Origin of the sequence: Methylobacterium sp. ARG-1 (genome assembly GCF_001262595.1) — a bacterium.
Lineage (GTDB): Bacteria > Pseudomonadota > Alphaproteobacteria > Rhizobiales > Beijerinckiaceae > Methylobacterium > Methylobacterium brachiatum.
In genome coordinates, this window is the sequence record NZ_LHCD01000023.1 from 1 (window position 1) to 94,654 (window position 94,654).

The 94,654-nt window shown below is 69.4% G+C and carries 86 protein-coding genes, 1 tRNA gene and 4 pseudogenes; 35 read left to right on the forward strand and 56 right to left on the reverse strand.

The features are described from left to right. The 3 genes and pseudogenes from AKJ13_RS30595 to AKJ13_RS19630 all read left to right on the forward strand — a co-directional run. A pseudogene (locus AKJ13_RS30595) lies at positions 1 to 580 on the forward strand (IS5 family transposase); the annotation flags it as partial. 177 nt (positions 581 to 757) lie between these two features. Beyond that, a pseudogene (locus tag AKJ13_RS33275) lies at positions 758 to 838 on the forward strand (transposase); the annotation flags it as partial. Positions 839 to 896: 58 nt separating this feature from the next. After that, a protein-coding gene (locus AKJ13_RS19630) for an IS3 family transposase (protein ID WP_144426309.1) occupies positions 897 to 2,110 on the forward strand; the annotation gives its coding sequence in 2 pieces (ribosomal slippage) (positions 897 to 1,176 and positions 1,176 to 2,110; 1,215 coding nt in all). On the opposite strand, the gene AKJ13_RS31945 is transcribed toward AKJ13_RS19630, so the two are convergent. After that, the gene (locus AKJ13_RS31945; RefSeq protein ID WP_160320617.1) at positions 2,107 to 2,268 is read right to left on the reverse strand and encodes a hypothetical protein; all 162 of its coding nucleotides are present in this window, start codon (positions 2,266 to 2,268) and stop codon (positions 2,107 to 2,109) included. The two genes, AKJ13_RS19630 and AKJ13_RS31945, sit on opposite strands and share 4 nt — an antisense overlap. Positions 2,269 to 2,375: 107 nt before the next feature. Here AKJ13_RS31945 and AKJ13_RS19640 point away from each other — a divergent pair. Next, positions 2,376 to 3,516 (forward strand): IS3 family transposase gene (locus tag AKJ13_RS19640; protein ID WP_144426310.1). Its coding sequence is split into 2 segments (ribosomal slippage): positions 2,376 to 2,656 and positions 2,655 to 3,516, totalling 1,143 coding nucleotides; the frame shifts between segments, so codons are not numbered across the junction. An 88-nt stretch (positions 3,517 to 3,604) separates the two neighbouring features. Here AKJ13_RS19640 and AKJ13_RS19645 read toward each other — a convergent pair. From AKJ13_RS19645 to AKJ13_RS19750, 23 genes are all read right to left on the reverse strand, one after another. After that, a complete protein-coding gene (locus AKJ13_RS19645; protein WP_082317030.1) occupies positions 3,605 to 4,954 on the reverse strand; it encodes an HlyD family type I secretion periplasmic adaptor subunit in 1,350 nt (449 codons plus the stop codon). After that, positions 4,954 to 6,663 carry a type I secretion system permease/ATPase gene (locus tag AKJ13_RS19650; RefSeq protein WP_050734883.1) on the reverse strand — a complete coding sequence of 570 codons (1,710 nt, stop codon included), beginning with the start codon at positions 6,661 to 6,663 and terminating at the stop codon, positions 4,954 to 4,956. The genes AKJ13_RS19645 and AKJ13_RS19650 overlap by 1 nt, the downstream gene beginning before the upstream one ends. Before the next feature lie 271 nt (positions 6,664 to 6,934). After that, positions 6,935 to 8,314: a glycoside hydrolase family 16 protein gene (locus AKJ13_RS30600; protein ID WP_082317031.1), complete on the reverse strand. Its 1,380-nt coding sequence runs from the start codon at positions 8,312 to 8,314 to the stop codon at positions 6,935 to 6,937. Between the two features lie 914 nt (positions 8,315 to 9,228). Beyond that, the gene (locus AKJ13_RS19655; protein ID WP_144426311.1) at positions 9,229 to 9,414 is read right to left on the reverse strand and encodes a hypothetical protein; all 186 of its coding nucleotides are present in this window, start codon (positions 9,412 to 9,414) and stop codon (positions 9,229 to 9,231) included. A gap of 349 nt (positions 9,415 to 9,763) precedes the next feature. Beyond that, positions 9,764 to 10,312 (reverse strand): hypothetical protein, encoded by a 549-nt coding sequence (locus tag AKJ13_RS19660; protein WP_050734885.1) that lies wholly within the window; start codon positions 10,310 to 10,312, stop codon positions 9,764 to 9,766. Then, positions 10,309 to 10,542 carry a hypothetical protein gene (locus AKJ13_RS19665; protein WP_144426312.1) on the reverse strand — a complete coding sequence of 78 codons (234 nt, stop codon included), beginning with the start codon at positions 10,540 to 10,542 and terminating at the stop codon, positions 10,309 to 10,311. Before AKJ13_RS19665 ends, AKJ13_RS19660 begins: the two co-directional genes overlap by 4 nt. A 50-nt stretch (positions 10,543 to 10,592) precedes the next feature. After that, a complete protein-coding gene (locus tag AKJ13_RS19670) occupies positions 10,593 to 10,979 on the reverse strand; it encodes a hypothetical protein (protein ID WP_050734887.1) in 387 nt (128 codons plus the stop codon). A gap of 6 nt (positions 10,980 to 10,985) precedes the next feature. Further along, positions 10,986 to 11,141, reverse strand: coding sequence for a hypothetical protein (locus AKJ13_RS31950; RefSeq protein WP_160320618.1), 156 nt, complete (start codon positions 11,139 to 11,141; stop codon positions 10,986 to 10,988). 17 nt (positions 11,142 to 11,158) lie between these two features. Further along, positions 11,159 to 11,467 carry a 3TM-type holin gene (locus AKJ13_RS19680; RefSeq protein ID WP_050734889.1) on the reverse strand — a complete coding sequence of 103 codons (309 nt, stop codon included), beginning with the start codon at positions 11,465 to 11,467 and terminating at the stop codon, positions 11,159 to 11,161. A 4-nt stretch (positions 11,468 to 11,471) separates the two neighbouring features. After that, entirely contained in the window at positions 11,472 to 12,128 is a 657-nt protein-coding gene (locus AKJ13_RS19685) for a glycosyl hydrolase 108 family protein (RefSeq protein WP_244471663.1), read from the reverse strand. Between the two features lie 459 nt (positions 12,129 to 12,587). Further along, complete coding sequence (locus AKJ13_RS19690) at positions 12,588 to 12,785, reverse strand: hypothetical protein (RefSeq protein WP_050734891.1); 198 nt, start codon at positions 12,783 to 12,785, stop codon at positions 12,588 to 12,590. A gap of 26 nt (positions 12,786 to 12,811) precedes the next feature. Beyond that, positions 12,812 to 13,750 carry an N-acetyl-gamma-glutamyl-phosphate reductase gene (gene argC / locus AKJ13_RS19695; RefSeq protein WP_050734892.1) on the reverse strand — a complete coding sequence of 313 codons (939 nt, stop codon included), beginning with the start codon at positions 13,748 to 13,750 and terminating at the stop codon, positions 12,812 to 12,814. A gap of 87 nt (positions 13,751 to 13,837) precedes the next feature. Continuing rightward, a complete protein-coding gene (locus AKJ13_RS19700) occupies positions 13,838 to 14,320 on the reverse strand; it encodes a YidB family protein (RefSeq protein ID WP_050734893.1) in 483 nt (160 codons plus the stop codon). A 261-nt stretch (positions 14,321 to 14,581) separates the two neighbouring features. Beyond that, the gene (locus AKJ13_RS19705; protein WP_007565845.1) at positions 14,582 to 14,785 is read right to left on the reverse strand and encodes a CsbD family protein; all 204 of its coding nucleotides are present in this window, start codon (positions 14,783 to 14,785) and stop codon (positions 14,582 to 14,584) included. A 69-nt stretch (positions 14,786 to 14,854) separates the two neighbouring features. Continuing rightward, the gene (locus AKJ13_RS19710; RefSeq protein WP_050734894.1) at positions 14,855 to 15,775 is read right to left on the reverse strand and encodes a hypothetical protein; all 921 of its coding nucleotides are present in this window, start codon (positions 15,773 to 15,775) and stop codon (positions 14,855 to 14,857) included. 38 nt (positions 15,776 to 15,813) lie between these two features. Next, positions 15,814 to 16,161, reverse strand: a complete 348-nt coding sequence (locus tag AKJ13_RS19715) for a CsbD family protein (protein ID WP_050734895.1) — start codon at positions 16,159 to 16,161, stop codon at positions 15,814 to 15,816. Positions 16,162 to 16,469: 308 nt separating this feature from the next. Then, positions 16,470 to 17,930, reverse strand: coding sequence for a helix-turn-helix transcriptional regulator (locus tag AKJ13_RS19720; RefSeq protein WP_050734896.1), 1,461 nt, complete (start codon positions 17,928 to 17,930; stop codon positions 16,470 to 16,472). A 309-nt stretch (positions 17,931 to 18,239) separates the two neighbouring features. Beyond that, a complete protein-coding gene (locus AKJ13_RS19725; RefSeq protein ID WP_082317033.1) occupies positions 18,240 to 19,127 on the reverse strand; it encodes a sugar phosphate isomerase/epimerase family protein in 888 nt (295 codons plus the stop codon). Between the two features lie 195 nt (positions 19,128 to 19,322). Continuing rightward, positions 19,323 to 19,808 (reverse strand): 30S ribosomal protein S9, encoded by a 486-nt coding sequence (rpsI, locus tag AKJ13_RS19730; RefSeq protein ID WP_007565853.1) that lies wholly within the window; start codon positions 19,806 to 19,808, stop codon positions 19,323 to 19,325. A gap of 2 nt (positions 19,809 to 19,810) precedes the next feature. Next, a complete protein-coding gene (gene rplM / locus AKJ13_RS19735) occupies positions 19,811 to 20,272 on the reverse strand; it encodes a 50S ribosomal protein L13 (RefSeq protein WP_007565855.1) in 462 nt (153 codons plus the stop codon). A gap of 216 nt (positions 20,273 to 20,488) precedes the next feature. After that, on the reverse strand, positions 20,489 to 21,091 hold the full coding sequence (locus AKJ13_RS19740; RefSeq protein WP_050734897.1) for a CoA-binding protein: 603 nt from the start codon (positions 21,089 to 21,091) through the stop codon (positions 20,489 to 20,491). A gap of 227 nt (positions 21,092 to 21,318) precedes the next feature. Continuing rightward, entirely contained in the window at positions 21,319 to 22,635 is a 1,317-nt protein-coding gene (locus AKJ13_RS19745) for a nucleotide sugar dehydrogenase (protein ID WP_050734898.1), read from the reverse strand. A gap of 252 nt (positions 22,636 to 22,887) precedes the next feature. Continuing rightward, positions 22,888 to 24,306, reverse strand: a complete 1,419-nt coding sequence (locus AKJ13_RS19750; protein ID WP_050734899.1) for a M20 family metallopeptidase — start codon at positions 24,304 to 24,306, stop codon at positions 22,888 to 22,890. Between the two features lie 219 nt (positions 24,307 to 24,525). Between AKJ13_RS19750 and AKJ13_RS19755 the strand changes: the two genes are divergently transcribed. The 4 genes from AKJ13_RS19755 to AKJ13_RS19770 all read left to right on the forward strand — a co-directional run bounded on the left by AKJ13_RS19755 (position 24,526) and on the right by AKJ13_RS19770 (position 30,257). After that, the gene (locus AKJ13_RS19755; protein ID WP_050734900.1) at positions 24,526 to 26,316 is read left to right on the forward strand and encodes a peptide ABC transporter substrate-binding protein; all 1,791 of its coding nucleotides are present in this window, start codon (positions 24,526 to 24,528) and stop codon (positions 26,314 to 26,316) included. Between the two features lie 16 nt (positions 26,317 to 26,332). After that, a complete protein-coding gene (locus AKJ13_RS19760) occupies positions 26,333 to 27,292 on the forward strand; it encodes an ABC transporter permease (RefSeq protein WP_050734901.1) in 960 nt (319 codons plus the stop codon). After that, positions 27,258 to 28,190: an ABC transporter permease gene (locus AKJ13_RS19765; RefSeq protein WP_050734902.1), complete on the forward strand. Its 933-nt coding sequence runs from the start codon at positions 27,258 to 27,260 to the stop codon at positions 28,188 to 28,190. The genes AKJ13_RS19760 and AKJ13_RS19765 overlap by 35 nt, the downstream gene beginning before the upstream one ends. A gap of 216 nt (positions 28,191 to 28,406) precedes the next feature. Next, a complete protein-coding gene (locus AKJ13_RS19770; RefSeq protein WP_050734950.1) occupies positions 28,407 to 30,257 on the forward strand; it encodes an ABC transporter ATP-binding protein in 1,851 nt (616 codons plus the stop codon). A 15-nt stretch (positions 30,258 to 30,272) separates the two neighbouring features. On the opposite strand, the gene AKJ13_RS19775 is transcribed toward AKJ13_RS19770, so the two are convergent. The 11 genes and pseudogenes from AKJ13_RS19775 to AKJ13_RS31455 all read right to left on the reverse strand — a co-directional run bounded on the left by AKJ13_RS19775 (position 30,273) and on the right by AKJ13_RS31455 (position 40,288). Next, positions 30,273 to 30,992 carry a hypothetical protein gene (locus AKJ13_RS19775; protein ID WP_050734903.1) on the reverse strand — a complete coding sequence of 240 codons (720 nt, stop codon included), beginning with the start codon at positions 30,990 to 30,992 and terminating at the stop codon, positions 30,273 to 30,275. A 167-nt stretch (positions 30,993 to 31,159) separates the two neighbouring features. Beyond that, complete coding sequence (locus AKJ13_RS32305) at positions 31,160 to 31,324, reverse strand: hypothetical protein (protein ID WP_200905665.1); 165 nt, start codon at positions 31,322 to 31,324, stop codon at positions 31,160 to 31,162. Positions 31,325 to 31,470: 146 nt separating this feature from the next. Next, positions 31,471 to 31,560, reverse strand: a tRNA-Ser gene (locus tag AKJ13_RS19780). Positions 31,561 to 31,696: 136 nt separating this feature from the next. Continuing rightward, on the reverse strand, positions 31,697 to 33,964 hold the full coding sequence (glgX, locus tag AKJ13_RS19785; RefSeq protein WP_050734904.1) for a glycogen debranching protein GlgX: 2,268 nt from the start codon (positions 33,962 to 33,964) through the stop codon (positions 31,697 to 31,699). A gap of 158 nt (positions 33,965 to 34,122) precedes the next feature. Continuing rightward, positions 34,123 to 35,100, reverse strand: coding sequence for an ABC transporter substrate-binding protein (locus tag AKJ13_RS19790; RefSeq protein ID WP_050734905.1), 978 nt, complete (start codon positions 35,098 to 35,100; stop codon positions 34,123 to 34,125). A 177-nt stretch (positions 35,101 to 35,277) separates the two neighbouring features. Beyond that, a complete protein-coding gene (locus AKJ13_RS19795) occupies positions 35,278 to 35,982 on the reverse strand; it encodes an NUDIX hydrolase (protein ID WP_050734906.1) in 705 nt (234 codons plus the stop codon). Next, the gene (locus AKJ13_RS19800) at positions 35,975 to 36,859 is read right to left on the reverse strand and encodes a PhzF family phenazine biosynthesis protein (RefSeq protein ID WP_050734907.1); all 885 of its coding nucleotides are present in this window, start codon (positions 36,857 to 36,859) and stop codon (positions 35,975 to 35,977) included. Before AKJ13_RS19800 ends, AKJ13_RS19795 begins: the two co-directional genes overlap by 8 nt. A 326-nt stretch (positions 36,860 to 37,185) precedes the next feature. Then, positions 37,186 to 38,034, reverse strand: a complete 849-nt coding sequence (gene pdxY / locus AKJ13_RS19805) for a pyridoxal kinase PdxY (RefSeq protein ID WP_050734908.1) — start codon at positions 38,032 to 38,034, stop codon at positions 37,186 to 37,188. A 193-nt stretch (positions 38,035 to 38,227) separates the two neighbouring features. Beyond that, complete coding sequence (locus AKJ13_RS19810; protein ID WP_050734909.1) at positions 38,228 to 38,812, reverse strand: hypothetical protein; 585 nt, start codon at positions 38,810 to 38,812, stop codon at positions 38,228 to 38,230. A gap of 218 nt (positions 38,813 to 39,030) precedes the next feature. Beyond that, positions 39,031 to 39,156: pseudogene (locus tag AKJ13_RS32730) on the reverse strand (pyridoxal kinase); the annotation flags it as partial. Positions 39,157 to 39,280: 124 nt separating this feature from the next. Further along, on the reverse strand, positions 39,281 to 40,288 hold the full coding sequence (locus AKJ13_RS31455; RefSeq protein ID WP_144426313.1) for a hypothetical protein: 1,008 nt from the start codon (positions 40,286 to 40,288) through the stop codon (positions 39,281 to 39,283). Positions 40,289 to 40,652: 364 nt separating this feature from the next. Here AKJ13_RS31455 and AKJ13_RS19815 point away from each other — a divergent pair, with 364 nt between their 5' ends. From AKJ13_RS19815 to AKJ13_RS19840, 6 genes are all read left to right on the forward strand, one after another. Then, positions 40,653 to 41,174 (forward strand): DedA family protein, encoded by a 522-nt coding sequence (locus tag AKJ13_RS19815; RefSeq protein WP_050734910.1) that lies wholly within the window; start codon positions 40,653 to 40,655, stop codon positions 41,172 to 41,174. A 16-nt stretch (positions 41,175 to 41,190) separates the two neighbouring features. Next, complete coding sequence (locus tag AKJ13_RS19820) at positions 41,191 to 41,976, forward strand: cobalamin-binding protein (RefSeq protein WP_050734911.1); 786 nt, start codon at positions 41,191 to 41,193, stop codon at positions 41,974 to 41,976. Positions 41,977 to 42,088: 112 nt separating this feature from the next. Then, complete coding sequence (locus AKJ13_RS19825; protein ID WP_050734912.1) at positions 42,089 to 42,595, forward strand: MmcB family DNA repair protein; 507 nt, start codon at positions 42,089 to 42,091, stop codon at positions 42,593 to 42,595. Between the two features lie 128 nt (positions 42,596 to 42,723). Continuing rightward, positions 42,724 to 43,140 carry a putative toxin-antitoxin system toxin component, PIN family gene (locus tag AKJ13_RS19830; RefSeq protein ID WP_050734913.1) on the forward strand — a complete coding sequence of 139 codons (417 nt, stop codon included), beginning with the start codon at positions 42,724 to 42,726 and terminating at the stop codon, positions 43,138 to 43,140. A 6-nt stretch (positions 43,141 to 43,146) separates the two neighbouring features. Next, complete coding sequence (locus AKJ13_RS19835; protein WP_050734914.1) at positions 43,147 to 43,392, forward strand: hypothetical protein; 246 nt, start codon at positions 43,147 to 43,149, stop codon at positions 43,390 to 43,392. 193 nt (positions 43,393 to 43,585) lie between these two features. After that, a complete protein-coding gene (locus AKJ13_RS19840; RefSeq protein WP_050734915.1) occupies positions 43,586 to 45,196 on the forward strand; it encodes a Na+/H+ antiporter in 1,611 nt (536 codons plus the stop codon). A 25-nt stretch (positions 45,197 to 45,221) separates the two neighbouring features. Here the strand turns inward: AKJ13_RS19840 and AKJ13_RS19845 are convergent, their stop codons facing one another. Both AKJ13_RS19845 and AKJ13_RS19850 read right to left on the reverse strand, forming a co-directional pair. Then, entirely contained in the window at positions 45,222 to 45,497 is a 276-nt protein-coding gene (locus AKJ13_RS19845; protein WP_050734916.1) for a hypothetical protein, read from the reverse strand. A gap of 143 nt (positions 45,498 to 45,640) precedes the next feature. Then, the gene (locus tag AKJ13_RS19850) at positions 45,641 to 46,099 is read right to left on the reverse strand and encodes a GNAT family N-acetyltransferase (protein ID WP_050734917.1); all 459 of its coding nucleotides are present in this window, start codon (positions 46,097 to 46,099) and stop codon (positions 45,641 to 45,643) included. Positions 46,100 to 46,269: 170 nt separating this feature from the next. Here AKJ13_RS19850 and AKJ13_RS19855 point away from each other — a divergent pair, with 170 nt between their 5' ends. Continuing rightward, positions 46,270 to 47,178: a glycine--tRNA ligase subunit alpha gene (locus AKJ13_RS19855; RefSeq protein ID WP_050734918.1), complete on the forward strand. Its 909-nt coding sequence runs from the start codon at positions 46,270 to 46,272 to the stop codon at positions 47,176 to 47,178. 78 nt (positions 47,179 to 47,256) lie between these two features. On the opposite strand, the gene AKJ13_RS19860 is transcribed toward AKJ13_RS19855, so the two are convergent. Continuing rightward, on the reverse strand, positions 47,257 to 47,496 hold the full coding sequence (locus tag AKJ13_RS19860; protein ID WP_050734919.1) for a hypothetical protein: 240 nt from the start codon (positions 47,494 to 47,496) through the stop codon (positions 47,257 to 47,259). Positions 47,497 to 47,634: 138 nt separating this feature from the next. On the opposite strand from AKJ13_RS19860, the gene AKJ13_RS19865 reads away from it, so the two are divergent. Both AKJ13_RS19865 and glyS read left to right on the forward strand, forming a co-directional pair. Continuing rightward, a complete protein-coding gene (locus tag AKJ13_RS19865; RefSeq protein ID WP_050734920.1) occupies positions 47,635 to 48,078 on the forward strand; it encodes a hypothetical protein in 444 nt (147 codons plus the stop codon). 93 nt (positions 48,079 to 48,171) lie between these two features. Continuing rightward, on the forward strand, positions 48,172 to 50,361 hold the full coding sequence (gene glyS, locus AKJ13_RS19870) for a glycine--tRNA ligase subunit beta (protein WP_050734921.1): 2,190 nt from the start codon (positions 48,172 to 48,174) through the stop codon (positions 50,359 to 50,361). 302 nt (positions 50,362 to 50,663) lie between these two features. Here the strand turns inward: glyS and AKJ13_RS19875 are convergent, their stop codons facing one another. Further along, positions 50,664 to 51,344, reverse strand: coding sequence for an aldolase (locus AKJ13_RS19875; RefSeq protein ID WP_050734922.1), 681 nt, complete (start codon positions 51,342 to 51,344; stop codon positions 50,664 to 50,666). Further along, complete coding sequence (locus AKJ13_RS19880) at positions 51,341 to 52,348, reverse strand: LacI family DNA-binding transcriptional regulator (RefSeq protein ID WP_050734923.1); 1,008 nt, start codon at positions 52,346 to 52,348, stop codon at positions 51,341 to 51,343. Before AKJ13_RS19880 ends, AKJ13_RS19875 begins: the two co-directional genes overlap by 4 nt. A 346-nt stretch (positions 52,349 to 52,694) precedes the next feature. On the opposite strand from AKJ13_RS19880, the gene AKJ13_RS19885 reads away from it, so the two are divergent. The 5 genes from AKJ13_RS19885 (at position 52,695) to denD (ending at position 58,405) form a co-directional block, all read left to right on the forward strand. Then, positions 52,695 to 54,014, forward strand: a complete 1,320-nt coding sequence (locus AKJ13_RS19885; RefSeq protein ID WP_050734924.1) for an MFS transporter — start codon at positions 52,695 to 52,697, stop codon at positions 54,012 to 54,014. A gap of 172 nt (positions 54,015 to 54,186) precedes the next feature. Beyond that, positions 54,187 to 55,101: an L-threonate dehydrogenase gene (gene ltnD, locus AKJ13_RS19890; RefSeq protein ID WP_050734925.1), complete on the forward strand. Its 915-nt coding sequence runs from the start codon at positions 54,187 to 54,189 to the stop codon at positions 55,099 to 55,101. Positions 55,102 to 55,330: 229 nt separating this feature from the next. Then, positions 55,331 to 56,113 (forward strand): 2-oxo-tetronate isomerase, encoded by a 783-nt coding sequence (otnI, locus tag AKJ13_RS19895; RefSeq protein ID WP_050734926.1) that lies wholly within the window; start codon positions 55,331 to 55,333, stop codon positions 56,111 to 56,113. Further along, the gene (otnK, locus tag AKJ13_RS19900; RefSeq protein WP_050734927.1) at positions 56,110 to 57,396 is read left to right on the forward strand and encodes a 3-oxo-tetronate kinase; all 1,287 of its coding nucleotides are present in this window, start codon (positions 56,110 to 56,112) and stop codon (positions 57,394 to 57,396) included. Before otnI ends, otnK begins: the two co-directional genes overlap by 4 nt. 31 nt (positions 57,397 to 57,427) lie before the next feature. Then, complete coding sequence (denD, locus tag AKJ13_RS19905) at positions 57,428 to 58,405, forward strand: D-erythronate dehydrogenase (RefSeq protein ID WP_050734928.1); 978 nt, start codon at positions 57,428 to 57,430, stop codon at positions 58,403 to 58,405. A 50-nt stretch (positions 58,406 to 58,455) separates the two neighbouring features. On the opposite strand, the gene AKJ13_RS33280 is transcribed toward denD, so the two are convergent. Together AKJ13_RS33280 and AKJ13_RS19915 are read right to left on the reverse strand one after the other, a co-directional pair. Then, the gene (locus tag AKJ13_RS33280) at positions 58,456 to 58,647 is read right to left on the reverse strand and encodes a type II toxin-antitoxin system VapC family toxin (RefSeq protein WP_348270956.1); all 192 of its coding nucleotides are present in this window, start codon (positions 58,645 to 58,647) and stop codon (positions 58,456 to 58,458) included. A gap of 208 nt (positions 58,648 to 58,855) precedes the next feature. Then, positions 58,856 to 59,095 carry a type II toxin-antitoxin system VapB family antitoxin gene (locus tag AKJ13_RS19915; protein WP_050734929.1) on the reverse strand — a complete coding sequence of 80 codons (240 nt, stop codon included), beginning with the start codon at positions 59,093 to 59,095 and terminating at the stop codon, positions 58,856 to 58,858. An 86-nt stretch (positions 59,096 to 59,181) separates the two neighbouring features. Here AKJ13_RS19915 and recQ point away from each other — a divergent pair, with 86 nt between their 5' ends. From recQ to grxD, 6 genes are all read left to right on the forward strand, one after another. After that, complete coding sequence (gene recQ / locus AKJ13_RS19920) at positions 59,182 to 61,023, forward strand: DNA helicase RecQ (protein WP_050734930.1); 1,842 nt, start codon at positions 59,182 to 59,184, stop codon at positions 61,021 to 61,023. Positions 61,024 to 61,214: 191 nt separating this feature from the next. Beyond that, the gene (locus tag AKJ13_RS19925; protein ID WP_082317034.1) at positions 61,215 to 62,378 is read left to right on the forward strand and encodes a hydrolase; all 1,164 of its coding nucleotides are present in this window, start codon (positions 61,215 to 61,217) and stop codon (positions 62,376 to 62,378) included. 194 nt (positions 62,379 to 62,572) lie between these two features. Further along, positions 62,573 to 64,798 carry a phosphoribosylformylglycinamidine synthase subunit PurL gene (gene purL, locus AKJ13_RS19930; protein WP_050734932.1) on the forward strand — a complete coding sequence of 742 codons (2,226 nt, stop codon included), beginning with the start codon at positions 62,573 to 62,575 and terminating at the stop codon, positions 64,796 to 64,798. A 28-nt stretch (positions 64,799 to 64,826) separates the two neighbouring features. Beyond that, entirely contained in the window at positions 64,827 to 65,063 is a 237-nt protein-coding gene (locus tag AKJ13_RS19935; protein WP_007568343.1) for a BolA family transcriptional regulator, read from the forward strand. A 24-nt stretch (positions 65,064 to 65,087) separates the two neighbouring features. After that, complete coding sequence (locus AKJ13_RS19940; protein WP_050734933.1) at positions 65,088 to 65,582, forward strand: DUF29 domain-containing protein; 495 nt, start codon at positions 65,088 to 65,090, stop codon at positions 65,580 to 65,582. Between the two features lie 42 nt (positions 65,583 to 65,624). After that, complete coding sequence (gene grxD, locus AKJ13_RS19945; RefSeq protein ID WP_043347809.1) at positions 65,625 to 65,963, forward strand: Grx4 family monothiol glutaredoxin; 339 nt, start codon at positions 65,625 to 65,627, stop codon at positions 65,961 to 65,963. A 75-nt stretch (positions 65,964 to 66,038) separates the two neighbouring features. Here the strand turns inward: grxD and AKJ13_RS19950 are convergent, their stop codons facing one another. After that, positions 66,039 to 66,698 (reverse strand): class I SAM-dependent methyltransferase, encoded by a 660-nt coding sequence (locus tag AKJ13_RS19950; RefSeq protein ID WP_050734934.1) that lies wholly within the window; start codon positions 66,696 to 66,698, stop codon positions 66,039 to 66,041. A gap of 196 nt (positions 66,699 to 66,894) precedes the next feature. On the opposite strand from AKJ13_RS19950, the gene rlmN reads away from it, so the two are divergent. After that, the gene (gene rlmN, locus AKJ13_RS19955; protein ID WP_050734935.1) at positions 66,895 to 68,169 is read left to right on the forward strand and encodes a 23S rRNA (adenine(2503)-C(2))-methyltransferase RlmN; all 1,275 of its coding nucleotides are present in this window, start codon (positions 66,895 to 66,897) and stop codon (positions 68,167 to 68,169) included. A 151-nt stretch (positions 68,170 to 68,320) separates the two neighbouring features. Here rlmN and AKJ13_RS19960 read toward each other — a convergent pair whose 3' ends face one another. From AKJ13_RS19960 to AKJ13_RS19975, 4 genes are all read right to left on the reverse strand, one after another. Beyond that, positions 68,321 to 69,445 (reverse strand): mechanosensitive ion channel family protein, encoded by a 1,125-nt coding sequence (locus AKJ13_RS19960; protein WP_050734936.1) that lies wholly within the window; start codon positions 69,443 to 69,445, stop codon positions 68,321 to 68,323. A gap of 241 nt (positions 69,446 to 69,686) precedes the next feature. Continuing rightward, entirely contained in the window at positions 69,687 to 74,987 is a 5,301-nt protein-coding gene (locus AKJ13_RS19965) for an alpha-2-macroglobulin (protein ID WP_050734937.1), read from the reverse strand. 289 nt (positions 74,988 to 75,276) lie between these two features. After that, complete coding sequence (locus AKJ13_RS19970; protein WP_050734938.1) at positions 75,277 to 75,576, reverse strand: antibiotic biosynthesis monooxygenase family protein; 300 nt, start codon at positions 75,574 to 75,576, stop codon at positions 75,277 to 75,279. Positions 75,577 to 75,603: 27 nt separating this feature from the next. After that, entirely contained in the window at positions 75,604 to 76,464 is an 861-nt protein-coding gene (locus tag AKJ13_RS19975) for a Kdo hydroxylase family protein (protein WP_050734939.1), read from the reverse strand. A 210-nt stretch (positions 76,465 to 76,674) separates the two neighbouring features. Between AKJ13_RS19975 and AKJ13_RS19980 the strand changes: the two genes are divergently transcribed. After that, positions 76,675 to 77,127 carry a hypothetical protein gene (locus AKJ13_RS19980; RefSeq protein WP_050734940.1) on the forward strand — a complete coding sequence of 151 codons (453 nt, stop codon included), beginning with the start codon at positions 76,675 to 76,677 and terminating at the stop codon, positions 77,125 to 77,127. A 149-nt stretch (positions 77,128 to 77,276) separates the two neighbouring features. Here AKJ13_RS19980 and AKJ13_RS19985 read toward each other — a convergent pair whose 3' ends face one another. Both AKJ13_RS19985 and AKJ13_RS19990 read right to left on the reverse strand, forming a co-directional pair. After that, positions 77,277 to 78,269 (reverse strand): GNAT family N-acyltransferase, encoded by a 993-nt coding sequence (locus tag AKJ13_RS19985; RefSeq protein ID WP_050734941.1) that lies wholly within the window; start codon positions 78,267 to 78,269, stop codon positions 77,277 to 77,279. 154 nt (positions 78,270 to 78,423) lie between these two features. Continuing rightward, positions 78,424 to 78,906, reverse strand: coding sequence for an Hsp20 family protein (locus AKJ13_RS19990; protein WP_007568319.1), 483 nt, complete (start codon positions 78,904 to 78,906; stop codon positions 78,424 to 78,426). A gap of 194 nt (positions 78,907 to 79,100) precedes the next feature. On the opposite strand from AKJ13_RS19990, the gene AKJ13_RS19995 reads away from it, so the two are divergent. Next, positions 79,101 to 80,132 (forward strand): alpha/beta hydrolase, encoded by a 1,032-nt coding sequence (locus AKJ13_RS19995; RefSeq protein WP_082317035.1) that lies wholly within the window; start codon positions 79,101 to 79,103, stop codon positions 80,130 to 80,132. A 157-nt stretch (positions 80,133 to 80,289) separates the two neighbouring features. Here AKJ13_RS19995 and AKJ13_RS20000 read toward each other — a convergent pair whose 3' ends face one another. Next, a complete protein-coding gene (locus AKJ13_RS20000) occupies positions 80,290 to 80,814 on the reverse strand; it encodes a histidine phosphatase family protein (RefSeq protein ID WP_050734942.1) in 525 nt (174 codons plus the stop codon). Between the two features lie 181 nt (positions 80,815 to 80,995). Between AKJ13_RS20000 and AKJ13_RS20005 the strand changes: the two genes are divergently transcribed. Next, a complete protein-coding gene (locus AKJ13_RS20005) occupies positions 80,996 to 81,925 on the forward strand; it encodes a class I fructose-bisphosphate aldolase (protein WP_050734943.1) in 930 nt (309 codons plus the stop codon). A 3-nt stretch (positions 81,926 to 81,928) separates the two neighbouring features. Here AKJ13_RS20005 and AKJ13_RS20010 read toward each other — a convergent pair whose 3' ends face one another. From AKJ13_RS20010 to AKJ13_RS20020, 3 genes are all read right to left on the reverse strand, one after another. Next, positions 81,929 to 82,780, reverse strand: coding sequence for a MoxR family ATPase (locus AKJ13_RS20010; RefSeq protein ID WP_050734952.1), 852 nt, complete (start codon positions 82,778 to 82,780; stop codon positions 81,929 to 81,931). Positions 82,781 to 83,016: 236 nt separating this feature from the next. Continuing rightward, positions 83,017 to 83,661 carry a hypothetical protein gene (locus tag AKJ13_RS20015; protein WP_007568312.1) on the reverse strand — a complete coding sequence of 215 codons (645 nt, stop codon included), beginning with the start codon at positions 83,659 to 83,661 and terminating at the stop codon, positions 83,017 to 83,019. Next, entirely contained in the window at positions 83,658 to 84,920 is a 1,263-nt protein-coding gene (locus tag AKJ13_RS20020; protein ID WP_007568311.1) for a hypothetical protein, read from the reverse strand. The genes AKJ13_RS20015 and AKJ13_RS20020 overlap by 4 nt, the downstream gene beginning before the upstream one ends. A gap of 319 nt (positions 84,921 to 85,239) precedes the next feature. On the opposite strand from AKJ13_RS20020, the gene AKJ13_RS20025 reads away from it, so the two are divergent. Then, positions 85,240 to 87,075: a cation:proton antiporter gene (locus AKJ13_RS20025; protein ID WP_050734944.1), complete on the forward strand. Its 1,836-nt coding sequence runs from the start codon at positions 85,240 to 85,242 to the stop codon at positions 87,073 to 87,075. Between the two features lie 20 nt (positions 87,076 to 87,095). On the opposite strand, the gene AKJ13_RS20030 is transcribed toward AKJ13_RS20025, so the two are convergent. Then, positions 87,096 to 87,503: a hypothetical protein gene (locus AKJ13_RS20030; protein ID WP_050734945.1), complete on the reverse strand. Its 408-nt coding sequence runs from the start codon at positions 87,501 to 87,503 to the stop codon at positions 87,096 to 87,098. Between the two features lie 336 nt (positions 87,504 to 87,839). Between AKJ13_RS20030 and AKJ13_RS20035 the strand changes: the two genes are divergently transcribed. Continuing rightward, on the forward strand, positions 87,840 to 89,015 hold the full coding sequence (locus AKJ13_RS20035) for a VWA domain-containing protein (RefSeq protein ID WP_050734946.1): 1,176 nt from the start codon (positions 87,840 to 87,842) through the stop codon (positions 89,013 to 89,015). Positions 89,016 to 89,021: 6 nt separating this feature from the next. Here AKJ13_RS20035 and AKJ13_RS20040 read toward each other — a convergent pair whose 3' ends face one another. Next, complete coding sequence (locus tag AKJ13_RS20040; RefSeq protein ID WP_007568306.1) at positions 89,022 to 89,342, reverse strand: 2Fe-2S iron-sulfur cluster-binding protein; 321 nt, start codon at positions 89,340 to 89,342, stop codon at positions 89,022 to 89,024. Positions 89,343 to 89,554: 212 nt separating this feature from the next. Continuing rightward, on the reverse strand, positions 89,555 to 89,872 hold the full coding sequence (locus tag AKJ13_RS20045) for an Hpt domain-containing protein (RefSeq protein WP_050734947.1): 318 nt from the start codon (positions 89,870 to 89,872) through the stop codon (positions 89,555 to 89,557). A 290-nt stretch (positions 89,873 to 90,162) separates the two neighbouring features. Between AKJ13_RS20045 and AKJ13_RS20050 the strand changes: the two are divergent. Continuing rightward, a pseudogene (locus tag AKJ13_RS20050) lies at positions 90,163 to 94,654 on the forward strand (hypothetical protein); the annotation flags it as partial.

The following is a 94,654-nucleotide window of genomic DNA, read 5'->3' on the forward strand; positions in this document are numbered from 1 at the left end:
CGGGCGTCTGGCCCCGCCTGCATCAGAAGTTGCTGGGGCGACTTCACGCCGCCGGTCAGCTTGACTGGAGCCGGGCCAGCCTGGACAGCGCATCTGTCCCGGCCAAAAAAGGGGCTCTGCGACCGGCCCGAACCCGACGGATCGCGGCAAGCCGGGCACCAAGCGCCATCTCGTCGTCGATGCCCGCGGCACACCCCTCGGCCTGACCTTCACGGGGGCCAACCGCCACGACAGCGTGATGATGGCCTCGACCCTCGATGCGATCCTGCCGGTGCGCAACGGCCGGCGCGGGCGCCCACGCCGCCGTCCCCACAAGCTTCATGCCGACAAGGCCTACAACGCCCGTGCTCGTCGCCAGGAGTGCCGCGCCCGCGGGATTGTACCGCGCATCGCCCGACGCGGGATCGAGACCAGCGAGAAGCTCGGTCGCCATCGCTGGGTGGTCGAGCGAACCCACGCATGGTTCAACCGCTTCAGACGCCTGCCCGTCCGTTACGAGCGCTGTGCCGATATCTATGAGGCTTTCACTCGCCTCGCAGCCAGCCTCATCACTCTCAACCAAATCAGGCGGTTCTGTTAGGCGCTCTTAGTAGACCCGTGGAGGGCGAGGTAGCTGGTCCCGTGGCCGCTCGGCCCCGCCCCGATCTGCTCACGGGGCGGGGGAGCGTCCGATCTCACTGACGTCCCCCCATCGCTTTGGTCCAGCGTGAGTGCGAGTTTTCCGGTTGTGTGAGACCCTGATGGGAGGAGCAGAGCTGTGAAGAAGGGCAGGTTCACTGAAGAACAAATCGCCTTCGCGCTGAAGCAGGCCGAGACCGGGACACCGGTCGCGGAGGTGCTGGGATTGCCCCGGTTTGGTGGACACCGAGACCGCTTTCGCGTGAGGTGTTCGTCCGATGCCCAAGACCCGTCCCGCATACCCCGCCGAGTTCCGCCGGCAGATGGTCGATTTGGTCCGCGCCGGCCGTGATCCCACCGATTTGGCTCGCGAGTTCGAACCCTCGGGCCAGACCATTCGGAACTGGGTCGCCGATGTCGACCGTATCGAGGGGCGTCGGGAGGAGAAGCTCCCGGGTGCCGATCCCGGCCTGACGACGGCCGAGCGCGACGAGCTCGTCCGGCTACGGCGTGAGAATCGGCAGTTGAAGCTGGAGCGCGATATCCTCTCTCGCGCGACAGCCTGGTTTGCGCGGGAGACCGGAGTTCTGCCGTCGGGGTCTTCCGGTTCATGAGCGCCAACCAGGCCGACTTCCCGATCACGGTGATGGCGCGCACCCTCGGCGTGTCGAAGGCCGGGTATTATGCCTGGGCCGGCCGGCAGCCCTCGGCGCGACGCGTGGCGGACGTTGCCCTGCTGAAGCGGATCCGCACCGTCCATCTCGGCTCGCACGAGACCTATGGCGCGCCGCGCGTCCACGCCGACCTGCGCGAGCAGGGCGAGCGGCATTCCCGCAAACGCATTGCCCGGCTGATGCGCGAGGCCGGCCTCGTCGGGGCCAGCCATCGGCGCGGTGGCCCCATCACGACGCGGCGGGACCGGGAGGCGCGTCCGGCTCCCGATCTCGTCGACCGCAACTTCGCCGCCGCCGCCCCGAACCAGCTCTGGGTGGCGGATATCACCTATGTGCCGACTGCTGCCGGTTTCCTCTACCTCGCCGTCGTACTCGACGCCTTCAGCCGCCGGATTGTCGGCTGGGCGATGGCCAATCACCTCCGGTCGGAGCTTGTCCTGGACGCCCTGGAGATGGCCGTCGCCCAGCGCAGGCCCCGCGACGTGATCCATCATTCGGACCAGGGTTCACAATACACGTCGCTAGCCTTCGGCCGCCGCTGTCAGGAAGCGGGCATGCGACCCTCAATGGGCTCGGTCGGCGATGCCTACGACAACGCCATGGCCGAGAGCTTCTTCTCGACCCTCGAATGCGAACTGCTCGCACGTCGTCGCTTCCGCTCGCAGGCCGAGGCACGGATGGCCTGCTTCAGCTACATCGAGGGCTTCTACAATCCGCTGCGTCGGCACTCCGCGCTCGGATACCGCTCGCCCGTCGTCTACGAGCAGGAAACCCAGCCGGACCCGTTACCCGGGCCCCTATTCAGCCAAGCCCCCTAACCGTCCACAGAAACGGGGCAATCCCAGAGTTCCTTCCTGGCAAACGCCTCAAGGCGCTCGCGCAGCATGGGGATGCGGCCGAGCTTCACCAATTGCCCATCGAGGAGCGCCACAGCCTCGGCCGCTACCCAGTGGATGTCCATGCCGATGATCCGCATAGCCTCCTCCTTGGTCCAACAAGGTTGAGGGAGCTGGCGGGTGACCTGACCGGCTGGCTTTGGACCGGGCTGATTGAGAGGATCAGCTTGGACCAGAGGAGTTGGGGATGAAGCGAGGACAGAGGCCAAGTGCGGAGCAGGTCGTGCTGATGTTGCGCCAGATCGAGGTGCAGACGGTCCAGGGAAAGAGCATCGCCGGTGCATGCAAGGAAGCGGATGTCTCAGAGCAGAGTTACTACCGCTGGCGTAAGGAGTACGGCGGCCTGAAAGTCGATCAAGCCAAGAAAATGAAGGATCTGGAGCGCGAGAACGCTCGATTGCGGCGGCTGGTAGCCGACCTGTCCTTGGAGAAACAAATTCTGGCGGACGTCGCCTCGGGAAACTTGTAGCCCCGAGCGACGCCGGCAGGCGGTCGACAGCATCCGGGAGAAGTACGGCTTCTCGGAGCGTCACGCCTGCCGGATCGTCGGCCAGCATCGGGGTACGCAGCGCTACGTGCCCACCGTGCCGGCCGACGAGGATGAGCTGACCCGCGCCATCATCGCCCTGGCGTCCGAGTACGGGCGCTATGGCTACCGCCGCGTCACCGCGCTGCTGCAGGCAGCCGGCTGGCAAGTGGGCAAGGACCGGGTTCAGCGCATCTGGCGTCGCGAGGGGCTCAAAGTCCCTAGCCGACAGAGGCCCCGCAGCCGCCTATGGCTGAACGACGGCTCATGCGTGCGGCTACGACCGCTCCACCGCAACCATGTGTGGAGCTTCGACTTCGTGCAGGCTCAGACCCACGACGGCCGAAGCCTACGCATCCTGACGCTGATCGACGAGCATAGCCGGGCGTGCCTGGCGCTGAAGGTGGCACGGCGTATCAACAGCGTCGGCGTGATCGAGGCGCTGGCCGATGCCATGTGCCTGCACGGCATCCCCGAGCACATCCGCTGCGATAATGGCCCTGAGATGATCTCAAAGGCGCTGCGCAACTGGGTCGCCAAGACGGGGCCACAGATCCAGTACATCGCGCCAGGATCGCCGTGGGAGAACGGGTACTGTGAGAGCTTCAACGGCAAACTTCGGGACGAGTGCCTACGCCAGGAAATCTTCTACTCGCTGAAGGAGGCGCAGATCGTCATCGGTCTATGGCAAACCACGTACAACTGCATCCGACCGCATTCGTCGCTGGGCTATCGGCCGCCCGCGCCCGTCAGCTCCCCGGATCTGGCCTTCCGGCTACCCATGGCCGCTACCATGCAGTAATCTCGCAACTGGCCCGGTCCAAAATACCGGTCAGGTCAGTCACAGCCAAGCCCAAGGCTCAGGCCCCGGCGAGCGCTCGGTCCGGGTCTCAGCGTTCGCGCCACGCTTTCGCGATCTGATCGGCGAGCGGCTTTGTAAGATAGCTGAGCACGGTACGCTCGCCGATTTGCAGGAACGCCTCCACCGGCATGCCTGGCACCAGACGCACATCACCCAGGCGAGTCAGCTCCTCAGATACCAGACCAATACGAACTGTGTAGTAACTCTGTCCGGTCTTTTGGTCGGCCGTGACGTCGGCCGATACCCTTATGACAGTTCCATCGATCTCGGGGGTTGTGCGCGCGTTGAACGCCGAGAACCGTAGCACTGCTTTCTGCCCTAGACGCAGACTGTCGATGTTTTGCGGCTGAACGCGAGCCTCCACAGTCAATCGATCCGCGTCTGGTACGATCAACATCGCCGGCTCCGACGGTGTCACAAGGCCGCCGACCGTATGCACACTCATCTGGTGCACCACTCCGTCCTGCGGGGCACGCAGGTCGATCCGTTTCAGCTGATCCTCGGAGGCTACTCGCTTCTCGACCAGCTCCGACCACTTGCCCCGGATCTCAGCCAGGTCTTTGCCTACCTCGGTTCGCATGTCGGTATCGACCTGCAGGATTTGGAGATTGGTTTCGGCGATCTTGCCTCGGGTCGATGCAATTGTGGCGGTCAGCTGCCCGCGTTCCCCCTCCAGTCGGGCCGCGTCCCGCTCCAGCGCGGTGACCCGCGACAGTGGCACGAGGTTCCTGGCATAGAGGTCGTGCACGCCCTTCAGTTCGTCCCCGATCAGCCGCATCTCTCGAGCTTTAGCCACCGTCTGCTCAGTCAGCCCGGCAATCTCCTCCTTCAGCTGAGCCGCGCGCTCTGACAGCTGCGCGCGTTGACCTTCACGACTGGCCAGCCGCGCGGCAAACAGGCGACTCTCGCCCTCGACCAAGGCTGAGATTTCTGGACTGGCCGCCTCCCGCGTCAGCAAGTCGCGCGGAAACACCACCGCGATTGCGCCGTCCCGCTCCGCTTCGTCGCGGGCCCGCCGCGCGGCGAGTTCGTCGAGCGCCTTGCGGGTGATGTCGAGAGTGGCCCGCGTCTGTGTTTCGTCCAGGCGCACCAGAACGTCGCCCGTTTTGACGTGATCACCGTCCTTGACCAGTAGTTCGCCCACAACACCGCCCGTAGGGTGCTGCACCTTTTTGACATTGGACTCCACCACCAGCTGACCCGGCGCGATCACTGCGCCAGCGATTTGTGTGAACGTCGCCCAGCCGCCAACGCCGGCCACTAAGGCTAGGGACACCACCCCGGCCAGAAACAGATGCCGGCGAATATCGGCACGAGGGCCCAACGAGGGTTCAAGCCCGGATGCAGCCTCGAACTCAACAATCAAGGACGAGGTCATCAAGCGCTCCGCTCTGCCACTGGGGCCGGGCGCAGCACGCGCTTGAGCACCTCGTCCTTCGGTCCGAACGCCTGCACCCGGCCGTCAGACATAATCAGGACGTGATCGACGGCGGCCAGCGCGTTCGGACGGTGGGCCACCACAACGCATATTCCGCCCCGCGCACGCACGCCGAGGATCGCCTGCGTGAGGGCATGCTCGCCCTCGGCGTCGAGGTTGGCGTTGGGCTCGTCCAGTACCACCAGGAAGGGCTCGCGATACAGTGCGCGCGCGAGGCCGAGCCGCTGGCGCTGACCCGCCGAGAGACCTGCCCCACTTTCTTGTAAAATTGTGTCGTAGCCAGTGGGCAGACCAACGATCATCTCGTGTGTCCCCGCTGCTTTCGCTGCCGCAACGATTGTCTCGGCCGGAGCATCGGTCTCGAATCGACTGATGTTCTCCGCAATCGTGCCAGCGAATAGGCCCGGCTCCTGCGGTAGGTATCCCAGCTGAGCTCCGAACCGCTCGGGTGACCATTGCCGGAGATCCGCTCCGTCGAGTTGGATCCGCCCTCGCACCGGCGTCCAGATCCGCACTAGGGCCCGCACGAGGCTCGACTTGCCGGATGCTGAGGGACCGATCACCCCGAGAGCTTGGCCTGCGGAGAGGCGGAAGCTGGCGTCGTGCACGGCCATGCGGTTCCCGCCCGGCGGCATCACGCTGACGCCCTCAACCGCTAAACTCGCTCTCGCCATAGGCAGGGCGAGAGGAGTTGACGTTGTGGCAGCGCGCTCCAGCGCCCGCGTTAGGCGGGCCCAACTCTGCCGAGCGGTCACAAAGCCCCGCCAATTCGCAGCGGCCAGCTCCGCCGGTGCAAGCGCACGGGACACGAGGATCGAGGCAGCGATGATGATGCCGCCGGTGGCTTGGTTGTTGATTACTAGCCATGCACCGAGCGCGAGCACGCCGGACTGCAGTGCCATGCGGGTGGCCTTCGATACGGCACCCAGGCCGCTGGCGAGATCGGAGCTGCGCTGGTAGGCGCGCGTATACGCCTCGCTCGAGGAGGTCCAGCGTCGACATAGACGCGCTTCCAGGCCCAGTGCCGTTACGGTTTCGGCGTTGAGCCGCGCTGCCTCCGACAGAGCAGACCGTCGCGCCGCATGAGCAGTTGCACTACGGGTCGGCCCCCTTGTGGCGAGGTCGACGATGAGGGTTAGGCCAACCAGTAGTGCAGCACCGCCCACGGCGGCTGCGCCGATCAATGGGTGGAAGAGGAAACACAGCGCGACGTAGGCCGGCAGCCAGGGCAGGTCGAATAGGGCGGTTGGTCCGGGGCCGGCTAGGAAGCTGCGTAGCTGATCGAGGTCGCGCAGTGGTTGAGCCGCTTCCTCAGATCGCGCACCGTACAAGGGCGCTCGAACGCTGATGCTGAAAGCGCGCGGGCCGATCTCTGCGCTGAGGGCGGCGCCGATACGAGCTAGGATGCGCGCCCGCAATGCGTCGAGAACACTTTGTGCGGCGTAGAGGGTGATAGCTAAGACGCACAGACCTAGGAGACTGGGCACCGAGCGACCGGGGATGACCCGGTCGTAGACTTCCAGCATGAAGAAGGAGCCAGTCAGCGTGAGCAGGTTCACCAGCCCGCTGATGCCGGCGACCCCTGCTAGGGCGCGCGAACTGCGCCAAAGCGCAGCGCTCAACTCACCTGATTCGCACTTATGGACCATGCTTCCCTCAGCAGCCAAAGAAGGCGCTTCGAGACGCACCTTCTTCGTGGGCTTCCGCGCAATGAAAACCCCACTGCGGCAGTCACGCCCATTTGTGAAAATCATGGGCTGCTTAACCAACCGTTAAGGCCGGAATGGTCGGGAGATTAGATTAGGCTAGATGGTTTTATCTGCTCTGTGATTACACCAAACGTGAATTTTATTGACGCTGAAGGCGATGTGATCATGAGCTTTATAAGTCAAATGGCACCACCGACCTCTCCCCTTTCATCTACGCAAGGTGGCGACCCTCCTCTGCGCCCCACTCAAGGTAGTGCAGCAACGGGTCGAGATGGGCGGCTGCCACGTCAGCATTCGCTGAAAGATACGCGTTCGTATTGAACAATGACGAAGGATTTCGTCCTTCGTGCCAGCCATATTGATCATATTGAGTAAGTGGATTAATTTTTGCTGCCGCGACATCGCCATTGAATTCCAAGTACCGATTTGTATCGAAGTAAGCGTTAGGATTGCGTCCTTCGCGCCATCCATAATTATTGTAATGATTTTCCGAGTCAAGATGGGCTGCCCAAACATCATTGTTGCAGGCGTAATAATATATATCGTCCACTAAAGGCGAATTGCCGGATTGATGGATGCTTCCGTCAGAGAACACTAGAGTTCCTACGCTCGTCAGATCTGTTTTTGTTCCATCTGGCGCGATCATTACATCGTGGCCACCTTTAAAATCAAATTGTGCTTCTGTAAACTTGAAGCCGTAATTTGCGGTGGATCCGGGAGTAACGTGGAGCAGGTCATTGACACTTTCGGAACCACTCCCACCGGTGCTTCCACCGGAAGTACCCGTCGCAGGAGTTTGTGGCAAAGGCGGTGAACTGAGATCTGAGTTGCGGGAATATGCTCGAACGTAATCTATGTGTGATGTTAACGGGACGCCTGCTATATCTGAGTTATTGTCGCCCGACCCCTGAGTCGCAAGATTGACTAGCAAATACATCGGTTTGTGCATATCGGACGGTGTAGACTGCGAGCCAATCAGGCTACCGTCGACATAATAACTAATCTTATCGGCCTGCCAATCCATTCCAAATGTATGATATCCGTCTGGGTGCGGCAAGTTGCTGAAAACCTGTCGGTTGTCCTGCCACGGAATGCCATTCTGTGGATCTGTGGTATGGATCCCGCTGTAAACTCCTTGGTCGTAAGATCCGTAGTGTTCCACTATGTCGAGCTCTTGATGACCTCCGGCGTTGTTTGGGTCTGGCGTCTGATGATTCGGCAGGAGCCAGAACGCATCCCAGGCTCCCGGTTGCGCTGAGAAGTCGGCGCGAATTTCAAAGTAGCCGTAGGTTTGAGAGAAATTGCCCTGCGTTGTTAATAGGCCGGACTCCCAACTGCCTGGATAACCAGATGATGTCCGATCCGGAACCGCCGTAATCGACAAAACGCCATCATGAATTTTGAATGGATCATACCCAGAGCTTGGATCCACAAACGATGAGTGACCAAATCCAATGTCAGAGTTGGTGTCGAACCGCCATTCCGAACGGATGTCCGCCCACGTAGTTCCGGCACCCGTCTGCGAGATGCTACGAGTGTTAAACTCGTCAGCAAAGGTCAGTTTGTAGCCTGTCAGATTGAGCGACGTCATCGAACACACCCAAATCCCCTGGAGTAAGCAAATTTAGGTTAAGACAATTAAGGTTTGGTTTTGATCCTTACGTCTTGCTGTGTGTGTAGGCGATTCTTGTCTGCGCCGACGATGCCAGGGAGCATCGTCGGCTTACCCGAGGGCACCGATGAACCCCGCGATGAGGCAGGCGCAGAATTAGGATGGCAGTGCAGACTCAGGCTTCAAACAACCGTCGTTCGCTGCACCTAACGCGCACGTCAGATGCTTCCGCTTGTCCCGTTGCGAGCCGGGCAGGCTGCTCCATTAAAGCACGAGCAAAGGTCGCGATCAGCCGCCTGCGTTCGATGTAGTATCAGCTCCGATGGCCCAACGAGGTCTACGTGGCTAATCGTCATCCGCTTGCCCTTACTCGCAGCTTCACTGCTGGTTCTGCCCGCGCCCGCGCTGGCTCTTTGTCGCTGCACGTGCGTCCGGGGCGAGATGAGGCCGGTCTGCCAGCACACTGACCTCATGGTGCCGATCAGTCAGGGCTAATGCGAAACGAACATTCGCCCCGATCGCGTTGTCACGCCTTTGGCCGGCGGCCGATAGGAATTCGCCCCTGTCTCGGCCTCTAGGCCTGCGCCTACTGGCCTGGAGTCCTCGAATCCAGATCTGGACACGAGCACCAACGGGGAGCCTCTAGGTACGCCGGGTCAGCTCTCCGACAGCGTTGATTCAGCTTTCCGGGGGCGGCGGATCGAGCTCTTCTGGGGGCGCTGCGAGCGGACGCTGAGCAAAGGAAAGCCCGCGTCGGCGAACCGGGCGGGCTTTCAGATCCAACTGGTCGGGGGCGAGCCAGCTGGATCTGGGCCGCTTCTAACGAACTAGGGTTAAAGAAAAGCCCCGCGCGGCGGCTGCCGGCGGGGCTCAAGGCTCGGCAGGGGGGCATCTCAGCTCTTCGGCCGACCAAGCTTCCCGAGGCGGCTGTGTCGCCACAGGTTCTCGGATAGCTCGGCGTCCGCAACCGAAGCCTTCGCCGGATCTATCTGGCTGATGAGCGTGACCCCGACCGGGTCGAGGTCCCACTCGCTACCGATCCGGCGCAGCTTGACGATCCGCTGCCCGTCGAACGCCACCTGGACTGGCTCCGCATCGCGCTTGGCGAACGACGCCCACCACAATTCTTGACGTTGACTCACAACTACTCCGCAACAGCTTACGTTGGATTCCCTCCGAAAAATGCTAGTTCACGTTATTCTAGGCATCTTTCTTCAAATTTCGCTTCATTGTAGGGGTAATCTGGAGCGGCTTGCTTAGCGGAGAAGCAATCTTATTAGAACATTGTATGGTATGTTGAAGGCTTAACTTACGGCTTCGTTACGGATGGGACGTCTATTTGTTGAGACGGTGCGAGCCCACGAGAAAAAGGCCCGTTCGGGGGGGCGCCGGCGGGGCTGAAGGTGGTCTTGGAGGCGATGGTAGAAATCAATCTGGTACGTCGGGATGCTCAGCGAACCAGGGCTTCAGCGCTCCGACGAGGCTGTGCATGTCGGGCGCGCTCGCCATGAAGCCGATGCCGACCAGCACTCCGATCGCGACCGCAATTCCAAGCCGAATCCAGTTCGGCCGCGGAATGTCGTCCTCGACGCTGTGCTTTGCGGTCAGGTGCAGGGTGCCGCCGAGGATCTGGAGCCAGAGGAACCAGCCGTTGATGTTCGAGTCGAGCATCCACTGCGGCTGACCGCCTGACGCCCAGATCAGCACCCACCCGGCCGAGCCGGCGACGCCGAACCATGACAGGACGATGCCGAGGATGAGCTGCCCGCTGTAGGACGGCCAGGGCGTGCGTAGCGCCTTCACGATGCCAGGCAGGAGCGAGATGAAGACGGCAATCGCAACCAGCGTTCGACCAATGCGCAGAAACTCGTTTTGAGGTTTGATCGGCACCCACGGAACGACGGCCCAGAACCCAAACATCAGGACCAGCCCAACCCATAGCGTGCGGCTGCGGAGGATTTCGGTGACCGCCTTCATCGCGACTTTCTCAGCAGCTCTCGCGTGGCCTCGGCGACCTTGAAGGCAGCCTCGCCAACCTGCGGACGATCCGTCAGGCGATCGCCGGATCGCCCCTCGATGCGGTGGATGGTGGCTTCCATCGAGGAGGCCCGGCTGTCAGGCGCCATCGTGACCTGCACGAGGGCTCGGCGCCGGCTCTTGTTGGCGTGGACGCTGGCCGCAACGGCGCGCGTGAACTCCGCATGCACGTCCTTTCGGAGCGCCGCCGGCAGCACGAGCCCGAGAACAGACTTCCACGTCATGGGAGGCGCCCCTCTAGCCGTCGCTTAATCTCTTCCTGGTTCTTCAGGATCTCGACGCCGCGTGAGGCTGCCGCTTGAGCGGCAAGCTCGGTCTGATGCGACAGCTTCTCGACACCGTCATCCGTCGCCTCGAGCGTGGTCGTCAGGGCGGTGATCGTGAGGTTACCGGCGACCGTTGCGGCCGTGTTCGCCTGAAGCGCGGTGACCACCTCGCGCATGATCGAGGTGCTGAGCCGATCGAGCTTCCAGAACAGGAAGGCGATCGCGAGCCCGAGGATCACGCAGACTGCGCCGAGCACCTTGTACTGCAGGAGGATGTCGCCGGCCTCCAAGGCGGCCTTGATCGCCTCGGCCGTCTGGGCGTGCGCTGCGGTGATGAACACGAGCGGTCAGCGCTTCGGCGCGATGGCGGGCGCAGCCGTGCCCTTCTGCTTATCGTAGGAGCGCAGACCGGCGATCCCGAGCATGCCGGTGAGCACCGTCATCAGCACCTCGGACGGCGGCGCCGGCGGCATGGGGATGCGGATGGAAAAGGCTGCATTCACGATGCCGGTCAGCCACGCTAGGAGCGGCTGCAAGAGGGCGACGTAGAGATCAGGCCTACGCCACAGCCCCAGCTGACGAACGACCGCCACCCGCCAACGAACAACGATGGGTTCTGCGCCTCGGCCGTGTTGGTCTCGGCCTGGGCCTTGGCGATCTCGGCGGCAGACTGCGCGACCGCGGCTTCCCGGTCAGCAACCAGCTTCTGCATCTCGATCGCGGCCTGCGCCTGCTGCCCCGGATCCGGAATGAAGCGCCCGATGATGTTGGTGATGCCCTCGATCACCGCAGGGGCTGCGGTGAGAGCTCCGATGATACCGGCGGCCATATGGTCAGCTCCTCTTCTCAGGTGGGAGGTTGGTGCGCAGATTGGCCAGGATCCTGCCGAAGAAGCTGGATTTCGCCGGTGCTGGCGGCGTGGCCTGCGCCGCAGGCGATCCGCTGTTGCGTGGTGCTGGCGCAAACACCGGCGACGGAAGCGGTTTCATCTCGACGGACACCGTCGGCGCAGCGAACGCCGCAAGCGCCATCGCCTCAGCGCGAACGCCTTCGACGCGCGAGGTCCAGTCCTTGCCGAACGTCGGCCAGGTCGAAGCCGCCGCAGGAAGGCGAGACGATCGGCACAGATCCGCTCGATGGGCTGGCCGGCATCCTTGGAGGATGCCGGCCAGCGTCAGCGGGCCGAGCTTGCCATCATCCGCCACGCTCAGCGCACGCTGAAGCGACGGGATCACTCGGCCTTTGCCCGAGTTCACCGCGAAGTCGAAGACGTAGTAGTCGCCCCCAGGCGGCAGCTCGTCGCCGTGCACAGCGTTCCAGTAGCTCTGACGGTAGATCGGCGCCACGGCCGCCTTGGCGAGCGCCTTCACCTCGGACCCGGTGGCCGGCCGACCGAGCCAATTCGACAGCGTGCCAATGGTGACGCCAAGGTTCGTAGCGCCGCCCGGATCAGCGGGGTTATCGACGCACCCGCCCTCATGCACAAGCACGAGCGCTAGCGCCCGCTTGAAGTTGGCGGCTGCTATGTGGTCCTCACGATGTCAGTGGTGGCAAAGCGTCAGCGGCCGACGGCCGCGATGGCGCATCCGTATGTGGCCAAAAACAGCGGCGTCAGCGGTCGACCTGCGTCAAATGAAGGTTGCGTAGCCGACTTGCGCGGAACGCTGAATACAGTGATGCTCACCGCGCCAGCTGACGGTGATCGGCGGCACTGGAGGAAACAATGCCACATTTCCGAGTGCGCCATGTGAGCGGCCAGTCGGCCGTTTGGTCTGGTCATTGTGAGACGGCCGAGATAGCGCTTCAGTCGGCTCTATCGACCGTCGGATCTGACTACCAAGCTGAAGATCTGAAACAGCTAAGCAGAACTCTCTCTGTAGAAGTTGCGGGCGCTGTTCAGGCATTTATCGATCCGCTTATGCCTTACGGCGGTGTCTACTTCGATCCCGTCACGACGTATGGAGAGACATGGCGGCGGTGATGTTTGCCGCATTGGCGACGGGCGTATAGAGCACCCGAAGGCTGTCCATCTGCGTCGGTATCTCAAGCTGGATCGGCGTATTCGCAGCGGTGACCACCGCGCTGGCGAGGATGCCCCCTACCTGAGAGAACGGCGTCGCGTCGTTCGACTCCTGGATCTGCAACATGCCGCTGGTGGCCGTGGCGATGACGCTCAGGCGTCGAGCGCGAGCATCAGCCCGAGATTCTGTACCGCTGCCCCGGAGGCACCCTTGCCGAGATTATCGAGGCGCGCCGCCAGCACCGCCTGCCGGTGCTCGGACGAACCGAACACCCGCAGCTCCAGCCGGTCGGTGTCGTTGAGCGCTTCGGGCTCGATCTTCTCGCCCGTCTCTCCGGTCACCACCTGGACCAGCGGCTGGCCGGCATACCAGTCGCGCAGGGCCGCCTCGAGATCGGTGGCGGCGGGCTTGCCCGGCAGCGCGTCGAGGTGGAGCGGCACGCTCACCAGCATGCCCTGGCGGAAATTGCCCACGGACGGCACGAAGATCGGCCGCCGGGTCAGCCCGGTGAACCGCTGCAGCTCCGGCACGTGCTTGTGGGCGAAGCCGAGGCCGTAGAGCAGGAACGGCGCCGCGCTGCCCCGCTCGTAATCCTCGATCATGCCCTTGCCGCCGCCGCTATAGCCGCTGACCGCGTTGACGCTGATCGGGAAATCCGCCGGGATGAGGCCGGCCTCGACCAGGGGGCGCAGGAGCGCGATGCCGCCGGTCGGATAGCAGCCGGGATTGGCCACGCGCCGGGCGCGGGCCACGGCGGCGCCCTGCTCCCGGGTCATCTCCGGGAAGCCGTAGGTCCAGCCGGGGGCGACCCGGTGGGCGGTGCTGGCATCGAGGATGCGCGGGCCGCCGCCGGGCAGGCTGTCGGCCAGCGCCACCGTCTCCTTGGCGGCCTCGTCCGGCAGGCACAGGACCGCGAGGTCGACCTCGGCGAGCAGCGCCCGCTTGGCCTCGGGATCCTTCCGGTGCTCGGGCGCGATGCTGCGCAGGGTGACGCGGCCGTCGCGCTCCAGGCGCTCGCGGATGCCGAGGCCGGTGGTGCCGGCCTCGCCATCGATGAACACGATGGGCCGCGTCGCTGCTTCGCTCGCCATGATCCGTCTCGCAGGCCAGAATCACACCCGGCCGTTACGCCCCGGAGGTGGCGCCTGCGGGCGGCGCTGTCAACGCCACCGCACCGGTCAGGTCGGCAGGCGGCCGTCGGGCGAGTAGCGGTCGATCGCCGAGGGCAGCTCGCGGGACAGGCGCGCCAGGAGCGCCGCCCGGCTGAGCCCGGTCTGCTGGGTCAGGTGGTCGAGGGTCTCGGGGCCGATGGCGCGCTCGAGATCGGTCTCGGGGATGTCGCGGTTGGTGCCGTGATTGATCCACGAGGTCGCGGTCTCGCCGTGCCCGCCCTTGGTGAAGTGATCGACCAGCTCGCTGAGGCCGTTGGCGATCAGGCCGCCGACCCCGGCCGAACCGGCGCCGCCCAGCAAGCCCCCGAGACGGGCGAAATTGTCGGTCCCGGTGCTCGCGCTCGCGGGATTCGGCACGGACGGGACCGGGGACGGGCTGGTCCCGTGATCGTGGCCCTTCAGCAGCTCGGCGAGCTTGTCGCGGTTCTGGTAGCCGGCCAAAGCCAGCAAGCCCAGCAACGCGGTCATCGAGGGGTAACCCTTGCTCATGGCGTGTCCTCTCTGGTGTCCGCCTGTCTGGCCTGAGGTGCGGACCCCGGTCGGCGGATCATCCCGGGGCCTGCGCGCTGTGTCAGCGGGGGCGGCGCGACGGAGCCGCGGACCGGCCGGCGACGCGGCGGCTGACATAGGCGATCAGCTTCGGCAGGACGAAGATGGTGAGCAGCTTGCGGATCATCGGTGTTCTCCGTGGTTGTCGGCGGCGGGAGCGGCCGGGCGGACGCTCCCGGGGTTCACGTCACGTCGGGCGGGTCATTTCCTGCCGGCGACGGAGTCGACGACGCTCTTCACGCCGTCTTTGGCCTCGCCGACCGTGCGCTGGCCCTCGCCCTTGAGTTCTTGCGCCTTGCCCTCGACCACGAGCTTGTCGTTGCCCGTGGCCTTGCCGGCGGCCTGCTTGACGTTGCCCACGGCCTCGTTGGCCAGGCCCTTCAGCTTGTCGGTGGTGCTGCTCATCGTGGCGCTCCGGTTGGGGTGGAAGGTGGATCCTGAGGACCCCCGCGCCGGGCGCGGGGGGCGCGGGGATCAGGCGCGGCGGGTGCCGTAGGACTCGGTCAGGGTCTCGACCTTCGGGGCGCCGAGGCGGCCGCCCAGGAAGGCGGCGATCGCGCCCAGGATCAGCGCGAGGGCGGCGTAGAAGGCGCCCTGCGTGGCGGCCGACTTCGCCGCGACGGCCGCGGCCTCGGCCTTCTGCTTGGCGGTGGCGACCGCTTGGTCGTACTGCTTCTCGTAGTCCTGGATCTGCTGCTTGGCCTGGTCGACCGGGATGCCCTGCGCCTTGGCGAGCGCGTCCGCGGCCCGGGCCTCGGTTTGCTGCTTCTGGGCCGGATCGCCGGTCAGAACCGCGCGCACCGCCGCCACGGCCGCATCGCGCGCCGCCTGCGGGTCCTGGCCCTGCGCCTGCTGGCGCACGGTCTGCTCGATCCCGTCGATCGGGTTCGAGATCTTCGACAGGGACGGCGCCGCCGCCTGGGCCGCCGTCTGCACGGTGCCGCCGACGAGGTTGCCGGCGCCGCCGAGCGTGGTGGCCACGCCGTTGAAGGCGCCGCCGACGATCCCGCCGACCGCCGAGGTCAGGAGGTAGAGGACGACCAGGGTGGTCACCGACCAGGAGACCAGCCCGTGCAGGCCGGCGGCGCCGCCCACGGGCTTGCCCGAGAGCCGCCCCGCCAGGAATCCGCCGATCAGCGAGGCGACGATGCCGGAGGCCACGAACCAGATCCCGGCGCTCATCGACAGGGTCGAGGCGGCCGGATTGTCGGCGGTGTCCATGCCGACGCTGGACAGCCCGATGCCGACGCCGAGCAGGTTGAGGATCACCTGCGCCACCAGCGCCGTGGTGGCGCCCGCGAAGATCGCACCCAACGACACTTGGTGGTGGAGGACGGTGCGCGTGTCGCTCGTATGGGCGAGCGGCGCGGTCGAGAGGCTGGGGGAAGCGGTCACTGTGGGACTCCTGGTCGTCGTGAGAGAGTGGCCGGCGCTCAGCGGCGACGGGCGTGCATCAGCAGGGCGAGGCCGTAGCCGACGGCGCCGGCGATCAGCAGCGCGACGATCGGGCTCTCCTCGACCTGCTGGGCCACGACGCGGGTGCCCCGGCGGGCGTAGTCGCCGGCATGTTCGTAGGCGTCCTCGGCGTAGTGGCCGGCCTCGTCGGCGACGTGCCGGACGGTGTCCTTGGCCTGGCCGTAGAGGTTCTCGGCCGAGCCCTGCGCCTCGCGGAAACGGCCTTCGACCGAGTCGCTCTTCGAGCCGGTGATGTCGCCCACGGCGCCCTGCGCCTTGCCGACGAACTCCTTGGCGGCTCCCGTCACGCGATCCGTATCAACCATGGTGTCTCTCCTGTCTGAGTGTTCTGGACTGGTGCGGTGGGTGTGCGCCGCTCGGCCCGGTCGACGCGTGGTGCGAGATCCCGGGTTTCGCGTCGGACTTCTGCGAAGAGTACGGAGCCCGGTCCTTCGCGGCGTCGCCGGTCGATGGGCCGATGGCTCTGGTGGGTGAACCCGGCACCGGACCGGGGGTTGCCCCGGGACGGTCTCGACTTCGAAATTCACGTTTCTCGCGGTCTCGTCTTGGCTAAGCCGCAGATGGGGTCTAGTTTTTTCAGATCAATGGTACATTCGTACCGGTATTTTCCGACTTATGTACTAGCTTCCCGCGTGGTGAAGCCGTTGTCCCGGCCCCAGACGATCACCTCGGTGCGCTTGTGGACCCCGAGCTTGCGGTAGAGGGCGGCGGCGTGGTTGCGCACGGTGTTGCGCGACAGGTTCAGCCGCTTGGCGATGGCCTCGTCGGACAGGCCGGCGCAGACCAGGCCGAGGATCTGGCGCTCCCGGACCGTGAGGCTCTGCACACCCTCGTCGGCGCTGTCGCGCCCGGGATGCCGGAGCCCGGCAAGCTTCTCGATCAGGCCGCGGCTGAACCACGAGGTGTCGGCCATCACGGTCTCGATCGCGGTGAACAGCTCGCGCTCCGAGCGCTTGCGCTCGGTGATGTCCTGGAGCACCGCCAGGACGTAATCGTCCTCGCCGATCACCACCCGCTCGGCCGAGACGAGGCAGTCGATCTCGGTCCCGTCCTCGTGTCGCATGCAGGTCTCGAGGCCGAGCACGTAGCCGGCGCGCCGGACCGTGGCCTCGAACTTCGCCCGGGCGGCATCCGAGATCCACAGGCCCATCTCCTCGGCGGAGCGCCCGACGGCCTTGTCCTGGCCGTAGCCGAAGATCCGCGGGAAGGCCTCGTTGACGGCTGTGACGGTGAAGCCGTCGGCCCGGGCCAGCAGCGTCGGCACCGGCGTCATCCGGAACGCGGTGGCGAAGCGCGACTCGCTCTGGCGCAGGGAGGTCTCCGCCTTCTTGCGCAGCTCCAGATCCGCGAAGGTGAAGAGCATGCACGGCTCCTCGCCCATCTCGATCGGCTGGCCGGCCACGATGACGAAGCGGGAGCCGCCATCCGGCAGACGCAGGCAGGCCTCCATCTGCGGGACGGTCTGGCCGGCATTGAGCCGCGTCACGGCGAGCTCGCGCTGCTTGGCCTCGGCCAGCACGTCGACCTCGTAGACGCTGCGCCCGATCACCCCGTCGCGGGTGTAGCCGGTCATCTCCAGGAAGCCGGCATTGACCTTGACGTGGCGCAGGTCGGACAGCCGGGTGATCACGGCCGGCGCCGGGTTGGCGTTGAAGGTCTTCTCGAACCGCTCCTCGGCCTCGAATTGCGGCGTGACGTTCTGCAGGATCAGCGCGAGGCAGCTCGGCTGCCCGGCCCGGTCGGTGGCGACCAGGCTGCGCAGGGAATGGACGAAGGCGACGTCCGGCCGGTCGGTGCGCACCACCTCGACGATGACGTCGTGGAAGGTCTCGCCCCGGACCACCCGCTCAATCGGGTAATGCTCGGGCGGCCGGTTGTTGCGGTAGCGGACGGAGAACCGGTCCCGGTAGGCGTCGACGGTCTCGCCGAGCTCCTCCAGGCTCTCGGCCCCGTGCATGGCCAGGGCGGCGTCGTTGGCCCAGGTGATCGTCTGGTCCGGCTCGACCAGGATCACGCCCTCGGTCAGGCCGGCGATGATCTGCCTCAGCTCGTGTCTGTCGACGCCCGCGGTCACGGTGGTTCGTCTGCTCCGCCTGATGCGACCCGGACTGGATCGGCGGCGGGTAACAGGCGACGGGACCGGATGTTCCCTTGTGCGCAATCGGTCTGCTGGTATATTTTACTTAGGTCAGTAATCGGGTGTCGTGGTGCGGGGGCTTTTGGTCCCGGCTCCGATCATCCGGCCCCGCGCCGTCATCGCGCGCATCGCGAAACGACCCGGCCTGGTGGGCCCTCTCCGGATGCGGCGGATCCCTGTGTCGCTCCGGGCGTGCGAAGACGGTCGGGCTGCGACGGCCCTTCAGGCGGCCGGAAACCGATGGTGCTACGGCGCTGCGCCGGCCAGCAAGCTCTGCAGCGCCCCGAAAGCCCGCTTGGCGACGGCCTTGGGCGGCTCATGCGCGAGCTGGTCGTTGAAGACCTCCAGCCCGACCGGCCCGCGATAGCCGATCGCGGCGAGCTTCCCGACGAGGCTGGCCAGCGGCAGGCGCCCCTCGCCCGGGAGGAGGCGCGCGTGGCGGGTGACCGCGCGGTAATCCGACGGCTGAACCGGGCCGGCGACATCGCAGACCTGCACCAGGAAGATCCGCTCGGGCGGCACGTCGCCGAGGATGGCCGGCGTCTCGCCGCGGACGAAGAGGTGGTAGCTGTCGACCACCAGGCCGGCATGGTGCGGGTCGAGCTCGCGGATCGTCGCCCAGGCCTGGACCAGCGACGGGTTGACCGTGCTCCAGGCCATGCCCTCGTAGGCGATCCGGAGGCCCCGGCGGCGGGCCTCGTCCACCAGCCAGACCAGATCCTCGGTGATGCGGGCCGGATCGCAGTCCGGGTCCGTGGAGGCCGGCACGAGCAGCGTCCCGGCGCCTAGAGCCGCCGCGGTGTCGAGCAGGGTCAGCGCCTCGTCCCGCTTGGCGGCGCGGGCGTCGCCGGGAGCCCCGTCGAAATCGAGCAGCACCTGGTAGTCGGTGAGGCCGAGGCCGAGGGCGGCGACGCGGGCGCGCAGGCCCGCCGCCCCGTCCTCGGCGCGCTCCACGTCGGTGGACCAGAGCTCGACCTGATCGAAGCCCGCGGCCCGGGCGGCGCGCAGCTTCTCCTCGGGCGATCCGCCCAGCAGCACGGTGTTGACGAAGCGGGGTCCCAGCAGCGGCGCCGCCGCGGAGGCGCGCCCGACGGCAAGGCCGAGACCGATGGCGAGGGCACGGCGTCTGTTCATCCGGATCAAGGCTCCAGGCGTGGCCGACGGCGTCGATGACGGACCGCCGATCTGCCACGTCGATCTGGCCTGGAGCTGAGCCAACCCCGACCGCTGGCCGCCGAACCCCGCCCCGCGGCCCGTGACCGGCCGCGAACGAAAAAGGGCGGCTCCCGCAGGAACCGCCCGTCTCCGAACCGTCGATGAAGCCGCGGATCAGCGCTTCGAGAACTGGAAGCTGCGGCGCGCCTTCTTGCGGCCGTACTTCTTGCGCTCGACGACGCGGGCGTCGCGGGTGAGGAAGCCCTCACGCTTGAGCGGGGCGCGCAGCTCCGGCTCGTAGTAGGTCAGCGCCTTCGAGAGGCCGTGGCGCACGGCGCCGGCCTGACCCGAGAGACCGCCGCCGGCGACCGTGACGTTGATGTCGTACTGGTCGACGCGGTTGGCGATCTCCAGCGGCTGGCGCAGGATCATGCGCAGCACCGGACGGGCGAAGTAGACCTCGACCGGGCGCTTGTTGATCGTGACCGTGCCCTTGCCGGGCTTGATCCAGACGCGGGCGACCGCGTCCTTGCGCTTGCCGGTGGCGTAGGCGCGGCCCTGGGCGTCCAGCTTCTGGACGTGGACGGGGGCCTCGTTGGCGGGGTCGACCGCGCCGGTATTCGCCCGGTTGAGGTCGGCGAGGGACTGCAGGGTCGCCATGATCAAGCGCTCACGTTCTTGCGGTTGAGGGCGCCGACGTCGAGCGCCTGCGGCTGCTGGGCGACGTGCGGGTGCTCGGCGCCCTTGTAGACGCGGAGGTTGCCGAGGATCTGCCGGAAGAGCGGGCCGCGGGGCAGCATGCGCTCGACGGCCTTCTCGACGACGCGCTCGGGGAAGCGCCCTTCGAGGATGAACTTGGCCGTACGCTCCTTGATACCGCCCGGGTAGCCGGTGTGGTAGTAGTAGCGCTTCTGGACGTACTTGCGGCCGGTGAACTTCACCTTGTCCGCGTTGACGACAATGACGTGGTCACCGCAATCGACGTGGGGCGTGTAGGCGGCCTTGTGCTTGCCGCGCAGGCGCATGGCGACGATCGAGGCGAGACGGCCGACGACGAGGCCCTCCGCGTCGATCACGATCCACTTCTTGTCGACCTCGGCGGGTTTCAGCGAGGTGGTCTTCATGGCGAGATCCCAGGGTTCCGACGCGACGGGCACCGACGGATCGGGGCGCCGACAGCATCGGGGTGCCGAAAAACGAGCCGCCGCGTGGGGGGCACGCGGCGGCGACGGCCGGTGGATAGCCGGGTGCGCCCGGAACGTCAACCGGAAAAATCGAAATCTTGAAAACGCATTCTATCCGAGAGGTTTAGCGGTTGCGGTATCATGATACCGCGTCGGTCAGTCCGGGCGCTTGCCCCGCTCGGCGATGGTGAGCCGCTGGACGCCCCGGCCGGCCAGCACCGGCTTCTTCGCGCTGAGGATGCGCGAATTCACCCCCGTCCAGCCGATCTCCCCCGAGAGCCGGCCGTACTCGATCTTCGGGCAGCGGTTCATGATCACCGTAAGCCCCCGCGCCTCGGCCCGGGCGGCCGCCGCGTCCTCGCGCACGCCGAGCTGCATCCAGATCACCTTGGGCAGCGGATCGAGGGCGAGCGCCTCGTCCACGAGCGGGCCCGCGGCGGCGGAATTGCGGAAGATCTCGACCATGTCGATCGGCTCCGGGATGTCGGCGAGGGAGGCCACCACCCGCCGCCCGAGCAGGTCCTGCCCGGCGAGCCCCGGATTGACCGGGGTGACCGCGTAGCCCCGGTCGATCAGGTATTTCAGCACGATCCAGCTCGGGCGGGCCGGGTTCGCGGAGGCGCCGACCAGCGCGATCGTGCGCGTGTCGTTCAGGATCTTGCGGATCTGCGCCTCGGGATAGCGCGCGTGCCGGGCAGCGAAGTCCGGCCCCGGCGCGTCCGATGGTGGCGTCCCTTGGCCGTCATTGGTCTGGTGCATGCCCGCCACTCCCGCCGTACCATACGATGTCCTGCTGACGGGCTCGGCCTATCGACCCGCGCCGTCATCGTGAGCGCAGCGAAGCGACCCTGCGACCACGCGACGGTCTGGGATCGCGCGCTGCCCTGGGTTGCTTCGCTGCGCTCACGATGACGGTGAGAGCGCAGCGAGTCCGTCAACGGTAAGCTGCATCATCGCTGAGCCGGTGGCCTTGCGGAAGGGCTCTGTCAGAGCCGCCAGACCGTGTGCCCCAGCGCCCGGAACGCGTCCGGATCGTAGAGCGACTTCACGTCCACGATCAGGCCCCCGGGCCTGAGCCGGGCGGCGATCTCCGCCGGGGTCAGCGCGGCATAGTCTTGGTGCGGCACCGCCACGACCACGGCGTCGACCCGATCGGGCAGGTCGGCCCAGTCGACCAGATCGATGCCGTACTCGGCCCGGGCCTCGTCCTTGCGGGCGCGGGGATCGTGGACCGAGACGGCGCAGCCGAACTCGGCCAGCTCCCGGACCAGGTCGGCGACCTTGGAATTGCGCAGGTCGGCGCAATTCTCCTTGAAGGTCAGGCCGAGCACGATGACCTTCGCACCCCAGGCGCTGCCGCCCTCGTGTGCCCTCTGCCGGACGATCAGCTTGATGGTCTTGCGGGCGACATGGGCGGCCATGCTGTCGTTGATCCGCCGCCCGGCCAGGATCACCTGCGGGTGGTGGCCGACCATCGCGGCCTTGTGGGTCAGGTAATAGGGGTCGACCCCGATGCAGTGGCCGCCGACCAGCCCCGGGCGGAACGGCAGGAAATTCCACTTGGTGCCGGCGGCCCGCAGCACCTCCAGGGTGTCGAGGTCGAGCTTGTCGAAGATCTGCGACAGCTCGTTCATCAGCGCGATGTTCAGGTCGCGCTGGGTGTTCTCGATGACCTTGGCGGCCTCCGCGACCCGGATCGACGAGGTCGCGTGGATCCCGGCCTCGATGATCGTCCCGTAGAGCGCGGTGAGCCGTTCCAGGGTCTGCGGGGTGTCGCCGGCCACGATCTTCACGACCTTGGCGAGGCTGTGCTCCCGGTCGCCGGGATTGATCCGCTCGGGCGAGTAGCCGACCCAGAACTCTGCCTTCCAGCGCAGGCCGGAATGCTGCTCCAGCACGGGGATGCAGACCTCCTCGGTGGCGCCGGGATAGACCGTGGATTCGAACACCACGATCGCCCCACGCCGCATGTGCCGCCCGACAAGCGCCGAGGCCTCGGTGAGCAGGCTGAAATCCGGGCTCTGGGCGTCGTCCACCGGGGTCGGCACCGTGACGATGATCACGTCGGCCTCCGACAGGGCGGTCGGGTCGTCGGTGATCGCCAGATGGGTCGCGGCCCGGAACGCGGCCGGCTCGATCTCCCCGGCCGGGTCGATCCCGTCTCGGTAGGCCGCGACCTTGGCGGGGGCGTGCTCGTAGCCGATCGTGCGCAGGCCCTGCCCGAAGGCCAGGGCGAGGGGGAGCCCGACATAACCGAGGCCGACGATGGCCAGGCAGGTCGTTTCGGAAGGGGTGACGTCCATCGGTGATGCCGTGCGGGGCGCGTGCCGCCCGGACGGGGTCATACCCGCTCGCGGCGGGTTTCGGTATGCGGGGGCATATCGTCCGCCGCCACCCGCCCCCGGACATGACGATGTTGACACATCGGCGTGTGCAAGGCGCGACAAGCCCCCTCTCCCGCACGGGAGAGGGGACCCGCGCTGCATCCGGAATCCTATGGATCCGGTCGCCCGCGCTGGGAGAGGGAAACGCCCACGCGTGCCCGGCGACCGCCCTCACCCCACCGACATCCGCAGCGGCGGCTCCACCTCCGGGGGGAGCGGCGAGACGTAGCCGGCGGCGCCGACCCGGCGGGCGAGGTCGGCCTTGGCGGCCTCGCGCAGGGCCGGATCGGTGAGCGCCAGGGCACCGGTGGCGGCCATCGCCTTGGCGACCTGGACCATCGCCTTGTGGGCGGCCGGGCTGCGCCCCTGGGCGACCACCTGCCAGGTGTGGAACGGCGTGCCCACCGCCACCGTCGGTGCGTGGGCCTGGACGGTCGGCACCACCCAGCTCACGTCGCCGACATCGGTGGAGCCCACCGCCGGGTTGCGCGGGGCGTCGAGCGGCACCAGGAAATCGGCGAGCGGCGCCTCGGTGCGCGGCAGCCCGATGGCGCGAAACACGGCATCGATGTCGCCGTCGCTGAGCGTGGACCGGATCTCAGTGGCGAAGGCCCGGTCGGCCGCGTCGAAATGCGGGGGGCCGAGCTCCTCCATGACCCCGTGGAGCGCCCGCTCCAGCGGATCGTTGCCCAGGAGGTTCGACACGGCGCTGACGATCTGCACCTCGACGCTGGTCTCGGTCATGAGCGCGGCGCCCTCGGCCACCTTCTTCACCCGCTCGACCAGGGCGAGCATCCCCGGCAGGTCCCGCGCCCGGATCGAGTAGCGCACCTTCGCGCTCGCCTGGACGACGTTGGGGGCGATGCCGCCGGCGTCGAGATAGGCGTAGTGCACCCGGGCGTCGGAGGGCATGTGCTCGCGCATGTAGTTCACGCCGACGCTCATCAGCTCCACCGCGTCCAGCGCCGAGCGGCCGAGATGCGGCCCGGCCGCCGCATGGGCGGTCCGGCCGGTGAAGATGAAGTCCGCCCGGGTGTTGGCGAGCGCCACCGGGGGCGCCACCTCCCAGAAGCTGCTCGGGTGCCAGGAGATCGCGATGTCGGCATCCGCGAAGGCGCCCGCCCGGACTAGGAACGCCTTGGCGGCCCCGCCCTCCTCAGCCGGGCAGCCGTAATAGCGCACGCGGCCGGGCGTGCCGGTCTCGGCGAGCCAGTCCTTCACGGCGGTGGCGGCCAGCAAAGCCGCCGCCCCGAGCAGGTTGTGGCCGCAGCCATGGCCGTGGCCGCCGGCCTCCACCGGCCGGTGCTCGGCGACGCCCGCCTCCTGCGACAGGCCCGGCAGCGCGTCGTACTCGCCCAGGAAGGCGATGACCGGACCACCCTCCCCGGCCTCGCCCATCACCGCGGTGGGGATGCCGGCGACCTGCTCGGTGACGCGGAAGCCCTGGTGGCGCAGCTCCGCCGCGTGCTGGGCGCAGGAGCGCGTTTCCGTGTAGCAGACCTCCGGCATGCCCCAGACGCGCTCCGAGAGGGCGATCAGCCGCTCCTTCTGTGCGTCCACGTGACGCCACACGGTGTTGCGGTTGTCCATCAGGTCGTCTCCGGGAGAGCCGCGAGGGGGGCGCACCACCATAAGGGGTGCGGCGCCCTGCGTGTCATGCGCCGTCATGCAGGCCCGGGGCCAAGCTGCCGAGCCCCGGCGACGACGTTTCGCCCCAAGCGTAACTGGCGCGCCCCTTGCCAAGAGCCTTGCGAAAGCCGCACCCACAAGGATGCTGTGCGGGTCGCGGCGACAATCAGGGATCTATGCATGGACGAGCGGGATCTGCGCGGGCTCATCGGGCGGGTGAAGTCCGGGGACCTGTCACGGCGCGGCTTCGTGCAGCGGATGCTGGCGGTCGGGCTCTCCGCGCCGCTGGCCGGGCTGATGCTGGCCGAGAACGGGGTGGCGATGGCCGCCGATCTCCGGGCCGCCTACAAGCCGACCAAGGCCGGTGGCGGCGGCGCGCTGCGCCTGCTCTGGTGGCAGGCGCCGACCCTGATCAATCCGCATTTCGCCATCGGCACCAAGGACCAGGAGGCCTCGCGGATCTTCTACGAGCCGCTGGCGGCCTGGGACGCGGACGGCAACCTCGTGCCGGTGCTCGCCGCCGAGATCCCGTCCAAGGAGAATGGCGGGCTGGCCGCCGACGGCCGCTCGGTGGTCTGGAAGATCAAGCCCGGTGTGGTGTGGCACGATGGCAAGCCGCTCACGGCCGACGACCTCGTCTTCACCTGGGCGTATGCCCGCGACCCGGCCACCGCGGCTGTGACGATCGGCTCCTACAAGGATTGCAAGGTCGAGAAGATCGACGACCTCAGCGTACGGATCCTGTTCGACAAGCCGACGCCGTACTGGAGTGATGCCTTCGTGGGCACCGTGGGCATGATCCTGCCCAAGCACCTGTTCGCCGCCTATACGGGCGCCAAGTCCCGGGAGGCGCCCCAGAACCTCGCGCCCGTGGGCACCGGCCCGTACCGGTTCCTCGAATTCCGGCCCGGCGACATCGTCCGCGGCGAGCGCAACCCAACCTACCACCTGCCGAACCGGCCGTATTTCGACAGCATCGAGATGAAGGGCGGCGGCGACGCCGTCTCGGCGGCCCGGGCCGTGCTCCAGACCGGCGAGTACGACTACGCCTGGAACCTGCTCGTCGAGGACGAGGTGCTCAAGCGCCTGGAGACCGGCGGCAAGGGCCGGGTCGACGTCGTCTACGGCGGCAAGCTCGAATTCCTGCTGCTCAACACCACGGACCCGAACGTCGAGGTCGACGGCGAGCGCTCCTCGCTCAAGACCAAGCACCCGGCCTTCTCCGACCCGAAGGTTTGCCGGGCGATGAGCCTGCTGGTCGATCGCAAGTCGATCCAAGACTACATCTACGGCCGCACCGGCCGGGCCACGGCCAATTCGGTGAACGGCCCGGAGCGCTTCGTCTCGAAGAACACGAGCTTCGCGTTCGATCCGGCCAAGGCCAACGCGCTCCTCGACGAGGCCGGCTGGGCGAAGGGCTCCGACGGCATCCGGGCCAAGGACGGCAAGCGCCTGAAGCTGCTGTTCCAGACCTCGATCAACGCCCCGCGCCAGAAGACCCAGGCGATCATCAAGCAGGCCGCCGCCAAGGCCGGCATCGAGATCGAGCTGAAATCGATCACCGGCTCGGTGTTCTTCTCCTCCGATACCGCCAACCCGGACACGTTCCCGCATTTCTACGCGGACATGGAGATGTACGCGTTCAGCATGACCCAGGCCGATCCGTCGATCTGGCTGCTCCAGTACGTCTCCTGGGAGGCCGCCACCAAGGAGAACAAGTGGCAGGGCCGCAACATCGCCCGCTGGCGCAACGCCGAGTACGACGCGGCCTACAACGCCGCCCAGTCCGAGCTCGACCCGGTCAAGCGCGCCGCCCTGCTGATCAGGGCCAACGACCTCGCAGTCTCGGAGAACATCCTGCCGCTGATCCACCGGGCCGAGGTCTCGGGTGTGTCCGCCAAGCTGGTGGCGCCGCGCAGCGGCTGGGACAACGACCTGTCGTTCCTGCCCGAATGGAGCCGGGAGGCCTGAGCGGGAGTCGCGCACCATGGGCGCCTACATCCTGCGCAGGCTGCTGATCGCGATCCCGAGCCTGCTCGGGATCAGCCTGATCCTGTTCGTCGTCCTGGCGCTCGCGCCGGGCGATCCGTTCGGCGAGCTCGCCGCCAACCCGAACGTGCCCCCGGAGGTGCGCGCGGCCCTGCGGCTGAAGTTCGGCCTCGATGACCCGATCTTCACCCGCTACCTGCGCTGGCTCTGGGCGATGCTGCACGGGGATTGGGGGTTCTCCTTCGCCAGCCGGGTCAACGTCGACACGCTGATCCTGCAGCGGCTGCCCACGACCCTGTTCGTGGTCGGCTCCTCGCAGATCCTGGCGCTGCTGGTGGCGGTCCCGGTCGGCCTCTACGCCGCCCGCCGGCCCTACTCGCTGGCCGACCAGGTCGCCAACACCCTGGCCTTCGTCGGCTTCTCGCTGCCGACCTTCTTCACCGGCCTGCTGTTCATCCTGCTGTTCTCGATCAAGCTCGGCTGGCTGCCCTTCGTCTACCAGGCTGACCTGCCCGGCACCGGCCTGGCCTGGGCCTGGGAGAACATCCGCCAGGCGATCATGCCGGTGGCGGTGCTGGGCTTTTTCCAGGCCGCCTCCTACACCCGCTACGTGCGCGCCTCGGCGCTGGACGTCGCCCGCCTCGACTACGTCACCACCGCCCGGGCCAAGGGGCTCACCGAGGGCACGGTCACCCGCCGGCACATCGCCCGCAACGCCCTGATCCCGGTGGTGACGCTCGTCGCCCTCCAGATCCCGGCGGTGTTCGGCGGCGCCATCGTCACCGAGCAGATCTTCCGGATCCCCGGTATCGGCTCCCTGCTGATCGACGCGATGCTGGCCAACGACACCCCGGTGGTGATGGCCGTGACCTTCGTGTTCGCCGGCCTCGTCGTCCTGTTCAACCTCGTCGCGGACCTGCTCTATGGCTGGCTCGACCCTCGCATCGCCCTCCGTTGAGGCGCCTCCCCTCGCCCGCGCCCCGGCCTCGCCCGGGCGGGAGACCTGGCGGCGGTTCCGCCGGCACCGGCTGGCGCTGGCGAGCGTCGCCGTGCTGGCGGTGCTGGTCGGCGGCGTGCTGTTCGGCGGCCTGATCTGGCCGCTCGCCATCGACGACATCGACTTCTCGGCGCAGCTCCAGGGGCCGTCCTGGGCGCACCCGTTCGGCACCGACGATCTCGGCCAGGACCTGCTCGCCCGGATGATCTATGGCGGCCGGATCTCGCTGGCGGTGGGCTTCGCCGCCATGGCGGTAGCGAGCCTGATCGGGGTCGTCGTCGGGGCGCTCGCCGGCATGTCGCGCCGGATGCTCGACCCGGCGCTGATGTGGCTGACCGACCTGTTCCTGTCCCTGCCGCAGCTGCCCTTGCTGCTGCTGGTGATCTACCTGTTCCGCGACAGCCTGAAGGCCGTGTTCGGGGTCCAGGGCGGCGTCTTCCTCATGATCGTCGCGGTGATCGGGGGCTTACGCTGGATGCCGGTCGCCCGGCTGGTGCGGGCGCAGTTCCTGACCCTGCGCGAGAAGGAGTTCGTGGAGGCGGCGCGCTCGCAGGGCGCCACCACCGGGCACCTCGTGCGCCGCCACATCCTGCCGAACGCGCTCGGGCCGGTGATCGTGGCCGCCTCGATCGAGGTCTCGGCGGCGATCATCGCGGAATCGACCCTCTCGTTCCTGGGCCTCGGCTTCCCCCCGGACATCCCGACCTGGGGCCGGCTGCTGTTCGACGCCAAGGACCATCTCGACGTCGCCCCCCACTGGGCTTTGTTCCCCGGCGGCGCGATCTTCCTGACGGTTCTGTCGATCAACTTCATCGGCGACGGCCTGCGCGACGCCCTCGACCCGCGGCGGGTTCTCTGAAGTGGTGCGGCCCGCTTCGGGATCTCCCACCCGACCCCCTCATCCTGAGGTGCCCGGCGATCACAGATCGCTGGGCCTCGAAGGAGGCCTCCAGCCAGCCGCGCGATCCCTGGAGGGCTCCTTCGAGGCCTCCGCTGCGCTTCGGCACCTCAGGATGAGGTGGAGGGTCGGAGGTTCGTCGCTGCACGAAAACCGGACTGATCAGGAGTGACCCCCGTGACGGATCCGATCCTGTCGGTGCGCGACCTCACCGCCGCCTTCCGCTCCGACGGGCGCTGGCGCGAGGTCGTGCACGGCGTCTCGTTCGACATCGGCCCCCGGGAGACCGTGGCGCTGGTGGGCGAATCCGGCTCGGGCAAGAGCGTCAGCGCCATGTCGATCATGCGGCTCCTCGCCCGGGACGCGAGCCGCATCGGCGGCAGCGTGCGCTTCGAGGGCCGGGAACTGCTCGCCGCCTCCGAGGCCGAGATGCGCCGGGTCCGGGGCGATTCCATCGCCATGATCTTCCAGGAGCCGATGACCTCCCTGAACCCGGTCCTGACCGTCGGCTTCCAGATCGCCGAGGCGCTGATCCGGCACCGGGGCCTGTCTCGCTCTGCCGCCGAGGCCGAGGTGGTCCGGCTGCTCGACAAGGTCCGGATCCCGGGCGCCCGGTCGCGGATCCATCAATACCCGCACCTGTTCTCGGGGGGCATGCGCCAGCGGGTGATGATCGCCATGGCGCTGGCCTGCCGGCCCAAGCTGCTGATCGCCGACGAGCCGACCACGGCGCTCGACGTGACGATCCAGGCCCAGATCCTCGACCTGATCAAGAGCCTCCAGGACGAGGAGGGCATGTCGGTCCTGTTCATCACCCACGACATGGGCGTGGTCGCCGAGATCGCCGACCGCACGGTGGTGATGTATCGCGGCCGCGCCGTGGAGGCCGGCCCCACCGCCCGGATCTTCTCCGCGCCCGAGGATCCCTACACCCGGGCCCTGCTCGCCGCCGTGCCGCGGCTCGGCGCCATGGCGGGCCGGGCCCGGCCGATGCGCTTTCCCGTGATCGACCGCGCCACCGGCGTCGCCGAGCCCACCCCTGAGACCCCCGACACCGTCCGGGCCGCCGAGCGTCCGGTCCTGGAGGTGCGGGACCTGACCACCCGGTTCGAGATCCACTCCGGCCTGTTCGGCCGGGTGAGCGGCCGGGTCCACGCGGTGGAGCGGGTCTCGTTCAGCCTCGCGGCCGGCGAGACCCTGGCGCTGGTGGGCGAATCCGGCTGCGGCAAGTCCACCACCGGCCGCTCGATCCTGCGCCTGGTCGATCCCCTCTCCGGCTCGGTCCTGCTCGACGGCGAGGACATCGCCGGCCTTGACGCCAAAACCCTGCGCACGCGCCGCCAGCGGATGCAGATGATCTTCCAGGACCCGTTCGCCAGCCTCGACCCGCGCATGAGCGTCGGCGCCGCGGTGGCCGAGCCCCTGCTGATCAACCGCCTCGCCACCGCTCGCGAGGCGCGGGAGCGGGCCGAGGCGCTGCTGACCCGGGTCGGGCTGCCGGCCGAGGCCGCCGGACGGTTCCCGCACGAATTCTCCGGCGGCCAGCGCCAGCGGATCTGCATCGCCCGGGCGCTGGCCCTGCGTCCCCGCCTGATCGTCGCCGACGAGGCGGTCTCGGCGCTCGACGTCTCGGTGAAGGCGCAGGTGGTCAACCTGATGCTCGACCTGCAGGCCGAGATGGGGCTCGCCTACCTGTTCATCTCCCACGACATGGCCGTGGTCGAGCGGGTGAGCCACCGGGTGGCGGTGATGTATCTCGGCGAGATCGTGGAGATCGGCCCGCGGGCCGCCGTGTTCGGCGACCCGCAGCATCCCTACACGAAGAAGCTGCTCGCCGCCGTCCCGGTCCCCGACCCGGCCCGCCGCCGGGACCGGCACGCCCTGCCGGACGACGAGATCCGCAGCCCGATCCGCGCGCCGGACTACGTCCCCCCGGAGCGCCTCTACCGGGAAGTCTCCCCGGGCCACGTCGTGCAGGATTGGGGGACGGATTGGGAGGTCACCACGACGCGGATCGCGGCGGCGTGACCCCGGGCCGGGGCGTCAGCGCCGGCGCAGCGCCCGCTTGACCCGGCTGTCCGCGTGCGGGTCGGCGTAGTGCAGCAGCGCAGTGGCGCGGATCGCGTCGGCATCGCACGGCTCGTTGGTGTGCAGCGAGCGGTAGCCCCAGAAGAAATACAGGTTTCCGGGCTTGAGCGAGAGCCGGATCATGCGCCGGCTCCCCCGCCGATAGGCTGCGTTCAAGAGCGCCTGCGAGAGCCGGTTGTCGACCAGCAGCTTGTCGACGAGGTTGCCGAGATAGGTCCGGCGGAGGCCGCGGGTGCTGGGGAGGATGATCAGCCGTCCGGGACTGCCGCGCTCGGGCACCACGATCGGGATCAGCGCCGTCAGGACGTAAGAATCGTAGTGGAAGCGCATCGAATGCGCCCGGGCGCCGCGGCCTGAGAGGCAGCGCAGGATCTGGTAGAACCCGACCTCCGGCGCGGGCTTGCCCACCGCCCGCGCGTAGATGCCCCGGCACAGGGCCACGAAATCCGGATCCTCGGGCAGGTCGGCCAGGAACGTCCCGCCGAGACGCTCGGTCCCGGTGAACCCGACATACTCGCCGCCATTGGCCGCGATCGCATCGGCGGCGAAGGCTTGTGCGCCGCGCAACTCATCCGGCGCGACGTAATCCTCGATCACGGCGTAGCCGTTCGCGTCGATCTGCGCCGCCAGCGCACCGGCCAGGGTTCCGGACGGGTCTCGGCTGACGAAGTTCATGGAAGCGCCTCGATCGGACAGAACACTTCACAGGTTATTATGAGTGCAAGTTGTAGATTAACGGTGGTAAATACCACTTATGCGCGAAGGTCAAATGCAAAGAACAGGCAGGCTTGCGCTGTTCGAATGCATGCGGCGCTAGCCGACTGGGCGCCTATGCCGCGCGCCTAGCCCTTGGCCACGCACACGGTGATCGCGGAGGCGCCAGCGTACGGGCGGCCGGCCTTGGCGATCGCCTTGGCCGCCGTCTCGCAGGCGTCCTTGGTGTTGAACTCCACAGACCCGATCGCGGAGCCGGATCCGGCCAGCATGATGATCAGAATGTAGACCAATGCATCCTCCCACGTTCGAGGATGTCACCGACACCCCCGAGCGCCGCCCGCGCATCCCCTCCGGGCGGGTTGTCGGTCCCGTGACGAGCAGGACCGGGATGGGCTTCGCCAACCTGCTGATCGGGTTCGATTTTTGGCGGGTCATATGGCGGAGGGAGCGGGATTCGAACCCGCGATACGGTTTCCCGTATACACACTTTCCAGGCGTGCGCCTTCAACCACTCGGCCACCCCTCCGGCCGCGGACAGGGCGCCCGGGCGCGAGGCGCCGGGCGCGACCAGGGCCGCGCGGTGGGGTGCTGTTAGCCGGGTGCGCCGCTGGGCGCAAGGCGGCGGGGCGCGGGCGGGACGAAAACCGTCCCGCCCAGGCGTTTTACGCCTCGGGGTCGAGGTGGAAGTGCACGCTCTCCACGTTGGCGCGCTCGTAGGCCTGCATCACGTGCTGGTAAGAGCGCTCCATCTCGGTAGCGTCGTCGCCCGGGGTGTCCTCGGGCTTGAGCACGAACATCAGCAATGAGCGCCCGGTCACGTCGTAGCCGGTGCCGAACTTGAAGCTCTCCACGTCCTGGCTGTCGGGCAGATTGGTGTCGAGCAGCCGGGTCCAGGCGATGCCGTTGGGCGATTCGGGCAGGGTGAACGTCACCAGGTCGTGGTGGGCGTTGAACATGATCAGCAGCGTCGCGTCGCCGCCGCGGCGATGCAGGCCGGTGGCCTGGGCGCGGCCGTCAAGCTGGACTGCGAAGGCCTTCGCCCCCCCTTCGGACCAGTTCTCGCTGGCCATTTCGCCGCCGTCCGGGCGCAGCCAAGTGACGTCCTTGACCCCGAATTCCTCGTCGTACTGGCCGGTGAGGAAGCGTCCGCGGCTGAGGATCGGCAGGGCGTTGCGCAGGATGATCAGGCGCTGGGTGAACTCGGCCAGGTCCCGCTGCGCGTCGCCGATTGCCCCCCAGTCGAGCCAGGAGACCTCGTTGTCCTGGCAATAGGCGTTGTTGTTGCCGCCCTGGGTGCGGGCGAACTCGTCGCCGGCCAGCAGCATTGGCGTGCCGCGGGACAAGAACAGGGTCGCCAGCATGTTGCGCATCTGGCGCAGGCGCACCGCTTGGATCTCGGGATCGTCGGTCGGGCCCTCGACCCCGTAATTGTACGAGAGGTTGTGCGAGTGGCCGTCGCGGTTGCCCTCGCCGTTCGCCTCGTTGTGCTTCTCGTTGTAGGCAACCGTGTCGTGCAGGGTGAAGCCGTCATGGGCGGTGAGGAAGTTCACCGAGGCCCAGGGCTTGCGGCCGCGCTTGTTGAACTTGTCGGCCGAGCCCGAGACCCGCGCGGCGAGGTCCGGGAGCAGGCCGGGATCGCCCCGCCAATAGGCGCGCACGTCGTCGCGGAACCGGTCGTTCCACTCGGCCCAGCCGGGCGGGAAGCCGCCGACCTGATAGCCGCCGGGGCCGCAATCCCACGGCTCGGCGATCAGCTTGACGCCGTTGAGCACCGGGTCCTGCCGGCAGGTGTCGAGGAAGCCGCCGCCCTCGTCGAACCCGTAGGGCTCGCGGCCGAGGATCGTGGCGAGGTCGAACCGGAAGCCGTCGACCTTCATCTCGGTGGCCCAGTAGCGCAAGCTATCGGTCACCAGCTGCAGCACCCGCGGATGCGACAGGTTGAAGGTGTTCCCGGTGCCGGTGTCGTTGATGTAGTAGCGCGGCTCGCCCGGCATCAGCCGGTAGTAGGAGGCGTTGTCGACGCCCTTGAACGACAGGGTCGGGCCCTTTTCGTTGCCCTCGGCGGTGTGGTTGTAGACCACGTCGAGGATCACCTCGAGGCCGGCGCCGTGGAAGCGGGAGACCATCTCCTTGAACTCGGAGAAGGCGAAGTCCGGCACCGCCGCGTAGCGCCGGGCGGGGGTGAAGAACGAGATCGTGTTGTAGCCCCAGTAATTCACCAGGTTCTTCTGCTGCAGGTAATCGTCCTGCACGAAGGAATGCACCGGCAGCAGCTCCACCGAGGTGACGCCGAGGCTCTTGATGTAGTCGAGCACGTCCGGGGTGCCCAGCCCGGCATAGGTGCCGCGCAGCTTCTCCGGCACCCGCGGGTCGAGCTTGGTCATGCCCTTCACGTGGGCCTCGTAGAAGATCGTCTTCTCCCACGGCACGTTGGGCTTGCGGTGCCGGCCCCAGGTGAAGGCCGGGTCGATCACCCGCGAGCGGCGGTTGAACGGCGCGCTGTCGCGGTCGTCGAAGGTCAGGTCGTCGCCCGATTCCATCTTGTAGCCGAACAGGGCCGGGTTCCAGGTGATCGAGCCCACCAGTCCCTTGGCGTAGGGGTCGATCAGCAGCTTGTTGGGGTTGAACCGGTGGCCGGCCGTCGGCTCGTAGGGGCCGTGGACCCGGTAGCCGTAGATCGTGCCCGGGCGGGCATCCGGCAGGTAGCCGTGCCAGATCTCGTCGGTGTATTCGGGCAGCTCGATCCGCTCGATCTCCTGCTCACCCTGGTCGTCGAACAGGCAGAGTTCGACCTTGGTGGCGTGGGCCGAGAACAAGGCGAAGTTGACGCCCAGCCCGTCCCAGGTGGCGCCGAGCGGATAGGGTTGGCCTTCCTGGATGCGCGTGCGGGTCGCGCGGGACGAGCTTGTCGAACGGGTCGGGTCGGCCATGGGAGCTCCGGTGCTGGCAGCCCGGAACGCCGGCCGGCGCGCCGCAGGGCGCCTCGGCCGGTGATCCGGACTGCAACGCAAACGTCCCGGGCACAGCGAAGCTCCCGTCGGCGCGGGCGAATTTTTGCGGTGCGATTTCGGGGCCGGCGGGGCCCGCCTCAGTTCGCGTTCGGGGCCGGCGCGGTGAAGCTGCGGTCGAGCACCCGGCTCACGTCGAGCCGCTTGCCCAGGATGCCGTAGCGCGTGGCGCGATCAGACGCCGCCTGGATCTCCGCTACCACCCCGTCATCGATCCCGATCGGGCTGGATTGCTGGGCGTCATAGGCCGCGCGCAGCACATCCTCGGGCATCCGGGTCAGCGCGGCGGTGCTCCTGGCGTAGCTGTCGAGATGGTCGAGGGACCACAGCCGGGCCTTGTTCAGGCGTTCCAGCAGGTCCTGCACGGCGGCGCGCTTGGTGGCGATGGCGCTGTCGGAGGCGACGATGACGGTGATGGTTGGCGTCAGGCCCTCGCCGTCGGCGATCACCCGGGCCTTGTCCTTCAGGGTCGCGAAGGAGACGTAGGGCTCCCACACCGCCCAGGCATCCACCGAGCCGGAGACCAGGGCGACCTTGGCGTCCACGGGGTTGAGGGCTGCGAAGGTGGCGTCCTCCAGCTTGATCCCCGCCGTCTCCAGGGTCGCGTCGATCAGGAACTGGCCCCAGCCGCCGCGGGTGCCGGCCAGGCGCTTGCCCTTGAGGTCGGCGGCCGAGCGGATCGGCGAATCCTGCCGCACCAGGATCGCCTGGCTCCGCGGGTCCGACCTGGTGCCGCCGATCGCCTTGATCGGGGCGCCGGCCGCGTAGGCGGTGAGCAGCGACAGGTCACCGGTATAGCCGACATCGAGGGCGCCGGCATTGAGCGCCTCCAGGATCGGCGCGGCGGCGGGAAATTCCGACCACGCGATGGTGTAGGGCAGGTCCGCCCCGTAGCCGGAGATCTCGAGCAGCGAGCGATTGCCGCCCTTCTGGTCGCCGACCCGCAGCACCACCGGCTCGGCCGCGCGCGACGGGACGGCGGACAGCGCGAGGGCGGCGGCGAGCCCGGCGGCCGCGCGCCGGCGGGTGAGCCGGGGGGCTTGGGAGCGGAGGGGCATGGGGCCTGTCGTGTTGCCCGGCGTCGCGCGCGCGCGGTCCAGCGGAGCGGCCAAGTCTAGGGAAGCGACCTGCGCGGACAAGGAAACGGTGATCCGTATTGGGTGCGCTTCGGGTGATGGTGTTTTGCGCGCTCGGCCCCCGCGAGAAGATCGGCCTCGTTGCCGGCCTTCGGTAGCCTAACCCCCGAAAGCATCCGTCAGATACGCCCGCACGAAGCCCGGCATCCGCGCTGCCTCGGGACCGCCGGGCCCGCGCGCCACGTGGATCCCGGCAAGCTCCGGCTCGGCCTCCCGGCGGTGATGGGCCGCGATCCGCGCGCACAGAGCCTCCGCCGGCTCCGGGAAGAGCACCGGGCGCAGGAAGGCCAACTGCCCCGCCCCGGCCAGCATCGCCCACTCCGTCGCGGCGCCCTCCGGCAGGGTGAGGCCGGTCTCCTCGGCGAGTTCCCGGGCGGCGCTGCCGGCGAGGTCGACCGCGTCGCCGCGCACGTCGTCGAGGTCCGGGGTGCCGCAGGGGAAGTAGAGCTGGCCGGCATTGGCCGTGTGGGCGCCCATCTCGCCGAGCAGCACGGCGCCGTCGGCGCTCCAGGGCACGATCGCCGCGAAGGCGTTGACCACGCCACCCTCCGCCCGCCCCCAATCCCGGTAGGCGATGAAGCTGGAATAACTCGTCGGAAACAGGTCGACCCGGGCGATCCCGGCCTCGACCGCGCAGGCGCAGCCGAGCAGCACGGTGCCGTCGAACATTCCGGGGCTGCGGGCGAGCCGCGCTTGCCAATGGTCGGCGATCGCTGCCGCGTTGTCCCGGGGAAACGGCCAGTCGTAATCCACGCGCCGGGCCGTGACGCCGGCGAGCCGGGTGATCCGGAAGCCCTCAGACACGCAAGGTCCCGTCCGACACGATCACGGCGGCGCCGCCGATCTCCACCGAGCGCAGGGCGCCGGAGTCCAGAGTGAGCTGGAGCGCGATATCGCTCGGCCGGCCCATGGCCTCGCCCTGGCGGATCGCCACGTCGTGGGTGCCCTCCCCCAGGGTCTCGAACTGCATCAGCACCCCCGCGAAGGCGGCGGCCGCCGAGCCGGTGGCCGGATCCTCCCGGACGCCGAGATGCGGCGCGAACATCCGCACCCGCCAGCTCTGGCCGGCGGCCTCGGGATCGGGGGCGTAGAGGTAGAGCCCGTCCGCGGCCTCGGGCCCCTGGGCGGGTTTTGCGGCGTCCAGCGCCGCCACCGTGGCGATGGGCACGCAGGTGAAGCTCGGGCCGACCCCGTGGCGGCTCGGGACGTGCCGGCCGGTGCCGATATCGCCGGGCTCCAGCCCGAGGAGCGGCGCCAGCACCGCCGGATCCGGCCCGTCGCCCAGGAATTCCGGCAGGGCCGGCAGCTTGAACCGCGCCCGCCCGCCGCTGCCGTCGGAGAAGGGCTCGACCACGCAGGGCACGATCCCGATCCGCTCCTCCAGGCCGAAGGCCCGGGCATCCCCCTGGGACGGCCCCTCCAAAGCCAGCAGCACGGCCGCGCCCACGGTGGGATGGCCGGCGAAGGGCAGCTCGTGCAGGGGCGTGAAGATCCGCAGCCGCGCCCGGTGGCGGGCCTCGCTCGGCGGCAGCACGAACACCGTCTCGGACAGGTTGAACTCCCCGGCGATCGCCTGCATCGCGGCCGTGTCGAGCCCCTCCGAGTCGAGCACCACGGCCAGCGGGTTGCCGGCGAGTTTTTGGTCGGTGAACACGTCGAGGGTGACGAAGCGGCGCGCCATCGTGTCGGTCCTCAAGTCGCGCGCGCCCGGCCGTCTGGCGGCCGAGGCTCCCGCTTTGCTACGCTGTGCCGCCGACCGATCGACCCGAGGTCGGGCGGCGCGGTGCGGGAAGCCTAGCCGAGTGCGGCACCGCTTCCCAGGCCGGAGTGCCCTGCCCTGCGCGACGCCCCGCCCACCCAATCCCCTCATCCTGAGGTGCCCGCGTCAGTGGGCCTCGCAGGAGCCCTCCAGGGATCGCGCGGCCGGCTGGAGCCCTCCTGCGAGGCCTCCGCTGCGCTCCGGCATCTCAGGATGAGGGCGATTGGGTTGGAAGGGCGCTCCGCCCCTCACACCGCCTCGACGGCAAAAACCTCGCTCGGATTCACGTACTCCTCCTGCGCGGCCACGGTGAGGATCTCCCGGGCGCCGGCTGCGGCGGTGCGCTTCAGAAGGCCGTAGACCGAGGCGGCGGCGGCGCCCAAGGCCGCCTCGGCCGAGCCGGTGCGGGCGTAGTGGACCAGGAACAGGGCCGCGATGCAGTCGCCCGCCCCGTTCACCGCGATGGCGAGCCGCGGGGTGCGGACCCGGAACACCCGGCCCCCCGCCCCGGCCAGAAGGTCGAGGCTGTCGGCCGGGGTGTCCGCGCAGAGCGCCGAGGTGACCAGCACCACCCGGGGGCCCCGGGCCTGCAGCGCCGCGATCGCCGCCCCGGCCTCTTCCAGGGTGCGGCTCGGCAGGCCGGTGAGCAGGCCGAGCTCGAACTGGTTGGGGGTGAGGATGTCGGCCGCCGGCACGGCGCGCTCGCGCAAAAAGGCCTCGATCCCCGGCCGCACGTAGACGCCCTCCGCGACGTCGCCGATCACCGGGTCGCAGCAATAGAGCGCCTGCGGGTTGGCCGCCCGCACGGAATCCACCGCCTCCAGGATCGCGGCCCCGATCTCGGCCGAGCCCATATAGCCCGACAGCACCGCGTCGCAGGCGGGGAACACCCCGCGCTCGCCGATGCCCCGCACCACGTCGCGGATCATCGCAGCCTCGAAGACCGGGCCGCGCCACGCCCCGTAGCCGGTGTGGTTGGAGAACTGCACCGTGTGGACCGGCCAGACCTCGACCCCGAGCCGCTGCATCGGGAACACCGCCGCCGCGTTGCCGACATGGCCGTAGGCGACGTGGGACTGGATCGACAGGACGTTCAACGCGGGTGATTCCCGGTTCCGTGGGAGAGCCGTTGCTGTCGGCGATCCGGGGCGCGGGCGCAAGCGCGGGGGCGCGGTTCAGGGCGGATGCTGGGGCCCTGGGCCGACGGCCCGCATCCGCCGGTCCTGCCCCATCGGGGTTCGGCTTGAGGCCGACAGGCGGCCCGGCGCCCCGCGGGAATCCGTGAGACGATCAGGGCGCGCGGCAGCTCATGGCCACCGTGGCCTGCGTGACGCTCAGCGCCCGGCGCCGCGTCTCCAGCGAGGCATCCGGCGCGTCCGAGACGGCCCCGGCCTCCCGCCGCAGGGTCGCGTCGCAGGCGCAGGAGCTGTAGCCGGCGGTGTCGTAGCAGGCGTCGTGGCGCATGCAGGCGGCGTCGAGGGCGTCGACCGGGGGCAGGCCTGCGCCGCGCTGGCCCTTGCCGCAGTAATTGCCGTGGAACAGGTCCTGCCCGGCCGCGACCTTGCCGAGATCGCCCTTGGGCGGCGCCGGCGCCTCCGCCTGCCCGCTCGGGTTGAGGTCGTTGGCCGGACCGCCCGCCTTGGAGCCGGAGGACCGCAGCGTCTTGGGGATGCCGGAGCGCTCGCCGGGCTCGTTGAGGGCCTCGCCCGCCCGCCCGTTCGGATCGGACAGGTCCGGCAGCGGCGGCGGCGGCCCCGGGCGGGGCGCGTCCGCCTCCAGGGTCGTATACGCCTCACCGGCCCCAGCCTGCGCCCGGACGTGCTGCGGGACGGCCAGGAGCGACAGCCCGAGGAGGACGAGAAGGGTGGGTCTCACGGCAAGCTCCCGAATGTGGAGCCAGCAATGCGACGCGCGACGGTTCCGTTCCGAAGTTGGTCTGCGCAGCGGGGATGGGATGGGGGCGTGCTGCGTGGTGGGGCCGAGGCCGGAGAGGCCGCCAGCGCGACGCTCCCGGTGCCGCACCGTCCGCGCCCGCCGATGTCCCGGACCGTGGCGCTGATTGTTTCCGCGTCGACGACCGGGCGTCAGTCGTGATGGTTTGAGAACGGGACGATGTGGACCGGCCAGACCTCGACCCCGCGCCGCTGCATCGGGACCATCGAAGCGGCGTTGCCGAGTGGGCCATAGTCGACGTCGGACTAGATCGACAGGGTGTTCAATGCCGGTGATTCTCGGATCGCGGGGGAGAACCGCCGCTGCGGGCGACATTGTCCTAGAGCTCGGTTTAAGACATAGCCTGCATATCTAGCGGTAAATTTGAAAAATTAATTTATCGATATCTTGTCAGGCGCCATCGGGATTAAATAAATCCGTTTGCCTAGTAGTGCGCGCGGGAACGAAGCGCATAACCTTTTTAATTTTGTAAGTTGGTTGTTTAGGATTATTGTCGGAGTCATAATGTGTGGTTATTTCCAGCACAACTTGGTACGTATCGCCTGATAATGCGCCGCCCCTTTCCAGTGCATCTTGTGCAATTGTTGTCTCGGTAATGTCTGCGTGTATGGTTTCCAGCCCAAGTCGAAACCGCCAGTTTGTTGCGCTTGCATCGTATACTGGCGAATAAACGCTTAGCCATGCGGGTGTTTCTTCAACGTCTGGCTCGTTGACCTCTTTGCTTTCTTCTATTCCCTTCACACAAGACGCGGCGATATTGGCAACCTCTTCGGGTGTAAAATCTTCCGGCGTATCCTCTTCATCCCCAGAAACACGCCTTGTCTCAAATCCATCATGCCCTAGTGGCAAGAAAGCATCCTGAGTTGCACGAAGCGCCTTTGGATTTTTTGATAGGCTATATATTTCTGGTGTCAGGCAAACGCTATTGCCGTTGCCTTTTATTGTAACTTTTGTAATTCCGCGTGGGTCAGATTCGACTGTTTCTTCTATAATATCTTGGCCTTTTTTCCAATCTAGATATTTCAAAAAACTTATGTAGCCTGTGGCAAGCCCAACTCCATACAGCGGACCTTTCAGAAGGCCGATCCATTCAAGTATTTCTTTCGCGGTTTTTACTTGATCCAGCCCGAGCAATTGCTTGATTTGATCGTAAAATCCAACGATCAGTTCAAAATTTATGTTAAAGCATTTGTGCTCAAAATCTGAGACAACTAAAACTTTAGTTGTGGATTTTTTGCCATTAAACTCTGTATTAGCTTCGCGCAGCAGTCGGCCAAATGCCAGCAGCGCTGGCGCCAAGTTCCGGACATCAATAGAGTGGTCGTCCGCACGAGAGGGGCCGTCGTAAGCAACCGAGAACTCCTGCCGGCTCATCGGCACGTCCTCGGCTTGAGCCATTTGTACTCCTCCTTCACAGACAGCGAAGAGTGCAAATCGCGTTTAAGTTGTCCATCCATGGCGTGGCCGGATTGAGCAGGAAGCTTAACCGCTGTGACAAAACTGCTGCAGGCTCCTTAGGGAGTTATCTATAGCACGCGAACAAATGATGAACAAACTGGCGGGTTGCCGACCCCTGCAACGCCGGCTCTGGATTTGCCGTCGGTAGCAAGAACAATCGCAAAGGGCGATTAATCAATATGTTAGGTTCATAGGCTGGTGCTCCCGCCCCTACTCCTAAGCCAAGTTCAATCACCCAAAACCCTTGTCCCCCGCCCGTCCCCACCTCAGATGGGGCGGGTCGCCCCGCCGCCCCCCGAGCCCGATGGACATCGAAGCCCTGCGCACCTCGACCCTCGCCTTCGTCGAGGCGCACAAGGTCTGGACCCCGCTGATCGCCGGGGGGCTCGCCTTCTGCGAGTCGATCGCGATCCTGTCGCTGTTCGTGCCGGCCACCGTGATCCTGGTCGGCATCGGCGCCCTGGTCGGGGGGGCCGACATCCCGCTCTGGCCGGTGATCGGCGCGGCCGCGCTCGGCGCTTCCCTGGGGGATTGGCTCTCCTACGAGGTCGGGCGCTGGGTCGGGCCGGGCGCCCGCACCAAGTGGCCCCTGCGGCGCTATCCCGACCTCGTCGCCAAGGCGGAGGCCTTCATCGGCCGCTGGGGCATCGCCGCGGTGGCGCTGGGACGCTTCTTCGGGCCGGCCCGGGCCCTGGTGCCGCTGCTCGCCGGCACCCTCGGCCTGGCGCGGCTGCCGTTCCAGCTGGCCAATGTCGGCTCGGCCCTGGTCTGGGCCTTCGTGCTGCTCGCCCCCGGGGCCGGGCTGCTCACCTGGCTCGACCGGTGATCCGGACGGCCCGCTGATGCGCCGCTTCCCGCCGGAGCGCATCGTCTGCCTCACCGAGGAGACCGTCGAGACCCTGTACCTCCTGGGTGAGGAGGACCGGATCGTCGGCGTCTCGGGCTACGCGGTGCGCCCGCCCCGGGTTCGCCGGGAGAAGCCCCGGGTCTCGGCCTTCACCAGCGCCGACCTCCCCAAGATCCTGGCGCTGGCGCCGGACCTCGTCCTGGCGTTTTCCGACCTCCAGGCCGGGATCGTCGCCGACCTGGCCCGCGCGGGTATCGCCGTCCACCTGTTCAACCAGAGGGATGTTGCCGGCTGCCTGGCGATGGTCCGCACCCTGGGGGCCCTGGTCGGGGTCCCGGAGCGGGCCGAGGCGCTGGCGCAATCCTTCGCAGCGACGCTGCAGGCGGCGGCCGAGTCTGCGAAGGGACGGCCCAGCCCGCGCGTGTATTTCGAAGAGTGGGACGCGCCGATGATCTCCGGAATCGGCTGGGTCTCCGAGTTGATCGGCTATGCCGGGGGCCGGGACGTCTTCCCCGAGCTCGGTCGCCAGCCGGCCGCGAAGGACCGGATCGTCACCCCAGAGCAGGTGATCGCCGCCGCCCCCGAGGTGATCCTCGCCTCCTGGTGCGGCAAGAAGGTCAATATCGACCGCATCCGCGCCCGTCCTGGCTGGGACGCGATCCCGGCGGTGCGCGACGGCCGGATCCACGAGATCAAGGCGCCCCTGATCCTCCAGCCGGGCCCCGCCGCCCTCACCGACGGGCTCGCCGCGATCCAGGTTTTTTTGGGACTAAACCCTTGATTTGAACGGGTTGTTTTCGCCGCGATCCGGGGGCGATGCCGCGCCGCAGGTGACGGGCGCGGCACGATTCGGCAGGATGTCCCGATTCGACACAGGCGCATCCCGGCCCCGCATGCCCGCTTCCCTCGGCCTCCCCGCCCTCCCGGCGGACGCCATGATCCTGCCCCCCGACCGGCGGCAATCGCCCACCGCCCTGCGGATCCAGCGCGGCGTGCGCCGCCTGTTCTCAGAGATGGGCTGTGTCACCCTGCCGGAATTCTCCCTGGTCAACGGCCGCCGGGCCGACGTGATCGCCCTGTGCGGCGCCGGCCGGCTCACCATCGTGGAGATCAAGTCGAGCGTCGCGGATTTCCGCGCCGACCGAAAGTGGCCTGATTACAGGGACTTCTGCGACCGGTTCTTCTTCGCCATCCCCGAGGACGTGCCCGAATCCCTGATCCCGGAGGAATGCGGCCTGATCGTCGCCGACGGCTACGGCGCTGGCATCCTGCGCGAGGCCCCCGAGCACCCGCTCAGCGGCCCCCGCCGCAAGGCCGTCACCCTCCGCTTCGCCCACAGCGCTGCCCGCATCCTCCACGCCCTGGCCGATCCCGGGGCGGTGCGGGAAGGGGCGCTCTGAGCGCGAGCATCGTCCCGGAGGGTGGTTTCCGGCTTGCGGAAAAAACAAGACGCAGCAAAGACCTGGCGCCTCGTGCCGGTGCCGATATCCGGCGCTAGCCTGAGGGCCGCACCGACGCGGCCCCGTTCATGCGCCTGGTTCTCGACACCAACATCATCGTGGCGGCGTTGCGCAGCCCGTCGGGCGGGTCGGCCGCGCTGCTGCGCCGGATCCGGGCCGGCGAGATCCGGATGCTGCTCAGCGTCCCGCTCCTCCTGGAATACGAGGCCGTCGCCCTGCGGCCCGAGCATCTGCAGGCGGCGCGGATCTCGGCGGCGGATGTCGTCAACGTCCTCGACGTGCTGGCCCTGTTCGCCAAGCCCGTTGCGATCCATTGTCTCTGGCGTCCCCGCCTGCGGGATCCGGCGGACGAGATGGTGCTCGAAGCGGCGGTGAACGGGCGTGCCGACGCGATCGTCACGTTCAACAAGGCGGATTTCGGAGCCGTTCTCGATGTCTTCGGGATCGCGGTCGCCAGTCTGGGCGACATCCTGAGAAGGAGCTGATGAGTCATGGATGGCGGCGTCACGGTGCATCTCCCACACGCGTTGACCGACGCGGCCGAGCGGATCGCGCGCGAAGGCGGCACGACGCTGGACCAATTCGTCGCGACCGCCGTGGCCGAGAAGCTTTCGGCGATGAAGTCCGGTGCGTTCCTGGCTGAACGCGGTGGACGCGCCGATCAGGCTGCCTTCGATCGCTTCATGAACCGGCCGGACGGCCTCCCGCCGGCACCGGAGGATCGCTGGTCAGACTGAGCGTCGGCCCTCGACGGAAGCCGTTACGCTTCCAAGGCCTGCGCGATTGCGAATCCATCCGGCGGCCGGTCGGGAATTTCGATGGATAAGAGGTTTCGGACGATCGAGATCGGCAAGACGGTTCGGCAACCGTAAGAAACCGGATTAGAACGGCCACGCTTAGCGGTTCTTCCGCGCCGAGACTGATCCATCGATGACATCCGTTGCCCTGTTCGAATTGATCCTCGCGCTCCTCGGGGCGGCCCTGTTGCTGTCTCTGGTGGCCGGGCGGCTCGGATTTCCCCCGGCCGCCGCACTGGTGCTCGGCGGGATGGCGCTGGCGGTGGCGCCGGGCCTGCCGGCTTTCGATCTTGATCCGGACCTGATCATGGTCCTGTTCCTGCCGCCGCTGCTGCTCGAATCGGCCTATTTCACCGTCTGGCGCGACTTCCGGGCGAGCCTCGGCCCAATCCTGTCGTTGTCGCTGGGCGCCGTGCTGTTCACCACCCTGGTCGTCGGGCTCGTCGCCCACGCGGTGGTGCCGGCCTTGCCCTGGGCAGCCTGTTTCGCGCTCGGCGCCATCGTGTCGCCGCCGGACGCGGTCGCCGCCAAGGCGGTGCTGGCCCGGGTCGCCCTGCCCCGCCGGATGGTCACGGTCCTGGAGGGCGAGAGCCTCGTCAACGACGCGTCGGGCCTGGTGCTCTACCGCTTCGCCGTCGCGGCGGCGCTGACCGGCAGCTTCAACGCCTGGGCGGCCGCGGGCAGCTTCACCTGGCTGGCGGTGGCGGGCGTCGCGGTCGGGCTTGCCTGCGGCCTGGCGGTGGACGCGCTGGTGCGGCGCCTGCGCGACGCCAACGCCGTGACGGTGCTGAGCTTCCTGGCCTCCTACGCCGCCTATCTCGCCGCCGAGGAGATCCACGCCTCCGGGGTGCTGGCCGTGGTGGCCTGCGGGCTGATGATGGGCGGGCGCGAGCACGAGACCTTCGACGCCCATGTCCGGCGCCACGCCGTGGCGGTGTGGGAATTCGTGGTGTTCGTGCTGGAGGCCCTGGTCTTCGTGCTGATCGGCCTGGCCCTGCGCGGCGTGCTCGCCCGGACGGGGGGCGAGCTCGGGCCGCTCGCCACCGGCCTGCCCCTGGCGGTCACCGTCACGGCGGCCTGCGTGGTCGCTCGGCTGCTCTGGGTCTTTCCGGCCGTCTACCTGCGGCGGACCCTGTCGGCGCGGGCGCGCGCCCAGGAGCCCCGTCCGGATCCCCGGGTGCCGCTGATCATCGGCTGGGCCGGCATGCGCGGGGTGGTGACCCTCGCCGCCGCGCTGGCGCTGCCGGTGGATTTCCCGGGCCGTGACGCGATCCTGGTGGCGGCCTTCGCGGTGATCCTGTTCACAGTGCTGGTCCAGGGCACGACGCTCGGTCCGCTCATCCGGCGGCTGCGCCTCGACCCGCATCAGAGCCTGCCGGAGGGCCATCTCGACGCCGCGATGGCGCGGGTGGTGATGAACCAGGCCGGGCTCGCCGCCCTGGAGCGGCTGGTGTCGCCCGGGTCCGGCGCGCTGCAGCATCCGCGCCTGGTGGAGGATTATCGTCGGCGGGTGCGGGCGTCGTCCCGGGACCGCGACGAGCGCGGGGCGCTGGCTGCCGAGAAGACCGAGCATTTCGCCGCCGCGCTGCTGGCCGTGCGCTCCGGTCGCTCGGCGCTGATCGCCCTGCATCGGGAGAACCGCATCCATAGCTCGGTGCTGCGGGCGCTGGAGGGGGAGATCGATCTCGAGGAACTCTACCTGAAGCGTCTCGCGGGTGAGGCGCCGGCGCACGGCGCGGCCTGACCAGCCGCGCCTGGGGCTGCTCCCCTCAGCGGGTGGTGCAGGCGTCGGACGGGGTGCCGTAGCCGCTGTAGACGACCCGCACCTTGCGTAGGCAGGGCGCCGCCTCCCTGGGGGCCGCCACGGGGGAGACCTCCACCGGATCGACCCGCAGGGTCGCCGTGACGGTCGGCTCCTCCGGGGTCGCCAGCGCGCGGCTGGCGCTCATCACAAACGGTGTGGCGGCCATGGCCGAGACGGCGATGGCGGCCAGGACGGCGAGGTTCTTGCGGCCGAAATCGTGAAGCGTGCGAGCCTGTTGCATGATCGCTGGTCCGTCGTGTTCGGCCCGCGGACGGTGCCGAAATCCCCTGTTTGCGGCGATAACTTGGCCGCGAACTTGACGGTTCCCGCTATGCTCCGAAAACAGTCGGGCCTGCGTGCTTCGGCGCACGCCCGCTGCTGATGTCAGAGGTTCTTGCGGTATTGGATGAAGCCCGACCGCTCCGCGATCCGGTCGTAGAGCAGCATCGCGTCGGTATTGGTCTCGTGGGTCAGCCAGTGGACGCGCGAACAACCGGCGGCGTTCGCGGCTTCGTAGACATGCGTGATGAGCCGGCGCCCGATTCCTGCGCCGCGGGCAACATCCGCCACGAACAAATCCTGGAGGTAGCAGTAATCGCCGATCGTCCAGGCCGAGCGATGGCGGATGTGGTGGACGAGCCCGACCGCCTCCCCGTCGCGCCAGGCCAGGGCGCCGTCGACCGGCTCGGCCGGATCGTTGAGGCGGCCCCAGGTGCTCTCCGTGACCACCTCGGACAGGTCGACCTTGTAGAAGGCCTGGTAGCCCCGCCACAGCGGCAGCCAGGCCGCCCGGTCCCCGGGGCCGATCGGGCGGATCTCGATTCTGTCCGGACTGGTGGTCACGATCCGCGTCTCCCGCGCTGCATCGGGGGAAGCTGACCATTGTCCGTCCTCCGAGCGCAAGGGGAGCCGGGCATGCCGAAGGGGCCTTCGTCTTGCACCCCCCGCCGCCCGCACCTAAACCGGCCCGCCGACACACAGACCCGCCCCGCATCGCCGAGCCTTCGCCGCCCATGTCCCAAAAGAAATCGTTCCAGGGGCTGATCCTGACGCTGCAGGAGTTCTGGGCGGCGCAGGGCTGCGTGATCCTTCAGCCCTACGACATGGAGGTCGGCGCCGGCACGTTCCATCCGGCGACCACGCTGCGCGCCCTCGGTCCCAAGCCCTGGAAGGCGGCCTATGTCCAGCCGTCGCGCCGGCCCAAGGACGGCCGCTACGGCGAGAACCCGAACCGGCTCCAGCACTATTACCAGTTCCAGGTGATCCTGAAGCCGAACCCGCCGAACCTCCAGGAACTCTACCTCGCCTCCCTGGACGCCATCGGGGTCGACCTGAAGCTCCACGACATCCGCTTCGTCGAGGACGATTGGGAGAGCCCGACGCTCGGCGCCTGGGGCCTCGGCTGGGAATGCTGGTGCGACGGGATGGAGGTCAGCCAGTTCACCTATTTTCAGCAGGTGGCGGGCTTCGAATGCGCCCCGGTGGCCGGCGAGCTGACCTACGGGCTCGAGCGGCTCGCCATGTATGTCCAGGGCGTCGAGAACGTCTACGACCTCGACTTCAACGGCGCCGAGGGGGCCGACCGGATCACCTACGGCGACGTGTTCCTGCAGGCCGAGCAGGAATATTCCCGGCACAATTTCGAGGCGGCCGACACGGCGATGCTGTTCCGCCAGTTCACCGACGCGGAGGCCGCCTGCCGGTCCTATCTCGATGCGGGTGCGCCTGCCGCCGAGACCGACCGCCACCGCATGGCGCAGCCGGCCTACGACCAGTGCATCAAGGCGAGCCACGTCTTCAACCTGCTCGACGCCCGCGGGGTGATCTCGGTCACCGAGCGCCAGAGCTACATCCTGCGGGTGCGGGAACTCGCCAAGGCCTGCGGCGCGGCGTGGCTCAAGACGGCGGCTGGCGGGGCTTGAGGGTGAACCGCGGCCCGGGGAGGCCTCAAAGCGGGTAGGCGGTGCAGAAGAAGCGCCGCGGATCGCCGGCCACAGCCGTCAGGCCGCCCGCAGCGCTTCCGCGCGAACCGTGGCATTGCCCACCACGGGCTCGTCGAACTCGACCTCGTGGGCTTCGCCACCGGCCCAGATGCCCACGATCGTGCCTTCCGTACCGGCCGGAACCGTGACGCCGTCGTCGGCCTGTACATCGCGCAGCACCGCGATCACGCTCAGCTCGGCGAAGGCCGGCCGGGGCGTCACCGGATCACGAGACTGATACAGCGTGTCGAACGACATGCCGCATCATGTGCGTTGGGCTCGCATTCGCGCAAGTGCCGCCAGGGCCGTCGCCAACGGAGCCGCTTGAGCCCTCGCGCGTTGCAACCCCCGCCAACCGGCGCGCTCCGGCGCGTCCGCAGACGCGGGAATCCTACGATGAAACAGATCCTCCTCGCCCTCGGCGTCCTCGCGTTCGGCCTCGGCCCGGCGCTCGCGGCCGATCCCGGCCCGGAGGCGGTGGTCAAGAAGCTCTACGCCGAGCCGCACCCGAATCACTCGGCCGTCTACACCAAGCGCCTTCAGGGCCTGTTCGATGCCGACGCCAAGCAGGCCAACGGCGCCACCGGCAGCCTTGATTTCGACTATCGCCTCAACGGCGAGCCTGTGAAGCCCGATACCGTGAAGGCCCTCACCTTCAAGGAGGCCACGGAGGGCACGGACCAGGCGAAGGTCACGGTGGAGCGCAAGGGCGGGGACGGCTCGAAATCCATCGTCTACGACCTCGTGCGCGAGGACGGGGCCTGGCGGGTGTCCGACGCCCACGCGATCGGCGACCGCAAGTGGCAGCTCACGACCATCCTGAAGGGCGAGGCGCACTGAACGCGCCGTTTCGGCAACGCGCGCGCTGAGGATCGACACGAGTCCGATCCGCCGACCCTCGACAGGCCTGCGGCGCGGCGATATGGCCGCGCCATGCCCGACCTCCTGCTCGAACTCCGCTCGGAAGAGATCCCCGCCCGCATGCAGCGGCGCGCGGCGGAGGATCTCAAGAAGCTCGTCACCGACGCCCTGGTCGAGCGCGGCTTCCTGTACGAGGGCGCCAGGGCGTTCTCGACGCCGCGCCGCCTGGCCCTGCACATCGCCGGCCTGCCCGCCCGGGGCGAGGCCGTCCGCGAAGAGCGTCGCGGCCCGCGGGTCGGCGCCCCCGAGGCCGCAATCCAGGGATTTCTAAAGAGCGCCGGCCTGTCGAGCCTCGACGAGGCGCAGAAAATTACCGATCCGAAAAAGGGCGAGTTCTTCCTCGCGGTAATCGAGCGCCCAGGCCGCGAGACCCTGGACGTGCTCGCCGAGCTCCTGCCCGAGATCATCCGGAATTTCCCCTGGCCGAAGGCGATGCGCTGGGGCGCGGCCTCGGCCCAGCCCGGCGCCCTGCGCTGGGTGCGCCCGCTGCAATCGATCGTCGCGACCTTCGGGCCGGAGACCGAGACCCCCGAGGTCGTGCCGTTCGCGGTCGGCGGCATCGCGGCCGGGACCGTCACCTACGGCCACCGCTTCCTGGCCCCGGGGCCGATCGAGGTCCGACGGTTCGACGACTACATCCAGGCCCTGGAGCGCGCGAAGGTCATCCTCGACGCCGACCGGCGCAAGGACGTGATCCTGCACGACGCCCGCGACCTCGCCTTTGCGCGCGGCCTCGACCTCGTGGAGGACGAGGGCTTGCTGGAGGAGGTGGCCGGTCTGGTGGAATGGCCGGTGGTGCTGATGGGCTCCTTCGACGCGGCCTTCCTCGACATCCCGGCCGAGGCGATCCGGGCGACCATCCGGGCGAACCAGAAGTGCTTCGTCCTGCGCAAATCCGGCTCGGAGGATCTGGCCCCCGCCTTCATCCTGGTCTCGAATCTTGTGGCCTCCGACGGCGGCCAGGCGATCACCGCCGGCAACGAGCGGGTGGTACGGGCGCGCCTGTCGGACGCGAAATTCTTTTGGGAGACCGACAAGGCCACGAAGCTCGAGGACAGGCTGCCCAAACTCGGCTCCATCGTCTTCCACGAGAAACTCGGCACCCAGGGCGAGCGGATCGCCCGCATCGCCGCCCTGGCGAAGGAGCTGGCGCCCCTGGTCGGCGCCGACCCGGCTTTGGCCGAGCGCGCCGCCCGCCTCGCCAAGGCCGACCTCGTCACCGAGATGGTCGGTGAGTTCCCGGAGCTCCAGGGCCTGATGGGCCGCAAATACGCGGCGCTCCAGGGCGAGCACGGAAGCGTCTGCGCGGCCATCGAGGAGCATTACAAGCCGGTCGGCCCCTCCGACCGGGTGCCGAGCGATCCCGTCTCGATCGCGGTGGCGCTCGCCGACAAGCTCGACACGCTCGCCGGCTTCTGGTCCATCGACGAGAAGCCGACCGGCAGCAAGGATCCCTTTGCCCTGCGCCGTGCCGCCCTCGGCGTGATCCGGCTGATCTTGGAGAACGGGCTTCGGTTGCCGCTTGCCGGCTCCGTCTTGCCCGATGCCTTCGACGCACAACCCGCAGGCCGGATGGTCGCGATCTTCGATCTTTCGGGTGGGATCGAACGCATCGAAGCCGAGCTCTCGGCTCTGCCCCCCGATACGAATTTGCTCGCGAATCCGCAGATCGCCGACCTCCTCGGCTTCTTCGCCGACCGTCTCAAGGTCTATCTCCGCGATCAGGGCGCCCGCCACGACCTGATCGACGCCGTCTTCGCCTTGCCCGGCCAGGACGACCTGCTGATGGTGGTGCGCCGGGTCGAGGCGCTGGGCCAATTCCTCGACACCGAGGACGGCAAGAACCTGCTGGCCGGGGTCAAGCGCGCCTCGAACATCCTGCGGATCGAGGAGAAGAAGGACGGCCGCGCCTACGATGCCGCGCCCGATTCCGCCCTGGCGGCCTCCGGCGAGCCGGCCGAGCGGGCCCTCGCCGAGGCCCTGGCGGGCGCCGCCGCGACGGCGTCACAGGCCATCGCGAGCGAGGATTTTGCCGGGGCGATGCGGGCGCTCTCGACCCTGCGCGCGCCGGTCGACGCCTTCTTCCAGGACGTGACCGTCAACGCCCCCGACCCGAAGCTGCGCGAGAACCGCCTGCTGCTCCTCAACGCGCTGCGCGCCGCGACCCGGGCAGTGGCGGATTTCTCGAAGATCGAGGGGTAGCGGCGGCCGTCCCATCCCTCCCCACATCCTGAGGCGCGAGTGCAGCGAGCCTCGAAGGAGGGCCCCAGGGATCGCGCGGCCGGCTGGAGGGCTCCTTCGCGGCGGCTGCGCAGCACCTCAGGATGACGGGGATTGGTCGGAGGCCGCGCAATTTCCATGCGATCGCTGAGCGCTTCTCCCGCCATTGCGAGCGCAGCGAAGCAACCCAGTGTGGCGCCGCGCTCGGCGATGACGCGCTGCCCTGGGTCACTGCGCTAAGCGCGTGATGACGGTGAGGCCGAACCCTTTAAGCGGAGGTCCTCTCACCCGTGATCGTGCCCGGCATGATCCTCCACCGCCGGCAGGGTCAGCCCGAAATGGCTGACGAGATCCGCCACCTGCCCCGGGCTCAGCTGCCGCGGGTTGAGGTTGCGCAGGAGTAAATAAAGCTTGGCGGTCTCCTCCAACTCCTCGGTGGCGAAGACTGCGCCCTCCAGGCTGTCGCCGGCCACCACCGGGCCGTGATTGGCGAGCAGCACCGAGCTGTACCGGCCGGCGAGCCCCCGGATCGCGTCCGCCACCGCGGGATCGCCCGGGCGGTAATAGGGCACCAGCGCGGTGCCGCCGGTGCGCATCAGGTAATAGGGGGTCAGGGGCGGCAGAACCTGGCGCGGGTCGATCTCCGGCAGCATCGAGACCGCCACCGCGTGGGTCGAGTGCAGGTGCACGATCGCCTTGGCCTCGCCTCGGCTCTCGTAGAGCGCATTGTGCAGCGGGATTTCTTTCGTCGGCTTGTCGCCCGAGACCAGCCGGCCGTCCGCGTCCAGCCGCGAGATCCGGGCCGGGTCGAGGAAGCCCAGCGACGCGTTGGTCGGCGTCACCAGCCAGCCGCCATCGGGCAGGCGCAGCGAGATGTTGCCCGACGAGCCCGGGGTCAGGCCGCGCTCGAACAGCGAGCGGCCGTAGCGGCAGATGTCTTCACGCAGCCGGCTCTCGTCGCTCATGCGGTCGCTCCCTCGATCAACTCGAATCCGAGATCGATTCTTTTTGGACCTTCACCGATCAGGCAGGCGGCGGCCTGCCGGCCGATCTCCAGGCGCGGGGTGCGCACCGTCGACAGGGGCTGGGGCATCGCCGCCGCGAAGTCGAGCCCGTTGAAGCCGAACAGGGCGATCCGCCCCGGCACGGCCAGGCCCGCCGCCAGGCAGGCGAAGTAGCCGCCGAGCGCCATGTCGTCGTTGGAGAAGTACACCGCGTCGAGGTCCGGATTGCGTGCCAGCAGCGCCTCCAGGCCCGCCCGCCCGGAGCCCGGCGAGGACGGCCCGGGCCGGATCTCCTGGGCCTGGAGCGCCAGGCCGGCTTCACCCAAGGCGGCCTCGAACCCGGCCAGCCGCTTGCCCGCCCGCAGGTCCACCTGCAGGTCGTGGCCGAGATAGGCGATGCGCCGATATCCCCGGGCCACGAGGTGCCGGGCGCTCGCCGCCCCCACCGCCCGGTTGGAGAAGCCGACCACGGCGTCGATCCCCGCCCCGTCCGTGTCGATCATCTCGACCACGCGCACGCCCCCGGCCTTCGTCAGGGCCACCGTCCCGGGATTGTGCTCCAGCCCGGTGAGCAGCAGCGCGGCCGGGCGCCAGGATAGGAGCGCGGCGGCCAACGCCTCCTCCCGGTCCGGGTCGTAGTCGCTCACCCCGATCACGCAGCGGATGCCCGCGGCGTCCAGCGCGCCGGTCAGCCCGCGCAGCAGGTCGGGGAAGACCACGTTGGCGAGCGACGGCACGATCACGCCGGCGAGCTGGGCGCTCGCCCCCGGTCCCGCGAGGCTGCCGGCCAGCCGGTTCGGCACGTAGCCGAGCCGGGCCACAGCCTCCGCGACCCGCTCGCCGGCGCGTTTCGAGTAGGAGCCATGGTTGCGCAGGACCCGCGAGACCGTGCTCTCGCCGACCCCCGCCTCGCGGGCGACGTCGGTGAGCGTCACGAGCCGCCCCGGCGGCTGGAATCCGTCCATCTCCCGGCCTTTTCGTGCCTCTTCCGCTCCTCCCAACCACGCCCTCATCCTGAGGTGCCCGCATCAGCGGGCCTCGAAGGAGCCCTCCAGATGTCGGCGTGGTCCCTGGAGGCCTCCTTCGAGGCCTCCGCTGCGCGTCGGCACCTCAGGATGAGGGGGTTGGATCGGATGCAGGTCTCGCGTTCGGCGGCGCCTTATCCCCGACATAGCCCCCTGCATTATTCCGCACAACCGGATTGGCAGCGCTGCCAAAAGCCGCTACAGCCCGCGCCAGCGCCGCCGGAACGAGCGGTGAAGACCATTCCCGGACCGCCCTGCGACGCGGCCCGGACCAGGGAGAACGCCGATGCCGGTTCACGCCGCCCCGCTGCGGGGCGCTGCCCTCGCGGAGGAGAAATCCTTCGTCGACCGGACCTACGCGAAGGTGTTCTGGCGCCTCGTGCCGTTCCTGATGCTCTGCTACGTGGTGGCGTATCTCGACCGGGTGAATGTCGGCTTCGCCAAGCTCCAGATGTCCCAGGAGCTGAAATTCTCCGAGACGGTCTACGGCCTCGGCGCCGGCATTTTCTTTCTGGGCTACTTCCTGTTCGAGGTGCCGTCGAACGTGATCCTGCACCGGGTCGGCGCCCGGGTCTGGATCGCCCGGATCATGATCACCTGGGGGGTGATCTCCGGCGCCTTCATGTTCGTGAACTCGGAATGGACCTTCTACGGGATGCGCTTCCTGCTCGGCCTGGCCGAGGCGGGCTTCTACCCGGGCGTGATCCTGTACACGACGCAGTGGTTCCCGGCCCATCGGCGGGCCAAGGTCATCGCGGTGTTCATGGCCGCAATCCCGATCTCCGGCATCTTCGGCAACCCGCTCTCCGGCTGGATCATGGACGCGTTCAACGGCGCCCAGGGCCTGTCCGGCTGGCAGTGGATGTTCCTGATCGAGGCCGTGCCGGCGGTGCTGATCGGCGTCGCGGTGTTCCTCTACCTCGACAACCGGCCCTCCGAGGCCAAGTGGCTGACCGACGCCGAGAAGCAGGTTCTCGACCGCGACATCGCCGCCGACAACCACGGCAAGGAATCCAGCCCGCACTCCATCGCCACCGTGTTCCGCAACGGCCGCGTGTGGTTCATGAGCCTGATCTACTTCGCCTTCGTCACCGGCCAGTACGGCCTGACCTTCTGGCTGCCGACGATCGTCAAGGCGTCCGGCGTGCAGGGCAACCTCAATATCGGCCTGATCAGCGCGATCCCGTTCCTGTGCGCGGCCATCGTGATGGTCCTGCTGGGCTTGAGCGCCGACCGGATGCGCGAGCGCCGCTGGCACCTCATCATCCCGGCGCTCGTCGGCGCCGTCGGCTTCGTGGTCTCGGCGACGGCTGGCTCGACCACGATCGCCGTGGCGGCGCTCTCGGTGGCGGCGGCCGGCGTTCTGACCTGCTCACCCCTGTTCTGGTCCCTGCCCACCGCCTTTCTGAGCGGCGCCGGCGCGGCCGCCGGCATCGCGCTGATCAACTCGGTGGGGAATCTCGCGGGCTTCGTCAGCCCCTACGTGATCGGGGCGCTGCGCGACGCCACCGGCAGCACCGCGGCCGGCATGTACGCGCTCGCCGTGATGCTGGTGGTCGGCTCGGTCTGCGTGTTCGTCACCCCGGCCAAAATGGTCAACCGCTGAGGTTTTCCCCCTCCCCCCTGTGGGGAGTGGCCAGGGGTGGGGGTGGTGCCGACGGGGTGCAGCGGTGCCTCCTGCGCCACCCCACCTCCAGCTCCCCACAAGGGGGAGGAGAGCGCGCTTCACCAGTGACGTCGCCTCACTCGTCCCGTCATCAAGAGCAGGAGCCAACCCGATGGCCACCACCACGCAGACAGGCCGCGCCGCGGTGATCGGCCTCGGCTCCATGGGCTCCGGCATGGCGGGGTCGCTCCTGCGGGCCGGCTTCTCCGTCGCCGCCTGCGACGTGAACCCGGAGGCCGTCGCCCGCTTCAAGGCAGCCGGCGGGACCGCAGCGGCCGATCCCGCGGAGGCCGCCCGCGGCGCCGACGTGGTGGTGAGCGTGGTGGTCAACGCCGCCCAGACCGAGGCGGTGCTGTTCGGCGAAAAGGGCGCCGCCGCGGCGATGCCCGAGGGTGCCGTCTTCGTCTCCTCGGCGACCATGGATCCGGCCGTCGCCCGGGCGCTCGCGGCGCGGCTGGAGGCCACCGGCCGGCACTATCTCGACGCCCCGATGAGCGGCGGTGCCGCCCGCGCCGCCGATGGCGGCCTGACCTTCCTGGCCTCGGGCTCGCCCGCCGCCTTCGCCAAGGCGCGCCCCGCCCTCGATGCCATGGCCGGCACGCTCTACGAGCTCGGCGACCAAGCCGGCCAGGGCGCCGCCTTCAAGATGATCAACCAGCTGCTGGCCGGGGTGCACATCGCCGCCGCCTGCGAGGCGATGAGCTTCGCCGCCAAGCAGGGTCTCGACCTGGCCCGCGTCTACGAGGTGATCACCAAGTCGGCAGGCAATTCCTGGATGTTCGAGAACCGGGTGCCCCACATCCTCGACGCCGACTACGCCCCCAAGAGCGCGGTCGACATCTTCGTCAAGGATCTCGGCATCGTGCAGGATATGGCCCGGGCGGAGAAATATCCGGTCCCGGTGGCCGCGGCGGCGCTCCAGATGTTCCTGATGGCGTCCGGCGCCGGCATGGGCCGGGACGACGACGCCTCCGTGGCGCGGCTCTACGCGCAGGTCTCGGGCGCCAAGCTGCCCGGTCAGGCATGAGGCGCGTCGTCGACAGGACCGGGGCCGATCCCAGCCATCCCCTCATCCTGAGGTGCCCGGTGATGGAAGATCGTTGGGCCTCGAAGGCGGTCTCCAGGGGCACAGTGGTGTCTGGAGGGCTCCTGCGAGGCGGCTTCGCCGCACCTCAGGATGAGGGCGCGGGTGGAATGACGCCCTGCTGAGCAGATCGAACGGGTGCCGAGAGACGAGCCGAGAAAGTCCCAAAAACATGCCGCGCTTTGCTGCCAATCTCAGCCTGATGTTCAACGAGGTGCCGTTCCTCGACCGCTTCGAGGCGGCGGCCCGCGCCGGGTTCGACGCCGTCGAGTTCCTGTTCCCCTACGAGCATCCGCCCGAGGCCATCGCCGAGCGGCTTCGGGCGAACGGCCTGACCCAGGCCCTGTTCAACCTACCGCCGGGTGATTTCGCCAAGGGCGAACGCGGCTTGGCGGCGTTGCCTGAACGGTTGGATGAGCTGAAGGCCGGCGTCGACACGGCGCTCCGCTACGCCGAGGCGACCGGCGTCGCCCGGCTGCACCTGATGGCGGGCCTCGCCCCGCACGATGACGCCAAAGCCGCCGAGGCCTATCGCCGGGCGGTGGCCTGGACGGCGGAGCGCCTTGGCGCGGCCGGCCTCGACCTCGTGCTCGAGCCGATCAACGGCCGCAACATGCCGGGCTACTTCCTCAACGATTTCGGCCGGGCGGCGGACCTGATCCACGAAGTGGCGCTGCCGAACCTGAAGCTCCAGTTCGACCTCTACCATTGCCAGATCCTGCACGGCGACGTGACCATGCGGCTGCGCGCGCTGATGCCGATCATCGGCCATGTCCAGACCGCGAGCGTGCCCGAGCGGCACGAGCCCGGCACCGGCGAGATGAACGACGCGTTCCTGTTCGACGAGCTGGACCGGCTCGGCTACGCCGGCTTCGTCGGCTGCGAGTACATCCCGGCCGCCGACACCGTAGCCGGCCTCGGCTGGCTCACCGCCTATCAAGGGAGAGCCCGATGAGCCTCGCGCTGGGATGCGTCGCCGACGATTACACGGGCGCTTCGGACCTCGCCAACACCCTGACCAAGGCGGGCCTGCGCACGATCCAGACCATCGGCGTGCCGGAGGATGACCGCGCCCTGCCGGAGGCCGACGCGGTGGTGGTGGCGCTCAAGAGCCGGTCGATCCCGGCCGACGAGGCCGTGGCGCGGTCCCGCGAGGCGGAACGCTGGCTGCGGGCCCGGGGCGCGGCCCACGTCATGTTCAAGGTCTGCTCGACCTTCGACTCCACGGACGCCGGCAATATCGGCCCGGTGATGGACGCCCTGCGGGAGGCGGCCGGCGAGCGCATCGCGCTGGTCACGCCAGCTTTCCCGGAGACGGGCCGCAGCGTCTACCAGGGCAACCTGTTCGTGGGCTCGGTGCCGCTGAGCGAGAGCCCGCTCAAGGACCACCCGCTCAACCCGATGCGCGACGCCAACCTCGTGCGCGTGCTGGCGCGCCAGAGCGCGGGCGCGGTCGGGCTCATCGACACAGCCACGGTGGCACGCGGCGCCGAGGCGGTGGCGGCCCGGCTCGACGCCCTGGCGGAAGAGGGCAAGCAGGCGGCGATCGCAGACGCGATCTTCGACAGCGACCTCGAAGTGCTCGGCCGGGCAATCATCGCGAGGAAGTTCTCGGTGGGGGCCTCGGGGCTCGGCCTCGGCCTCGCCCGGGCCCTCGCTGCCGACGGGCGCGGCACCCGGGATGCGGCCGGCTCCGCCATGGGCGAGCCGGTCGGCGGGGCCGCGGCCTGCCTCGCCGGCAGCTGCTCGCAGGCGACGCTTCAGCAGGTCGCCGCCGCGGAGGCGCAGATGCCGGTGCTGCGTCTCGACACGAAGGCTCTTCTCGCCGGCGCCGACGCGGTGGCCCGCGTGGTCGGCGAGGCCCTGGCCTTCGCCGAAGCGCGCCTGGCCGCCGGCCCGGTGCTGATCGCCTCCTCGGCGACCCCCGAGGCGGTCCGTGCTCTCCAGGCCGAGCACGGGATCGACGCCGCCGGACACGCCATCGAGGCTGCGCTCGCCGCCATCGCCGAGGGGCTGGTCGCCCGCGGGGTGCGCCGGCTCGTGGTGGCCGGGGGCGAGACCTCGGGCGCCGTGGTCGACCGGCTCGGGCTCCGGGCGTTCCTGCTCGGCCCCGAGATCGCCGCGGGCGTGCCGATCCTGCGCACCGCCGGGCGGCCCGAGCCGATGCTGCTCGCCCTGAAATCCGGCAATTTCGGCGGCCCGGACTTCTTCGGGCGCGCCCTGGACATGATGGCCTGACGCAGCAAACAATCGGACGAAGAGGTCTCCCATGCACGCTCTGATTCTCGGCGCCGCCGGCATGATCGGCCGTCGCCTCGTCGAGGCCCTGGTCGCGGACGGCACGGTCGGCGGCGCGCCGCTCACCGCCCTCACCCTGCTCGACGTGGTGCCGCCCACGGCACCCGCGGGCTTCTCCGGCCCGGTGAAGGCCGAGGCCGCGGATCTCACCGCCCCCGGCGCCGCGGAGGCCGCCATCGCCGAGCGGCCGGGGGTGATCTTCCACCTGGCCGCCGTGGTCTCGGGCGAGGCCGAGGCCAATCTGGAGCTGGGCTACCGGGTCAATCTCGACGGGACGCGGCTGCTGCTCGACGCGATCCGCCGGGCCAACGCCGCGGACGGCTACCGGCCGAAGCTGGTCTTCACCTCGTCGCTGGCGGTGTTCGGGCCGCCCTTCCCGAAGGTGATCCCGGACGATTTCATCCTGCGCCCGGCCTCCTCGTACGGCGTCCAGAAGGCGATGGGCGAGCTGATGCTTGCCGATTACGCGCGGCGCGGCTTCCTCGACGGGATCGGCCTGCGCCTGCCGACCATCTGCGTGCGCCCGGGCAAGCCCAACAAGGCGGCCTCGGGCTTCTTCTCCGGAATCATCCGCGAGCCTCTGGCCGGCCAGCCCGCAATCCTGCCGGTCCCCGAGACGGTGCGCCACTGGTTCGCGAGCCCCGCCGCCGCGGTGGGGTTTCTGGTCCACGCCGCCGGGCTCGACCTCGCGGCGATCGGCCCGCGGATCAGCCTGACCATGCCGGGCGTCTCGGCCACCGTGGCCGAGGAGATCGAGGCCCTGCGGCGCGTGGCCGGCGACAAAGCCGTGGCCCTGATCCGGCGCGAGCCCGACGCGACCGTCGCCCGGATCGTCTCCTCCTGGCCGGAGGCGTTCGAGCCGGAGGCGGCTCTGGCGCTTGGCTTTCGGGCGGACGCCTCCTTCGACGCGATCGTGGCTCAGCACGTGGCGGAGTTCCACGGCGGCTGATGCCCCATCAAGGCCGTCGGGTCGTGTCTCGGTTCCGAGGCCCGAAGGCGTCAGGCTAGGGCGGAGCGGATATCTGTCTGCGGAAAATCGTCGCCGACGAACAGCAGCGGCACGCCGTGGGCCTGCGCGCAGGCATAGGCGAAGCAGTCGCCGAGGTTCAGACGGGCGGGATGGCGGCCCTTGCCGAAGCGGGCATGGGCCGCGGTGGCGAGCTGCGCCTCGGTGCCGGTGATCGGGATCAATACGAGGCCCGTCGCTTCCAGGAAGCTGCTTACGACGGCCTCGGCAACCTTCGGCTCGATCCTCTGAAGGCGGGCGACGGCGAGGACGCCTCGTAGACGGCCACACCGCTCGTCAACCGCACGGCTGAGTCGCGAAGGTGATCGAGCAGGGTTTTGTGGCCCGGCTCCCGGACCAGGATCGCCACGATGGCCGAGGCATCGACGAACATCACTCGTCGTTCAGGCTGTCGTAGAACGCCTTGTCCGCCTTCAGGCCGGTCTTCGGATAGGAGGCAAGCTCGTCCTGAAGTTGCCTGATCCGTTCCATGAACGCATCGCTGTCGCGGTTCTGACGCTCCAACTCGTTTGTGAGCGCGATCCGCACCGCCTCGGTCTTGCTCACGCCGGCCCGCGAGGCCAGTTTCTCCGCGAGCTGGTTCACCTCTTCGCTGCGGATATTGAGCGGCATGACCGTCCCCGTGTAGAGATCTGAAAGGCTAGTGTCTCGACACGGGCGCCGCAAGCCGCGCGCCGCCACCCCGAACAAGGATCCCGATGACCCGCCTCGACGAGGCCCGCGCCGCGCTGAAGAAGACCTTCGGGTACGAGGATTTCCGCCCCGGGCAGGACGAGGTGATCGGCGCGGTTCTGGACGGCGACGACGTGTTCGCCGTCATGCCCACGGGCTCGGGCAAGTCGATGACCTACCAGCTCCCGGCCCTGGTCGATCCCGGGCTGACCGTGGTGGTCTCGCCCCTGATCGCGCTGATGCACGACCAGGTGCAGCAGATGCGCAGCGTCGGCGTCGAGGCCGCCACCCTCAACTCGACGGTGGCGGAGGCCGAGTCGCGCGAGACCTGGCGCAGCCTGCGATCCGGGGAACTGCGGCTGCTGTTCGTCTCCCCCGAGCGCCTCCTGATGGACGGCTGCATCGAGGCCCTGCGCGGGGTCGGGGTCCGGCGGCTGGCCGTGGACGAGGCCCATTGCGTCTCGCAATGGGGGCACGATTTCCGCCCGGAATACCGCGAGATCGCCCGGGCCCGGCAGGCGCTGGGCAACGTCCAGACCCTGGCGCTGACCGCCACCGCGGATGCCGCCACCCGGGCCGAGATTGCCGAGCGGCTGTTCCCGCAGGGGCGCGGCCCGAAGATCTTCGTCCATTCCTTCGATCGGCCGAACATCCGGCTGACCTTCCAGCCCAAGGACAACCCGGCCCGGCAGATCGAGCGGTTCCTGAAGCACCGGCGGGCGGAGAGCGGGATCATCTACTGCTCCTCGCGCAAGCGCGTCGAGCAGCTGGCCGAGACCCTCAAGAAGGACGGGTTTGACGCCCTGCCCTACCATGCCGGCCTCGACCAGGGCACGCGGATGCGCAACCAGGACCGGTTCCTCCAGGAGGACGGCGTGGTGATGACCGCGACGATCGCCTTCGGCATGGGCATCAACAAGCCCGACGTGCGCTTCGTCTGCCACGCCGACATGCCCAACAATGTCGAGGGCTACTACCAGGAGATCGGCCGCGCCGGCCGCGACGGGCTGCCGGCCGACACGCTGACCCTCTACGGCCTCGACGACATGGCGCTGCGCCGCCGCCAGATCGACGAGAAGGAGATTTCCGACGAGCGCCGCCGGGTCGAGCGGCGCAAGCTCGAGGCGATGATCTCCCTGTGCGAGGGCGCCACCTGCCGGCGCCAGTCGCTGCTCGGCTATTTCGGCGAGGCGAGCGAGCCCTGCGGCCGCTGCGACCTGTGCCGCGGTGGCGTCACCCTGGTGGACGGGACCGTGGCGGCGCAGAAGATCCTGTCGGCGATCGTGCGCACCGGCCAGCGCTTCGGTGCGGCCTATATCTGCGACGTGGTCCACGGCAAGGAGAGCGAGCAGGTCCGCCGCAACGGCCATACCAGCCTCAAGACCTTCGGGGTCGGCGCCGACAAGCCGGTGGCCGCCTGGCGGGCGATCCTGCGCCAGCTTTTCGCCGCCGGGGCGATCGCCGAGAACGCCGACGGCTATGGCGGCCTGTCCATGACCGAGAAGGGCGAGGCGATCCTGTTCGGGCGCGAGCCGGTCAAGCTGCGCCCCGACCCGGAACCGAAGGTCGAATCCCGCGACCGCCGCCGGGCCGCGCCGCGCGAGGATGGCGAGATCGCGCTCTCCGAGACGGACGAGGCGCTGTTCCAGCATCTGCGGGGCCTGCGCGCCACCCTGGCCCGGGCCGAGGGCATCGCCGCCTTCATGGTGTTCCCGGACCGGACCCTGATCGAGATGGCCCGGCAGAAGCCCGTCGACCTCTGGGCCCTGCGCACGGTCCACGGGGTCGGCGAGCGCAAACGCGAGGCCTATGGCGAGCGCTTCGTGGCGGCGATCGGCGAGTTCCTGGCCCATCCACCGGCGGCGTGAGCGCCGGCTCGGCGCAAGCCCCACGCAGTTTCACCCTCGGCGCGCCTGGCCGCGTCGTGTAGAGCGCTCGCCGCCCACTCGTACCGATCGGACGCGTCATTTCGATTCCCGCCCCCGTCGCCGACACACCGGCCCAGAACGACCCAGGCGAGCCGGCCGGCACGGCATCGCGGACGCTGACCTCCCGCATCGTGTTCTACCTGCCGGGCTTCGACCCGCGCGATCCGGAGACCTATTGGGGCCTGTTCCGCCGCGAGGCCCGGTTCACCGCTGCGCGCCGGGGCGCCGCGATCACGGTCGGCGATCCGGTCCGCTCGGCGGACGGGATCGAGCTCGCCTGGACGGCGGAGTCGCGCGGGGTTTCGACCCGCTACGTCCTGCTGCGCTGGGAGGACATCGTCCGCGCCCGGTTCCCGCAATCCGACTGGACGCGGCTCCGGGGCGTGCCGGCGCTGCTTTGGCGGCTGTGGCGGTCCGGCTACATGGCGAACCTGCGCCGGGAGGCCTGGCGGTTCTCCACGGTGATCTTCTGCGTCCACTACATCTACATCGCGCTGGCGCTTCTCAGCCTCGCCGCGGCGGCGGGGCTCACCAGCCTGGCACCGGCGGCGCTCCAGCCCTGGGCCCTGGTGGCGGTGCCGCCGCTCGCCTACGCGATCCTGGCCGGGCTGATCCGGGCGACCCGGGGCAAGCCGCTCTACGTGCCCCACCTCGTGGACGACACCGCCTTCACGCATGCCTACGCGGCGGGCGAGGCGCCCGAGATGGACCCCCGGCTCGATGCCTTCGCGGCACGCATCCACGCCGCCGAGGGCGAGGCCGACGAGGTGGTGGTGGTCGGCCATTCCTCGTCGAGCTTCCTGGGCATCGAGGCGCTGGACCGGGTGCTCGCCCGCGACCCGGGCTTCGGCAGCCGCGGCACGCCGGTCTCGTTCGTGAGCATCGGCAGCGTCATCCCCTGGCTCGGCCTCGACCCGGCCGCCCGGACATTCCGAGACAGCCTCATGCGCTTCGGGCGGGCCGCGCAGATCGGATGGCTCGACGTGCGCGCCACCTGGGATTGGCTGTCGATCCACAAGAACAACCCGATCACCGCCTGCGGTCTCACCCCGCCCGATCCCGCCCGACCGGCCGTGCGCTGGGTGGCGATCCACGAGCTGATCACCGGCGCCGATGTCGGCCGGCGCCAGTGGAACCTGTTCCAGATGCACTTCCAGTTGCTCATGGCGAGCCAGCGCGACAGCGGCTTCGACTATCTCGACGTGGTCACCGGACCGGAGCCGGTGCACGTCTTGGTCGCCCGCTGCAAGAAGGATGGGCCGCCCGAGGGGCCGGGTGGTGAGACCGGAATCTAGCGCTGCGGCCTCGCCGTGCGGCCGACCGCGCGGATCCGTCCGATCCGGCTCCACGCCCCCTGCCCCGCGTCGGCGGATGTTGCCAGCGCGGGCGCTTCCGCTTTAGAGCCGGGGCAGCTTGAGATCTCAGCCCGGTTCGGGTTCGCCGCGGTATGCGTCTCTCAAGACGGACCGCTCTCTGCCGAGACCTTCGCATGTTCCGCAACGACGTTCCGATCACCCCCGAGCTCGTGGCCCAGCACGGCCTCACGCCGGAGGAGTACGAGCGCTTCCGAGGCCTGATCGGACGCGATCCGACGCTGACCGAGCTCGGCATCGTCTCGGCGATGTGGAACGAGCACTGCTCGTACAAGTCCTCGCGCAAGCACCTGCGCGGGCTTCCGACCTCGGCGCCCTGGGTGATCCAGGGTCCGGGCGAGAATGCCGGCGTGATCGATATCGGCGACGGGCTGGCCTGCGTCTTCAAGATGGAGAGCCACAACCACCCGAGCTACATCGAGCCCTACCAGGGCGCGGCGACCGGCGTCGGCGGCATCCTGCGCGACGTGTTCACCATGGGCGCCCGGCCGATCGCGGCGCTCAACGCCCTGCGCTTCGGCTCCCCCGACCACCCGCGCACCCGCGGCCTGGTCTCGGGCGTGGTGGCCGGCGTCGGCGGCTACGGCAACTCCTTCGGCGTGCCCACCGTCGGCGGCCTGACCGGCTTCCACCGGCGCTACGACGGCAACATCCTGGTCAACGCCATGGCGGTGGGGCTCGCCCGCACCGACGCGATCTTCTACGCGGCCGCCACCGGGGTCGGGAACCCGATCGTCTACCTCGGCTCCAAGACCGGCCGCGACGGCATCCACGGCGCCACCATGGCGTCCGCCGAGTTCGACGAGGCCTCCGAATCCAAGCGCCCGACCGTGCAGGTCGGCGACCCCTTTGCCGAGAAGCTGCTGCTCGAGGCCTGCCTGGAGCTGATGGCCTCGGGCGCGGTGATCGCCATCCAGGATATGGGCGCGGCGGGGCTGACCTGCTCGGCGGTCGAGATGGGCGCCAAGGGCGACCTCGGCGTCGAGCTTGATATCGAGAAGGTGCCGGCCCGCGAGGCCGGCATGACCCCCTACGAGATGATGCTGTCCGAGAGCCAGGAGCGCATGCTCATGGTGCTCAAGCCCGGCATGGAGGCCGAGGCCGAGGCGATCTTCGTGAAGTGGGGGCTCGACTTCGCGGTGATCGGCCGGACCACCGACACGCTGCGGTTCGTGATCAAGTGGCACGGCGAGACCGTGGCCGACCTGCCGATCAAGGAACTCGGCGACGAGGCGCCGCTCTACGACCGGCCGCACCTGGCCAACACCCACCAGCCGGTGATCGCCGCATCCACGGTACCGGCGCCGGCCTCGCTCACCGAGGCGCTGAAGCGCCTCGTCGGCTCCCCCGACCTCGCCTCGAAGCGCTGGGTCTACGAGCAGTACGATCACTTCATCCTCGGCAACACCGTGCAGAAGCCGGGCGGCGACGCCGCGATCGTGCGGGTCGAGGACGGCCCGAAGGGGCTGGCAATCACCTGCGACGTCACCCCGCGCTATTGCGAGGCCGACCCGGTCGAGGGCGGCCGGCAGGCCGTGGCCGAGGCCTGGCGCAACATCACCGCGGTGGGGGCCAAGCCGCTCGCCATCACCGACAACCTGAACTTCGGCAACCCGGAGAAGCCCGAGGTGATGGGCCAACTCGTCGGCTGCCTCCAGGGCATCGGCGAGGCCTGCCGGGCGCTCGACTTCCCGGTCGTGTCGGGCAACGTCTCGCTCTACAACGAGACCAACGGCGTCGGCATCCTGCCGACCCCGACCATCGGCGGCGTCGGCGTGCTCGACGACGTGGAGCGCCACGCCACCCTCGCCCTCAAGCGCGAGGGCGACGTGCTGGTGCTGGTCGGCGCCGGCGAGGGCTGGCTCGGCCAGTCGTCCTATCTGGCGGTGATCGAGGGCCGGGAAGAGGGCGCGCCGCCGCCGGTGGATCTCTCGCTGGAGCGCCGCAACGGCGATTTCGTGCGCGGGCTGATCACCGCGGGGATCGTCGACACCGTCCACGACCTGTCCGATGGCGGCCTCGCGGTGGCGCTCGCCGAGATGGCCATGGCCGGCGGCATCGGCGCGGCTCTGCCGGAGGTGCCGGTAAACTTGGCCCCCCATGCCTACCTGTTCGGCGAGGACCAGGGCCGCTACCTGCTGGCATGCGACGCTGAGGCGGCCACCGACCTGCTCTACAGCGCCTCGGCCCAGGGCATCGACGCCGCCGTGGTCGGGGTGACCGGCTCCGACCGTTTGACCCTGCCGGGCGGCGAGACCATATCCCTGTCCGAGCTGATCGAAGCCCACGAGGGCTGGCTGCCGAATTACATGGCGAGCCAGCCGGCCGCGCCGGCCGCCTGACCACCCGTTACGCCCCAGGAGTTTCCCGATGCCGATGGATGCGGGCGAGATCGAGCGCATGATCCGCGAAGCGCTGCCCGACGCGCAGGTCGAGATCCGTGATCTGGCCGGCGACGGCGACCACTATGCCGCCACCGTCCTGTCCGCGGCCTTCAAGGGCAAGACCCGGGTCGCCCAGCACCAGATGGTCTACGGCGCGCTCCAGGGCCGGATGGGCGGCGTGCTGCACGCCCTTGCGCTGACCACGGGCGTCCCGCAGGATTAGCATCCGTTCGCGAGAGTCCGCCCGATGGACCGACCGAGTCTCTACGACGACGACATCGTCACCTGGGCCGAAGAGCAGGCTGCGGCTCTGCGCGCGCTCGGAACCCGCAGCGACCTGTCGAATGCGGTCGATTGGGCGAACGTCGCGGAGGAGATCGAGAGCGTGGGGCGGTCCCATTTGCGAGCGGTCGAGGGCCTGCTGATCCAGACGCTCGCCCACCTCTTAAAGCGCGCCTCGGCGCCCCTCGCCCCGTCAAGCTTGCATTGGCGCGAGGAGATCGCGACATTCCAGATCACGGCCTGGAATGCCTACGAGTCGTCCATGCGGCAGAGGTTGAACTGGCCCAGGATCTGGAAATCTGCGGTCACAGCTGCGGAGGCTGGTCTCGGGGTCTATGGGAACCAGCTTCTTCCCGGGTTGCCCAAGGCGTGCCCGGTCTCGCCCGAGGACCTTCTGACGGATTGCTTCGATATCGATCACACGCTTGGTGTGATCGCCGCCTCGGTTGCGCGCCGCTGATCGAGACCGCACATACGAGATTGAATAACTGAGGACAGAGTGATGACCGACGCCAACACGACCATCCAGAACGAGATCGCCTCCCAGGACGTGGTGGTGTTCATGAAGGGCACGCCGCAGATGCCGCAATGCGGCTTCTCGGGCCAGGTGGTGCAGATCCTCAATTACCTCGGCGTGCCGTTCAAGGGCGTGAACGTGCTGGCCGATCAGGGCATCCGCGAGGGCATCAAGGCCTTCTCGAACTGGCCGACCATCCCGCAGATCTACGTGAAGGGCGAGTTCGTCGGCGGCTGCGACATCACCCGGGAGATGTTCCAGTCGGGCGAGCTGCAGACCTTCCTGGCCGAGAAGGGCGTCCCGGTGAAGACCGCCGCCGCCTGACGCTTTGGGACTTCGCCGGATGGATCAGGGCGCCTGCGGGCGCCCTTTTTCGTGCGCGCGACGAGGGCGGCCGCGTCAGCGCGGCCCTTGGGCCGCGAACAGGGCGACGCAGCCCTCGACGGTGACCTCGACCGACCGGAAGCGCTGGTCCAGCGCCGCCCGCAGGGCCGGCAACGTGTCGCCCGTGTTCGAGAATACCCCCTTCCGGTTGTAGACCCGCATCAGGGCCCGCGCCGCCGCCGTGGTCGGGACGCCGCCGGATAGGATCGTGGCGCCGAACACGGTCCCGTCGTCGCGCAGGCAGGGCCGCACCGTGTCGAAGGCGGCAGCCTTGGCCGCGATGTCCCCCGGCAGGCAGTGCAGCAGGTAGGTCAGGCCGATCGAGGCGAAGGGCGCGATGCCGGTGGCCGGGCGGCCGCCGAGCACGTCGAGCTGATAGCGCTCGGGCCGGTAGCGGGCGATGCGCCGCGCCGCATAGTCGAGGCTGTCGGCGTTGAGGTCCATCAGGCCGATCCGGGGCGCCGGGGACGGGAAACGGCAGCGGTCGAGGTACCAGCCGGTCCCGACGCCGACATCCAGATGCGCCGCGCCCACGTGCCGGTCGTAGAGGGCGAGGATCCGCGCGGTCGGGCAGCGCCAGATGAGCGGGTTCGACAGGCGCAGCACGACGAGGTCGTAGAGCTGCAGGGTCCCGGAATTGTAGATCGCCTGTCCGGCTTCGGTATCGCCTGCCATCGCACTCCGTCGGGTCACCTGTGGGCGGCGCGCATTCGCGTTCGCCGGTGCGATCGCCTATATAGAATCCTTCAACGCCCAGACACCGCCGATCCCCGCGTGACCGGCGGCGCCTGGGCCTTTGTCGTGACGCGCTCCCTGTCGCCGAACCGGCTTCCCCGTCGGCGGTGAGCGCCCTGAGGATAGATCGATCATCATGGCGACGCCGTCGCTCGACAGCGCCCGCGCGGCCGAACCCGCGATCGAGAAGGCGCCCGATTTCCAGCCCGCGCTGCTCCCCGGCCGGCCGCCGTCGCTGGTCGGGCTCACCCGGGACGCGCTCAAGGCGCAGCTCATCGGCATGGGCGTGCCCGAGCGCGAGAGCCGCATGCGGGCGGGCCAGATCTGGCACTGGGTCAATTTCCGCGGGGCGACCGACTTCGCCGCGATGACCAATGTCGGCAAGGCGCTGAAGGCCGAACTCGCGCGGCACTTCACCCTGGAGCGGCCCGAGGTGGCGAGCCGCCAGGTCTCCCGCGACGGCACCCGCAAGTGGCTGCTGCGCATGGCGCCGACCAACCCGCAGGAGCACAATCGCGGCGCCGAGATCGAGTGCGTCTACATCCCGGGCCCGGACCGCGGCACGCTCTGCGTGTCGAGCCAGGTCGGCTGTACCCTCACCTGCTCCTTCTGCCACACCGGCACGCAGCGCCTCGTGCGCAACCTCTCGGCCGCCGAGATCGTGCAGCAGCTCGTGGTCGCCCGGGACGAGCTCGGCGACTGGGCCGGCCAGATGCCCAGCCGCGACGCCTCCGGGGCCGGCGAGGTCGGACGGCTGGTCACCAACATCGTGTTCATGGGCATGGGCGAGCCCCTGTACAACCTGGACGCCGTGATCGACGCGGTCGGCGTGATGTCGGACCAGGAGGGGCTCGGCCTCTCCCGGCGGCGGATCACCGTCTCGACCTCCGGGGTGGTGCCGCAGATCCCCCGCCTCGGCGAGGCGGCCAACGCGATGCTGGCGATCTCGCTCCATGCCGTGCGCGACGACCTGCGCAACGAGCTGGTGCCGCTCAACCGCAAATATCCGATCGCCCAGCTGCTTGAGGCCTGCCGGACCTATCCGGGCGTGAGCAACGCGCGCCGCATCACCTTCGAGTACGTGATGCTGAAGGGCGTCAACGATTCCGACGCGGATGCGCGCGAGCTGGTCCGCCTGCTCAAGGGCATCCCGGCCAAGATCAACCTGATCCCGTTCAACCCCTGGCCCGGCAGCCGCTACGAATGCTCGGACTGGGATCGGATTGAGCGCTTTTCCGAGATCGTGTTCAATGCCGGCTACGCCTCGCCGGTGCGCACGCCTCGGGGCCGGGACATCCTGGCTGCCTGCGGCCAGCTGAAGAGCGAGACCGAGAAGCTGCGCGCCCGGGCCCGGCTGATGCAGGAAGAGGGCATCGGCGTGGAGAGCTTCTACGCCGGCGCCGACGATTAGAAGGCGGGGTTTTCAAAGGGCCCGGGGCCCAATGGCAGGGTTCGGGGTGCGCAGCCCCGAGATCCATCCCAGGGCTCCGCCCTGGACCCGCAAAAGGTCCCGGACCTTTTGAAACCAAGACTTCGGCGAACAGGCGCTCCGGGTTGAACTGTCACGCCGCGATCCGATGCCCGTCCGCGCGGCGCAGGGGCGGCTCCTCGGCGCCGACCCATTCCGTGCGGTGCCGCGGTAGGGCCTCCGGGTGCTCGGCCTGGAGCCAGGTGATCATCGCCTCGCGGATCACACAGCGCAGGTCCCAGGCCTGGGGCGCGTTGCGGGCGCTCACCAGCATCCGCACCTCGATCGTGTTCTCCTTAGCGTCCGAGACCTGCAAGTTCACCACCTTGCCGTCCCACAGGGGCGTGGCGGCGGCGATCTCGGACAGCTTCTCGCGCATCCGCGCAACCGGGGCGCGGTGGTCGACGTAGAGGAACACGCTGCCGATCAGCGAAGCGCCGTCGCGGGTCCAGTTCTGGAATGGCTTCTGGATGAAGTAGGTGAGCGGCAGGACCAGCCGGCGCCAATCCCAGAGGCGCACCACCACGTAGGTGGAGGTGATCTCCTCGACCCAGCCCCACTCGTTCTCGACGATCACCGCGTCCTCGATCCGGATCGGCTGGGTGATGGCGATCTGGATCCCGGCCACGAGGTTCGACAGGACCGGCTGCATCGCCAAGCCCAGGATCAGGCCGGCGGCGCCCGCCGAGGCCAGCAGGCTCACCCCGTACTGGCGCACCGGCTCGAAGGTCATCAGCGCCACCGAGACGGTGATCAGGCCGACCAGGGTCACGGCGGCGCGCTCCAGGATGCGCATCTGGGTGAAGTGCTTGCGCGCCAGCAGGTTGTCCTCGGCGTCGAGCTTGAACCGGCGCAGGTAGATCACCGTGGCGATGTGGAGCGCGGTGGCGCAGCACCACCCGGTCAGCGTGACGAAGGCGACGAGCAGGATCTGGTTGAGGGCCACCCGCACCTCCCAGGACAGGTGTACGGTGGTCAGGGCGAGGCTGATCGCCACGACGATCAGGCCCAGCCGGCTCGGGCCGTGGGTGCGCGAGACGAGGGAGCGCCAGAACAGGCTCTTGCCCGCCACGGCACGCTTCATCGACCGATAGGCCACGCCGTGCAGCGGCATCACCACCGCGCAGCAGACGACGACGACGATCAGGCTTTCGGCCCACCAGGGCAGATAGGCCAGCGCAGAGGCGGCACGGCCGGTCAGGGCATCGAGGTCCGGCATCGGGCATCACCTCCACGGTTCCGAACGGGACCTGGGAGAAGTGACAGCGCCAGCCGAGGTTCCGCACCGCACCATGTCGCCGCTGCAACGCAGCGGCATGGTGAGGGCGCGGCCGGACGGTTGCGTTCGGGCGGGTTCATCGGTCATCGCGCGTGCGTCCGCGATTCGGCGGCTCGTCCTGACCGCCCGGTGCCGACCGCCCGGTGCCGACCGCCCGGTGCCGACCGCCCGAGTCGGAGCCCTAGCGCGCCGCCCCGATCTCGACGCTCCCGGTCGCGGTCCGGCCGAACCGCGCCGGGCGGTACATGTCCTCCACCGACGCGCCCGGATGCACGTAGGTGCCCGGCGAGACCGCCCGGACCGTATAGGCCACGGTGAAGAACGCCGACTGGCTGGGGTTGCGATCGAAGGCGGCCACGAAGCGGTCGTCGCGGAACTCAGTATGGACCGGCTCCACGTCCGACTTGGCGAAGGCGAGGCCCTGGAGGGCGTCGGAATCGAGCAGCTTCGGGTTGTCGATCTCCAGCCCCGCCGGCAGCGGATCGACCAGCAGCAGCCGGGCATCCCTGGCCTTGTCCTCGGTGACCTTGAGCACGACCACGAGGCGGTCGTTCTGGCGCAGGCCGTGGGCGGGATCGACCACGCTGCCGTCGAGCCGGTGGAAGGTGCGCTCGACCGTGTAGCCCTGTGCGGCGGCGGGCTCAGGCACCAGCGGGTTGCCGTTCACCCCCAGCATCACCTGGACTGGGACCCGGCCGGTATTGACCAGGGAGACGCTGCGGCCCTCGAGCGCCGGGCTCCGGTAGATCCGGGCGAGCGGCCCGGTCTGCGCCGCACCGTCCAGGCTGAAGGATAGCGACTCGGCCTCCTTGGACAGGTTCTCGGCGGCCAGAACCAGCCAGGCATTCTCCTGCGTGCTGGTCGACCGAAGAAGGTCCTGCCGCTCCTCTCCGATCACCGCGGCGACCGGGGCCAGGGCGGTCTGGGTGAGCCCGCTCTCGGCCGCCAGCGCGATCACCCCGGCCCCGTCGCGCAGGCGGGAGCCGTAATCGGCCCGGTACTGGCCCGAATCCCGCTGGGATCTCAGCAGGGTGAGTGCCGAATCCAGCACCTTGGCGGCGCGGCCCCGATCACCCAGCAGCGCCAGGGCAGCGGCGAGCTGTGCCCGGGCGAGCCCGGAGCCGAAGGCGTCGAGCTTGGTGTCGGCGAGGTAGCGCAAGTCGCCGATCACCGGCCGACCGTTGCGGGCCAGCACGTAGGCCGCGTAGGCGAGGTCGGCGCCGCCGTCGCGCACCTCCGTGGCGTTGGCCACGGTGTTGCGCAGGCGGTCGAGGGCCTGGGTGAAGGCGAGCTGCGGCACCGCGAAGCTGCGCTCCCGGGCGCGGGTGAGGAAGTCGGTTACGTAGGCGTCGAGCCAGACGTCGCCTGAACTTTGCGCCGACCACAGGCCGAACTCGCCGCTCGCATCCTGCCGGGCGAGCAGCCGCTCAATCGACTCGCGCACCCGGTCGTCCACGTTGCCGTCGAGGGCGAGCTTGTCGAGCCCGGCCAGGCGGTTGACGTAGAGCAGCGGCATCGCCCGGCTGACGATCTGCTCGGAGCAGCCGTAGGGATAGCGGTCGAGCGCCTGGAGCAGGGCCGGCACGTCGAGGCCCGGCAGCGCCGAGGCCGAGAGCGAGAGGCTGCCGGTCCCGGGCAGCAGGTCGGCCAGCAGGTCGGCGCTCACCGTCAGGCCGGCCCCGGGCGCCAGGTTGCGCACCGTGCGGCGCAGCAGCGCCCCGGTCCCCGGCAGCACGCCGAGCGAGAAGCTCTGGCCGAGATGACCGTCGAGGTTCGGCCCCGACAGGGCGAGGTCCAGCCGCGCGGTGCCCGGCCCCGCGGCGGTGATCGGGATCGCGACCTGGCCTCGGCCTCCGGCCTCCAGCCGGATTGTCTGCCGCAGGGCGCCGGCGCCGAGCAGGATCGGCCCGGACGGAGCGATGTCCACCGTGTAGTCGCCGGCCCGGCCCTCGACATTGTCGAGCGCCACGAACAGGCGCGAGCGGTCGCCGGTATCGAGGAAGCGCGGCAGGGTCGCGGTCAGCACCACGGGGTCGCGGATGATCACGTCCGCCTGTGCCTGGCCGACCCGGTTGCCGCTCCAGGCGGTGACCATCACCCGGCCGGTTCCGTTGAAGGCCGGCAGCGGGAAGGTCACGCTGGCGGCCCCGTCCGGCCCCACGGTCACGACGCCGGAGAACAGCGCGAGCGGCGCCTGGGTCGGCGGCGCGTCGGCGAGGTCGCCGCCGCCCGCGTCGCCGCCGGAGCGGATCGCCCCGGCCGAGCCCTGCATGCCGTCGATCAGGTAGCCGTAGAGGTCGCGGAATTCCGGCCCCAGGGCCCGCTGGCCCAGGAAGTACTGGGTCGGGTTCGGCGCCTCGTAGCGGGTCAGGTTGAGGATGCCGACATCGACCATCGCCACGGTGATCCGCGCCGCCTCGCCGGCCTTCAGCCCGGTGAGCTGCACCGGGATGGTCAGGTCCTGCCGCGGGCGGGTGCGCTCGGGTGCCTTGAGGGTGACGCCCAGGCTGCGCCGTTCGCGGTCCACCGAGAACCAGGCGAGCCCCAGCGCCCGGCCCGGCAGGCGCTTGGCCGCCTGGTCGAGGGGTCGGTAGGCGGTGGCGACCAGATAGGCGCCCGCGCCCCACTCGGCCTTGACCGGCAGGCTCACGGTGGTGCCGCCTGCCGGAACGCTGACCTCGATCGTCTCGTGCACCCGGTCGCTCACGACCATGAGGCTGGCCTGCCCCTTGAACTTCGGGCTGAGCTTGGCCCGCAGCGTGTCGCCCGCCGCGTAGGCGGCCTTGTCGAGGGTGAGGTCGAGCAGGTCCGGCGCGTCCGCGGTCTCCGAGCCGCCCCAGCCGACATCGAAGCCAAGGCTCGCGGTCGCCTCCGGGGCGCCCGAAGTGGCGATCTCCAGCCGGTAGCGGCCGAGCTGGGCGACCGGTGCCTCAATCCGGCCCGGGGCCCCGGCCGCGAGGTCGAGGCTGCCGCTGGCGACCCGCCGGTTGGTCTTGACCGCCTCGAACGACCAGCGGCCGTCCGAGCGATACCATTGGTAGCTCCGCTCCACCCGCGACAGGGTCCAGGTCACCCCCGGCCGGGCCAGCAGCGTCCCGTCCGGGGCGGCGAAGACCGCCTCGAACGTGGCGCGGTCGCCCTCCTTCAGGTCCGGGGAGGTCTTGCGGAGGGCTAGCACCGGCCCGGAGGGCAGGATCGGCAGGGTGAGGCTGCGCGACAGGGCCCGGCCGCCCGGCTCGCCGACCGCGAGGGTGATCTTGGCCTCGAGGGGCCGGGGCGCGGCCACCTGCGGCAGGGGCACGGTGACGGTGGCGTGGCCCTGAGCGTCCGTCGTGGCGTGGGTCGCGAGCTCCTGCACGCTCGCCTCCACCGTCTCGTCGTCGAGGCCGACCGTGTACTCCGCCAGACCCTTGATGCCGCTGCCGGATGCCGCCTGCACCACGACGCTGCCCGACACGTCGAGCCCGGCGCCGGGGGCGCCGTAGAGGTAGCGCGCGGCGACGTCGACCTGCGCGTCCTCGCCCCGGTGCAGCGCGGCCTGGGCGGCCTTGAGGGTCACCTCCAGGCGCTCGGGGACGTAATCCTCCACCAGGAAGCTGGTCGTGCCCAAGGCCGGGGCCTTCGGGTCGGTATAGGCCGAGACCCGCCAGGTGCCGTGCATGGCCCCCGACAGCAGCGGCAGGGGCAGCGCCCGGCCGCCGAGCCCCTGGTCCGGCACCGAGACCCGGCGGTACTCGACCCCGTCCGGGCGCTTCACCACCAGGGTCAGCGGCAGGTCGGGCACCGCCGCGTTGCGCGGATCGCGCAGCAGGGCGGTGATCTGCACGGTCTCGCCCGAGCGGTAGACCCCGCGCTCGGTGAACAGGTAGGCGTCGAGCCCGCCGCTCTCGGGTCGGCCCTTCACGCCCCGGTCGGTCAGGTCGAAGGCACCGAGATTGAGGTCGAGGAAGCCGTAATCGTCCCCCGCCTGGGCGACCACCAGGCTGGGGGCGGCGCCCCCCTCCCCGCGGGCGAGGCCCGGATCGAAGGCGGTATGGCCCTGCGCGTCGGTCTTGGCGGTGCCCAGCACCTCGTTGTTGCGGGCGATCAGCCGGATCTCGGCCCCCGGCAGCACCTGGGCGGAGGCCAGCGAGCGCAGGACCACATGGACGCCGTCCCGCCCCTTCGTGGCGGTGAGCCCGAGATCCGAGACCACGAACCACTGGGTCGCCTGGCTCTCGTAGCCGTCCTCGTCCCGCGCACCCGTGCCGGAGGGCTGGGCCAGCAGCACGTAGATGCCGGGCTCCAGCTTGCCCACCGCCTGCAGGACCGGGAAGGCGGTCACCGCCTCCTGGTTCAGCTCGGCCTTGACGGTGTCGAGGGTGCCCTTCCAGACGCGCATGCCCTTCTCGGACGCCAGCGTGTGCGCGATCGCGCCGCTGAGCTGGCCCAGGAAATCCTCCGAGCGCAGGGTCGGCAGCAGGCCGCGATCGCCGATGCGCAGCACCTCCACGTCGAGCTTCGGCGCGTTCACCGAGACCAGGGGCACGCCCGCCTGTCCGGTGCGGGGCAGGACGTAGTTGCGGCCGGTGATCCGCACCTGCGCCGAGCGATCGCGGATATAGACCTCGTAATCGGCGGATTTGAGCAGGCTCTCCCCCACGGTCGAGGGCAGGCCCTCGCGCAGGACCACCGCGTAGCGGCCGCCATGCTTGAGCCCGTCGACGCAGACCTGCGATCCGTCCGCCGTCACGGCGGCGCTGCTGCTGCCCGAGACCGCCACGTAGGGGGCGTAATCCGTCTTGGGCAGGACCGGCTCCGAGAGGGTGAAGCACAGCCGCGGCGCGGCGGCATCGGCATCGACCTTGTAGCCGAGGACGCGGAAGCCGTGCTCGGCGCGCAGGGCCTCGTAGGTCTCGCGGGTCGCCGGGACGTCGTCGAGGTCGAGGCTGGCGGCGTAGGCCTCCAGGGCGGGGCGCCACGCGGATTGCGCGGTCAGCGCGGATCCGAGCTGCGCCAGGGCCGCCGCCGCGTCGGCGGGTGACCCGGACCGCTCGTAGGCCCGGTAAGCCGCCGCCACGGCCTGTTCCTGCAGGCGGGCGCGGCCCTGGTAATCGCCCTCCTCCAGGAACGCCGCGGCCGCAGCGGCGCCCCGGGAGAAAGCCTGCCAGTTGCGGATGTCGGCCGGGTCCGCCGCCACGGCCGCGGTGAGCGGGCCGAGCGCCTCATCCGGCTTGTTGGCCGCAAGCAGCGTCTGCCCGGCGGCGCGGGACTGGCCGGCCGGCTTGAGCGGCCCCCCAGCCTTGGCCTTGAGCGTCGCCTCGAGCCGCACGGCGGCGCTGGCGAGATCGGACCGGACGAAATCCTTCTTGAAGGCCGGCACCGGGGCGGCCGCCGGCCGCGGGGCGGGCCGGGGGGCCGGTGCCGTCTGGGCGAGGGTCGGCCCGGAAGCCAGGCCGGCCAGAAGCGCCAGAGCACCCGCGACCCGGTTCCGCCACGCCATACGCCTGCCCCCATCGGTCCCGAATCCCGGGCGATTCGCCCCGGGACCGGTCGGCGGGGAGCCTAGCACCTGCAAGGCCCGCCGCAACGCCTCGGGCCCGCCTGCACCGCCCCTGCCCTGCCGGGTTCCGTCACGCCGCCCTCCGTGCGAGGCCTTGGCACGTCGGGGCCAGGATCCCGGGCTCCGCTTCGCGGCCCCGGGACGACGAGGTGGACCGACTTCGGTCAGTCCTTCATCTGAAGACCATGCCCGTCGTCGCGCCCCGTCCCGGCGCGACATCCGAAACGGATCAGAACGCCTTGATCACCTGCTCGGTGTGCTCGACCGAGACCGAGCCGGCGAAGCAGTGCGAGACCAGGGCGCGGTAATCCTGCCAGGGCTGCGAGCCGGTGAAGTCCTTGGTGTGGGCTTCCAGCGTGTCCCAGTGGATCATCAGGCGGTAGCGCTGGGGATGCTCGATCGAGCGGCGCACCTCGAAGGCGCGGCAGCCCTTGGCCGCCTTGAAGATCGCCGAGGCCTCGGTGATGCCGGCCTCGAACGCCGCCTCCATGCCGGGCTTGATCTCGATCTGCGCGATTTCGAGGATCATGGTGTCGGGTCCTTCGCTCGTGTGTGCCTAGGCGTGGAGGGGGCGGCCGAGCTTGGTCGCCAGGATGCGCTGCGGGCTCAAGGCCGGATCCGCCTGGGCGGCGACCGGCAGGTAGGCGGTCTGCTCCAGCATGTAGCGGCCGCCCATCGCCCCGTGCATCACGAGGTCGGAGAAGGTCACCCAGGTCTCGCCGGGCCGGAACGCCACATCGGCCTGGGGGGCGCTCGCCTGATAGGTCTCGTCCTGCTTGAGCGCATCGTGCAGGTGCAGCATCAGGTGGTCGTATTCGGAGCGCCGGGCCTTGGTGATCCGCAGGGCGGCGAGGACGCGCGCCGCGAGCGGGGAATAGCGCGGCAGCCGCGGCAGGAACTTTTCCGCCATCGACCCGAAATCCTCGCCGACCCGCCAGCGGCGCGGCTCGCCTGCCGGGTTGATGTTGCGGAACACCCGCAGGATCCGCTTCTCGCCGATCGGGTTCGACGGGAAGGCGTCGACATGCAGCCGCGTGTCGTCGCGCCGCCAACTGAGCTTGCGCCGGTCGACGTCGAACGGGCGGTAGGAGGTCCCGGCCAGGGTCACCCGGTCGGCATAGTCCGGCAGGTAGGTGCCGATCAGGTCCCGGGCGAAGGCGCGGTAGCGGATCAGGAGCTGGCGCAGGGCTTCCTGCTCCTCGGGCGTGCCGGCCGCGCCGCGCAGCTCTGCGGCCTCACCCCGGATGTTGACGTTCTTGGCCTTGCCGTCCGCGAAGGGCCGCTCGGTGAACCGGCGCTCGAAGGCGCTGAAGGGGAACGGCAGGTCCGGGAACAGCAGCACCGCGCCGGCTTCCAGCTCCCGGGACAGGGACTCGGAGGTCTCGCCGGGGGCGACTGTGCGGATCGGGCTGATCATCTGGTGCGGGCTGAGCCTGCCTAGCCGAACGGGCGCAATCCTGTAGCCGAGCCGCCGCCGGGAGGCCAGGGGCCGCATTTCCGGTGGATGACATCGCCCGTCCACCGGCACCGCCCACGGCACCGGCCGGGGGCGCTTGCGCAACCGCCGCGTTCCCGGCACGTTCCCCCCGACAGAACCGGCCCACGAGCCCGGCGGAGGATGGCGCCGATGGCGACCCTGAAGGAATTCGAGGAAGCCCTGCGCGAGCATGGCATGAACATGGCGCTGGCGCTGCTGGAGCGCCTGCGCGAGCGCGACCGCGCCACCCGCACGGTCAAGCCGGCCCGCCGGTTGACCGGCCAGAAGATGACGCCCGAGCTCGCCCGGGCGATCCTCGACCTGCACGCCTCCACGGGCATGACCCAGCAGGAGATCGCCTTCAAGGTCGGGGTCAACCAGGGCCGGGTCAACGAGGTGATCAAGCGCGGCAAGTGGCTGTCGGACGATCCCCAGTCCCCCGAGGCGGTGGCCCGGGACAAGGCGCTCGCCCGCATGCGCGGCGACCCCAAGCCGAAGAAGCCGCCCCTGGCCGCAGCCCGGCCCAAGGAGCGCAAGGCCGCCGCTCCGAAGGCGCCCGCCAAGGCGCGCAACCAGGGCCAGCTGGCGCTCGGGGATTTGTAGTGGCGACAGGGATCCCAAAGGGCTTGAGCCCTTTGGCGGGGTTCGGGGCGCGCAGCCCCGAGTTCACCGGTCTCTGAGGGGCTTTTGCAGGGCTCTGCCCTGCACCCGCAAAAGGTCCCAGACCTTTTGGATCCGGGATCTTTACGGGCTCAGTTCGCCGGCGCGAAATGCCCGCGGTAGCGGGCGCCGATCGCCTCGACCGGGAGCGCCACGAACACGTCGGTGGTGCCGAACTGGTGGTCGACCACGGCGCCCTCCCCAAAGGTCGCGCCGAGCCGGAGATAGCCCTTGATCAGCGGCGGCAGCGCCTGCAGCGCCGCCTTGGGGTCCACCGCCTCGCGCGGCAGCCGGTCCATCGCCACCGCCCGCTCCGGCAGGGCCCGGGCGCGCCACTCCTCCGGGGCGCGGGCATGGTGGTGCAGGAACGAGAGCGGCAGGGCCAGCCGGTCCGGATCGGTGCCCTCCAGGCTGGCGCAGCCGATCAGCGCGTCGATCCGGTGGTGCAGGACATAGGCGTAGATCCCCTGCCAGAGCAGCTCGACGGTGCGCTTGCTCCGATAGGGCTTGAGCACGCAGGACCGGCCGAGCTCCAGCAGCCGGCGATGCCCTTGGGCCGCCAGGATCGGCTCCAGGTCGTACTCGCCCTCGGAGTAGAAGCCGGCATGGCGCTCGGCGACCTCGCCGCGCAGCAACCTGTAGGTGCCGACCACCTTGGGGTGGTGCTCGACGAAGGGCTTCTTCCGCCGCGGCGCGGCATGGTCGAGGACCAGGAGGTGGTCGCAGAGCGCGTCGTAACCGTCGGCATCGCGTCGCGACAGAGCCGCCAGGCCGGTCGGAATCGCCGCCATCTCTTCGTAGAAGACCTTGAACCGCAGGCGCTGCGCGCGGCGGATCTCGGATTTTTTCGACGCGAGCCGCACCTCGAGATTGCCGATCCGGCCCAGGCTGCGCCCCTCGAACGGCTCGGGCAGGCGGATCGCCCGCTCGGCCGACAGGACGTCGGCGATGCCGGCCGGCCCGGGCTGGGCGAGCGCGTGGCGCCGGCGCAGCTTGGCGATCGGCGCGCCGACACCCCACTGCACGCCCTTCTGCCAGCCGGCTCCGAGCGCGCTGTAGGCTCCGCGGGCGAGATTGGCGACCATGGTCGGGTTCACTCCAGGTGCACGAGCGTGCACCGTCCGGACCCATTAAAGAGCACGAAGCCCACACGTCATTATGACAGCCGCAACAAGAAAACGCCCCGGCCTGGGCCGGGGCGCTCCATCACGCTAGCGGGTTCTCAAGCCGGCGGCCGGATCAGGCCGCCTGCTGGACCGCGTCCTTGCGCACGTCACCCTCAATCACCGGCGCGGACGGGGTGCCGGCCGTGGCGATCTGGATGCGGCGGGGCTTCTTCGCCTCCGGAACCTCGCGCACGAGGTCGATGTGGAGGAGGCCGTTCTCCAGCGCCGCGCCGGTCACCTGGACGTGGTCGGCGAGCTGGAAGCGGCGCTCGAAGGAGCGGGCCGCGATGCCCTGGTGCAGGAACTCCGCCTTGGTCTCAGCCTTGCGCTCGCCCTTCAGGGTGAGGGCATTCTCCCGGACCTCGATCGACAGGTCGGACTCGGTGAAGCCGGCGACCGCGACGGTGATGCGGTAGGCGTTCTCGCCGGTCCGCTCGATGTTGTAGGGCGGGTAGGTCGGCGCCGCCTCGGCGGTGGCGAACTGGTCGAGGGCAGAGAACAGACGGTCGAAACCGACGGTGGAACGATACAGGGGGGCGAGATCGAACTGACGCATGACATATCCTCGTACGAGCAACATGCAGGGCTGGTCCGCCCGATGGGCCGGACCCGTCTTTCGTGCCGCCTGACGGCCGGCACAACCGAGATATCGGGGGTGGAAAATCGGCCTTCAAGACCCGCGGCAAGGGCCGAATCCGAGATTTTTTCGGCTACGGTCACACCGGCGCGCGGACGCAGGGAGGTGGCCCCGTGAGACGGTTCGACGGCGAGATTGGGCGGGAGCCGCCGCTCCTGACCCTGCGCGGCACGCCCGACAATCCGGTGCCGCCCGGCGGCACCCTGATCGCGGTCGGCACCCGCGACGACTGCACCCTGCGGGTGGCCTATTGGCAGACCACGGCGCGGACCTGCCGGGGCACAATCTGCCTGCTCCAGGGTCGGGCCGAGTTCATCGAGAAGTACTACGAGACCATCCAGGATCTGCGGACGCGCGGCTTCGCCGTGGTGGCGTTCGACTGGCGCGGCCAGGGCGAATCGGACCGGCGGGTCGGCGACCCGCACAAGGGCCACGTCGCCCGCTTCGACGATTACCGCCTCGACCTGAAGGCGGTGGCCGAGACGATTCTGGTGCCGCTGATGCCCGAGCCGCATGTCGGCCTGGCGCACTCGATGGGCGGCTGCGTCGCCCTGATCGGGGCGCTCGACGGCTGGCTGCCGTTCCAGCGCCTGGTGACGGTGGCACCGATGCTTTCGGTCCGGATGGTGCGCTGGCCCGCGGGGGCGGCGTTCCTGTCGCGGGCGCTGCACCGGATCGGGCTGGGCGACCGCTATATCCCTTTCGGCAAGCCGGTCTCGATCGCCACCAAGCCCTATGAAGGCAACCGCCTGTCGCGCGATCCCGTCCGCTACGCCCGCAACGCGGCCGCGGCCCGGCAGGTCGGCGCCGGCGCGGTCGGCGATCCGACGATCGCCTGGCTCGCCGAGGCGTTCCGGGCGATGGCGCGCCTGCGCGACCCGCGCGCCGCCCCGCGCATCACCCTGCCGACCCTGATCGTCGCGGCCGGCGCCGACCCGGTCTGCGGGACCCTGGACACCGAGCGGTTCGCGGCCCGGATGAAGGCCGGCCACATCCTGGTCCTGCCGGATTCCCGGCACGAGATCCTGAGCGAGCGCGACGCCATCCGGCAGGACTTCTGGGCGGCCTTCGACGCCTTCGTACCGGGCTCGCCCCTGCCCTCCCATCAGGAGGTGGAGGCCCATCACGCCGTGCCGGTGGCCTGAGCGGCTGCGGCCTCCGCGTCATGGCGGGTTTCCAAAGGGTCGAGCCCTTTGGCGGGGTGTCGGGGCGGAGCCCCGATGCGCCAGGGCTCCGCCCTGGACCCGCAAAAGGTCGAAGACCTTTTGAAACCGGGACTTTTGCGGTGCGAGTCGAGGGGTTTCAGCCCCCCAGCTCGGGGTCGATGTCCCGCGGGCGCACGAACCGCTCGAGCCGTCCCTGGCTCGGGCCGATCGCCGACCAGGTCGCGGCGTCGAAATCGATCACCGCGTAGGCGGCGGTTGGGAATTCCGTGGCGAGGCGCGTGCGCTCCTTGCGCGGCCCCTCCCCGGCCAGGGCCGTGGCGAGGTCGCCCAGGCCCGGATTGTGCCCGACGACGATCACGGTCTGCGCCGTATCGGGTGCGCCCCGGATCACGTCGAGGATCCGTTCGGCCGGCGCCTCGTAGATCTCGCGGTGGGATCGCATCTCCGACGTGCCGAGGGCGGCGGCGATTGCATCCCAGGTCTCGCGGGTGCGGGTCGCCGTGGAGACGAGGGCGAGGTCGGGCTTGATGCCCGCCTCGGCGAGGTGGGCGCCCACGGCCGGTGCGGCCCGGCGGCCGCGGTCGTTGAGCGGCCGTTCGTGGTCGGCGACGCCGGCCGGGCGGTCCGACTTGGCGTGCCGCAGCAGAATCAACCTGCGCATGGGGCTCAGTCCTTCTCGGCCTGGGGGGCGGCAGGCGCCTGGCGCGCTGCAATGTTGTCGGGGCCGGGTTAGCTCAAAGCGCGGCGCGCGGGAACCTCGGCGGCCTTGTCCGGTTCGAAAGCCTGGGCCGCCGATGCAGGACAAGCCATAGCCGGCGGTCCCTGTCGAAGGAGGTCGCCCGATGGATCGATCGCCCCGCGTTTCCGAGATCCTGTCTTGGTACGGGGCCGACAGCCCCGGCACGCTCACCAACCTCGCCCGGATGCTGGAGCACGGGCGTCTCGGCGGCACCGGCAAGATGCTGATCCTGCCGGTCGATCAGGGGTTCGAGCACGGCCCTGCCCGCAGCTTCGGCCCGAACCCGCCGGCCTACGACCCGCATTACCATTTCGAGCTCGCCCTGGCGGCGGGCTGCAGCGCCTACGCGGCACCGCTCGGCTTCCTGGAGGCGGGCGCGCGCGACTATGCCGGGCGGATCCCGCTGATCCTCAAGCTCAACAACCACGACCTGCTGGCCGACGAGGACGACCCGGAGCAGGCGATCACCGGCTCGGTGGCGGACGCGCTGCGGCTCGGTGCCGGCGCCATCGGCTTCACGATCTATCCCGGCTCGGCCCACCGCAACGCCATGTACGGCCAGATCCGGGAGATCGCCGAGGAGGCCAAGAACGCCGGGCTCGCCGTGGTGATCTGGTCCTATGCGAGGGGCTCGGCCCTGTCGAAGGAGGGCGAGACCGCCATCGACGTGATCGGCTACGCCGCGCAGATCGCCGCGCAGCTCGGCGCCCACATCATCAAGGTCAAGCTGCCCACCGCCCATATCGAGCAGGCGGCCGCCAAGAAGGTCTACGAATCCACCAGCATCCCGATCGGCACCGCGGCCGAGCGGGTGCGCCACGTGGTGCAATGCGCCTTCAACGGGCGGCGGATCGTGATCTTCTCGGGCGGCGCCCAGACCGAGGAATCGAAGTTCCTCGACGAGATCCGCGCCATCCAGGCGGGCGGCGGCTTCGGCTCGATCGTCGGCCGCAACGCCTTCCAACGCTCCAAGGCCGACGCCCTGAAGCTGCTGGGGCAGATCACCGACATCTATTCCGGTCGGGTCGGCTGAGGCTCAGCCGCCCCGCTGCTCCCGGCGCATCATGAAGGCGAGCTTCTCGAACAGGCTGACATCCTGCTCGTTCTTCAGGAGCGCGCCGTGCAGCGGCGGGATCAGCTTGCGGCCGTCGCGCTCGCGCAGGGTCTCGGGGGAAATATCCTCGGAGACGAGGAGCTTGAGCCAGTCCAGCAGTTCCGAGGTCGAGGGCTTCTTCTTGAGTCCGGGCACCTCGCGGGTCTCGAGAAAGACCCGCAGGGCCTCCTCGACCAGGCGGTGCTTGATGCCCGGATAGTGGACCTCGACGATGCGCATCAGCGTCTCGGCGTCGGGGAACTTGATGTAGTGGAAGAAGCAGCGGCGCAGGAACGCGTCCGGCAGCTCCTTCTCGTTGTTCGACGTGATGATCACGATCGGCCGGCGCACGGCCGCCACGGTCTCGCCGGTCTCGTAGACGTGGAACTCCATCCGGTCGAGTTCGGTGAGGAGGTCGTTGGGGAACTCGATATCGGCCTTGTCGATCTCGTCGATCAGCAGCACCGGGCGCTCGGGGGCGGTGAACGCCTCCCAGAGCTTGCCGCGCCGGATGTAATTGCCGATGTCCGAGACCCGCGGGTCGCCGAGCTGCGAGTCGCGCAGCCGCGAGACCGCGTCGTACTCGTAGAGCCCCTGCTGGGCCTTGGTGGTCGACTTGATGTTCCAGACGATGAGCGGCGCGCCCAGCCCCTTGGCGATCTCCTCGGCCAGCACGGTCTTGCCGGTGCCGGGCTCGCCCTTGACCAGGAGCGGACGCTCCAGGACCACGGCGGCGTTGACCGCGGCGGTCAGGTCGGGGGTCGCGACGTAGGACTCGGTTCCGGAAAATCGCATCGCGGTCTCGGAGAGGCTGGCCTGGGGGCACGGGTAGCGCGGGGTGGCGGCGTGCCGCAAGCGCGACGCTGTTTCCAATCCATCCCCTCATCCTGAGGTGCCCGCGTCAGCGGGCCTCGAAGGAGGGCTCCAGGGATCGCGGTGCGTTCTGGAGGTCTCCTTCGAGGCCTCCGCTGCGCTCCGGCACCTCAGGATGAGGCTGAGGATTGGATCCGCGGGTCATTCCTGGGTTCGCCTCAACCCTTCTCGTGCCAGACGCAGTTCCGGGCCAGGATCTCCAGGTTCACGTCGGATTTCTGCGGCTGAGGAAGGGTCTTGGTGTCCATGGCGAGGTCGATCTTGATTTCGACCTGACCCTTCGACTCGTTGGAGCGGCGGGAGAAGTAGCAATATTGCTGGTAGGGCTGGTCGGCGTTGTCCTTGAAGTTCCAGCCGGTGACGATCTGGCCGTCGAGATAGGGCACCTGCTTGAACACCGTGAAGGTGGTGTTCACCGCCGCCTTCGAGGCCGGGGCGGCATCGCTGCCGAGCTGCGCCTTGGTGGGTGTCGGCGTGCCGCCGCCGAGCTTGGGCAGGCCCTCGAGCTTGAGCGTGTTGTCGGTCAGGGTGACCTCGCCCTTGGTCTTCAGGGTCACGTCCGAGAGCGCGGCCTGCATGGCGGCGGCGATCTTCTCGGCGGCCGTGTCGAACTGGTTGAGGGTCGCCCAGCCATAGGCCGCCGCCCCGACGCCGATGCCGGCCAGGCACGCGAAGGCGCCGAAGCCCAATGCCCGGAACAGGAAGGCCCGGGCCGCGACGTAGCTCGAATCCGCGCGCAGGCGCGAATTCACCTGCTGGGCGAGGGCGACGTTCTCAGGGGTCCCGCCGGCGACGTAGTTCATGCGCCGGCTCCCGCGGCAGGTAGGGTCTGCTGGCCCGGAAGGGTCTGGCCGGGCAGGCTCTGCTGGCCCTGGGCCGGGCGGTTCATCGGGATCACCGCGCCCGTGGCGTTGGCCGCCCGGGGCAGGATCGGCTCGGGGTTCGAGCGCAGCGCATCGGCGATCGCGTCGAGCATGAACGGCGCGGCCTCCGGGTTCACGGCGGCGCCGAGGTCGTCCTCATCCATGAAGGTCCGGCGGGTCGAGACCGCGCAGAGCGCCAGGATGGTCGATGCAAAGGCGGCGCAGACGGCCGGCAGGAACACGAAGATGCGCAGGAAGGCGTGGACCTGGCTCTCGGTCACGTCGATCGGGTCGACGCCGTAGACCATCGCGGTGAAGGAATGCAGCTGCGAGCGGTTGACCGCGTTCCGGTAGGCCTGCTCGGCATCGGCCACGCGCCGGTCGGCGGCGCCGGGATCGAGCGTCGCGCGCGCCTTGCGGGCCTCCTCAAGGCTCTTGATCAGGGCGGCGCGGTCGGCCGACGCCTTGGTGACGCCCGCCGACAGGGCGGCCACGCGCGGATCGGCCACGCATTTCAGGTTCTGGTACTTGCGGCCCTTGCTGTTGGTGCCGAACACCCGCTCGCAGCGCTGGGCCGGGAGGCCGGCGAGCTGCTGGGCATTGTCGGAGGACCGCTTCTCGATCTGGTCGAGCTCGGCGGTGTACTGCGCCACCCGCTCGTCCGCCGCCTTGATGCGGTCGCCGATCGTGGCGCGGTCGGCCTGGGCGTCCTTCAGGGCGGTCTTGGTCCTGGCAGCCTCCATCAGGCGGGGATGGAACATCATCTCGCCGAGCTGCGACACCGACTTAGTGGTCACCCCGGCCGCGAAGATGATGCCGAGCACCGCGAGTCCGCGCACGAAATGCGAGCGCTGGGTCCGGGCCAGGATGCCGAGCGGCACCCGGCAGAGCTCCACGGCAGCGTAGACCAGGGGCGCCAGCAGCATGAAGTAGAAGGCGTGCCAGTCGCCGTCGCTGTAGACGCCCGCGAACAGCCAGGCCCCCCAGAGCGAGGCGCCGATCACCATGAATTCGACCAGGTAGGCGATCGCGACGTAGCCCCATTTGATCCGGTAGCCGCGGTCGACGTGACGCTGGTGCTGCCACCGATCCGATTCGAGCTTCCACTCGCGGCGCTCGCGCGCGAGGTCGCGGCTCGGGGGCGCCTTGGGGCCAGAGAATATCGACTTGATGGAGATCATCGGCCTCGTCACATCCATCGGGTCCAGTCGTGGGCTCAATCGTATCGTCGAAGGCGCGGCCTGGGCCGAACTTAACTGCCGGTTAACTCCAGCGTGTATGCGGGCATTGTGCCGATTTTGGGCCGCACCGCACCCATTCCCCGGTGGATCGTCGGCAAACGTCGTCCGGGTGGCGGAAATGTCTCACCTCAAGTGTGTATCCGGCTTGTGTCCGAGCGCACCTTGCCGGCCTTGCGGATCGCAAAAGCGGTTGCCCAGGGGGCGGGGTCGACCCATGATCGCGCATCCGTGATCGGCCTCCGCACCGGCCGGAAACAGGAGGTTCGATCCGCCGCCGATGCCAGAGGTCCATGCCGGCTCCTACAAGGAAGCGATCCTGTTCCTCGTGACGGCAGGCATCGTGGTGCCGTTGTTCCACCGCCTGCGGATCTCCCCGGTGCTGGGCTTCATCGGCGCCGGAGCCCTGCTCGGCCCCTTCGGCCTCGGACGGCTGGCCGACACGCATCCTTACGTCCACCTCTTCACCATCGGCAATCGCACCGAGATCTCGCATCTGGCCGAGTTCGGGGTGATCTTCCTGATGTTCATGATCGGGGTCGAGCTGTCGTGGGAGCGTCTGCGGACCCTGCGCCGGCTCGTCTTCGGCCTCGGCTCGCTGCAGGTCGGCTGCTCGACGCTGATCCTCGGGGCGATCCTGTACGGGCTGCAGGTGCCGCTCGCCGGCGCGGTGATCGTCGGCATCGGGCTCGCCCTGTCGTCGACCGCGGTGGTGCTGCCGGTCCTGGCCGAGCAGAAGCGGCTCAACGCCCCCTCCGGCCGCGCCAGCTTCGCGGTCCTGCTGTTCCAGGATCTCGCGGTCGCCCCGGTGCTGTTCGCCATCGCGGTCCTCGGCCGCGGCGACGAGGGCGACAAGGGCTGGGCGCTGGCCATGGCGCTGGGCCAGGCCGCCATCGCGCTGGTGCTGATCGTGATCGCCGGACGCCTCGCCCTGCGCCCGCTGTTCCAGCTCGTGGCGCGGACGCGCTCCACCGAGCTGTTCATGGCGGCCTGCCTGCTGGTGATCGTCGGCACCGCGCTGACGGCGGCGGCGAGCGGCCTGTCGATGACGCTGGGCGCCTTCGTGGCCGGGCTGCTGCTCGCCGAGACCGAGTATCGCCGGGCGATCGAGGCGACGATCGACCCGTTCAAGGGCCTGCTCCTCGGCGTGTTCTTCGTCTCGGTGGGCATGAACCTGGACCCGGCCCAGCTCATGGCGGCGCCCGGGGCGATCATCGGCCTGTCGCTGGCCCTGGTCCTGATCAAGGCCGCGGTGGTGATGATGGCGGCCCCCGCCCTCAAGATCTCCCGGCCGGTGGCGCTGGAGGCGGCCCTGCTGCTCGGGCCCGGCGGCGAGTTCGCCTTCGTGCTGATCGGCGGCGCGATCGCCACCGGGCTGGTCCCGGAGGATGTCGGCGCGGCCGCCCTGATCGTGACCACGGTTACGATGATCATGATCCCGGCGCTCGCGGCCCTGGGCCGCCGGCTGAGCCGGCGCGCCACCAGCGCCGGCCTGGCCGCCATGAAGTCGGAGCCGCTGCCCGACAAGGTCGAGAACCGGGTGGTGATCGCGGGCTTCGGCCGCGTCGGCCGCCAGGTCGCCGAGATGCTGGACCGTCACGGGATCCCCTACCTCGCCCTCGATTCCGATGCGGCGCGGGTCGCCGAGCAGCGCCGCGCCGGTGCGCCGGTCTATTTCGGAGATTCCGGCAACACCGAGATCCTGCGCCGCTGCGACATCGCCACGGCGCGCGCCCTGGTGGTGACGCTCGACAACCCGCGGGCGGTCGAGCAGGCGGTGGCGGCGGCCCGGGCGGAGCGGCCGGATCTGACGATCGTCGCCCGCGCGCGCGATGCCCGCCACGCCTCGGCCCTGTACGAGCTCGGCGTCGACGACGCGGTGCCGGAGACGATCGAGGCCTCCCTGCAATTGTCGGAGGCGGTGCTGGTCGATGTCGGCGTGCCGATGGGCCTCGTCATCGCGTCGATCCACGAACGGCGGGACGAGTATCGCGCGCTTCTGAAGAAGCGCGAGAACGAGGCCAAGCCGATCTTCCGGGCCCGGCGCACGGTGGGCAAGGCCCTCGGCAAGCCGCTGGCCAAGAAGGAGGCTGCTGCCGCGCGCCAAGAGGCTTGAGCGGGCCTGAGCCGGCCGATTCAGGCCGGGGCCAGATGGACCTCGGCGTGCTTGGGCTGCCGCGACACGCGGTTGCGCGGTGCCGGCTCGAAACCATCGGCGAAGCTGCACCGGTAGACCAGCTCGTCCGCCGGCCCGAGGCCGGTGACCAGGGGGACGGTCACGGTGTCCCCCGAGAAGCGCCAGCCCCGCGCCCCCTTGTCCCAGTACAGCCACACGGTCCCGGGGAACCCCCGTAGGGTGAACACCGCGGCCTTGCGCGACAGAGCCTGCACGGCGCGCGGCGCGTACATGCCCTTGGCGCGGTAGGCCTCCCGGGTCGATTCGGGTTGGCGATCCATGAAGGTGTTGCGCACCAGTTGAATCGTCGCGCCCGGCTTCCCGAGAAACCGCTTGAAATCCGTCAGATTCCGCAGGATGACCGCCATTGCAGGTCTCCTCGCTTCGCTTGGTGCGGCACGCGTCCTCGCGGCTGAACACACCTGATGCCCCGAGTTGAGCGCTTCCCGTGACGGTTTCAGTGACTGCTCGAGGCTTGGCCGCGCACATATCAACAGATTCGGCGACTTATGCCCAACTTATGAGTCTCCGCGCCCGCTGAAGACTCTCCGGGTGCCCCTGGACGAGGCCTTTGCCCCTGCCTGAATCTTGTCGACCATTGGCGACGACCCGCAGAACAGGCCTAGAAGTCCCGCCGGGCCCAGCCTGAACTTGGCTGATTCGCCGGGCTTGACCCCGGCGTTTTGCTGGCGCGTTCTTCGGGGATGCTGCTGCAGTTCTTCACGGCCCTCCGGGATGCCAAGGTTCCCGTCTCTCTCAAGGAGTACCTGACCCTGCTCGGCGCCCTGGAGCGAGGCTTGGCCGAGCACGACGTCGAGGCCTTCTATTTCCTGTCGCGCACGGCGCTGGTGAAGGACGAGGCGCATCTCGACCGGTTCGACCGGGTGTTCGGCACCGTGTTCAAGGGGCTGGAGACCCTCGGCGAGGCGGTGGCGCCCACGGCGATTCCCGAGGAATGGCTGCGCAAGCTCGCGGAGAAGTACCTAACCGAGGCCGAGAAGGCCGAATTGCAGGCGCTCGGCTGGGACAAGCTGTTCGAGACGCTCAAGCAGCGGCTGGCCGAGCAGAAGGAGCGCCACCAGGGCGGCTCGAAGTGGATCGGCACCGGCGGGACCTCACCGTTCGGCGCCTATGGCTACAATCCCGAGGGCATCCGGATCGGCCAGGACGGGAACCGCAACTTCCGCGCGGTGAAGGTCTGGGACAAGCGCGAATTCAAGGATCTCGACGACGACCGCGAGATCGGCGCGCGCAACATGCGGATCGCGCTGCGCCGGCTGCGCCGCTTCGCGCGGACCGGGGCGGCGGAGGAGCTCGACCTCGACGGCACGATCCGCGAGAGCGCCCGCCAGGGCTATATCGACGTGCGGCTGCGGCCGGAGCGGCGCAACGCGGTCAAGGTGCTGCTGTTCCTGGACGTCGGCGGCTCGATGGACTGGCACATCGAGCAGGCGGAGGCGCTGTTCTCCGCGGCGCGCTCGGAGTTCAAGCACCTCGCGCATTACTACTTCCACAACTGCCCCTACGAGGCGGTCTGGACCGAGAACCGCCGCCGGCACGAGGCCAGGACCCCGCTGCCGGAGGTGATCCGCACCTATGGCAGCGACTACCGGGTGGTGTTCGTGGGCGACGCCTCGATGAGCCCCTACGAGATCGCCACGCCGGGCGGCTCGGTGGAGCATTGGAACGCGGAGCCCGGCGCCGTGTGGATGCAGCGGCTCCTCGACCATTTTCCGAAGGCGGCGTGGCTGAACCCGGTGCCGGAGACCCACTGGGGCTACACCCAGTCGATCGGGATGGTGCAGCGGCTCGTAGGCGGTCGCATGTTCCCCCTGACCCTCGACGGGCTCGACGCGGCGGCCCGGGCGCTGGTGCGGTGAGGGCTGCTACCCCTGCTGCGCCGGAGTCGAGACGACCAGCCCGTCCAGGTTCGGCGCGATCTTGATCTGGCAGGACAGGCGGGAATTCTCGCGCACGTCGGAGGCGAAATCGAGCATGTCCTGCTCCATGTCCTGGGCCTTGCCCACGACGTCGATCCAATCGTCGGCCACGTAGACGTGGCAGGTGGCGCAGGCGCAGGCGCCGCCGCATTCCGCGTCGATGCCCGGGACGTTGTTGCGCAACGCCGTCTCCATCACGGTCGCGCCGACGCTGCCTTCGACGGTCCTCTCCGTCCCGGCGTGGTCGACGTAAGTGATCTTGGGCATGCTCGGCTCCGGGCTCGCGTCGAGCGGCCTCGCTTCGACGGGCGGGGTGACTGCTTGGCGGCTGAGGCCATGGAATGCAAGCGCGGCGGCGGCGGTCCGTTCCGGATCGATCGCCGCATCGGCGCGCTCGGTCGGAACGCGCGCCTCAGATTTAGAGCGTGCGTCGCCCAAGGGGATACCTGAGGGGATACCCGTTCGGCGAGGACGTCAGCTCACTGCGCGGGCTCGATTTCGGCCAGCGCCGCCGCGACGGCCTGAACGAGCGCGTCGAGCGCGGCCGGCTCGGCGCCGGCGCGCAACTGTGCCTCGACGGCGTCCGCGCAGGCCCGGACCCGCGTGGCGCCGACGCCGGCGGCCGATCCCTTCAGGGTGTGGGCGAGGTCGGCGCGCTGGGGGACCGGCAGGGCCGGGTCGGTGAGCCGGGGCAGGATCGAGCGGCATTGGCCGGCGAACAGCGCCAGCACCTCATGAGCCAGCGCCGCGTCGCCGCCGGTCTGCGCATCGAGCTCCGCACGGTCGATGGCCAGCATGCTCGCACTCCCGGAATCCGCAATCTTCTGGGGGTTGCCGAACCGATCCCCATGATTCACCCCCCGATTCGCTGGACGGGGATCGCGCAGGGACCCTCATCTGCGCCAAGATGGTGGGGCCGGAAGGCAGCGGCGCCAGTAACCATACCGGTAACGGTTTCTGGGGTCGGCCGGCGGCTCGGGTATCGGCAATCGGTGTCCGCGTCTAATCCTGTAATGGTAAACGGGACGTTGCGTCTCTGGCATCAGCCTCCCCAGGTGCCGGTGAAACCCGTGTGACGAGGCGTTGAATGGCGACCGAGAAGAAGCTGAAGGACCCGGCCGAGGCCGCGCTCTCTGCGATCGAGCAGGCGCTGAACCTCGACGCCCTGACGCCGACCGGCACCGAAAGCCGCGCCGAGCCGCGCCTGCCCGATGTCGGGGATGCCGATCCCCTGCTCGACGGCGCCCTCGATCCGGCCGGCCGCCAGACGCCGCCGCGCCTCGACCTCGACCCGCCGCTGGCTTCCGACCTGCCCCCGCCCGGCCGCGAGCGCCCGCGGCGCGAGGGCGGCCTGCTGCCGCCCGACCGTTCGCTGGTGGCGAATGACGACCGGCGCAACATCGGCATCCTGCAGCAAACCCTGCGAGTGCGGTCCTCGCCCAAGCCCTATCTGTTCGCGCTTCTGGCCGGTCTCGCCTGGATCGCCGGCCTGGTTCTGGTCGCCTGGCTGCAATCCGGCGGCGACCTGCGCGGCGTCGTCTCGGGCCTCACCGCCCTCCAGGCGACGGTGGGCGCCGCCGCCCTGCTCGGCCCGGTCGTCCTGTTCGTGATCGCCGCCATGCTGGCGGCCCGGGCCCAGGAGATGCGCCTTGTCGCCCGTGCGGTCGGCGAGGTCGCGGTGCGCCTGGCCGAGCCCGAAAGCTTCTCCACCGATGCCGTCCTGACCATGTCGCAGACCGTGCGCCGGGAAGTCGCCGCGGTCGGCGACGGCGTCGAGCGTGCGCTCGCCCGAGCCGGCGAGCTGGAGACCCTGGTCCGCGGCGAGATCGCCACGCTGGAGCGGGCCTATTCCGACAACGAGATCCGCATCCGCTCCCTGGTCGAGGAACTGGTCGCCCAGCGGGAATCCATCGTCACCAACGCCGAGCGCGTGCGCGGCGCGATCACCGGCTCGCACCAGAGCCTGAGCCAGGAGCTGGAAGGCGCGTCCGAGCGGATCGTCATGGCGCTGACCGGCGCCGGCGAGCGCGTGACCGGGGCGCTCGACGCCCGCGGCGCCGCCATCACGGCCTCCCTGGGTGACGCGGGCGACCGGGTCGTCAACCTGATGACCGGGCGCGGCGACGAGCTGATCGAGAGCCTCGCAAACACCAGCGAGAGCGTGCGCGGCAGCCTGCTGGAGGTCGGCGAGACCCTGACGCGGGCCTTCGAGACCCGCGCCCGCGACGTGAGCGGCGCCTTCGAGGCAACCGGGAATGCCCTCACCGGGCGGATCGCCGAGAGCACCGCCTCCGTGGCCCAGAGCCTGGCCGAGACCGGCCTGCGCGTGAGCGAGACCCTGGAGCGCCAGGGCGGCGTCGTGCGCGAGAGCTTCGAGCGCTCGGTGATCGGCCTCGAGAACGCCTTCCTGTCGCGGGGCTCCGAGCTGACGGAGCGCTTCGGCGCGATGGGGACCCAGATCACCGCGCGCTTCGCCGAGACGGGGGCCGCACTCACCCAGGACATCGCCGGCCGCGGCTTGGCGCTGCGCAGCGAGATCGAGAATGCCGGCCTCTCCGTCGCCGAGGCGATCGAGAGCCGCGGCCGCGACGCGCAGGCCGCCCTCGCGCTTGCCATGGGCGGCGTCGGCGAGACGCTGACCAACCAGGCCGGCACCGTGCGCGACGAGCTGATCGGCACCGCCGAGCGGATCGCCGAGACGATCTCGGAGCGCGGCAACGCCCTGGCCGAGCGGATGGACGGGATCGCCGCGCGCCTGCACGACACCGTGACGGTGCAGGCCTCGGATCTCGAGACCCGCGTCGAAGCCGCGGCCGAGCGCGCCGGCGGCCACATCACCGACCGGACCCAGGCTGCCACCCAGACCCTGGAATCCGCCTTCTCGGCGCTGGGCCACGGCTTCGAGGCCGGGGCCGCCGCCGCCGTCCAGTCCCTGCGTGGCTCCGCCAGCGCGGTCACCGGCGAGGTCGAGGCCCATACCCGCGACGCCTCCGCCCGCCTGGTCGATACCCTCCAGACCCTGCGCCACGGCTCGGCCGAGGTGACCAGCGCCGTCGAGGCCGAGACCGCGAGCCTGCTCGCCCGCTTCCGCGACGCCGCCGACCGGGCCGGCACCGAGTTCGGCGAGCGCGGTTCCGCGGCGTTGACCGCCCTGCGCGCCGCCCTGGACGACCTCAACCGCGAGCTGTCGGCCCACACCAACGATGCCACCGGCAGCCTGTCGCAGGCCGCCCGCGCCATCTCGGACGACCTCGCCGCCCGCATCGGCGAGATGGAGGCGGCCTTCGGCGCGCACGGCAAGGGCGTCGCCGAGCTCCTGGCCAGCCACGCCGAGGAGACCCAGACCCGGATCAGCGGCACCGGCCGCGACATCGTGCTCGCGGTGGCGAGCCAGGGCGCCCGCATCGCCGACACGCTCAGCCAGACCGGCGCGAGCTTCGCCGAGACCGCCGACGGCCGTGTCCGGGCCATTGACGAGACGCTCGGCAGCCGCCTTGCCGCCCTGCAGGAGACCATCGCCCGCGGCGACATCCTGGCCGACCGCATCGGCCGCGACACGGCCCATCTCGGCGAGACCGTCGGGGCGCGACTGGAGGAGATGGACCGGCTCATCACCGTCAAGGGCCAGGCCGTGGCCGAGACCATCGCGACCCGCGCCCGCGAGGCCGGCAGCCTGGTCGAGACCCATCTCGGCACCCTGGAGGAGCGTTCGGCCAAGCGCGCGGCCGAGATCGGCGAGCTCGTGGCCAACCTGGTCGACCATGTCGACAACCGGATCGACTCCCGCGGCAAGGCCCTGGACGAGGCGCTGGCCGCCCGGACCGGGGAGATGGCCCGGATCATGGACGAGAGCAGCCGCAACCTGGTCGCGATGCTCGATGGCCGGGCCGAAGGGCTCGGACAGGATATCGACCGGCGCACCGCCGAGATGGCCCGCCGCATCGCGGGCAGCGCGGAGCATTTCGACGCGGGCGTCATCAATCGCCTGCAGGAGATCGCCAACGCCCTGGAGGAGCGCGCCCGCCTGGTGGACGAGAGCTTCGGCGTGCAGGCCTTCGAGGCGATCCGCCTGATCGAGGCGCGCACCCGCGCGGTCGACGAGGAGCTGGCCGGCCGGACCCGCGACCTGGTCGCCACGATCACCGATCGGACCGGCGGGATCGACAAGGCGATGGCCGACAGCATCGGCACCCTCACCGGCGCCGTTGCGGAATCGACGCGCGTCCTCGAAGCCTCGCTGTCGGGCCGCATCCAGGAGATCGTCCAGCTGGTCGACGAGCGGGCCCAGAGCGCCGACGCGGCCCTCTCCGCCCGCACCGAGGCCGTGCGCGCGGCCTTCGCCGAGCGCTCGGAGCTGCTGGCGAAGCTGATCGACGAGCGCATCACCGCCATGTCGAGCGAGCTCGACGAGAAGGGCCGGACCGTGTTCGGGGCGATCGGCGGCCGCATCACCGAGCTGGCGCGCCTGTTCGACCGCGGCGGCACCTCGCTGGCCGAGCTGATCGACCAGCGCGGCGAGAGCGTCCTGGCCAAGCTCCAGCAGACCATCGCGGATGCCGAGCGCATGCTCGAGGCCGGCGAGGGCCGCCTGGGCCACACCCTGTCGAGCCGCACCGCCGACATCAGCGGCCTGCTCGACGAGGGCGTGCGCTCGGTCCACGGCCTGCTCGACGACCGCACCAACCAGATCCGCGTGATGCTGGACGGCCATGCCGGCACCCTGGCCAGCACCCTCGACGGCCGCATGGGCCCGCTCAACGAGGCTCTGGATACCCGCGGCCGCGCGCTGATCGCCGCCGTCGAGGAAGCCTTCGGCAGCGCCGCCGGCAGCCTGGATTCCCGGACGCAGGCGCTCGGCAGCCTGTTCGACGAGCGCCTCGGTCACCTGGAGAACCTGGTCGAGGGCCGCGGCAACCGTCTCGCCGAGACCCTGGATGCCCGCGCCCAGGGTCTGCGGACCCTGTTCGAGGAAGCCCACAACGCCCTCGACGCGGTGGTGGAGGGCGGCGGTGGCCGCTTCGCCGCCTCGGTCGACACCAAGATCCAGGCCTTGCGGACGATGCTGGAGGAGGCGCCCGCCGCCGTCACCGCTCTGGTCGAGACCCGCGAGCGCCAGCTCGCCGCGACGCTCGACAGCCGCACGCAGCGCCTGCGCGCCCTGTTCGAGGAGGCCCAGGCCGGTCTGCGCGACCTCGTGGAGGTACGCGGCCAGGAACTCGCCGACACGATCACGACCCGGACCGAGGGCCTGCGCCAGACCCTCGACGCTGCCCCCACCGACATGGCCGACCTGCTGGACGCGCGCTTCGCGGACCTGCGGGCCCTGTTCGAGCGGGCTCAAGCCGAGATCGACCGCCTGGTCGACGGCCGCAGCCGCGAGATCGCCGGGACGATCGAGCACCGGACCCAGGCCCTGCAGAGCGTGATCGAGCAGGCGAGCCCGGCCATCGCCGGAATGATGGAGGCCCGCGAGCACCAATTCGCCGAGGCGTTCGAGGCCCGCAGCGGCCAGCTCGAAGCTCTGTTCGCCCGGGCGCAAGCCGAGATCGACCGCCTGGTCGACGGCCGCAGCCGCGAGA

What these genes read in the sequence shown, in the direction of transcription:
- AKJ13_RS19765 (WP_050734902.1), top strand. Translation starts at nt 27,258, where the DNA reads ATGGCTGGCTCGACCCTCGCATCGCCCTCCGTTGAGGCGCCTCCCCTC.
- AKJ13_RS20035 (WP_050734946.1), top strand. Translation starts at nt 87,840, where the DNA reads ATGCTGCTGCAGTTCTTCACGGCCCTCCGGGATGCCAAGGTTCCCGTC.
- AKJ13_RS19985 (WP_050734941.1), bottom strand. Translation starts at nt 78,269, where the DNA reads ATGGTCGCCAATCTCGCCCGCGGAGCCTACAGCGCGCTCGGAGCCGGC.
- AKJ13_RS19990 (WP_007568319.1), bottom strand. Translation starts at nt 78,906, where the DNA reads ATGCGTCAGTTCGATCTCGCCCCCCTGTATCGTTCCACCGTCGGTTTC.
- AKJ13_RS19725 (WP_082317033.1), bottom strand. Translation starts at nt 19,127, where the DNA reads ATGAACAGACGCCGTGCCCTCGCCATCGGTCTCGGCCTTGCCGTCGGG.
- AKJ13_RS20010 (WP_050734952.1), bottom strand. Translation starts at nt 82,780, where the DNA reads ATGCGATTTTCCGGAACCGAGTCCTACGTCGCGACCCCCGACCTGACC.
- AKJ13_RS19755 (WP_050734900.1), top strand. Translation starts at nt 24,526, where the DNA reads ATGGACGAGCGGGATCTGCGCGGGCTCATCGGGCGGGTGAAGTCCGGG.
- AKJ13_RS19800 (WP_050734907.1), bottom strand. Translation starts at nt 36,859, where the DNA reads ATGGCGCGCCGCTTCGTCACCCTCGACGTGTTCACCGACCAAAAACTC.
- rpsI (WP_007565853.1), bottom strand. Translation starts at nt 19,808, where the DNA reads ATGGCGACCCTGCAGTCCCTCGCCGACCTCAACCGGGCGAATACCGGC.
- AKJ13_RS19775 (WP_050734903.1), bottom strand. Translation starts at nt 30,992, where the DNA reads ATGAACTTCGTCAGCCGAGACCCGTCCGGAACCCTGGCCGGTGCGCTG.
- AKJ13_RS19745 (WP_050734898.1), bottom strand. Translation starts at nt 22,635, where the DNA reads ATGGACGTCACCCCTTCCGAAACGACCTGCCTGGCCATCGTCGGCCTC.
- AKJ13_RS19875 (WP_050734922.1), bottom strand. Translation starts at nt 51,344, where the DNA reads ATGAGCGACGAGAGCCGGCTGCGTGAAGACATCTGCCGCTACGGCCGC.
- AKJ13_RS19750 (WP_050734899.1), bottom strand. Translation starts at nt 24,306, where the DNA reads ATGGACAACCGCAACACCGTGTGGCGTCACGTGGACGCACAGAAGGAG.
- glgX (WP_050734904.1), bottom strand. Translation starts at nt 33,964, where the DNA reads ATGGCCGACCCGACCCGTTCGACAAGCTCGTCCCGCGCGACCCGCACG.
- AKJ13_RS19830 (WP_050734913.1), top strand. Translation starts at nt 42,724, where the DNA reads ATGCGCCTGGTTCTCGACACCAACATCATCGTGGCGGCGTTGCGCAGC.
- AKJ13_RS19885 (WP_050734924.1), top strand. Translation starts at nt 52,695, where the DNA reads ATGCCGGTTCACGCCGCCCCGCTGCGGGGCGCTGCCCTCGCGGAGGAG.
- glyS (WP_050734921.1), top strand. Translation starts at nt 48,172, where the DNA reads ATGCCCGACCTCCTGCTCGAACTCCGCTCGGAAGAGATCCCCGCCCGC.
- AKJ13_RS20005 (WP_050734943.1), top strand. Translation starts at nt 80,996, where the DNA reads ATGGATCGATCGCCCCGCGTTTCCGAGATCCTGTCTTGGTACGGGGCC.
- AKJ13_RS19715 (WP_050734895.1), bottom strand. Translation starts at nt 16,161, where the DNA reads ATGGTTGATACGGATCGCGTGACGGGAGCCGCCAAGGAGTTCGTCGGC.
- AKJ13_RS19940 (WP_050734933.1), top strand. Translation starts at nt 65,088, where the DNA reads ATGGACCGACCGAGTCTCTACGACGACGACATCGTCACCTGGGCCGAA.
- argC (WP_050734892.1), bottom strand. Translation starts at nt 13,750, where the DNA reads ATGGCGAGCGAAGCAGCGACGCGGCCCATCGTGTTCATCGATGGCGAG.
- rplM (WP_007565855.1), bottom strand. Translation starts at nt 20,272, where the DNA reads ATGAAGACCACCTCGCTGAAACCCGCCGAGGTCGACAAGAAGTGGATC.
- AKJ13_RS19690 (WP_050734891.1), bottom strand. Translation starts at nt 12,785, where the DNA reads ATGTTGCAGATCCAGGAGTCGAACGACGCGACGCCGTTCTCTCAGGTA.
- AKJ13_RS19845 (WP_050734916.1), bottom strand. Translation starts at nt 45,497, where the DNA reads ATGCAACAGGCTCGCACGCTTCACGATTTCGGCCGCAAGAACCTCGCC.
- AKJ13_RS20000 (WP_050734942.1), bottom strand. Translation starts at nt 80,814, where the DNA reads ATGCGCAGGTTGATTCTGCTGCGGCACGCCAAGTCGGACCGCCCGGCC.
- AKJ13_RS19915 (WP_050734929.1), bottom strand. Translation starts at nt 59,095, where the DNA reads ATGCCGCTCAATATCCGCAGCGAAGAGGTGAACCAGCTCGCGGAGAAA.
- grxD (WP_043347809.1), top strand. Translation starts at nt 65,625, where the DNA reads ATGACCGACGCCAACACGACCATCCAGAACGAGATCGCCTCCCAGGAC.
- otnI (WP_050734926.1), top strand. Translation starts at nt 55,331, where the DNA reads ATGCCGCGCTTTGCTGCCAATCTCAGCCTGATGTTCAACGAGGTGCCG.
- AKJ13_RS19815 (WP_050734910.1), top strand. Translation starts at nt 40,653, where the DNA reads ATGGACATCGAAGCCCTGCGCACCTCGACCCTCGCCTTCGTCGAGGCG.
- AKJ13_RS19740 (WP_050734897.1), bottom strand. Translation starts at nt 21,091, where the DNA reads ATGCACCAGACCAATGACGGCCAAGGGACGCCACCATCGGACGCGCCG.
- AKJ13_RS31455 (WP_144426313.1), bottom strand. Translation starts at nt 40,288, where the DNA reads ATGGCTCAAGCCGAGGACGTGCCGATGAGCCGGCAGGAGTTCTCGGTT.
- AKJ13_RS19650 (WP_050734883.1), bottom strand. Translation starts at nt 6,663, where the DNA reads ATGGTCCATAAGTGCGAATCAGGTGAGTTGAGCGCTGCGCTTTGGCGC.
- AKJ13_RS19860 (WP_050734919.1), bottom strand. Translation starts at nt 47,496, where the DNA reads ATGTCGTTCGACACGCTGTATCAGTCTCGTGATCCGGTGACGCCCCGG.
- AKJ13_RS19855 (WP_050734918.1), top strand. Translation starts at nt 46,270, where the DNA reads ATGTCCCAAAAGAAATCGTTCCAGGGGCTGATCCTGACGCTGCAGGAG.
- AKJ13_RS30600 (WP_082317031.1), bottom strand. Translation starts at nt 8,314, where the DNA reads ATGACGTCGCTCAATCTGACAGGCTACAAACTGACCTTTGCTGACGAG.
- AKJ13_RS19880 (WP_050734923.1), bottom strand. Translation starts at nt 52,348, where the DNA reads ATGGACGGATTCCAGCCGCCGGGGCGGCTCGTGACGCTCACCGACGTC.
- AKJ13_RS19950 (WP_050734934.1), bottom strand. Translation starts at nt 66,698, where the DNA reads ATGGCAGGCGATACCGAAGCCGGACAGGCGATCTACAATTCCGGGACC.
- AKJ13_RS20030 (WP_050734945.1), bottom strand. Translation starts at nt 87,503, where the DNA reads ATGGCGGTCATCCTGCGGAATCTGACGGATTTCAAGCGGTTTCTCGGG.
- AKJ13_RS19865 (WP_050734920.1), top strand. Translation starts at nt 47,635, where the DNA reads ATGAAACAGATCCTCCTCGCCCTCGGCGTCCTCGCGTTCGGCCTCGGC.
- AKJ13_RS19825 (WP_050734912.1), top strand. Translation starts at nt 42,089, where the DNA reads ATGCCCGCTTCCCTCGGCCTCCCCGCCCTCCCGGCGGACGCCATGATC.
- AKJ13_RS19840 (WP_050734915.1), top strand. Translation starts at nt 43,586, where the DNA reads ATGACATCCGTTGCCCTGTTCGAATTGATCCTCGCGCTCCTCGGGGCG.
- AKJ13_RS19660 (WP_050734885.1), bottom strand. Translation starts at nt 10,312, where the DNA reads ATGAAGGCGGTCACCGAAATCCTCCGCAGCCGCACGCTATGGGTTGGG.
- AKJ13_RS19965 (WP_050734937.1), bottom strand. Translation starts at nt 74,987, where the DNA reads ATGGCGTGGCGGAACCGGGTCGCGGGTGCTCTGGCGCTTCTGGCCGGC.
- AKJ13_RS19980 (WP_050734940.1), top strand. Translation starts at nt 76,675, where the DNA reads ATGGCGACCCTGAAGGAATTCGAGGAAGCCCTGCGCGAGCATGGCATG.
- AKJ13_RS20025 (WP_050734944.1), top strand. Translation starts at nt 85,240, where the DNA reads ATGCCAGAGGTCCATGCCGGCTCCTACAAGGAAGCGATCCTGTTCCTC.
- AKJ13_RS19970 (WP_050734938.1), bottom strand. Translation starts at nt 75,576, where the DNA reads ATGATCCTCGAAATCGCGCAGATCGAGATCAAGCCCGGCATGGAGGCG.
- AKJ13_RS19705 (WP_007565845.1), bottom strand. Translation starts at nt 14,785, where the DNA reads ATGAGCAGCACCACCGACAAGCTGAAGGGCCTGGCCAACGAGGCCGTG.
- AKJ13_RS19820 (WP_050734911.1), top strand. Translation starts at nt 41,191, where the DNA reads ATGCGCCGCTTCCCGCCGGAGCGCATCGTCTGCCTCACCGAGGAGACC.
- AKJ13_RS19645 (WP_082317030.1), bottom strand. Translation starts at nt 4,954, where the DNA reads ATGACCTCGTCCTTGATTGTTGAGTTCGAGGCTGCATCCGGGCTTGAA.
- AKJ13_RS20045 (WP_050734947.1), bottom strand. Translation starts at nt 89,872, where the DNA reads ATGCTGGCCATCGACCGTGCGGAGCTCGATGCGCAGACCGGCGGCGAC.
- recQ (WP_050734930.1), top strand. Translation starts at nt 59,182, where the DNA reads ATGACCCGCCTCGACGAGGCCCGCGCCGCGCTGAAGAAGACCTTCGGG.
- denD (WP_050734928.1), top strand. Translation starts at nt 57,428, where the DNA reads ATGCACGCTCTGATTCTCGGCGCCGCCGGCATGATCGGCCGTCGCCTC.
- AKJ13_RS19680 (WP_050734889.1), bottom strand. Translation starts at nt 11,467, where the DNA reads ATGGCCGCCGGTATCATCGGAGCTCTCACCGCAGCCCCTGCGGTGATC.
- AKJ13_RS19835 (WP_050734914.1), top strand. Translation starts at nt 43,147, where the DNA reads ATGGATGGCGGCGTCACGGTGCATCTCCCACACGCGTTGACCGACGCG.
- AKJ13_RS19760 (WP_050734901.1), top strand. Translation starts at nt 26,333, where the DNA reads ATGGGCGCCTACATCCTGCGCAGGCTGCTGATCGCGATCCCGAGCCTG.
- AKJ13_RS20040 (WP_007568306.1), bottom strand. Translation starts at nt 89,342, where the DNA reads ATGCCCAAGATCACTTACGTCGACCACGCCGGGACGGAGAGGACCGTC.
- AKJ13_RS19960 (WP_050734936.1), bottom strand. Translation starts at nt 69,445, where the DNA reads ATGCCGGACCTCGATGCCCTGACCGGCCGTGCCGCCTCTGCGCTGGCC.
- AKJ13_RS19935 (WP_007568343.1), top strand. Translation starts at nt 64,827, where the DNA reads ATGCCGATGGATGCGGGCGAGATCGAGCGCATGATCCGCGAAGCGCTG.
- AKJ13_RS19790 (WP_050734905.1), bottom strand. Translation starts at nt 35,100, where the DNA reads ATGCCCCTCCGCTCCCAAGCCCCCCGGCTCACCCGCCGGCGCGCGGCC.
- rlmN (WP_050734935.1), top strand. Translation starts at nt 66,895, where the DNA reads ATGGCGACGCCGTCGCTCGACAGCGCCCGCGCGGCCGAACCCGCGATC.
- AKJ13_RS31945 (WP_160320617.1), bottom strand. Translation starts at nt 2,268, where the DNA reads ATGCGGATCATCGGCATGGACATCCACTGGGTAGCGGCCGAGGCTGTG.
- AKJ13_RS19700 (WP_050734893.1), bottom strand. Translation starts at nt 14,320, where the DNA reads ATGAGCAAGGGTTACCCCTCGATGACCGCGTTGCTGGGCTTGCTGGCT.
- AKJ13_RS20015 (WP_007568312.1), bottom strand. Translation starts at nt 83,661, where the DNA reads ATGAACTACGTCGCCGGCGGGACCCCTGAGAACGTCGCCCTCGCCCAG.
- purL (WP_050734932.1), top strand. Translation starts at nt 62,573, where the DNA reads ATGTTCCGCAACGACGTTCCGATCACCCCCGAGCTCGTGGCCCAGCAC.
- AKJ13_RS19975 (WP_050734939.1), bottom strand. Translation starts at nt 76,464, where the DNA reads ATGATCAGCCCGATCCGCACAGTCGCCCCCGGCGAGACCTCCGAGTCC.
- otnK (WP_050734927.1), top strand. Translation starts at nt 56,110, where the DNA reads ATGAGCCTCGCGCTGGGATGCGTCGCCGACGATTACACGGGCGCTTCG.
- ltnD (WP_050734925.1), top strand. Translation starts at nt 54,187, where the DNA reads ATGGCCACCACCACGCAGACAGGCCGCGCCGCGGTGATCGGCCTCGGC.
- AKJ13_RS20020 (WP_007568311.1), bottom strand. Translation starts at nt 84,920, where the DNA reads ATGGATGTGACGAGGCCGATGATCTCCATCAAGTCGATATTCTCTGGC.